The 104,327-nt window shown below is 65.9% G+C and carries 101 protein-coding genes and 1 pseudogene (1 of these 102 only partly in view); 55 read left to right on the top strand and 47 right to left on the bottom strand.

What is annotated here, in order from left to right; genetic code table 11:
- The 14 genes and pseudogenes from J3367_RS12345 to J3367_RS12280 form a co-directional block, all read left to right on the top strand.
- On the top strand, positions 1-2,381 hold a 2,381-nt coding region (locus J3367_RS12345), incomplete at its 5' end, for a calcium-binding protein (protein ID WP_421461210.1).
- 48 nt (positions 2,382-2,429) lie between these two features.
- A complete protein-coding gene (locus tag J3367_RS12340; protein WP_421461208.1) occupies positions 2,430-3,752 on the top strand; it encodes an HlyD family type I secretion periplasmic adaptor subunit in 1,323 nt (440 codons plus the stop codon).
- A 431-nt stretch (positions 3,753-4,183) separates the two neighbouring features.
- A pseudogene (locus J3367_RS12335) lies at positions 4,184-4,306 on the top strand (IS630 family transposase); the annotation flags it as partial.
- Between the two features lie 795 nt (positions 4,307-5,101).
- Positions 5,102-5,581, top strand: a complete 480-nt coding sequence (locus J3367_RS12330) for a curli assembly protein CsgF (protein WP_024350062.1) — start codon at positions 5,102-5,104, stop codon at positions 5,579-5,581.
- Positions 5,582-5,635: 54 nt separating this feature from the next.
- Entirely contained in the window at positions 5,636-6,838 is a 1,203-nt protein-coding gene (locus tag J3367_RS12325) for a CsgG/HfaB family protein (RefSeq protein WP_421461205.1), read from the top strand.
- Positions 6,839-6,975: 137 nt separating this feature from the next.
- Positions 6,976-7,719: a response regulator gene (locus J3367_RS12320; RefSeq protein ID WP_244495387.1), complete on the top strand. Its 744-nt coding sequence runs from the start codon at positions 6,976-6,978 to the stop codon at positions 7,717-7,719.
- A gap of 1,134 nt (positions 7,720-8,853) precedes the next feature.
- On the top strand, positions 8,854-10,449 hold the full coding sequence (locus tag J3367_RS12315; protein WP_024350065.1) for a beta strand repeat-containing protein: 1,596 nt from the start codon (positions 8,854-8,856) through the stop codon (positions 10,447-10,449).
- A gap of 123 nt (positions 10,450-10,572) precedes the next feature.
- Positions 10,573-11,673 (top strand): hypothetical protein, encoded by a 1,101-nt coding sequence (locus tag J3367_RS12310; RefSeq protein WP_024350066.1) that lies wholly within the window; start codon positions 10,573-10,575, stop codon positions 11,671-11,673.
- 124 nt (positions 11,674-11,797) lie between these two features.
- Positions 11,798-13,219 carry a hypothetical protein gene (locus J3367_RS12305; protein WP_024350067.1) on the top strand — a complete coding sequence of 474 codons (1,422 nt, stop codon included), beginning with the start codon at positions 11,798-11,800 and terminating at the stop codon, positions 13,217-13,219.
- 159 nt (positions 13,220-13,378) lie between these two features.
- Positions 13,379-14,854 (top strand): hypothetical protein, encoded by a 1,476-nt coding sequence (locus J3367_RS12300; protein WP_162142653.1) that lies wholly within the window; start codon positions 13,379-13,381, stop codon positions 14,852-14,854.
- Between the two features lie 163 nt (positions 14,855-15,017).
- Positions 15,018-15,479 (top strand): hypothetical protein, encoded by a 462-nt coding sequence (locus tag J3367_RS12295; protein ID WP_162142654.1) that lies wholly within the window; start codon positions 15,018-15,020, stop codon positions 15,477-15,479.
- Between the two features lie 32 nt (positions 15,480-15,511).
- Positions 15,512-16,297 (top strand): hypothetical protein, encoded by a 786-nt coding sequence (locus tag J3367_RS12290; RefSeq protein WP_024350070.1) that lies wholly within the window; start codon positions 15,512-15,514, stop codon positions 16,295-16,297.
- Between the two features lie 8 nt (positions 16,298-16,305).
- Positions 16,306-16,683: a curli-like amyloid fiber formation chaperone CsgH gene (gene csgH / locus J3367_RS12285; RefSeq protein WP_155898429.1), complete on the top strand. Its 378-nt coding sequence runs from the start codon at positions 16,306-16,308 to the stop codon at positions 16,681-16,683.
- A gap of 119 nt (positions 16,684-16,802) precedes the next feature.
- On the top strand, positions 16,803-17,534 hold the full coding sequence (locus J3367_RS12280; RefSeq protein WP_024350072.1) for an AprI/Inh family metalloprotease inhibitor: 732 nt from the start codon (positions 16,803-16,805) through the stop codon (positions 17,532-17,534).
- Positions 17,535-17,925: 391 nt separating this feature from the next.
- On the opposite strand, the gene J3367_RS12275 is transcribed toward J3367_RS12280, so the two are convergent.
- Positions 17,926-18,543, bottom strand: a complete 618-nt coding sequence (locus J3367_RS12275) for a DUF6538 domain-containing protein (protein ID WP_155898430.1) — start codon at positions 18,541-18,543, stop codon at positions 17,926-17,928.
- Between the two features lie 103 nt (positions 18,544-18,646).
- Here J3367_RS12275 and J3367_RS12270 point away from each other — a divergent pair, with 103 nt between their 5' ends.
- Complete coding sequence (locus J3367_RS12270; protein WP_421461198.1) at positions 18,647-19,249, top strand: GNAT family N-acetyltransferase; 603 nt, start codon at positions 18,647-18,649, stop codon at positions 19,247-19,249.
- Positions 19,250-19,282: 33 nt separating this feature from the next.
- Entirely contained in the window at positions 19,283-21,067 is a 1,785-nt protein-coding gene (locus J3367_RS12265; RefSeq protein ID WP_306302718.1) for a tetratricopeptide repeat protein, read from the top strand.
- On the opposite strand, the gene J3367_RS12260 is transcribed toward J3367_RS12265, so the two are convergent.
- From J3367_RS12260 to J3367_RS12245, 4 genes are all read right to left on the bottom strand, one after another.
- Positions 21,068-22,009, bottom strand: coding sequence for a hypothetical protein (locus J3367_RS12260; RefSeq protein ID WP_421461196.1), 942 nt, complete (start codon positions 22,007-22,009; stop codon positions 21,068-21,070). It lies immediately after the preceding gene.
- Between the two features lie 96 nt (positions 22,010-22,105).
- The gene (locus J3367_RS12255) at positions 22,106-23,377 is read right to left on the bottom strand and encodes a hypothetical protein (protein ID WP_202814805.1); all 1,272 of its coding nucleotides are present in this window, start codon (positions 23,375-23,377) and stop codon (positions 22,106-22,108) included.
- A gap of 35 nt (positions 23,378-23,412) precedes the next feature.
- Complete coding sequence (locus J3367_RS12250; RefSeq protein ID WP_081651874.1) at positions 23,413-24,243, bottom strand: TfuA-like protein; 831 nt, start codon at positions 24,241-24,243, stop codon at positions 23,413-23,415.
- Positions 24,240-25,367, bottom strand: a complete 1,128-nt coding sequence (locus J3367_RS12245) for a YcaO-like family protein (protein WP_035694824.1) — start codon at positions 25,365-25,367, stop codon at positions 24,240-24,242. Before J3367_RS12245 ends, J3367_RS12250 begins: the two co-directional genes overlap by 4 nt.
- Positions 25,368-26,177: 810 nt before the next feature.
- On the opposite strand from J3367_RS12245, the gene J3367_RS12240 reads away from it, so the two are divergent.
- The gene (locus tag J3367_RS12240; protein ID WP_081651875.1) at positions 26,178-26,417 is read left to right on the top strand and encodes a DUF1153 domain-containing protein; all 240 of its coding nucleotides are present in this window, start codon (positions 26,178-26,180) and stop codon (positions 26,415-26,417) included.
- 76 nt (positions 26,418-26,493) lie between these two features.
- Here the strand turns inward: J3367_RS12240 and J3367_RS12235 are convergent, their stop codons facing one another.
- Positions 26,494-26,874, bottom strand: coding sequence for an IS5/IS1182 family transposase (locus tag J3367_RS12235; protein WP_051141559.1), 381 nt, complete (start codon positions 26,872-26,874; stop codon positions 26,494-26,496).
- Between the two features lie 342 nt (positions 26,875-27,216).
- Here J3367_RS12235 and J3367_RS12230 point away from each other — a divergent pair, with 342 nt between their 5' ends.
- The 4 genes from J3367_RS12230 (at position 27,217) to J3367_RS12215 (ending at position 31,256) form a co-directional block, all read left to right on the top strand.
- Complete coding sequence (locus J3367_RS12230) at positions 27,217-27,651, top strand: curlin (RefSeq protein ID WP_024350081.1); 435 nt, start codon at positions 27,217-27,219, stop codon at positions 27,649-27,651.
- A gap of 59 nt (positions 27,652-27,710) precedes the next feature.
- Positions 27,711-28,097, top strand: coding sequence for a curli-like amyloid fiber formation chaperone CsgH (gene csgH, locus J3367_RS12225; protein WP_060576888.1), 387 nt, complete (start codon positions 27,711-27,713; stop codon positions 28,095-28,097).
- A 95-nt stretch (positions 28,098-28,192) separates the two neighbouring features.
- Positions 28,193-28,606 carry a hypothetical protein gene (locus tag J3367_RS12220; protein WP_024350083.1) on the top strand — a complete coding sequence of 138 codons (414 nt, stop codon included), beginning with the start codon at positions 28,193-28,195 and terminating at the stop codon, positions 28,604-28,606.
- Positions 28,607-29,633: 1,027 nt separating this feature from the next.
- Positions 29,634-31,256 (top strand): ABC-F family ATP-binding cassette domain-containing protein, encoded by a 1,623-nt coding sequence (locus J3367_RS12215; protein ID WP_024350085.1) that lies wholly within the window; start codon positions 29,634-29,636, stop codon positions 31,254-31,256.
- 180 nt (positions 31,257-31,436) lie between these two features.
- On the opposite strand, the gene J3367_RS12210 is transcribed toward J3367_RS12215, so the two are convergent.
- Both J3367_RS12210 and J3367_RS12205 read right to left on the bottom strand, forming a co-directional pair.
- Positions 31,437-32,423 (bottom strand): zinc-dependent alcohol dehydrogenase family protein, encoded by a 987-nt coding sequence (locus J3367_RS12210; RefSeq protein WP_024350086.1) that lies wholly within the window; start codon positions 32,421-32,423, stop codon positions 31,437-31,439.
- Between the two features lie 128 nt (positions 32,424-32,551).
- Entirely contained in the window at positions 32,552-33,460 is a 909-nt protein-coding gene (locus tag J3367_RS12205; protein ID WP_421461190.1) for a LysR family transcriptional regulator, read from the bottom strand.
- A 233-nt stretch (positions 33,461-33,693) separates the two neighbouring features.
- Here J3367_RS12205 and J3367_RS12200 point away from each other — a divergent pair, with 233 nt between their 5' ends.
- The 9 genes from J3367_RS12200 (at position 33,694) to J3367_RS12160 (ending at position 41,510) form a co-directional block, all read left to right on the top strand.
- Positions 33,694-33,996, top strand: a complete 303-nt coding sequence (locus tag J3367_RS12200; RefSeq protein WP_024350088.1) for a DUF1330 domain-containing protein — start codon at positions 33,694-33,696, stop codon at positions 33,994-33,996.
- A gap of 46 nt (positions 33,997-34,042) precedes the next feature.
- Positions 34,043-34,414: a DUF1330 domain-containing protein gene (locus J3367_RS12195; protein ID WP_081651876.1), complete on the top strand. Its 372-nt coding sequence runs from the start codon at positions 34,043-34,045 to the stop codon at positions 34,412-34,414.
- 124 nt (positions 34,415-34,538) lie between these two features.
- On the top strand, positions 34,539-35,480 hold the full coding sequence (locus tag J3367_RS12190) for an LLM class oxidoreductase (RefSeq protein ID WP_202814803.1): 942 nt from the start codon (positions 34,539-34,541) through the stop codon (positions 35,478-35,480).
- Positions 35,481-35,491: 11 nt separating this feature from the next.
- Positions 35,492-36,277, top strand: coding sequence for an SDR family NAD(P)-dependent oxidoreductase (locus tag J3367_RS12185; RefSeq protein ID WP_024350091.1), 786 nt, complete (start codon positions 35,492-35,494; stop codon positions 36,275-36,277).
- Positions 36,278-36,520: 243 nt separating this feature from the next.
- Positions 36,521-37,210 carry a GntR family transcriptional regulator gene (locus tag J3367_RS12180; RefSeq protein ID WP_024350092.1) on the top strand — a complete coding sequence of 230 codons (690 nt, stop codon included), beginning with the start codon at positions 36,521-36,523 and terminating at the stop codon, positions 37,208-37,210.
- Between the two features lie 466 nt (positions 37,211-37,676).
- Positions 37,677-38,681 (top strand): TRAP transporter substrate-binding protein, encoded by a 1,005-nt coding sequence (locus J3367_RS12175; protein WP_024350093.1) that lies wholly within the window; start codon positions 37,677-37,679, stop codon positions 38,679-38,681.
- A gap of 83 nt (positions 38,682-38,764) precedes the next feature.
- Positions 38,765-39,295, top strand: a complete 531-nt coding sequence (locus tag J3367_RS12170) for a TRAP transporter small permease (protein WP_024350094.1) — start codon at positions 38,765-38,767, stop codon at positions 39,293-39,295.
- 2 nt (positions 39,296-39,297) lie between these two features.
- On the top strand, positions 39,298-40,578 hold the full coding sequence (locus tag J3367_RS12165; protein WP_024350095.1) for a TRAP transporter large permease: 1,281 nt from the start codon (positions 39,298-39,300) through the stop codon (positions 40,576-40,578).
- A gap of 188 nt (positions 40,579-40,766) precedes the next feature.
- A complete protein-coding gene (locus J3367_RS12160) occupies positions 40,767-41,510 on the top strand; it encodes an SDR family NAD(P)-dependent oxidoreductase (protein WP_024350096.1) in 744 nt (247 codons plus the stop codon).
- Between the two features lie 191 nt (positions 41,511-41,701).
- Here J3367_RS12160 and J3367_RS12155 read toward each other — a convergent pair whose 3' ends face one another.
- Complete coding sequence (locus tag J3367_RS12155) at positions 41,702-42,865, bottom strand: mandelate racemase/muconate lactonizing enzyme family protein (RefSeq protein ID WP_024350097.1); 1,164 nt, start codon at positions 42,863-42,865, stop codon at positions 41,702-41,704.
- 106 nt (positions 42,866-42,971) lie between these two features.
- Between J3367_RS12155 and J3367_RS12150 the strand changes: the two genes are divergently transcribed.
- Positions 42,972-43,859, top strand: coding sequence for a LysR family transcriptional regulator (locus tag J3367_RS12150; RefSeq protein WP_024350098.1), 888 nt, complete (start codon positions 42,972-42,974; stop codon positions 43,857-43,859).
- 123 nt (positions 43,860-43,982) lie between these two features.
- Here the strand turns inward: J3367_RS12150 and J3367_RS12145 are convergent, their stop codons facing one another.
- From J3367_RS12145 to J3367_RS12135, 3 genes are all read right to left on the bottom strand, one after another.
- On the bottom strand, positions 43,983-45,056 hold the full coding sequence (locus tag J3367_RS12145) for a tartrate dehydrogenase (protein ID WP_024350099.1): 1,074 nt from the start codon (positions 45,054-45,056) through the stop codon (positions 43,983-43,985).
- A 148-nt stretch (positions 45,057-45,204) separates the two neighbouring features.
- The gene (locus tag J3367_RS12140) at positions 45,205-47,235 is read right to left on the bottom strand and encodes a tripartite tricarboxylate transporter permease (RefSeq protein WP_024350100.1); all 2,031 of its coding nucleotides are present in this window, start codon (positions 47,233-47,235) and stop codon (positions 45,205-45,207) included.
- Between the two features lie 21 nt (positions 47,236-47,256).
- Positions 47,257-48,213, bottom strand: coding sequence for a tripartite tricarboxylate transporter substrate-binding protein (locus tag J3367_RS12135; RefSeq protein WP_024350101.1), 957 nt, complete (start codon positions 48,211-48,213; stop codon positions 47,257-47,259).
- A gap of 310 nt (positions 48,214-48,523) precedes the next feature.
- On the opposite strand from J3367_RS12135, the gene J3367_RS12130 reads away from it, so the two are divergent.
- The 3 genes from J3367_RS12130 (at position 48,524) to J3367_RS12120 (ending at position 50,783) form a co-directional block, all read left to right on the top strand.
- Positions 48,524-49,429 carry a LysR family transcriptional regulator gene (locus J3367_RS12130; protein ID WP_024350102.1) on the top strand — a complete coding sequence of 302 codons (906 nt, stop codon included), beginning with the start codon at positions 48,524-48,526 and terminating at the stop codon, positions 49,427-49,429.
- A 228-nt stretch (positions 49,430-49,657) separates the two neighbouring features.
- Positions 49,658-50,158: a twin-arginine translocation pathway signal gene (locus tag J3367_RS12125; protein ID WP_024350103.1), complete on the top strand. Its 501-nt coding sequence runs from the start codon at positions 49,658-49,660 to the stop codon at positions 50,156-50,158.
- 4 nt (positions 50,159-50,162) lie between these two features.
- The gene (locus J3367_RS12120) at positions 50,163-50,783 is read left to right on the top strand and encodes a ferric reductase-like transmembrane domain-containing protein (RefSeq protein ID WP_024350104.1); all 621 of its coding nucleotides are present in this window, start codon (positions 50,163-50,165) and stop codon (positions 50,781-50,783) included.
- A 9-nt stretch (positions 50,784-50,792) separates the two neighbouring features.
- Here J3367_RS12120 and J3367_RS12115 read toward each other — a convergent pair whose 3' ends face one another.
- From J3367_RS12115 to J3367_RS12100, 4 genes are all read right to left on the bottom strand, one after another.
- Positions 50,793-51,593 (bottom strand): VOC family protein, encoded by an 801-nt coding sequence (locus tag J3367_RS12115; RefSeq protein ID WP_024350105.1) that lies wholly within the window; start codon positions 51,591-51,593, stop codon positions 50,793-50,795.
- Positions 51,594-51,725: 132 nt separating this feature from the next.
- A complete protein-coding gene (locus J3367_RS12110; protein WP_024350106.1) occupies positions 51,726-52,382 on the bottom strand; it encodes a glutathione S-transferase family protein in 657 nt (218 codons plus the stop codon).
- Positions 52,383-52,390: 8 nt separating this feature from the next.
- Positions 52,391-52,996, bottom strand: a complete 606-nt coding sequence (locus J3367_RS12105) for a dihydrofolate reductase family protein (protein WP_024350107.1) — start codon at positions 52,994-52,996, stop codon at positions 52,391-52,393.
- 70 nt (positions 52,997-53,066) lie between these two features.
- Positions 53,067-53,741, bottom strand: coding sequence for a glutathione S-transferase family protein (locus J3367_RS12100; RefSeq protein ID WP_024350108.1), 675 nt, complete (start codon positions 53,739-53,741; stop codon positions 53,067-53,069).
- A gap of 160 nt (positions 53,742-53,901) precedes the next feature.
- Here J3367_RS12100 and J3367_RS12095 point away from each other — a divergent pair, with 160 nt between their 5' ends.
- Both J3367_RS12095 and J3367_RS12090 read left to right on the top strand, forming a co-directional pair.
- The gene (locus J3367_RS12095; protein WP_024350109.1) at positions 53,902-54,354 is read left to right on the top strand and encodes a MarR family winged helix-turn-helix transcriptional regulator; all 453 of its coding nucleotides are present in this window, start codon (positions 53,902-53,904) and stop codon (positions 54,352-54,354) included.
- Positions 54,355-54,765: 411 nt separating this feature from the next.
- Entirely contained in the window at positions 54,766-55,902 is a 1,137-nt protein-coding gene (locus tag J3367_RS12090) for an HPP family protein (RefSeq protein ID WP_024350110.1), read from the top strand.
- Positions 55,903-56,078: 176 nt separating this feature from the next.
- Here J3367_RS12090 and J3367_RS12085 read toward each other — a convergent pair whose 3' ends face one another.
- The 9 genes from J3367_RS12085 to J3367_RS12045 form a co-directional block, all read right to left on the bottom strand.
- Entirely contained in the window at positions 56,079-56,267 is a 189-nt protein-coding gene (locus J3367_RS12085) for a hypothetical protein (RefSeq protein WP_024350111.1), read from the bottom strand.
- Positions 56,264-57,178: a hypothetical protein gene (locus J3367_RS12080; RefSeq protein WP_024350112.1), complete on the bottom strand. Its 915-nt coding sequence runs from the start codon at positions 57,176-57,178 to the stop codon at positions 56,264-56,266. The genes J3367_RS12085 and J3367_RS12080 overlap by 4 nt, the downstream gene beginning before the upstream one ends.
- A gap of 5 nt (positions 57,179-57,183) precedes the next feature.
- Positions 57,184-58,248, bottom strand: a complete 1,065-nt coding sequence (locus J3367_RS12075; RefSeq protein ID WP_373279277.1) for a formate dehydrogenase subunit gamma — start codon at positions 58,246-58,248, stop codon at positions 57,184-57,186.
- A gap of 10 nt (positions 58,249-58,258) precedes the next feature.
- Positions 58,259-58,855 carry a formate dehydrogenase FDH3 subunit beta gene (gene fdh3B / locus J3367_RS12070; protein WP_009210530.1) on the bottom strand — a complete coding sequence of 199 codons (597 nt, stop codon included), beginning with the start codon at positions 58,853-58,855 and terminating at the stop codon, positions 58,259-58,261.
- A gap of 15 nt (positions 58,856-58,870) precedes the next feature.
- The gene (locus tag J3367_RS12065; RefSeq protein WP_024350114.1) at positions 58,871-61,807 is read right to left on the bottom strand and encodes a formate dehydrogenase subunit alpha; all 2,937 of its coding nucleotides are present in this window, start codon (positions 61,805-61,807) and stop codon (positions 58,871-58,873) included.
- Between the two features lie 7 nt (positions 61,808-61,814).
- Positions 61,815-62,039: a twin-arginine translocation signal domain-containing protein gene (locus tag J3367_RS12060; RefSeq protein ID WP_024350115.1), complete on the bottom strand. Its 225-nt coding sequence runs from the start codon at positions 62,037-62,039 to the stop codon at positions 61,815-61,817.
- A gap of 56 nt (positions 62,040-62,095) precedes the next feature.
- Positions 62,096-62,740 carry a TorD/DmsD family molecular chaperone gene (locus J3367_RS12055; protein WP_024350116.1) on the bottom strand — a complete coding sequence of 215 codons (645 nt, stop codon included), beginning with the start codon at positions 62,738-62,740 and terminating at the stop codon, positions 62,096-62,098.
- A 111-nt stretch (positions 62,741-62,851) separates the two neighbouring features.
- On the bottom strand, positions 62,852-63,544 hold the full coding sequence (locus J3367_RS12050) for a DUF3306 domain-containing protein (RefSeq protein WP_024350117.1): 693 nt from the start codon (positions 63,542-63,544) through the stop codon (positions 62,852-62,854).
- Positions 63,545-63,635: 91 nt separating this feature from the next.
- Positions 63,636-65,366 carry a 4Fe-4S dicluster domain-containing protein gene (locus J3367_RS12045; RefSeq protein WP_421461179.1) on the bottom strand — a complete coding sequence of 577 codons (1,731 nt, stop codon included), beginning with the start codon at positions 65,364-65,366 and terminating at the stop codon, positions 63,636-63,638.
- Positions 65,367-65,768: 402 nt separating this feature from the next.
- Between J3367_RS12045 and J3367_RS12040 the strand changes: the two genes are divergently transcribed.
- The 11 genes from J3367_RS12040 to J3367_RS11990 all read left to right on the top strand — a co-directional run bounded on the left by J3367_RS12040 (position 65,769) and on the right by J3367_RS11990 (position 76,238).
- The gene (locus J3367_RS12040) at positions 65,769-66,314 is read left to right on the top strand and encodes a DUF6505 family protein (protein ID WP_024350119.1); all 546 of its coding nucleotides are present in this window, start codon (positions 65,769-65,771) and stop codon (positions 66,312-66,314) included.
- Positions 66,315-66,336: 22 nt separating this feature from the next.
- Entirely contained in the window at positions 66,337-67,347 is a 1,011-nt protein-coding gene (locus tag J3367_RS12035; RefSeq protein WP_024350120.1) for a DUF6352 family protein, read from the top strand.
- Entirely contained in the window at positions 67,344-67,799 is a 456-nt protein-coding gene (locus J3367_RS12030; RefSeq protein WP_024350121.1) for a DUF3305 domain-containing protein, read from the top strand. Before J3367_RS12035 ends, J3367_RS12030 begins: the two co-directional genes overlap by 4 nt.
- 122 nt (positions 67,800-67,921) lie before the next feature.
- Positions 67,922-68,065 carry a hypothetical protein gene (locus J3367_RS12025; protein ID WP_155898440.1) on the top strand — a complete coding sequence of 48 codons (144 nt, stop codon included), beginning with the start codon at positions 67,922-67,924 and terminating at the stop codon, positions 68,063-68,065.
- 210 nt (positions 68,066-68,275) lie between these two features.
- A complete protein-coding gene (locus tag J3367_RS12020) occupies positions 68,276-69,403 on the top strand; it encodes a transporter substrate-binding protein (RefSeq protein ID WP_024350122.1) in 1,128 nt (375 codons plus the stop codon).
- The gene (locus tag J3367_RS12015; RefSeq protein WP_024350123.1) at positions 69,400-70,002 is read left to right on the top strand and encodes an ANTAR domain-containing response regulator; all 603 of its coding nucleotides are present in this window, start codon (positions 69,400-69,402) and stop codon (positions 70,000-70,002) included. Before J3367_RS12020 ends, J3367_RS12015 begins: the two co-directional genes overlap by 4 nt.
- Positions 69,980-70,885 carry an ABC transporter permease gene (locus J3367_RS12010; RefSeq protein ID WP_421461175.1) on the top strand — a complete coding sequence of 302 codons (906 nt, stop codon included), beginning with the start codon at positions 69,980-69,982 and terminating at the stop codon, positions 70,883-70,885. Before J3367_RS12015 ends, J3367_RS12010 begins: the two co-directional genes overlap by 23 nt.
- A complete protein-coding gene (locus tag J3367_RS12005) occupies positions 70,882-71,802 on the top strand; it encodes an ABC transporter permease (RefSeq protein WP_024350125.1) in 921 nt (306 codons plus the stop codon). Before J3367_RS12010 ends, J3367_RS12005 begins: the two co-directional genes overlap by 4 nt.
- Before the next feature lie 23 nt (positions 71,803-71,825).
- Positions 71,826-73,499, top strand: a complete 1,674-nt coding sequence (locus J3367_RS12000; RefSeq protein WP_024350126.1) for an ABC transporter substrate-binding protein — start codon at positions 71,826-71,828, stop codon at positions 73,497-73,499.
- Entirely contained in the window at positions 73,489-74,433 is a 945-nt protein-coding gene (locus J3367_RS11995; RefSeq protein ID WP_024350127.1) for an acetamidase/formamidase family protein, read from the top strand. Before J3367_RS12000 ends, J3367_RS11995 begins: the two co-directional genes overlap by 11 nt.
- A complete protein-coding gene (locus J3367_RS11990; protein ID WP_421461172.1) occupies positions 74,430-76,238 on the top strand; it encodes an ABC transporter ATP-binding protein in 1,809 nt (602 codons plus the stop codon). Before J3367_RS11995 ends, J3367_RS11990 begins: the two co-directional genes overlap by 4 nt.
- Positions 76,239-76,324: 86 nt before the next feature.
- Here the strand turns inward: J3367_RS11990 and J3367_RS11985 are convergent, their stop codons facing one another.
- Positions 76,325-77,035, bottom strand: coding sequence for a GntR family transcriptional regulator (locus tag J3367_RS11985; protein ID WP_024350129.1), 711 nt, complete (start codon positions 77,033-77,035; stop codon positions 76,325-76,327).
- Between the two features lie 128 nt (positions 77,036-77,163).
- Here J3367_RS11985 and J3367_RS11980 point away from each other — a divergent pair, with 128 nt between their 5' ends.
- Positions 77,164-78,000, top strand: a complete 837-nt coding sequence (locus tag J3367_RS11980) for a hypothetical protein (RefSeq protein WP_024350130.1) — start codon at positions 77,164-77,166, stop codon at positions 77,998-78,000.
- Here the strand turns inward: J3367_RS11980 and J3367_RS11975 are convergent.
- From J3367_RS11975 to J3367_RS11930, 10 genes are all read right to left on the bottom strand, one after another.
- Positions 77,946-79,355 carry an amidase gene (locus tag J3367_RS11975; RefSeq protein WP_024350131.1) on the bottom strand — a complete coding sequence of 470 codons (1,410 nt, stop codon included), beginning with the start codon at positions 79,353-79,355 and terminating at the stop codon, positions 77,946-77,948. The two genes, J3367_RS11980 and J3367_RS11975, sit on opposite strands and share 55 nt — an antisense overlap.
- A 5-nt stretch (positions 79,356-79,360) precedes the next feature.
- Positions 79,361-80,668, bottom strand: a complete 1,308-nt coding sequence (locus J3367_RS11970) for a TRAP transporter large permease (protein WP_024350132.1) — start codon at positions 80,666-80,668, stop codon at positions 79,361-79,363.
- 42 nt (positions 80,669-80,710) lie between these two features.
- Complete coding sequence (locus J3367_RS11965) at positions 80,711-81,265, bottom strand: TRAP transporter small permease subunit (RefSeq protein ID WP_024350133.1); 555 nt, start codon at positions 81,263-81,265, stop codon at positions 80,711-80,713.
- Positions 81,266-81,356: 91 nt separating this feature from the next.
- On the bottom strand, positions 81,357-82,394 hold the full coding sequence (locus J3367_RS11960) for a TRAP transporter substrate-binding protein (protein ID WP_024350134.1): 1,038 nt from the start codon (positions 82,392-82,394) through the stop codon (positions 81,357-81,359).
- Positions 82,391-83,206 carry a maleate cis-trans isomerase family protein gene (locus tag J3367_RS11955; RefSeq protein WP_421461168.1) on the bottom strand — a complete coding sequence of 272 codons (816 nt, stop codon included), beginning with the start codon at positions 83,204-83,206 and terminating at the stop codon, positions 82,391-82,393. The genes J3367_RS11960 and J3367_RS11955 overlap by 4 nt, the downstream gene beginning before the upstream one ends.
- Positions 83,207-83,657: 451 nt before the next feature.
- Positions 83,658-84,356 (bottom strand): DUF2848 domain-containing protein, encoded by a 699-nt coding sequence (locus J3367_RS11950; protein WP_024350136.1) that lies wholly within the window; start codon positions 84,354-84,356, stop codon positions 83,658-83,660.
- A 205-nt stretch (positions 84,357-84,561) separates the two neighbouring features.
- Positions 84,562-84,750 carry a hypothetical protein gene (locus J3367_RS11945; RefSeq protein WP_155898441.1) on the bottom strand — a complete coding sequence of 63 codons (189 nt, stop codon included), beginning with the start codon at positions 84,748-84,750 and terminating at the stop codon, positions 84,562-84,564.
- A gap of 84 nt (positions 84,751-84,834) precedes the next feature.
- Positions 84,835-85,632: an aspartate dehydrogenase gene (locus tag J3367_RS11940; RefSeq protein ID WP_029702935.1), complete on the bottom strand. Its 798-nt coding sequence runs from the start codon at positions 85,630-85,632 to the stop codon at positions 84,835-84,837.
- A gap of 2 nt (positions 85,633-85,634) precedes the next feature.
- Complete coding sequence (locus tag J3367_RS11935) at positions 85,635-86,585, bottom strand: 3-hydroxyacyl-CoA dehydrogenase (RefSeq protein ID WP_029702936.1); 951 nt, start codon at positions 86,583-86,585, stop codon at positions 85,635-85,637.
- Positions 86,586-86,666: 81 nt separating this feature from the next.
- The gene (locus tag J3367_RS11930) at positions 86,667-87,053 is read right to left on the bottom strand and encodes a cupin domain-containing protein (protein ID WP_024350140.1); all 387 of its coding nucleotides are present in this window, start codon (positions 87,051-87,053) and stop codon (positions 86,667-86,669) included.
- 236 nt (positions 87,054-87,289) lie between these two features.
- Between J3367_RS11930 and J3367_RS11925 the strand changes: the two genes are divergently transcribed.
- Positions 87,290-88,009, top strand: coding sequence for a GntR family transcriptional regulator (locus J3367_RS11925; protein WP_024350141.1), 720 nt, complete (start codon positions 87,290-87,292; stop codon positions 88,007-88,009).
- Between the two features lie 15 nt (positions 88,010-88,024).
- Here J3367_RS11925 and J3367_RS11920 read toward each other — a convergent pair whose 3' ends face one another.
- From J3367_RS11920 to J3367_RS11885, 8 genes are all read right to left on the bottom strand, one after another.
- Positions 88,025-88,666, bottom strand: a complete 642-nt coding sequence (locus J3367_RS11920; RefSeq protein ID WP_024350142.1) for a TetR/AcrR family transcriptional regulator — start codon at positions 88,664-88,666, stop codon at positions 88,025-88,027.
- A gap of 206 nt (positions 88,667-88,872) precedes the next feature.
- Entirely contained in the window at positions 88,873-89,634 is a 762-nt protein-coding gene (locus J3367_RS11915) for an SDR family oxidoreductase (protein ID WP_024350143.1), read from the bottom strand.
- A gap of 52 nt (positions 89,635-89,686) precedes the next feature.
- A complete protein-coding gene (locus tag J3367_RS11910; RefSeq protein ID WP_024350144.1) occupies positions 89,687-90,487 on the bottom strand; it encodes an alpha/beta fold hydrolase in 801 nt (266 codons plus the stop codon).
- On the bottom strand, positions 90,484-90,798 hold the full coding sequence (locus tag J3367_RS11905; RefSeq protein ID WP_024350145.1) for an NIPSNAP family protein: 315 nt from the start codon (positions 90,796-90,798) through the stop codon (positions 90,484-90,486). Before J3367_RS11905 ends, J3367_RS11910 begins: the two co-directional genes overlap by 4 nt.
- Before the next feature lie 29 nt (positions 90,799-90,827).
- Positions 90,828-92,141, bottom strand: a complete 1,314-nt coding sequence (locus J3367_RS11900) for a TRAP transporter large permease (protein ID WP_202814802.1) — start codon at positions 92,139-92,141, stop codon at positions 90,828-90,830.
- Positions 92,138-92,686, bottom strand: coding sequence for a TRAP transporter small permease subunit (locus J3367_RS11895; protein WP_024350147.1), 549 nt, complete (start codon positions 92,684-92,686; stop codon positions 92,138-92,140). Before J3367_RS11895 ends, J3367_RS11900 begins: the two co-directional genes overlap by 4 nt.
- A 173-nt stretch (positions 92,687-92,859) precedes the next feature.
- Complete coding sequence (gene dctP / locus J3367_RS11890; protein WP_024350148.1) at positions 92,860-93,927, bottom strand: TRAP transporter substrate-binding protein DctP; 1,068 nt, start codon at positions 93,925-93,927, stop codon at positions 92,860-92,862.
- A 469-nt stretch (positions 93,928-94,396) separates the two neighbouring features.
- Positions 94,397-95,755, bottom strand: a complete 1,359-nt coding sequence (locus J3367_RS11885; RefSeq protein ID WP_421461233.1) for a PLP-dependent aminotransferase family protein — start codon at positions 95,753-95,755, stop codon at positions 94,397-94,399.
- A 164-nt stretch (positions 95,756-95,919) separates the two neighbouring features.
- Between J3367_RS11885 and J3367_RS11880 the strand changes: the two genes are divergently transcribed.
- Positions 95,920-96,780, top strand: coding sequence for a DMT family transporter (locus J3367_RS11880; RefSeq protein ID WP_024350150.1), 861 nt, complete (start codon positions 95,920-95,922; stop codon positions 96,778-96,780).
- Here the strand turns inward: J3367_RS11880 and J3367_RS11875 are convergent, their stop codons facing one another.
- The 3 genes from J3367_RS11875 to J3367_RS11865 are packed head-to-tail and all read right to left on the bottom strand — an operon-like array spanning position 96,781 to position 99,731.
- On the bottom strand, positions 96,781-97,566 hold the full coding sequence (locus tag J3367_RS11875) for a TIM barrel protein (RefSeq protein ID WP_421461161.1): 786 nt from the start codon (positions 97,564-97,566) through the stop codon (positions 96,781-96,783).
- 28 nt (positions 97,567-97,594) lie between these two features.
- Positions 97,595-98,596, bottom strand: coding sequence for an inositol 2-dehydrogenase (iolG, locus tag J3367_RS11870; RefSeq protein ID WP_024350152.1), 1,002 nt, complete (start codon positions 98,594-98,596; stop codon positions 97,595-97,597).
- Between the two features lie 10 nt (positions 98,597-98,606).
- Positions 98,607-99,731, bottom strand: a complete 1,125-nt coding sequence (locus tag J3367_RS11865) for a Gfo/Idh/MocA family protein (protein WP_024350153.1) — start codon at positions 99,729-99,731, stop codon at positions 98,607-98,609.
- A gap of 80 nt (positions 99,732-99,811) precedes the next feature.
- On the opposite strand from J3367_RS11865, the gene J3367_RS11860 reads away from it, so the two are divergent.
- The 5 genes from J3367_RS11860 to J3367_RS11840 all read left to right on the top strand — a co-directional run.
- Positions 99,812-100,648: a MurR/RpiR family transcriptional regulator gene (locus J3367_RS11860; protein ID WP_024350154.1), complete on the top strand. Its 837-nt coding sequence runs from the start codon at positions 99,812-99,814 to the stop codon at positions 100,646-100,648.
- 137 nt (positions 100,649-100,785) lie between these two features.
- Positions 100,786-101,712, top strand: a complete 927-nt coding sequence (locus tag J3367_RS11855) for a sugar ABC transporter substrate-binding protein (RefSeq protein WP_024350155.1) — start codon at positions 100,786-100,788, stop codon at positions 101,710-101,712.
- A gap of 260 nt (positions 101,713-101,972) precedes the next feature.
- A complete protein-coding gene (locus tag J3367_RS11850) occupies positions 101,973-103,079 on the top strand; it encodes an ABC transporter permease (RefSeq protein WP_024350156.1) in 1,107 nt (368 codons plus the stop codon).
- 1 nt (position 103,080) lies between these two features.
- Positions 103,081-103,860, top strand: a complete 780-nt coding sequence (locus tag J3367_RS11845) for an ATP-binding cassette domain-containing protein (RefSeq protein WP_009210502.1) — start codon at positions 103,081-103,083, stop codon at positions 103,858-103,860.
- Positions 103,860-104,327, top strand: partial view of a bifunctional 5-dehydro-2-deoxygluconokinase/5-dehydro-2-deoxyphosphogluconate aldolase gene (locus tag J3367_RS11840; protein WP_024350157.1) — the 5' end (the start) only. Its footprint extends 1,452 nt past the window's final position; the window shows 468 of its 1,920 coding nt (coding positions 1-468); its start codon is at positions 103,860-103,862; the stop codon falls past the right edge of the window. Before J3367_RS11845 ends, J3367_RS11840 begins: the two co-directional genes overlap by 1 nt.

The raw sequence follows: 104,327 nt of genomic DNA, 5'->3' as shown, positions 1-104,327 counted from the left end.
CGGCCAATGCGCCGAAGAAGCGTTTCGAGATCAAGGACAACGCTTCGCGAGTGAACTCCCTGGCCGTGCTGCCACTCTTCGTCGTGGCCTTCGCGGGCATACTCAAACAGATCTTCCAGGACGATGATGAGGAGAAGGAAGCTCCCGGCAACCAGAAGTCCTCACCGCAGCCGAACCAGACCCCGGACGTTCAGGCGACGACGGCTGCCCCCATCGAAGCAGCCGATGCGGCTGCTCTGGATAAGGTTGTCCGGATCTCGGACTACCTCGATGCCATAGCCAAGGGCAGGCCGCTGCCTGCCTTTGACGTGTCGGAGTTTGCGTTCGCGCAAGCGGGGGACGGCCCCTCTCAGGCCGCCTTTGAACGAGCGACGAAGATGGCACCCGCCGATACGACTGGTGCAAATGTCGGTTCCAGACCGTTGGGATCGGGCAATCCGACGGGGACAAATTCGTCGCTGCCGACAGCCAATGATAACCAACCCGTCGTGAGCCTACCGCCCATGAGCGGTCAACCCGACGGACCTGGCCCTGGCGATCACGAAGACCCCGGCGCTCTCGATCCGGACCCGGATCAAACAACACCCGGCGACGAAGATGACGATGACCCGGCGCCGACGAAGACAAACCGTCGTCCGGTTCTCTCCGGCCCGGTCTATCTCGACAACGGGCTGCTTAACCTGTCGGTGATCATCACCATGGGTGAACTGCTTCACGGCGCGAGCGACCCCGACGGCGACACGCTGATCGTGCGTTATCTGGAGGCGGATGGCGGCAGGCTGGAGCGTATCGGTCTTGACCGTTGGCTTTACACGCCTGCAATCGACGAGACCGGAGCGGTGGTCTTCCGTTACCAGGTCAGCGACGGCGACGAAGTCGTCATGCAGACAGCGCATCTGGAAATCCGTCTGCCGGAAACCGAAGCGATCGTCGGCACCGATGGCGACGATATGCTGATCGGCACGCCCTATGCTGACCTGATCGATGGCCGCGGCGGCAACGACATGATCTACGGCCGCGAGAGCGACGATATCCTTTATGGCGGCGACGGTAACGATCGGCTGGTCGGAGGCGCCGGCAACGACATTCTATGGGGCGGCCGCGGCAATGACATCCTGTTCGGCGGCGAGGGCGATGACACGCTGTTTGGCGAACAGGGCGACGACCTTCTTTATGGCGATGCCGGCAACGACATCATCTTCGGTGGCGACGGCAACGACGAAGCCCACGGGGGAGACGGCAACGACTACATCGACGGCGGCGTCGGAAACGATCGGCTCTTTGGCGAAGACGGCGTTGACGTCATCCATGGGGGCGACGGCGACGATCATATCGAGGGCGGGGCTGGAGCCGACGTCCTCATCGGTGGTGTGGGCGCCGATATCATTCTCGGCGGTGCCGATGACGACGTCCTTCAAGGCGATGATGGTAGTGACCAGCTCTTCGGCGGCACCGGCGATGACGAGTTGCATGGTGGTGGCGGCAATGACGCACTCGATGGAGGCGAGGGCGACGACGTCCTCCATGGCGACGACGGCGACGACACAATGTTCGGCGCGAGTGGCAACGACGTGCTGCATGGCGGTGCCGGCAACGACGCAATCGACGGAGGCGAGGGCGACGACGTCCTTCACGGCGATGACGGCGACGACGTTCTTCATGGCGCCGCAGGCAACGACACGCTCGATGGCGGCGACGGAAACGATCACCTCGTCGGCGGCGACGGCGACGACATGCTATTCGATGGTGCCGGCGTCGACATCCTCGAGGGCAGCGCCGGGGACGATTGCATCATTCTTGTCGCCGATGGCGCCATCGACACCGTCTATGGCGGTGGCGGCAACGACACGCTGGACTTATCCCAAATCATCTTCGACGCGACGATCGACTTGCCTGATGGATGGGTGACGATCGACGGCACCCGCGAGGCTCGTCTCTTCGAGATCGAGAACATCCGCGGCGGTCGTGGAAATGATCGGCTCGTTGCCGACGATGAGGTCAACATCATGGTCGGCGGTGCGGGTAACGACATCTTCGTGTTCCGCTCCCTTGACGCCTTGACCAACGAGGGCGGGCCTCGCGACCATATCCAGGACTTCTCGGTTGGCGACCGTATCGACCTGTCGCGTCTCGGTCGGGACCTCGACGACTTCGCTGCGCAAAAGCTGTTCTTTGCCGGCGCCGCTTCGTCGACGACCGCGGAGATCGGCGCAGTGACCTATCGTCACCAGCTTATCTCCGACGAGACCGGCGACCAGGACATCACCATTGTGGGCGGTAATCTCGACGAAGATTCCGAGATGGAATTCGAGCTCGTCCTGCATGGTCGGCATTTGCTGACCGAACAGGATTTTATCCTGGCTGGCCGCGACGACGGTTGAAGCCGACAGCCGCGATCGCCGACGCAATAATCCTTGGAGGAGCATGAGATGAGTGGCACGCAAAAGGCCCAGGAAAGCGAGGCGACGCAGGCCGGACAGCGCTTCGGCATTCGCTCGCGGATTATCACGTCAGGCCTGCTGGCGACTGCCCTGATCGTGGGATGCGGTGGCTGGGCGGCCCAAGCCAGCCTCTCCGGAGCGATTATTGCCCAAGGCAAGGTCACGGTGAAGAAGCAGGTCAAGCAGATTCAGCATCGCGACGGCGGGATTGTCGGGGCGATCCTCGTGGCGAATGGCGACGTGGTTGAAGCCGGCGAAGTCCTGATCAGGCTCGACGAGACCCAGACCAAAGCAGAGCTCGGCGTGATCTCCTCCCAGTTGTCGGAACTGATCGGCCGGCAAGCACGGTTGCGCGCCGAACGCGACGGAGCTGATGATGTCCTGTTCGACCAGCTCTTCGAAACGGCCGCTGTGACAGCTGCAATCGCAGAGGGCGAGCGCCGGTTGTTCAGTGACAACCGAGCCACCCGCGACGCCCAGCGCGATCAGTTGCAGTCCCAGATTGAGCAGTACGGCGAGCAAGTCCGGGGGCTGGAATCGCAACGGGAATCCAACGCCTTGGAGCGCCAGATGATTGCTGAGGATCTGGCCCGTCTGGCTCCACTGGTAAAGCGGAAGCTGGTCGAGAGTACCCGGACCCGCACTATGGAACGTGATCTTGCAAAGATCGACGGTTTGAAGGGGGAGATCGAAGCGAACATTGCACGGGTCAAAGGGCAAATCAGCGAAGCCCGAATGAAAATCATTGAATTGGATCAACAGACCCGAACTGACGCGCAGCGCGAACTCAGAGACGTCGACGCCCGCGTGGCCGAATTGTCTGAACGGATCGTGGCTGCCCGTGATCGCCTCTCGCGAATGGATTTGCGCGCACCAATTGCTGGGTTCGTCAACGATCTGAAGGTACACACGGTCGATGGCGTCATCTCGCCAGGCGAGACAGTGATGGGGATCGTGCCGGAAGGCGAGGAACTCGTCGTGGAAGCCAGGCTGTCGCCGATCGACATTGACCAGGTTAGCGTGGGCCAAGACGTAAAGCTGCGCTTCTCCGCCTTCAACCAGCGCACTACGCCCGAGATCGACGGCAGAGTTGACATCGTAGGCGCCGCGGCGACACTCGATCCAGCCAGCGGACAGACCTATTACCTTTCCACTATCGCCATTACCGACGAGGATCGGGGCCTCGGCAAGCAGATCCTCGTTCCAGGTATGCCCGTTGAGGTGTTCCTCAAAACCGGCGAACGCTCGGCACTATCCTATCTGGTCAAGCCATTTACCGACCAGATGATGCGCTCGTTCCGAGAAGAGTAGAAGGGTCGTGAAAGGCATCGTCTGTGCGGATAGATCGAAGTCGGTCTTCTTGCGCATGGATGCGAAATTCAGTGTAAAAAAACGATGACTGCGGCTTGTATAAATCAATCAACGCTCGGGCGCCAGAGAAATTATGGGATCTGTATTGTCAAGAAAACGGGAATTGATTGCAATTCTGTCCGTTTCAGATATAAAAGTGCTGATGATAACTCTCAACGAGGCACAGGATCTAGCCCAGAGGGAATCTGATCTGAAACGACGCATCGAGTTCTCAAGAAGAATTCTGATCACGTCAATAAGGCCATCCGGCCGTGTCAATGTAGCCGCCTGTCGAAAGGTACACTAGAGTACTTCCTTCGATCGATGAATCGAATGTGAAGTGACGGGCAGAGCGGCGTCTGATTCAGATCCCGCTTCGATGGAGGTGGAAGATGGCCAGAGCATTGAGCGAGGATCTACGGTCACGAGTACTGAACGCGTCGTCGGACGGAATGTCTGCAAGCCAGGCGGCCGCCCGGTTTGGGATCGGCATATCGACGGCGATCCGGTCGATCCAAGAGTAGGATAATCAATCACTTACCGCGCGTTATTTTTTGACTGTTATACAGATTGTTATGCGCAAGCAAGCATGGGTGGCCATAGCACCGACTGAGGCCGCGTCTGCTTCGTCATCCGTTCAACTTTGCACTTCCTCTAACACTGCGAGGCGTCGAATCGAATTCCCAATGGCCGCCGCCCCCGAAGTGAGAGGATGGCAACGACGCGTCGCTCGTGAACCTATCCCGCCACAAAGCCAAATTACTCGGTGTTCGTCATGTTGGAGCGCTCCATTTCATGCTTCCAGTGCCGAGTTGAGCGATCGCCCGGTCCGATCGACGCAGCATCCTCGGCGTCACCAGCAATCGCAATCCGAAGCCGCCCAAGCCCGGCAGATCATCTGTAGGCGTCATATGGCCGATGATTTGTTTAATGGGTGGGGTTCAAAGAGGGGTGCATATAGTTTGACGCGAATTAATCGAAAGCGTTACTTTAACGCTTCTTAAAACTGCTCGGACGTGGCATCGCTATCGGCTATTAATGAAACGTTAATGACAGGCTGCGTGGGGGCGTGAGCGTAGGCCGCGACCGGCGCCCAAAGGGGCGTTTGCCTCGGCGAAATATCCGGCCCTACGATGTCAGACGGTATACCCATTCTCTGCGAACGCGTTCATCATGTGTGACGAAAATGCCCCAACGTCGGCATAATGCCTGATTATGGACTCCCTCTTTAATGTTGCAGCATGCTAGGTGACCTAGGGGTCGGATGCTCAGGGAGCATGCGGAGCAGTTTTTGGCTGAGAGGGAAGATTATGGTGAGGAAGATTGGCGTCGTTTGCTGGGCAGTGCTGATTTTCGCTGCTGCGTCAAATACGGCGACAGCCGGCGATCTCGTCTACACGCCGGTGAACCCGTCGTTTGGCGGCAATCCGCTCAATTCCTCGCACCTTTTCGCGATTGCCAACGCTCAGCGTGACGCGACGGCGAGTGATGCCGACGATGGCCTGTCGGGGGGCGGCATCGGCGGCGGCGGCGGCGGAGGAGTGGGCAACAGCCAGGCTGATCTCTTCGTCAGCCAACTTCAGGGGCGGCTACTCTCGGCGCTCGCCTCGCAGGTCACCGAGGCGATCTTCGGCGAGAACCCGCAGGACAGCGGCACCGTAACCTTCGGCGACACGAGCGTTACCTTCTCGCGGACGCTGGATTCGATCCGTTTGACCATCGTGAACGGCGCGGACGGCACAGTGACGGACATCGTCGTTCCGCAACTCGTCACGTCAAGCCTAAATTGATCTGCAGGGGGCCCTGTTCGTCAGAACCCGGTCGTGCATGCCTGAGGGGAAACCATGTTGAGTTGTATCTGCACGCGGGGCGGCCTGCGGCTGGCAGTGATGATCGTCGCCCTAGCTTCGCTTTCCGGCTGCGTGACCCAGGAGGCGTTCACAGATACGCCGCCCGTGATCGCACCGGTGTCGCGGCCCAACGACGATCTCCGTCGCGTGCCACCACCGAGGCAGAAGACCGTCGTCGCGGTCTATGGCTATGAGGATCTGACCGGCCAGTTCAAGGAACGGGAAAACGTCCAGTCGCTATCGCGCGCGGTGACGCAGGGTGGCGCCTCGATGCTGATCCAGGCATTGCAGGACGCCGGCGAGCGGCGCTGGTTCACCGTGCTGGAGCGCGCCGAGCTGGATAACCTCCTGAAGGAGCGCCAGATCATCACGGAGATGCGCCGGCTGTACCGTAACGAGACGCAGCTCGATCCGAAAGTGGTTCCGCCGCTTCTGCATGCCAACATCATCATCGAGGGCGGCATCATCGGCTACGACACCAACATCATGACGGGTGGCGTGGGCGCCGGCTTCCTCGGGATCAGCGCCGACACCAAATACATCCACGACGTCGTGACCGTGACGCTCCGGGCCGTGTCGACGAAGACCGGCGAGGTCCTGACCACGGTGACGGTCCGCAAGGCGGTCGCATCCTATGCCCTCCAAGGCGGCGCCTTCCGCTACGTGAAGATCGACGAGCTCTTCATGGCCGAGGCCGGCGTCACCTACAACGAGCCGAAGCAGATCGCGGTCCAGTCGGCGATCGAGAAGGCCGTCGAGGGGCTCATCGTCGAGGGCGCCGATCTCTCGATCTGGGAGTTCAGCGATCCGGCGGCCGGCCGCGCCTATGTCGAGGCCTACAAGGCGCAGGAGTACGGCGAACAGCTGACTGCGGCGGCCCAGACCCTGCCGCGTCCCGCGACCGAGGCTGCCGCCGATTCCGTGCAGACGGTCCCGGCGGCCCCGGTGCGCGTTTCCCAGCGCTCTGCCCGTCCGGCGAGCTCGCCGGCAGCCGCGCCGCGCGTGGTAACGCAGCCGCCTGCGCAGCAGAATCTGCGGCAGTTGCCCGGTGTTCCGAGCAATGCGCCGATCCAGCGCCAGATCGAGGAACAGGCACCGCGGCAATTGCCGCCTGCACCGGCTCCTGACGAAGACGCGGTCGGATCGAGGGAACCGAGCGAGGCGAACCCGGCACGGGTCGCAGCCAACGTCGGCTGAACCGGCCGGTGAATGGATCAGCCTCCCCTCCGTTGTCCTGTGCCCCACCCGTCGCGCAACGCTTGGCTCAGGTCTCGGCGAAAACGGGAGCTCAGGACAGGATGTCTCATCCTGGGTTGGCGACGCCATTGAAACTGGTGGTGGCGGACGGGCACGCGCTGTTCCGGGCAGGTTTGCGCTATCTCCTGCAGGAGCTGGCGGATGTCGTCGAAGTCCACGAGGCTGCCACTGCCGACGAACTCTGGGAGTTGTTGTCAGCCGGCAGCTACGACCTGATCCTCGTCGACCATCTTCTTGGCGGCCTGGAACACGGGTCGGAGATCGGCAATATTCGCCGCCGCACGGGCGGGGCACCCGTCGCGGTCGTGTCGGGCAAGGACGAGCCCGCAATGATCCGTGCTGCGCTGGATGACGGGGCCGCAGGGTTCATTCCCAAGGATTCTTCGCCGCGCCTGATGATCCAGGCCCTGAACCTCATCCTCGCCGGCGGATTCTATCTGCCGCCGACGATCCTGTCGCTGCTGCCACGGGTGCGGGCCGGCGAGCGCCCCGATCCGCAGCGCGTTTCCCTGACGGCGCGCCAAGAGGAGGTGTGGAACCACCTCGCCAAAGGCGCCTCCAACAAGCAAATTGCCCGCTCGCTCGGCCTTTCCGAAGGCGCCGTGAAGGCGCATGTGGCGGGACTTCTGCGTCTGCATGGCGCGCGCAACCGGACGGAGGCGCTGGTGCGCGCCGGCGCGGTCGGCTGGACGAGTGGCGATGCGCCGTGGCAGCATCGCGGTGATCGCGACGAGACGAATGGAGTGGACGGCGCGGCGAGGCCTGACCGGCGCCTGGGGTCCGACGCCGATCCCGAAGGTTCCAACGTCGGACAGGATTAGCGGTGCTCGCGCGCCAGGTCTCGGTATCTGGCGAGCACCCGGCCATCGCGTGGTGGCAGGTCGCGCCGACGGGCGGGCCACCGGAGCTCTCAGGCGCCGGCGGAGAGCCGATCACCGTTTCGCCAACGACGCCATCCGCAGCCACACCCGGCAAGAAGCCGACGGGTTCGCCGCCTCGTGCGCCCGTCCCCCGGATCGCGTCTGGCACCCGGACCTGACCCGCAGTGCTTCGGGTAGCCATCATTTCCTTAGCACGGAGCTTGTTCGGTCGCCGCCGCAGCGCGCCGCAGCGATCGCTGAATCCTCGTGGGGCGTCATCCGTGTGCACACCGTGAGTTGAGGCGCAACGGCAAATTGGGCCGCATAGCAAGCCGGAAGAATTCGCCGTGACTGGTATCATGCAGAACCCAATCCCATCACAAGAACCTCAGGAAATTCTTGAAATTGATCCGGGATGGGATGCAAAGGCGGTCTTCCACACGACACTTCGTTGAAAAGCCCCGCGCCAAGCTTCGAGGCCGTACTACTGCGTTGAACGACCTGGCCGTTATCCCGGCCCTTCTTGTCGCCGGCCATTCGGCCTAGTCGAACGGCTCAAACCTTAATCCATCCGGCTAAGTCACTCAGCCATGGGGCAACCTCGAGGCGAATGGAGGCGCGCTATCCATCTGTTATTAATGGGTTATTACGGACGCATTAACGCCGCTCAAAGCGTCCGTGGCCGACGTCGGCGATGGGGTCTGCCACTCCGAACGTGCACACCCTTAACGTTACCAAGGGGTAAAATGGCTCACTCGACGTTCCGTGATTGACCCTTGGTCGGCAAATCCTCTAAAGGGTTAGCAAGCCGTTAAAGGGATGGAAAAGACAGAGATCCTGAAGCAGCGGCGAGGGAGTGGAGAGAAAGACCGAAGAAACGCCGACGGTTCGACGCAGGGGGAGATTCCTGCGAATGCCTTCGGCTTGCCTGCGGTCCGCCGCGATGCCGGTCTCTCCCACCCTGGCCGCGTCAGTGGCCGACGCCGCGGCGGCAGACGTGTCTCGGACAGACCCGGAAGGCCTGGGAGGCCCCGGTCAACAAGCAAGGTCAACGACGCTGCGGCGTGATGCCGGGCGGGGGAATAGGGGTGACACATGACGAACCTGAAGAGCGTACTTCTGGCCGCGACGGCCATGGGCATGATGGCTGGCGCCGCTCACGCCCAGTCGAATGGAAACACCGCCGACGTCGAGCAGATCCAGCAGGGCAACACCGCTGCCGTCAACCAGTCGGGTAGCGCCGACAACGAAGCGTTTCTTCTTCAGAACGGCACCACCAACGACGCCGACATCCGGCAGTCCGGTGTGGGCGGCAACATCGCCGGCGTTGACGGCAATGCCATGACCCAGACGGGCGCGTCGAACGTCCTCGACGTCAACCAGGCCGGTTCGGGCAACGAGATCGGCACCGGCACCGCCGGCGTCGACCAGACCGTCGGCCGGAACGATGCGACTCTCACCCAGACCGGCACGGACAACACCATCAGCAACGTCCAGCAGGCGGGTCGCGGCACCAGCGGCACCAACGTCCTGACGATCGTGCAGGGTGCGACCCTGAACACCGTGACCACCGCCAGCCAGACTGGTCGGAACAACGAGGGTTCGATCACCCAGGATGGCGGCGGCAACCTGGTCACCTCGTTCTCGCAGACCGAGGTTCCCGGCACCGTCTTCGGTATCCCGGTCACGACCCGTCCTGGCAATGAGGCGACCGTCACGCAGTCGGGCGAAGGCAACATCCTCGCCTCGGTCAGCCAGCGCAGCGACCGTCTCGGCAGCAAGAACACGCTGACCATCGACATGTCCGGTGACGGCAATGGCGGCGGCGGACTCTCCGGCCAGGCCGCCGCCTCCGGGGCGACCGCGAGCACCCTGTCGCAGACCGGCGAAGGCAACGCGATCGGCATGCTCGTCTCCGGCACGGGCGCCCAGTTCGGCGTCACCCAGAGCGGCTCCGACAACGCGGCGACCGGCATCACCCTCGCCGGCACGAACAACCAGCTCGGCATCCGTCAGATCGGTACCGAGAATGCCGTAAGCCTCTCCACGATCGCCGGCCTCGCCAACAATGTCGGCATCGAGCAGTTCGATTTCGGCAACGACGCCAGCGTCTCGATCAACGGGGTTTCCAACGGCAACCAGGTGGGCATCAGCCAGGACGGCCCGATTGGCAGCTTCGGCCGGACGAACGACGCCACGGTGACCATCAACAACGGCTCGGACAACACGTTCACGGTCCAGCAGACGTCGTCGTTGTTCGGCGGCAACAACACCGCCACCGTCTCGCTCACCGCCGGCAACAGCAACCAGCTGAACATCGACCAGACCGGCTCGTTCTTCGGCGAGCGCAACGAGGCGACCGTCACCCTCTGGGGCAGCTTCAACAACGTCGGCGCCTTCGGCGGTAACGATGCCGGCTCGCTCGGCCTAACCGCCGGCAACCTGATCCAGACCGGCGCGGGCAACGACATCACCATGAGTGTCGGTGACGCCGGAGCCTCGAACGGCAACGTCTTCGCCTTCTCCCAGATCGGCGATGACAACATGATCGACGGCTCGATCAACGGCAACGGCGGTGCCGGAACCGGCATCAGCACGGGCAACCAGGCCGCGGTCGTTCAGGCCGGCAACGGCAACAGCGCGACCTTCAGCCAGACCGGCTCGGGCAACGTCCTCGGCGTCAGCCAGTAAGTCCCGCGAAGGGGCGGCTCAGCCGCCCCTTCCTTGCCTCATCCCATTTCATAGCCGGCGTTGCGGCCGTGCCTCACCCCGCCGAAGGCGGCCAGGCCAAGCCCCTCGTCGAAGGAGCCGATCATGAAGAAGTCCCTCAAGGCGACGCTGCTCTCGGCGTCCATCCTCGCCCTCGGCGCCGGCAGCGCGTTCGCCGACGACAACGACGCCTTCACCCTGCAGTCGGGCACGGACAATACCGCTCTCATCCAGCAGAGCGGGTCGGGCAACCAGGTCGGTCTTGCGCCGGTCGCGCAGAACGCAACGCAGGCCGGCAGCGGCAACATGCTGTCGATCAAGCAGCTCGGGTCCACCAGCCAGGTCGGAACGGGCACGCTCGGCGTCGACCAGACCGGCACCAAGAACAAGCTGACGATCATCCAGTTCGCCGGATCGAACGGCAATGCAGTGCTGAACGTGCAGCAGACCGCGAACTTCACGACCAACTCGACCTCGACGAACGTCGCATCGGTCTCCCAGACCGGCGGGACCGGCAATGTCGTCGACACGATCTCGCAGACGATGACCGCCGCCGGCCCGCAGAACTTCATGACCATCGTCCAGGACGGCTCCTCCAACGGCGTCGGCGGCTTCCAGCGGTTCAGCTTGGCCGCCGAATTCGCCGCGCAGAACGGACTGCAGCTCGCCTCGGTCTCGCAGAGCGGCGCGAACAACAACTTCAACTATCGTGCTGACGGCAACTCGAACCAGTTCGCCGTGCGCCAGACGGGCGGCAATACCTCGCTCGTCGCTTCCGTGGTCGGCGACTCGAACCAGCTCCTGGCGCGTCAGGCAAACGGCGCGGTGGCAACCGCCACCATCGCCGGCGACAGCAACGCGCTGGTCTTCAACCAGGGCGGCGCCGGGATCATCGCGGATGTCACCATCACTGGCGACCTCAACAACAGCAACGGCCTTGGCGGCTTCTCCGGCGACGCCCGCTCGGCGGCCTACGGCTTCCAGCGTCCGGGGCTGATCCAGCAGTTCGGCTCGAACCAGCTCGTCTCGCTCGACGTCGATGGCGACTCCAACCGCTTCTCGGTCAACCAGGCCAATCGCGGCAACCGCGCCACGGGCAGCATCGCGGGCGACGGCAACCAGGCCGTCGTCAACCAGGACGGGGTCTCGAACACCGCGACCTTCTCGCAGGTCGGATCCGGCAACACCCTCGGCGTGAGGCAGTGATCAGCCGGGGGGCGGCCTTCAGGCTGCCCCTCGTCCCCTTGACCCGTTTCACCAGCGCGCTGCGGCAGTGCCTCGAACCGCGACAGCGGTCAGGCCGATGCCCTCGCCAGCAAAGGAAAAGATCATGAAGAAGTCCCTCAAGGCGACGCTGCTCTCGGCGTCCATCCTCGCCCTCGGCGCCAGCATCGCCTTCGCCGACGACAACGACGCTTTCACCCTGCAGTCGGGCCAGGACAACACTGGCCTCGTCCTTCAGAGCGGCGTCGGCAGCAACGTCGCCGGCTCCAGCGATCACGCCATCACTCAGGACGGCGACGACAACACGCTGCGGATCGAGCAGATCGCGGACGACATCCGGGGCGGCCGGCAGAACTTCGTCGGCGCCGGTTCGGTGGACGCTGTCGACAATGATTACGCCGGCTTCCTGCAGCAGGGAGACGACAACACCGCCACGATCCGCCAGGACGGCGACCGGAACCGCGTCTTCCAGCTCAAGCAGATCGGGAACGACAACGGCGCGACTGTGAGCCAGACCGGCAGCTTCAACGGCGTCACATCGATTTCCCAGTCGAGCGACGGCAACAGCGTGTCGGTCACCCAGACCGGCAGCCAGAACCTCGTCGGTCGCAGCCAGTACCGTGCGCTGCCGCGGAGCAGCCAAAACGAGACGGAGAGCGGCATCTACCAGAACGGCGGCAACAACACGCTGACCATCTCGACGGTGGGCGATCGCAACCGCACCTACGTCGCGGCGCAGAATTCCACGGGCTTTGCCGCAGGCAACCAGGCGAGCCTCGAGATCCTGGGCTCCGACAACGGGCAGACGGGCTTCGGCACCGGCTTCGCGGCCGGCCTCGGCATGGACTCGCGCTTCGTCGTGGCCGGACTCGAGCGCAGCGTCGTTCGGCAGACCGGCTCCAACGGCCTCGACGTCACCATCAACGGCAACGACAATGCCTATGGCTTCATCCAGACCGGGACGGCGGGTCTGACGGCCTCGGTCACGGGCTCCGACAACCAGCTCGCGGTCGGCCAGAACATCGGCATCGGCCAGGCACTGCGCGACGACGCGATCGTCACCATCACGGGGTCGGGTAACGACGTCGGCCTGAACCAGACGACCAACAGCGGCGCCTCGGCGCGGGTATCTGCCGACATCGACATCGACGGCAGCAACAACCGGCTTGGCATCACCCAGACGCAGAACGGCAATGCAACGTCCTCGCTGGTCGTTTCGCTAGTCGGTTCCGGCAACAACGCGACGTCGCTCGGCGGCTTCACCGGCGATGCAGGGTCGATCTTCTTCAACCGGACCCCGGGCTACCTGGAGCAGGGCGGCAGCAACAACACGATGGAGCTGAAGGTGGGCGCGGTCGGTTCGCCGTCCGACAACAACCTGTTCTCGATGCGCCAGTCGTCTTCCAACAACACGATCAACGGCACGATCATGGGCAGCAACAACCAGGCCGTCGTCTCGCAGTCGGGTGGCGACATGGCGACCTTCACCCAGAACGGCAGCTTCAACAACATCGGCGTCCGGCAGTAAGCCAGGCGACGAGAAACCGGTTGGGGCGGCTGGATGCGTGCATCCGGCCGCCCCGCCATTCGATCCGAAGGCGGTCGAGACGGTCGATCGCATCACAGTGGCAGGAGACGTAAAATGGTCCGACGGCCTTTACCCGGTTTGATGCTGATCGCGTCCGCCATGCTTGTTCCGCTTGCTGCCGCCAGCGCCCAGACCGCCGGCGACAACTCCGTCTTCATCGGCCAGACCGGCAACACCAACGCGATCGCCATCGAGCAGGACGGCAACGGCAACGTCGTCGGCGGCCCGACGGACGGCTTGCCGCTCGGCCAGGACGGCCGCGACAACCAGATCACCATCCGGCAGACCGGATCGAACAATTCCGTCGCCACCAACACCCGTACGGGCGTGCGGCCAAGCCTCGGGCTGGTCGCCACCGGCACCGGCCAGCTCGGCAACCGCAACGTCATCGACATCATCCAGGACACGCCCTTCTTCGGCTTCGCCAGCACGGCGATCGAGGCGATCCAGCAGCAGGCGCTCGCCGCCTTCAGCGCCGCCGGCGCCGCCTCGAACGAGCTGGTGCTGCGCCAGTCCTCGCTGGCCGGCGCCCAGTCGGTCGGGCAGGTGATCCAGACCAACACCGCGGCCGGACCGGACGAACGGGTCACCAACCGCGTCGCCATCACGCAGACCGGCAACATCGCCGGCGACAACACCGTGGTGACCGTCCTGCAGAACGGCGCCGGCAACGACGCCGGCATCCTCCAGACCCAGGCCGGCCAGCAGATCGGGACGGTCCGGCAGATCGGCACCGAGAACGCCGCCGGGATCGAGCAGTCCAACGGCCTCGACAACGCCGTCCTCAGCGTCGAGCAGAGCGGCATCCTCAACCGCTTGGAACTGCTGCAGAGCGGCTCGCGCAACCAGGTCGCGCAGATCCTGCAGAACAACGACGGCGTCGGGATCTCCGGCAACAGGGTCACCCTGACGCTCGCCGGCAGCGACAATGGCGGCAACGGCGCCACCGACAATTTCAGCATCATCCGCAACGCCGCGGCCGTCTACCAGGCCATGATCTTGCAGATCGGCGACGACAACAGCGTCAGCTACGTCACCTCCGACGACAGCACCGGGAACCTCTACGGCGTCTCGCAGGAAGGCGACGGCAACGGCGCGACCGGCACCGTGTCGGGTGACGAGAACGAGATGGCGGTCCGGCAGATCGGCGACGACAACAGCTTCACCTTCCTGCAGGACGGCACGGCGAACGCCGCCGCGGCGGACTTCGCCGGGGAGCGCAACCAGGCCGCCCTCAGGCAGAACGGCACCGGCAATCTCGCGGTCGTCTCGATCAGCGGCAACAGCAACAACGCCCTGCAGGTAACCGGCTTCACCGGCGACCGCCTGGCGGTGGCCACCGCCGAGGGGCTGAAGCCCGGCGACATCGTGCAGGCCGGCACGCTCAACACGGTGGACGTCATCGTCACCGGCGACCTGAACGCCTTCGCCTTCTCGCAGAAGGACCAGGACAACCGGATCTACGGCCTCGTCTCGGGCACCGGGAACCAGGCCGTGGTGACCCAGGCGGGAACTGCAAACGTTGCGTCTTTTTCGCAGCGAGGAAAGGGGAACGGCCTGGTGATTCAGCAGTAGAAGCCGACAATGCGCCGCCGATGTGCGGAAAATGCTGCTGTTGCTCAAAATTCCAGAGGTGGGCGAAAAATGTTATTAAGGCTTGCGCGCCATAATCCGGGTAAGATCAACCCGGAGCAGTTCGATGTATCGGATGCGTGCATGCCTCACTGTCGCGGTCCTGTTGACGACCTTTCCGGCCGCGGCCGACAATTCTCTTGTGATCCTGACGGATCCGAATTCGCTGAACGCTACGGAACTGACGATCGCCGGCAGCGGCAACGGCCTCAGCATCTTACAGGAAGTCCCGCTGAGCGCCGCCGTGACGAACAAGGTCCGCGTCAGCCTGACGGGCGACCGCAATGGCGGTCCGGTGGGGTCGACCTTCACCAGTGCGGCCTTGAGCTCCGGCCTGATGCCGGGCACGCTGACGCAGCGCGGACAGGGCAACATGATGAGCCTCGACGTAATAGGCTCGAGCAATCTCTTCGCCATGCTGCAGCAGGGCGACGGCAACACCATCGTCGGCTCGATCTCGGGCATCGGCAACCAGGCGGCCGTCCAGCAGTTCGGCGGCAACAACTTCGCCTCCTTCTCCCAGACCGGGATGGGGAACAATGTCAGCATCACCCAGAGGTCCCGCTAAGGCAGGGATCTCGCATTCGGAAAGGTTCCGGCATGCGTCCCTCCCTTCTTGGCTCAGCCATCGCGGCCCTGGCCATGTGGTCCGCGGTCGTTCCGGCGAGCGCCGAGGACAACACGCTGACGATCCTGCAGACCGGCACGGGCAACTCGCTCTTCGTTGACCAGTCGCAAGCCAGCGGCAGCACGGTCGGCGGCCTCTCGCTCGGTCGGTTCGGAAGCCTTCTCAGCCTCGACGAGAGCTCGTCGCAGCTGGGCGGCAACAACCGCGCCACGATCACCGTCACCGACGACGGCGCAGATGCAGTCGCGAACGGCGGCGAGGTCTATCTCTACCAGAACAACACCGGCCAGACCGTCGGGGCGACCCAGCCGGGCGGGGCCCGTGTCGGCAACCTCGACGGAGCCAACGTCGCGACCATCAACGCCCTCAACGGCAGCAACGCGCTCGTCGGCCAGTACGGCGTCGGCAACAATGCCACGGTCAACGTCACGGGCCCGCTTTCCGGCACCCTGACCGGCGGCGAGGCCATCAACGGGACGGTCATCCAGGTCGGCAACGGCAATCTCGGCAGCGTCAACGCCGGCGCCGGCACGCAGGGCACCGTCGTCCAGCTCGGCAGCGGCAACACCAACGAGCTCAACATCGAAGGCTCCCCGCCGGGCACGTCGGTCGTCTACACCCAGATCGGCAACAACCTGACGCCGGGGACCAGCGCCCAGGTTTTCACCACCGTGCCGGGCACGGTGACGGTGACCCAGACCGGCTTCGGCAGCGTCGCGACCCGCGGCGCCGTGACCGTCACCCAGACCGCACGCTGAGTGCGGCGATGCGCGCGGCAGGACGACATACGGCCCTCCTCGCCGCCGGGATCATGCTGGTGACCGGCGGTGCGAGCCGGGCGGCCGAGCCGGGCGCGATCGCGGCGATCGTGGTGGAGCCGACGGACGACGGCGTGCGGATGACCGGCCGGGCCGTGGCGCTTTCGGTTTTGTCGGTGGACGCGAAGATGACCATCGAGCGGTCGGGCAGCGGCGGCCGCACCTCGACGTCGCAGGGCGGGCGCTTCACGCTCGAAAAGGGCGAGAGTGCCGACGTGGCCACGGTCGGGCTGTCCATGGCGGCGGGCGACGCGCTCTCGGTGGAACTGGTGCTGAGCGTCGACGGCCGGACGATCGCGCGGAGCGTCGTCGAGACGGCACCGTAGCGGACACGAGATCGACCCGTCCGGCCCGAAGCGCTTCCGGCCGGACGGTTTTCGCGAGGGACAAGCCGGACTGCCGCAAGAGAGCGCGGTCAGACGGCCAGGGACGGGGACGGGGAAGAATGAACATCATGAATATTGCCGGGCTGTCGCTCGTCATGGCCCTGGCGGGCCATTCGGCGGCCAAGGCCCAGAGCGAAAGCGACTTCGTCGCCGCGTTCTCCGGCGACTGGCAGACGCTGGATCCGGCCTATTCGGACGGCGGCGCCTGTCGCGTGTCGCTGGCGTCCGAGAAGTCGGGCGCCAATTACGCGCTGACGGCGCGCAATTGCGGCGGCGACCTTGCCGGCATCGGTGGCTGGGGCATCGTCGGCAAGCAGCTCGCGCTGCTCGGCGCCGACGATCAGGTGCTGGCCCGCATGGGCGGCAACCAGATCCGCATGAGCGGCGACACCGAGACCGGCAAGGCGCTGGTCTTCGAGCGCATCCGCGAGACGGCGGTCGCGCTGGCACGGCCGGTGAACGACGAGGAATGCGTCTTCTACGGCTACACCGCGAGTTGCGCCAAGCCGGAGGACTTCGTGCAGCCCGAGTCCGCCGCGCCCGGCGAAGCGGCCAAGGCCTCGGTGCTCGTGCGCCTCAATGTCCGGGCGGAAGCCCGCCCCGACGCCCCAATCGTCTCCACCATCCCGGCCAACACCTGCGTCGTCGTCGACCAGTGCACGACGGCGTCCGACGGGTTGTGGTGCAAGGCCCAGGTCGCCAGCTACACCGGCTGGATCCCGCAGAAGGCGGTCCGGCAGGGCCGCTGGCCGGTCCTCACCTTCGCCGGACAGTGCCAGATGGTGAACTGACACTCACAATTGCAGCAAGAGGGGCTGCTTCGCCGAATATGAGGTCGTCATAACGACCATATACCGACCATAGAAAACGCCATATTTCTCCCCCACCACACCATACGCACTAAAGCTGCAGTCAGGGGATCCGACTGGCGACGGGGTCGTTTGGGCTTCTCTCATCATGTTGCCGAAAGCCTGGATCGGCCTTCGACTATTCATTCACACTGGTGCGCTTTCTCCTGCGCAGAGTTCTTTGCGGACCGGCGCCGCTCGATCGCGCGCTGTTGAGGGCTTGCTCCCTCGCGTCGCCTGCGTCGGTGCGCTCTCGCTAGCGGAATTGCCTGCGCGGACGTTTTGCAGGAACGGCCAAGGCAGGGACTGTATGACGTCATTCAGTTTGACGATATCAACCGGCCTCGGCGCCTTCTTTGTCCCAGTAGCCCCGCACAAAGCTCGCACTTCGCTCGCCATACTCGGACACCGACAGCGACTTCAGGAGCTTTTCTCTGTCGATGTGGTCGCGGACGATGCGCGCGTCCCTCCAAGGGATATGGGACAGCTCGGCATTCGTCGACAACGCGTGCCCAGTGATCTGCGAAAGGCGCGCCTGCCAACCCTCCTCAGCAAGACTGGCTTCGAACCAGGCTGCGAGGGCCTCCCAGTCTGGCCACGCCCAATCGTCGGTACTCAATGCAAACAGATCACCGTCGCGTCGGGCGAGGCCAATGCGTTCGCGGGCTTCCGCAAACCGTCGATCCCAGAGGCGGTCGAGGTCGAGGGCTGCCTCGCGAGCCTGTCGCTCGACTGACGTCCGAAGGGATTTCCGTGCGAGCGGAAAGCTTCCACGCGGGTCTTTAGGCACGCGCCGGACATACTGCCAGACGCCGTTGCGCTTTGTGAGATGATTCGAGATCGCCACTTCAACCGCCATGTTGCACATGATGTTATGCAGCGGCCTGACAAGCAAGCCGCGCATGAGGGCGGTAAGTGATTGATTTATCAGATGGCCGGAGTACCATTTCAAGGAAATGGTACGCCCAAGGGGAGGATAAACTCAGTGGTAGGTCACGCGCGATCGAATGATCCGAATATGTGGTAACCTAACGTAACAGGAACGGATCAAGCGCATGACCGAGACGCTCTTCGCGCGCCCAATGGAACCGGACGACTTGGATTCGCTCGGCTCTTGGCTCTTGGATATGGACGACCTCGCGCTGTTTGACCGCTCTTTGACGGTGACGCCTAGTCGCAATGCCCTTCGACGAATGTGGGAGTCGGAACTAGCAGGCGACCACTCTTCGACTGCGTGCTGGTTTACGGTAGTGACGAATGAGCGATCTCCAACAGCCATCGGCGGGTTTTCGTCCGTCAAGTACGCTCATGGCGATGCCACGCTAGCAATGTTCGTGTCCAAGCCGGCCCGCGGCAAGGGGCTCGGGTTTCATTTCGGTTCCCTGCTTCTGGACATCGCATTCGATCATCTCCGCCTCCGCCGGCTCACGACCTTTTTTCGGTCGGATAACGAGCGGACAGATAGGCTAGTCGCGCACCTCGGCTTTCGCGAAGAGGGCCGAATGCGCGAAGCGTGGTTTGCCAAGGGCCGGACATTCGACGCCGTTGTTGTCGGCGTATTGCGGGACGAATGGTACGCCAATCGCTCCGCTCTTCAGGCGGAGCTCCGATGCGACCAAAAGATAAGGTTTGGGGCGGTGGAAGAACACGCACCATAAGCCGACCCCGGAGTCCGGCTATTCTCGATTACGGTGAGGCGGCTGACAGTGAAGGCACCAGACCAACCGAATGGGCCACGACGGCGACTCGGAGCAGCGCTGTTCGCTGACATTGTGAATTATGCAGACTTGATGAGTCGGGATGAGGTCGGTACCCACGCGGCGGTAATAGCTCGCCTGCGCCTGCTAAGCCAAATCGGCGAAAGATATCGCGGCGAAGTCATACAGCGGCTCGGTGATGGCGTTTTTATGCTATTCGACAGCGCCGTAGACTGCGTCTGCTTCGCGATGCGGGCGCAGATTGCCATGCAGTCTGAGAATAGCGACCTTCCGTCGGAGCGGTGCATTGTCTTCCGGATTGGGATACATTGCGGTGAGATTCTATTCGCCGACGAGGGAATAGGCGGCGACACCATCAACATTGCTGCTCGGATTGAGTCACTGGCTCCACCGGGATCGATCGCATTGACTTCTACTGTGCACGAACAGGTACGCAACAAGGTACCAGCCGGGTTCGAGTATCTCGGACCCAGAGTGCTGAAGAACATCGCCGAACCGGTGGAACTCTTCCTGCTACGCGAGGACAGCGAGCCAGCGGCAATGACTCCAGCGTTGAGGCTAGGGAGGCAGGATCGTGCAGCGGCGATAAGCGACCAATCAGTGGTCATCTTGCCATTCAAGTTTGATGGCGAACCGGGCACTGAGAACTGGTTAGCCAACGGGCTGACGGAAGACATCACGACGAACTTGTCGCGCTTCCATAACCTCTTCGTGATTGCGCGCAACTCTGCTTTTGTCTACCGCGAGCAGGAAATATCGCCGCTGGAAGCCGGACACCGTTTCCAAGTACGCTACGTTATCTATGGTACTGTACGGCGCTCGGGAAAGCGTCTCAGGATCACTGTCCAGCTTGTTGACGCCATCCGCGATCGGACGATCTGGGGCGAGCAATACAATCGCAATCTCGACGATATTTTCGACATTCAAGACGAGATTAATCGGACCGTTGTAGCGGCGATTGCCGTTCAGATTGAAGCATCCGAGCGCGAGCGCTTGCGAAGTGTTCCACCGTCCGATCTGCGCGCTTATGGTTTTGTCCTACAAGGCCAGCAGCACTCTCTTCAGTACCGCCGCGAAGAGAATCTCATCGCTCGCCGGCTTTACGATGCCGCGCTTCAGGCCGATCCGCAGTATGCGCGTGCGCTGGCGGCTAAGTCGCGAACCCTCAATCTCGACTGGCGCTACAAATGGGGTGACGAGACGACTGGCGCTTTGGATGAAGCGCTAAACTTAGCCCTTTCAGCAACGTTGTCAGATGAAACAGACGCGAGGGGATTCGGCGAGCTTGGGTACGCGCACCTGTACCGAAAAGAGCATGATGCATCGATTAGCGCTTATCGTCGTGCCCTATTGCTTAATCCAAATGATGCAGATCTGATGTCCGACATGGCCGACGCGCTTGCGCATTCGGGCCGAGCAGAGGAAGCCATCACCCTTCTCGAAAAGGCAATGCAGCTCAATCCATTTTTTCCGGACCAGTACCTTTGGCATTTAGGTGGCGCATACTACAAACTGCATCGCTACGACGAAGTCATACAGACTATTCAGTCGATGCAGAATCCCACCGAAGGACGCCGTTTGCTTGCTGCGAGTTACGCCCAGATGGGCAGGCTTGACGAAGCGCGCAGTGAAGCTGAAATGGTACTGCAAGCCCATCCTGGTTTCCTCGTCGAGCATTGGGCGAGAGTCTTGCCGGATCGGCTACAATCTGATGTGGAGCACTTCGTTGACGGGATGCAGAAAGCTGGGCTCTCTTAATCAGTCACTCGCGTCGCCCCGTCGGCCCGGATAACGCGCACCGCTCAGCATAGCGCCAGAAACCCTCGCACCACTCACCATGGCGCCGCTGACCATCGCCCCGGCCACCCTGGGGCCACCGGCACTGTTGGGGTCGCTAAAGAAGGTATTGAGAAGCACCTGCTCAAACATCCCAGTATCGATATCCATTCTAATCGTGTAGTCGGCCTTGTCGTAAGACCAGACTTTCAGTTCGTCGGCGTAGTCAAAATCGGCGGCTGCCAGCCCAGTAAGCGAGGGGTCCCCGGGCGCTCGCGCGCGATTTGCCATGCCCTTCTTTCCCGTTCTGTATTCAGTGGCTTCAACACCATCCCCATGGACCAGAAACAATACAGGGCGAGGCAGTTCGTAATACGTACCCTCGTAGCTAAATCCGTAAACGCGGGCGAAGCGCGCAGATTGACTGGTCAACTGATTTTGTAGGAACTTATTAGTACGCGGACTTCTGGCGGGAGACGGATTATGATTTCCGTCTTTCTGATCTGCTGAAGGAACGATCGCCGTCGGAAATCCATTCGCGGGATTTGTATCAACAATTCTCCAAAATGTATTCTTGTTGGTTCTTCCCTTTCTTATTCTTATCATCATGTTGGCTTCATATTCGAAGCTTTCATCGATCTCCAAACGCGACGATCCAGTATCATTGCCTTTGGCATTCGCAGGGACGAATTTGTAAACGCCAAGCTCATTTGGGTCTGTCTGGTTCTTGAGTAGTATTCGATGCTTCGGTTTCAGACGGACGCTGTCCACCTCGACGATTCCCGTAAGCGCGTGGTTGTTGATACTCGCTAAATCTACTATTTCAAAGTTTGACATCGGGGCGGGCGGATCTACGATATCCAGATCCTCCACCACGCGTCCGAACAACAGGATATTCGATGGACTGAGTAGCGTCTCGGTCATCTAGGCCTCCTTATGCCCGGCCTGGGCAATGAGAGCTGGGCGCTAAAGCCCTCCTCAAATTATACCTGTAAATCGTGTCGCTGGATAGGGATGACATCATCTTCCTTTGGGGACTAACGTGCGAACTGACCCAGCGTGACTGTCATTGCCAAACGGCTGCAATTGCGGTCCGACTTTGACCCAACCAATGTCACGTAGGTCAAAATTTCCGCGGATCATTCGAAAAAATCTGCCTCTGTTGAGTTGCCGATCAACGAGCTCGAATACCTCGGCGACATCAACGTAGCTCAGATCGTCCCGCTCAATCAGGTCCCAAGTCGTGGCCAGATATGTTCCAACTATGTCGCGCGCCCGCAATAGTGCCATCTTGAACCCGTCTGGATCACGCGCGAATGCTTTGTCGAATAAGCGCTGCATGGTCGATGCATAATAAGGGGTAGCTAGCAATTTATCGGACAAATCTTCCAATATTGGAGTGATCAGCCCATGCTCAAGGAGCTCCTCATGAAATATATCGACTAGAATATCGAAGAATGCGCCCGTCAGTGGCTGGGACAAGTCATGCTCTTTTCTCCAGCCACGTTTGAACTCCGAAAGCCGCCGGTCGTTCGACGAAATCCGGATCTGTTTGTTAGGGGACAACTCAGCCATCCGGCTGACCCGGTTCAAGGTGTAGAGATTGCCGCGCGTTGTCAAAAGAAGATCGTCGACAACCGAATTGAAGTGCAAAGAAGATATTAGCGCGACAAGGTCAGCCGCCGATTCGTGAAAGCCGAAATACTCGCCGGTCGCCGCCTCTGGGTCGGGTACACCGAGCTCGCTGTAGATTATGGCGTGACCAACTTCGTGAGCAATCACATCGAAGTTCAAGCTGTACGGTACAAAACTCTCGCCCTTTCCGTGGCCTCCGACCTCAATGAAGCCATAACCGGCATATGCATTCTGCAAACTCGGCAGTATGGATAATTCCAAGCGCGGAAAATCGCGTTCAAATTGCCAGCGTATTGGGCGCTGAAAATAGTTTTCCCATACGTCGATGACGAAGCGCACGGTGCCGAAGAGATGCGCCATCTCGAATTGCTCGGTACCCATCCGTAGATAGTCGAAGTGCCCCTCTGCGTCTGGCAATGCTGGCAGATTGATGGGGCCGTGCCACGGTGGCAGCGAAAGCGTGGTGTCCTTTCGATCCATGCTGATCCCGTAGGGATGGCGCTTGCCGATCGGATAAACAGTGTAGGCGCGGTGGTCAGCAGGACCGGGCCTCACCTGTCCCGCAGGTGTCGCGATTAGTACCGTCTCAGGTGCAACCTGCGCCGCGGCGAAACTCGCCTGCGGGAAGAGCCTGAAGCGCGTGCCGCATATAGCCAAGTCGGCCCCCAGAGGCTGCCGTCCGCTTGCTCGCCTTAACGGTCTCGGCGTTGGGGTGAAGTTACCACTGCATCACGGAGCAGGCTAGCCAACGTCTCGCGCCCGCCCCGGGGTGACCGGCTCAGTGACCTGGCAGGCTGACTTCCTTCGTTCCAGCCTGCTAAGGCCCGGTCCCACAGGAATGTCGGTTCGAAGTCGTGGTGGACGCGCGGCAACGCATCACGGCTGCAGAGTTCTGTTACCAAAGCGACCATCGCCAGTGCGTCCTTTCGCTTCTGATCAACGCGCCCAGCCGGTAGCCAAGCTCGGAAACGCTTAAGATCGGTTGCTTCCGTAGTAGCGATGCCCTCCATGATATTTGTCCAGGTCCGAGCCTTGTAGAACAAGCCCATTGCACTGTGCATCACTGCTTGCGCAGTGCAGGGACCGAAAATTCCAGCCTGCTGCGCGGCATTAGTTGTAGCGCGGACATTCACCAACGGTTCGGTGAGCGGTAGATAGCCGACGTCCTCTGGCCCATGCAGGAGCGCGACTTCGTCGTCGGCCTCGAGATTGCCGTTTCGATAATCCTGATAGATTTGGCCGACCCCAACCACGCCGTAGGCATCGAGTTCCGCTGCTCTAAGCGCACCCATACTTGCTGCTCCGAAGACCGGTATCCCAAGAGACAGCGCCCAGAGGATCTCCTTGTGCCAGACCGCCAGAACCCCCTCGAAGAAGCCGTCAGCGAGGGCAATGGCGTCTGGCCGCGACTGGGCTGCGTGAAAAACATCGCCATTCCGCGCTGGCGGCTGCCGATCGAAGACAGGCGGTAGCGGTTGCTCCAAACGAGCTAAGGAAGGCCCAGCGAAAAGCACGACGCTCATTGTTGCTCCGCAGCGGCGCGGGCACGAGGGCCAGGCACGTAGCCAGGGCCGTCGTGCGGCGCCTCGAGTCCGGGGACGATTACCCGCACCACCGGGATACCCACGCCCGGCTTGTCAAGGTGAACAGCGACTGCTCCGTTCATACCGCACGCTGCAAGGCGGTCGAGCAAGTAACTCACCTGATCCTCTGGTGCGCAGGTCGCGAAAGACGGGCCAATGTTGTAGCGGCGTGGAGGGACGCTGTCGGCGAGGAGCCACTCCACATACCTCCTCTTTCCCATCAGACCACGCGGCGTAAACTCCGCGGGCTCGAGATCATCCCGAGAGCCGGTCACATAGGTCAGGCGGGTCTGCGCGGCCTCGGTAAGCGCCCGAATTAGCGCTATGTGTCGCTGCGGATGCGTGCCTGAACCAAGCCCTATGTGCCCGAGCCCCGCCACATCTTCCCAGATCAAGCAAAGAAAGCTCGCGACAGCGACATCCGTCGCTACATCCCATACTGCAACTCGCAGTCCGGCGTCGCTGATCTTCGCGCAGGTGGCCGCAGCGATAGGATGGTCGATCGAAGTAAGGTCAATACGCGTTATTGCCCGTGCCTCCGCGGATTGAGCCGACCACACCGCTACCGAATCCCGTTCGATCACCTCGCAAAGGGCGCTGCGAAGCGCCATTGCGTTCGTCGATCCAGAAGCTAGTCCATTCGTACTGGCCGGAAACAGACCGTACCCTGGCTTGAGCGGCTCGGAATAGTCAGCATGCACCATCTCGAACGGCAAGAGCAGCTTTCGTCCTGAGCGGAGCTCGACCCCATCCACCCAGAGCACCCGCGAATGCGGCGAGCGCGCCTCGCCTGAGATCCGGGGCAGACGTGAGACATCGATGGCGCGTCCCGACGCGGCAACGTTGGCGATGCTGTCTAACGTCAAAGGTAGCGTGATATTCTCCGCGTGCCAGACCTCGATCGCCTCCATCAACGCAGAGATCTTCGCGATTGTGAGATCGACCCCTTTCCCTTGTGAAACGCTCACCGACCTGGCGGCAGGACGGATGGCTAGCGCCACAGGGATCCCAATCCGATCAAGGTTTGTGACGTCTGCAAGCCGGGTAATTCCAAACTCCGACATCCGGCTCACTAGCGTGTCCAGCTGCGTAGCCTTCGTGTACGGAAGCGTAGCCTCACCCATGCATTCACTCAGCACATAAAGTTATCGCGAAACTGGGTTGTCGGCCCGCTGCCATCTTTCGGAAGCTGTTTCGAGGATTGTGTCGCAAGGACGTTGGCCGTTCATTGGGGTCAAGCCTGAACCGACGGCCGAGCCTGTAGCGGTAGTAAGAGTCGACAGCGAGATGCGTGATCCTAACACATGGGCAGCACCGCGGCAGAGTGCGCTCTGCGCTAGACTTTGCAGACACATATTTGCGGAGCCTGTTTCGGCCTCGGTGGCGCGCTTGGAGCGCAGCGACAATGCTGCGGCGCGACAGACATATCGATCCGTGGCCGACCGGAAGCGGTGGCGGACTTCTGACGAAGTGCTGGGCTCTGCTTGCGGCGTGTCTGAGAGGGGCCCGAACGTCGCTATTCATTGTCGGATGGCGCATGGTTTGGCAGTGCGCCCGTGCTCTGAGGCGATAGATCGCGGCCAAGCTTCAAGCAAGAATTAAGGCAGGCATAGTTATTGAAAGCGTAGATGATGGACTGATTGCGCTTTGCCCGGCGGCCGCCGCGAGGGCAATCGACAGGAGTTCCCCGTCTGCATCGATGCCCTCGCTACCGGTACCGCGCCTTTCCCGGCGTTCGAAGAGCACGCCGGGTTTGTGTCAATATGATGACGGGATCGCTCTGCAGGCGTAGCGTATCTATTGAATCTGCTTGTGATGTGCTGTCAAAATAAAGTCGGATTTTGGTTTACTGTATTTCGTAGTCAAACCGTTTTATGAGGCTCGTTATGCGGGACGTCTTGCCTCCATATGACGTAGAGAGATGGACGCCTCGTCGGAAAGCGTCGGTGGTAGGCGCTGTGGCGGGCGGCGACCTAACCGCAGATGCGGCATGTGCGAGATACAAGATCTCTCGGGAGGAGTTTCTAATGTGGGAGAGGCTCGAAAATCGCTATGGCGTTTCGGGCCTTCAGACAACGCGCGCTGAGAACTATCGCAAGCGGAAACCCGACTGAGCCGCTCGGGTTTGTATGCCACACATCTCTTAGAGTTGATTTAAAACTGATGAAGCTTGGGGATGCGGCGCATGATCTAGGCGGCGTAGAGAAAGGCTCTGGCGGAACCGATCGTGGCTTCGAAGTTTTTAGCGAGCCTTCGGTTTCGGTTGATCCAGTCGAGGAACCGTTCAACGACTCTTGATCTTGTTGCCGGCGTCGTAACCACAAGGCTGCCCGCTTCGGTGGTCTTGACCCTTTGACCGTCGGTGATTGCCGCCGTGGGACTGGCAGCGCGTTCCGTCCGCTCTCGGTCGGCCATGACAAGAGCGTGGTCGATCTTCTCGAAAATGCAGCTGTCACGCCAAGCCGCAGACCATCGGTAGACCGTGCTCCATGGCTGAAAGTCGCTCGGCAACAGGCACCATTCGATGCCACCGCGCATGACGTAGAAAATCGCGTTGACGATCTCTCGCATGTCTCATGATCTCGGCCGTCCCGTCCCGTCCCGTCCCGTCCCGTCCCCGTCACGCTCACCGGCGGGAGATGCGGCTCGATCACCTGCCACTCCGCATCAGTTAAGCTAAGCTGTCAATGGAGTTGATGTTCATATCGCTAAATGAAGACGAGGCGGCAACAAACAACGATCTCAGATCGTCGACCTGAGACACCCGGAAGCCTGCCCGTCGCCTTCGGCCCTCCGGTCATCGTGTGGCGCTGAACGCGGTATGAACGAGGCATTCAGCGACGGTTCCGACCGCCGGGTTCAAGTTCGGGTCATTCCATCCCGAGCCGATGTGCTCTTGTCGGAGATGCCCAGATGATCCGCTTGCCCCTTGCTTCTGCCCTCGTTGTTCTCGCCGGCCTGACGACCGTAACCCCAGCATCCGCCAACGACGTGCGTTTCGACCAGTACGGCTGGTCGAACTCCGCCGGCGGATCTCAGCAAGGCTACCGCAACCGTATCCGCGTCCATCAGGACGGCCGATACAATCGCTCGGTCAGCGAGCAGCGCGGTTCGCACAATCTGTCGGTTGTCGGTCAGGAGGGGCGTAGGCATTACGGCGCGACCTACCAGTACGGCAGGCGCAACTCCGCCGGCATCGGCCAGTTCGGCTCCGACCACACGACAATCCTCTCTCAGGACGGTCACGGCAACATTGCGGCCGGTGTTCAGGTCGGACGCGGCTGCTCGGCCGACGTCGCGCAGGGTGGCAGCGGGAACGTTGCAGCCCTCGTCCAGGCCTGCGACTGACCCCGCGCTGAGCGGCGCGTCCCACCCGTTACATTCCCATCCCATTGATGAGGCCCGCCATGCCATTGCTCCGCCCTCGCCACCGCCTCGCCGCGGCTCTGGTTCTCCTCGGCGCCACCACCGCTGCCTTTGCCGGCCCAGCGGTCACGCGATCGGGCGAGGCGCCGATCCGGTGCGAACTCGACGTCTCGCGCCGGGGCGGTTCGGTCGAACTGACCGCGCTCGCCCATGCCGCGAAGTCAGCGCGTGGTAAGTATGCGTTCCACGTCTCGGGTCGGGGAACCGACATCCGGCAAGGCGGGCCCTTCGCCATCGCTTCCGGCGGGACGGAACAACTCGGCATGGTCACGCTCAGCGCCGGCGGCTCCGGCTACGACGCCGATCTGACCGTCGTCATCGATGGCAAGACGATATCCTGCTCCGGCCGGGTCGGCGGCAAGATCTGACGAAGCGACAATACCCTGCTTTGCCGCGCCGGCCCGGTAGGGGCCGTTTCCAAACTCCACGCATGTCCCGGAACAGACCGGGGAACGGAGATCTTATGACCTTCATTTCCGCGAACGCCATTGCGGCCGCACTTGCCATTGCTGTGGTCGCCCCGGCGACCTTCGCCACGCCCGCGGCCGCCGGCGGCCAGGTGTCGTGGACCTTCGTCCCGAATGACCGGCAGACGAGCGGGGCCGTTGAAGCGGGGCTGCGGATCTATTCGCTCTATAACGGCCTCAAGGACGGCTCGATCCGGCAGAAAGGCCAGGGCAACAACGCCGGCCTCGCCCAGCGCGGACGGGGCAATGTCGGTCTCGTCCAGCAGCGCGGGAATGGCCATTCTGGCACGCTGGAGCAGAACGGCGACGGCAACGCCTACGGTCTCTTCCAATTCGGACGCGGAGCCCGCGACGCCGTCGTCCAATCCGGCAACCGCAACAGCGGCGCGACCTTTACCTACGGTTGGTGACGGGGATCGTCAGCTTTCAGGCTCGGTGCGCTCAGGAGTTGTCTGACCTCTGTGGCCGCCTTGAAGAACAAGGGGTGATTCCGGGTATCGGCGTGGTCGGGTGCCTCCATCTGTCCGGCCTTTTGTTGCAGGGCGGTGCTGCGGGCCGTAAGGAGTCCGCAGGTCGGATCCATATCAGCTTTTCGCGCTGGAACGCGCTCTGCCATTCCCTCCTTCGACCGCCTGCGCCACCGGCGACCTCTGGCGTCAGTCTTGGCCTCACGCCCCGACCGGTGCCGGCGCGCTGTAATTCTCCTGCCTAGCAAGAAGCACCCAGACCATGTGCGCCACCGTGTTGGCCAGCGCGAGCGAGACCAGCATGCGGGGTCTGCGCACCAGCATACCTTCCAACCATGAGCCTTCCGGCGGTTCCTCGCACGATGCCTCGCAGTCCCGGCCGGCGGCGAATAACCTTGAGCATGAGCCGCGGAAAGAACGGTCGGGCGGAGCAGACAGTAAATCCGGAGCAGTTAGAGGCGATCCAGTCCTGGCTGGGCCGGAAGGGAGCCTGTTCAGTCTCGCGGTTGAACGCTGCGGCATCTCTGTGGCCGCTCACGCTCTCAGGTCGGTCAGACTTCCACAACCATCTCTTTGGACGGAACGGCTGCGGACCCGCAGTTTATCTCGGCCATACGCAGCCTCGGTTTATGGATCAGGGAGGCCTTGCCGTGGGACCTTCAGGTGCTACACTTAGAATCAAGTCGCAGCCGTGAAGGCAAGGGAATCAAGGGGTTATTTCGGCTATTCCGGTAGGTCAGAATCCTGCCGCCCCAGCCAAGAATCTCCATCCCTCTGAAATCGTTGGTCTCGGCTGGAGAGAATCCTCCGACTGAAATGGCCCTCTGACTAAAACCCGCTGAGGCTGCGTGGATAGTCCAACGCCGTACGAGCGCCGACAAAACCGGCCGGTGGCGTCGCGGCCCCTTGCACGGCAGCGGGTGGGATGGTTTGAGGCGGCTCCTCCCTCGCTCCCACCTGGAATCCCCGCATGATCCGCCTTGAAAGCCTCGGCAAGCAGAACGGCAAGCAGATCGTCTTCATCGAGGCGTCGGCCGCATTACAGCGCGGCGAAAAGGTCGGGCTTGTCGGCCCGAACGGCGCGGGCAAGACGACGTTGTTTCGCATGATCACCGGCGAGGAACTGCCGGACGAAGGCCAGGTCTCGGTCGACCGTGGCGTGACCATCGGCTATTTCAGCCAGGATGTCGGCGACATGGCGGGCCGCAGCGCGGTGGTCGAGGTGATCGACGGGGTGGGACCGGTCAGCGCCCTGGCGGCCGAGATGGCGGAGCTGGAAGCGGCCATGGCCGACCCCGACCGCGCCGACGAGATGGACGAAATCATCACCCGCTACGGGGAAGCGCAGGAGCGTTACGACGAACTCGACGGCTATGCGCTGGACGGGCGTGCCCGCGAGGTGCTGGACGGCCTCGGCTTCAGTCAGGCGATGATGGACGGCGATGTCGGCGAGCTGTCCGGCGGGTGGAAGATGCGCGTGGCTCTGGCAAAGATCCTGCTCATGCGCCCCGACATCATGCTCCTCGACGAGCCGTCGAACCATCTCGATATCGAAAGCCTGATCTGGCTCGAAACCTTCCTGAAGGGCTTCGACGGCGCTGTCCTGATGACCTCGCACGATCGCGAATTCATGAACCGCATCGTCAACAAGATCATCGAGATCGACGGCGGCGCGCTGAATTCCTATACGGGCGACTACGAGTTCTATCGCCAGCAGCGCGCCATCGCCGAGGTGCAGCAACAGGCGCAGTTCGAGCGACAGCAGGCGATGCTGGCGAAGGAAGTGGCCTTCATCGAGCGCTTCAAGGCGCGCGCCAGCCATGCCGCGCAGGTGCAGAGCCGGGTCAAGAAGCTCGACAAGATCGAGCGCGTCGAGCCGCCCAAGCGCCAGCAGACGGTGCGCTTCGAGTTCCAACCGGCGCCGCGCTCGGGCGAGGACGTTGCAACCGTCAGGGCCGTCCACAAGAGCTACGGCGATCGCACCATTTATCAGGGCCTCGACTTCCAGGTGCGCCGGCGCGAGCGCTGGTGCGTGATGGGCGTCAACGGTGCCGGCAAATCGACGCTGCTCAAGCTGGTCGCCGGTGCCTCGGAGCCGGATATCGGCAACGTGACCCGGGGGCCGAGCGTCAAGACGGGCTATTTCGCCCAGCACGCCATGGAGCTGCTCGAAGGCGACCGCACCGTTCTGCAGACGCTGGAAGACAGCTTTCCGCAGGCAGGCCAGGCGCCTTTGCGTTCGCTGGCGGGCTGCTTCGGCTTTTATGGCGACGAGATCGAGAAGAAGTGCCGCGTCTTGTCAGGTGGCGAGAAGGCCCGGCTGGTCATGGCCAGGATGCTGTTCGACCCGCCGAACTTCCTCGTCCTGGACGAGCCCACCAACCATCTCGACATCGCCACCAAGCAGATGCTGGTCGAGGCGCTGTCGCGCTACGAAGGCGCGATGCTCTTTGTCAGCCACGACCGCCATTTCCTGGCGGCGCTCTCCAACCGCGTGCTGGAGCTGACGCCGGAGGGGCCGCATCTCTATGGCGGCGGCTATGCCGAATATGTCGAGCGCACCGGCCAGGAGGCCCCGGGGCTGCGGAGCTGAGCCCCGCGGCGCCCCTGAGACGCCTCAGGGATGGATCGCGGACAAACGGCGGGCGCGGAGCAGGGTGTGGCACCGCAACAGGTACGGGCGATCCGCTTTGCGCGAGTCCGCGATCGTGCAGGTTCGGTTTCGCGAGCGAGAGCGGCTGCATCCCCGGGGCCGCTCCCACTCTCTGGTCGGTCAGACGACGACCACCACCTTGCCGATCGCCTTGCCGCTGGCGAGGTGCCGATAGGCGTCTTCGACCTCGGCAAGCCTGAACCGCCGTTCGTCGACCACCGGCTTCAACGCGCCCTCGTCGCAGAGACGGGCCAGTTCGGCGAGGATCGCCCCATGGGCGCTCCGATCCTTGTCGTGCAGCATCGGGATCAGCATGAAGACGACATGCAGGGACGCGCCCTTCAGATGTGCGGGCGTCAGATCCAGCTCGGCCATCGCCAGCGTGGTCGCGACATGCCCGTTCAGCGCAACCGCCGCGAAGGAGTTCGTCAGATTGGCCCCGCCCACAGTGTCGAGGACGACGTCGAACCCGGCCCCGCCGGTATGGGCGGCGACGTAATCCGCGACCGCTTCGGTCCTGAAGTCGATCGGCTCCGCGCCAAGCTCCTTCACGACGGCAATCCGCTCGGCGCCGCTATCGGTCGCGTAGGCTTCTGCTCCGAAGGCTTTTGCAAGCTGCACGCCGACATGCCCGACGCCGCCGGACCCGCCGTGCACCAGGACCTTCTGTCCCTTGGTGACGCCTGCGCGGGTGAGACCCTCATAGGCCGTGATGCCGACGAGCGGCAGGGCGGCGGCTTCCCGCATGGACAGGGATTTCGGCTTGTGGGCGATCAGTCTCGCGTCGGCCGGCATATATTCCGCCAGCGCCCCCTGCAGGTCGGCAAGGCCGCCGGCGCAGCCATAGACCTCGTCCCCGACCGCGAAATCCGTGACCCCGGCGCCGACCTCCTCGATCGTACCTGCAAAATCCATGCCGAGGATCGCCGGAAGTGCAGGCGCGAAGCCCAGATCCGATCCCATGTTGCGGATCATCATGTCGATCGTGTTGACGCTGGTCGCCGCGATGCGAACCACGACATGCCCTTCGGACGCCGACGGCCTGGCCTGCTCCCGGGGGCGAAATGCAGCGGTCGGCCCGTATTCCTCAAGGATCATCGTCTGCATGGTCATGCTCCATTGGCTGGTTTCCCAACAAAGCTACACCGTAGGATAATGCGATAAACGGCGGATTTCAGAGTTCAGTTTTCGTCTAAGGGATATAATCGTCCACGTCCGCCGAGTGGTGACGGCAGCTATGCCTGCAGCCAGGGCGGGTTGCGGCCGATCCGGTCGACCAGAAAGTCGATCAGCACCCGCACCTTGGGCGAGAGGATATTCGACTTCGGATAGACCAGCCACAGGACGGAGCCATCGTCGATCTCGTGGTCGGCCAGAACCCGGACCAGCGTGCCCTCCGCCAGTTCGCGGTGAATGCACCAGAGCGAATTCATCGAGATACCCGCGCCAGCGAGCGTCGCGGCTTTCTGGCTCGCACCATCATCGACGATCAGCCGGCAGTTCGTTGCCCCCGGGTCGAAGGTCTGGTCGGTCCCCTGCGGCCCGCGCAGCGGTCGGGGCAGGGCGTTGCGAAAGCCGATGAGACGATGATCCCTGAGGTCCGAGGCCTTTGTCGGCGTCCCGTTCCGGGCGAGATAGGCCGGCGCGGCGACAAGGACCCGCGTATCATCCGCCAAGCGACGCGCCTTCAGCGACGAATCCGCCAGCGGGGCGCTGCGGAGCGCCAGGTCGAACGATCCCTCGATGAGATCGAAGGGCGCATCCGACAGTCGCAGATCGAGCTTCAGATGCGGGTAGCTGTCGAGGAAGTCGGGGACCAGCGGCGCGATATACTCGACCGCGAAGGTCGACGAGGCGGCGAAACGCAGCGTGCCCGTGATGGTCGGGTTGCCCCGCCCCAGCGCGGCAAGGCCCGCATCCTGCTGGGCGAGGATCTCGCGCGCAAAGGGCAGGAACTCCATCCCTTCGATCGACACCGACACCTTGCGCGTCGATCGGTGAAGCAGTTCCGCGCCGAGCGAATGTTCCAGCTTGGCGAGCCGGGTGCTTGCCGCCGCCGGCGTCATCCCGAGAGCGCGCCCCGCCGCGCTGATGTTCAGCCGCTCCGCAGCGAGGACGAACAGACGCAGGTTGTCGGTATCCATCGATTATATCCGTATCGCAAATACTGAATCGCATTATGCGCAGTTTACTCAGCTTTCGGAAATAGCGATCTTCCCTAGTGTCAGCATGGAGACGGATGCCCCGGCGGGTTGCCGACATGCCCGGCAGTTCAGCGCGTAGATCCGCATCGAAATGCCGTCGCGCGCCCCTTCCAGGACATGAACCGAGCCGCACCGGACAGGCGTCCGTCGTCCGCAATCCAGGAGATGAGACCATGACCGCTTATTCCGTACTCGAAGTGACGCCCACGAACGCAGACTGGGTCGAGGACTATCTGCCCACCGCGAACAAGGTGATCGCGCGCCACGGCGGCAGGTATCTCGCCCGCACGCAGTCGCACGAGCAGATCGAGGGGGAGCCGTATGACGTTGCGCTGCGGATCATCATCGAATGGCCGTCGGTCGCAGCAGCGAAAGCCTTCGAGAGCGATCCGGAATATGCGCCGCACCTCCAGCAGCGCCTGGCGAACTCGCGAAGTGTTCACGCCGTCGTCGAGGGCAAGGACGATCTCGCCTGAGTCCGCCGCCGATCCATTCCGTCACGCTTCACCAGGGAAACGAACCATGAAGACGCTCATCCTCGCCTCCGTGCTGGCTTCGGCCATCTCCACGGCTGCCGCCCAGGAATCCATCCCCTACTATTCCATCATGTCGGTCACGCCGACGACGGATGAGTGGGTCGCCGACTATCTTCCCGTCGCAAACCAGCGGGTCGCGGCCCATGGCGGGAAATTCCTCGCGCGCACCTCGAACCACGAACGTCTGGAAGGCGACCGGGACGATGCCGCCCTCCAGATCATCATCGAGTGGCCGTCGAAAGAAGCCGCCGAGGCGTTCGTCAACGATCCGGAATACAGCCCGCACCTGAAGGCGCGGACCGAGGGCTCGGTGAGCCATCACGTGCTGGTCGAAGGCAAGGACGCCCTGGCCAACTGAGCGTCGGAGGGGGCGCCACCGTCGGCCTGACGGCGAGGCGGCGCCTTCTCTTGCTGCGGCGAGAGCCGAACATGGGTGAGAGAGCGAAAGCCTGGACATGCTGGACCGCGTCGCAAGCCGGAACTTGCCAACGATCAACCGCGCCTACAATGCGGTGTTCCGGCCGAACCGGCTTACCCTGGGGCTCGTCGTGCCCCTGGAAACCTATGCGACGCGGGCCGTGCCCTCGATGACGCAGCATCTCGAGCGGGTACGACTGGCGGACGAGCTGGGCTTTGCGGCGCTGTGGCTGCGCGACGTGCCGTTCAACGTTCCGTCCTTCGGCGACGCAGGCCAGACCTACGACCCGTTCGTCTATCTCGGCCTTCTGGCCGGGATGACGCAGCGGATCGCTCTTGGCGTGGCCAGCGTGGTTTTGCCGCTGCGCCATCCCGCGCATGTCGCGAAGGCGGCGGCCAGCGTCGATGTGCTGTCGGGCGGCCGGCTCATTCTCGGTATCGCATCGGGCGACCGTCCCGACGAGTTTCCGGCGACCGGCACGTCTTTCGCCGACCGCGGCATGCGGTTTCGCGAGAGCTACGACTATATCCGCCACATGGGCGCCGACGCCCCGGCCTTCGACAGCCTGGTCGGCAGTCTGGACGGCGGCATCGACATGCTGCCCAAGCCGGTCGGCGGGCGGCTGCCGCTTCTCGTCACCGGCGGCAGCCAGCAGGATCCGGAATGGATCGCATGCCACGGTGACGGCTGGATGCTCTATCCGCGCGACGCGGCCACGCAGGCGCGGATCATCGGCGACTGGCGAACCCGGACACATGATGCGGGCGGCGCCGCGAAACCGGCGATGGAGCCGCTCTACATCGACCTGGAGGACGATCCCGAGGCATCGCCCCGACCGATCCATCTCGGCCTGCGACTGGGGATGCGCCATCTGGCACGCTACCTGAAGGCGCGCGAGGCGATCGGCGTGAACCATGTCGCGCTGAACCTGCGCTTCAATCGTGCGGATACCGAAACCACCATGAAACGCCTGGCCGACGAGCTGTTGCCAGCCTTCTCGAACTGAGGATGTCCACCATGTCCAAGACCATTCTGATCACCGGTTCGACCGATGGTATCGGGCTGGAAACGGCGAAGAAGCTCGCCGCCGACGGCCATGCGATCCTCTTGCACGGCCGCAGCGCCGACAGACTGGCGGCGGCCGCGAGCGCCATGCCCGACGGCGCGTCGGTCGAGACCTACATGGCCGATCTGTCCCGGCCGGACGCGGTGCGATCGCTGGCGAAGGCCGTTCGCGACCGGCACGACAGTCTCGACGTGCTGATCAACAATGCCGGCGTCTACGGGACGGCGGAGACGGTGACCGCCGAGGGGCTCGACATGCGCTTCGCGGTCAACACGATCGCCCCTTACGTGCTGACCCGCGAGCTCCTGCCAATCATGGGACGGGGATCGCGGATCGTGAATCTCTCCTCCGCGGCACAGGCGCCCGTCGACCTTGAGGCCCTGACGGGCGGCAAGCGCCTGTCCGACGGAGCCGCCTATGCCCAGAGCAAGCTGGCACTGACCATGTTGTCGCGATCGCTGGCCGACGAGCTGGGTGAAGACGGCCCGGTCGTCGTCGCCGTCAATCCAGGCTCGCTGCTGGGCACCAAGATGGTCAAGGCCGCCTTCGGCACGAGCGGAAACGACATCGGCATCGGCGTCGACATCCTCTCGCGCGCCGCCACGTCGGACGAGTTCGCCGACGCATCGGGCCGATACTACGACAATGACGGCCGCCGCTTCGCCTTCCCCCACGCCGATGCGCAGGACGCCGACAAGCGCGAAGCCCTCATGCGGACAATCAACGGTCTCGTCTAGGAGAGGGAAGGATTGCGGTCGCCCGCCCCGGGAAGTGTTGCGTGAAATGCGGCATTCGGGGCTATAAGCTCTCTGCCCGACCTGCGACCGTTTCGCGATCGGCGGCCTTCAACCCCAATCCCGGGGCGAGGCCGTCTTCGAACCGCGAGCAGACCCGAACGCCATGGTCATCCGCATGCGTTGGCCCCTGAACAGGAACATGAACCCGGTTTCGGGCAAGAGCCAGCGACGAGAGCACTGCACATGATGGACGAAACGCAGGCCTGGGATCGCCGCACCGGCATGGACAGGATCACCAGCTATCTCTACGGCGAGATCGTCTCGTTGCGTCTCCTGCCGGGCGCCAAGATTTCCGAAACCGAGATCGCCGCCCGTTTCGGCGTGTCCCGCCAACCGGTCCGGGACGCGTTCAACCGGCTAGCCAATCTCGATCTCCTGCTGATCCGCCCGCAGCGATCGACCGAGGTGAAGCGCTTCTCGAACAAGGGCATCGAGAAGGCGCGTTTTGTCCGCGCCTCGGTGGAGTCCGAGGTGCTGCGGCGGGCCGCCCGCTTCTGCGGGGACGAGGATGCCCGGCGGCTGGACCTCAGTCTCGAAGAGCAGCGCAGCGCCCTGAGCCGGTCGGACTCGCAAGGCTTCATCACGCTCGACTACGAGTTCCACAGAACGCTCTGCGAGATCGCTGGCGTCGACTATGCGTTCGACGTCATCGCGACGGAGAAAGCAAAGGTCGATCGGCTCTGCATGCTGTCGCTGTCCAAGGAAGACCGCATGCCGCAGCTCGTCGAGGATCACCAGCAGATCGCCGAGATGGTCAAGGCGCAGCGCCCCGAGGAGGCGGTCGCTGCGGGCATGCTGCATCTGACACGTCTCGATTCGACGATCGAACTGATCAAGCAGCAGCACGCCTCCTATTTCGACGACGCGGACTGAAGGCGTCGCTCGCGTGACGCACCGCGCGCACCGCCGGTAGCCGATCCCCGGGCCTCGGCCGGGCCGCCACGCGCCGGCCCGCTCACATCATCCCGAAGCATCGCCGATCGCGTCATAGACGGCGTGGTGACCATTCTTCATTGCCGCCCGACCGCTTGCGCGGCAGGGCCCGGTAGGCCTTTGCGAATGGACTTCCGCTTGTGTCCGGGCGGAAGCCCGATGTGGCGAAGCGCTTCCCTTAGCTCTGCTACGCAAACGCGGCGCCCTTTCACGCTCTCGATCATCGCTTTCGCCCCCTTCGCTGCGAACGCATCGCGGCCGGTTTGCAAACTTGCGCTTCATAAACCGAACGTCGACTAGTATACAAGTTCGCACAGGCCATCGCTGAGCATGGTCGATGACGTTTCGCGGACCGGCGTGGTGGAGGCCTGGCGGTCGCGGAATCCGAACCAAACAGGGAGGAAACATGACCGTGACCCAGACATTGCGCCGCCGCGCTGCCGCCGGAACCGCGCTGACCGCGCTGATGGCATTCGCCACGCTGGGCGGCGCCGCCTCGGCTGCCGAACTGCGCGGCTGGAACATCCATGTGGAGGATTATCCCGTCTCGATCGCCATGGAGGCGTTTGCCGCGGAAGTGGCCGAGAAGACGGGCGGCGAGGTCACCTCCAAGATCTACCACAACGGCGTCCTGGGCGATCAGCCCGACGCGATCGAGCAGGTCCGGCTCGGCGTGATCGACTTCGGCGAGTTCAATCTCGGCCCCATGGGGCAGGCGGTTCCGGAAGCGAACGTCACCGCCCTGCCGTTCATCTTCAAGAGCGTGCCGCAGATGTACGAGCTGATGGACGGCGAGGTCGGCGACGCCATCGGCGAGGGGATGAAGGCCAAGGGCATCGTCCCGCTCGGCTGGTACTCCGCGGGCGCCCGGTCATTCTACAATTCGGTGAAGCCGATCAACGCACCGTCCGATGTCGAGGGCCTGAAGGTCCGGGTGATGAGCAACGACCTCTTCGTCAAGATGGTCGAGGCGATGGACGGCAACGCTACGCCCATGGCCTTCGCGGAGGTCTACCAGTCGATCAAGACCGGCGTCGTGGACGGGGCGGAGAACAACCCGCCATCCTACGAATCCACGAACCATTACGAAGTCGCCAAATACTACTCGCTGACCGAGCATCTGATCATTCCCGAATGCCTGTGCATGAGCCTGAAGGCCTGGGACAAGCTGACGCCCGAGCAGCAGGAGATCGTCATGGCGGCCGGCCGCAGCAGCGCCGCCATGGAGCGCAAGCTCTGGGACGAGCGCGAGGCGGCCAGCCTGGAAACGGTGAAGGCCGGCGGCACCGAGGTGAACACCATCGCCGACAAGGATGCGTTCCAGGACGCGATGGCGCCGGTCTATGAGGCGTATCTCGCCGACAATCCGGGCATGGCCGACCTCGTCAACATGATCCGCGAAGCGGACTGAGCTCCCTCAAGGTCGAATAGGCCGCTTCGTCTCCCTGCGGAGGCGGAGCGGCCGCCCTGCGGCCCGCATCGTCCGAGGCAGCCATGACGCCATCCTCATTCCCCGTTCTGACGCTCCGGCGCACGCTCGAGCACCTGCGCAAGGCCTGCATGATCGTCGCGACAGCCGCGCTGGCGCTGCTTATCGCGAGTTTCGGCTGGCTCGTCTTCGGCCGCTATGTCCTGAACGTCACGCCGACATGGGTCGAGCAGCTGGCGCTTCTGCTCATCTGCTACATCGCCTTCCTGGGCGCGGCCGTCGGGGTCCAGGAAGACACCCATATCGGGGTCACGCTGTTTCGCGACATGCTGCCGCCGACGGCCCGCAAGATCGTGATGATCGCCATCGATGTCTGCCTGGCTGCCTTCGGCGCGACGATGCTCGTCGCCGGGATCACGCTGATGCAGTTCGGCTGGGACACGCTGCTTCCGATGCTGCGGATACCGGAGAGCTTCCGCACGCTGGCGATCACCTCCTGCGGCGGCCTCGTCATGCTGTTCTCCGGCACCCGCGGTCTTCTGCGGATCCTGTCCTTCGGGGACTGGAATCCCGAAGCCGAAATCAAGGATCTCTGAACGTGGGACTTGCCATTCTGCTCGGCGTCTTCGGCGCCGGAGTGATCATCGGCGCGCCGGTCGCCTTCGCCATGGGCATCGCGGCAGCCGCGGCCTTCTGGTACGAGGGATTCCCGACGCTGATCACCTTCCAGCGGGCAACCGCCGGCGTCTCCGTCTTCTCCCTTTTGGCCATTCCCTTCTTCGTCTTCGCCGGCGAGATCATGCTGCATGGCGGGATCGCCAGCCGGCTGGTGAAGCTCGCCTCGGCGATCGTCGGCCATCTGCGGGGTGGCCTCGCCATGGTCAACATCTTCTCCTCGATGCTGTTCGGCGGCATCTCCGGCTCGGCCGTGGCGGATATCTCGGCCCTCGGCTCGCTGCTGATCCCGGTGATGAAGGAGCGCGGCTACCGGCCCGATTTCGCGGTCAACGTGACGGTGACGTCGTCGATCGCCGGGATCGTCATTCCGCCCAGCCACAACATGATCATCTTCGCCGTGGCGGCGGGCGGCGGCATCTCCGTCTCTGGCCTGTTTCTCGCCGGCGTCCTGCCGGGCATCCTGATGTGCGTCTGCCTGGCCGTCGCCGCCTACATCATCTCGGTGAAGCACAATTACCCGGCCGAACCCTTCCCGGGCTGGGGCGTCGTGGGCCGGACGGCGGCCGATGCCATTCCCGGCTTCATGACGGCGGTCATCATCGTCGGAGGAACCCTCTCGGGCGTCTTCACGGTCACCGAGTCCGGCGCCTTCGGCGCGATCTATGCAGTCCTCCTGACGGCCTTCTACTATCGCAGCCTGACGCTGAACTCCTTCCTCATCGCCCTGGCGAGTGCCGTTCGCACGACCGCCATGGTGATGATCCTGATCGCCTTCGCCAGCTCCTTCGCCTATCTCCTGGCGCTCTACCAGGTGCCGACCAAGCTCAGCATGCTGCTGGTCTCGATCTCCGACAACCCGATCATGATCCTCCTGATGATCAACGTGATCCTGCTGGTTCTCGGCATGATCATGGACATGGCTGCGCTGATCCTGATCTGCACGCCGATCTTCCTGCCGATCGCCAAGGGCCTCGGCATGGACCCGACTCAGTTCGGCATCATGATGCTGATCAATCTCGGCTTGGGGCTCTGCACGCCGCCGGTGGGAACCTGCCTGTTCGTCGGCTGCGCCGTCGGGCGGATCAAGCTGGAAGCGGCCATGCGGACGATCTGGCCCTTCTACCTCGCCATTCTCGCCGCCCTGCTGCTGGTGACCTACGTGCCGGGCATCTCGCTCTGGCTTCCCTCGCTCCTCAACTGACGAGGCGCAGCTGCGGGCCGACATGCCCTGTCGGCGCCCGGGTCTCGCTGTCGCGGGATGCGGGCGCGGATCACCACTTAGACGCCGACGCGAACGGCGTATGAAAACCTCCGTGTGCCGGGCGCCCCGGCGCCCATCCGGTTCAACGAACACATCGCTGCACGCAGCACGAACAGAAGGAACATGAGATGACACTGAGTGGCAAGACAGCAATCGTGACCGGCGGCGGCCGCGACATCGGCAGCGCCTGCGCGATCCGACTGGCCCGGGAAGGGGCCAACGTCGTCATCAACTATTTCGCCAGCGCCGACCGCGCCCATGCCACGGTGGACGCGATCACGGCTGCCGGCGGTCAGGCGATCGCGGTGCAGGGCGATCTGAGCAAGCCGGACGGCGTCGACGCGCTGGTGGCCAAGGCGGTCGAGACCTACGGCACCGTCGACATCCTGGTGAACAACACCGGCGGCCTGATCGCCCGCAAGACCGTCGGCGAGATGCCGCTGGAGCATTGGCAGGCCGTCATGGACCTGAACGTCACCAGCACCTTCCTGATGACCAAGGCGGTTCTCGCCCACATGAGCAAGGGCGCCATCGTCAACATCGCGAGCCAGGCAGGCCGCGACGGCGGCGGACCGGGGGCGGTCGCCTACGCCACCTCCAAGGGCGCCATCATGGCGATGACCCGCGGCCTCGCCAAGGAACTCGGCCCGGACATCCGCGTGAATGCGCTGTGCCCCGGCATGATCGACACCGACTTCCACAACATCTTCACCAAGCCTGAAGTGCGCAAGAACGTCGAGGCGGCAACCCCGCTGAAGCGTCAGGGCCGGTCGGAAGACGTCGCCAACATGGTCTGTTTCCTCGCCAGCGACGAGGCGTCCTTCGTCACCGGCGCGAATGTCGACATCAACGGCGGAATGCTCTTCAGCTGAGTTGGCCGGAACCGGGGGCCGGGCTCGCGAGCGACCGCAAGGCGCTCGACCGGACGCCGGACCCCGGCATCGCGCTCAGCGATGCCGCAGAACGCGGGGGAGGTAGGGCAGAGGCGGCGTTCCAGACGAACGACCGACAACCTGCATGCCTTCCCGCCCTTCGGCCCCGAACTTCCTCGGCCAGGACTTTTCTATTCCGCCAGATCGCGCATGACCTTGATGAGGTCGGACTTTCCCTCGAAGCCGATGCCCGGGAGTTCGGGCATGACGATGTGGCTGTCCTCCACCGTCACACCGTCGGGGAAGCCGCCATAGGGCTGGAAGAGGTCCGGGTAGCTTTCATTGCCGCCGAGGCCGAGGCCGGCGGCGATGTTCAGCGACATCTGGTGTCCGCCATGCGGGATGCAGCGCGAGGGCGACCAGCCGAACTGGGCGAGGACCTCCAGCGTGCGCTGGTATTCGACCAGGCCGTAGGAGAGGGCGCAGTCGAACTGCAGCCAGTCGCGATCCGGGCGCATGCCGCCATAGCGCAGGAGATTGCGCGCATCCTGGTGCGAGAAGAGGTTCTCGCCGGTTGCCATCGGACCCGGATAAAACTCCGCCAGCGCCGCCTGCAGCGCATAGTCCAGCGGATCGCCGGCCTCCTCGTACCAGAACAGCGGATACTCCCGCAGCATCTTGGCGTAGGCGATGCCCGTCTCCAGGTCGAAGCGGCCATTGGCGTCGACGGCGAGGCGCGCCTGCGATCCGAGCTCTTCGAGGACGGATTCGATGCGGCCGCGATCCTCGTCCAGCGAGGCGCCGCCGATCTTCATCTTCACGACCGTGTAGCCCCGATCGAGATAGCTGCGCATTTCCTTGCGCAGCGCCGAATTGTCCTTGCCGGGATAATAATAGCCGCCGGCCGCGTAGACGAAGACGCGCGGATCGGCCTCGCGGCCCTTCTCCTCGGCCAGCATCCGGAACAGCGGCTTGCCGGCGATCTTGGCGACCGCGTCCCAGACCGCCATGTCCACCGTGCCCACCGCGACGGACCGCTCGCCGTGACCGCCGGGCTTCTCGTTCATCATCATCGCCGCCCAGATGCGGCGCGGGTCGAGATTGGTCCCCGCATCGTTCATCAGCGAGGCGCCGTCGGCCTCGAGAATGCGATCGCGGAACCGCTCGCGGATCAGGCCGCCCTGGCCGTAGCGGCCATTCGAGTTGAAGCCGTAGCCGACGACGCGGCGACCGTCGCGCACCACGTCGGTGACGACGGCGACGAGGCTCGTCGTCATTTTGGTGAAGTCGATATAGGCGTTGCGGATCGGCGAGGCGATCGGCTTGGTGACCTCGACGACGTCGACGATACGCATGGCAAAGCTCCGGTTCTGGCGTGTTCGGCTGGACCGTCGGTAGCGCTGGCCGGGGGCAAAGGCCAATGCTAGATCGGTCTGTGGTCATACCGATTGGGCATTGCCGATGGAGACGATCTGGCTCGAGGACTTTCTGGCGCTTGCATCCGAGCTGAACTTTTCATGCGCGGCGGAGCGGCGGCATATCACGCAGCCCGCCTTCAGCCGCCGCATCCGGGCCCTCGAGTCCTGGGTCGGCACGCCCCTGTTCACGCGCACGACGCACCATGTCGCGATGACGGCGGCCGGCGCCGTGTTTCATGCGCAGGCGGTCATGCTGAGCCGGGATATCCAGCGGCTGCGGCAGGAAACGAGGGCCGCGGCCGGCATCGACGCCGGTGTCCTGACCATCGCGGCGACCCACGCTCTGTCCTTCACCTTCTTCCCGCGCTGGATCCGGGGCAACGACGCGCTGTTCGGCCGCGGCAATCTCAATCTCGTCTCCGACAGCATGATGGCCTGCGAAGAGATCATGCTGCGCGGCGAGGCGTCGCTGATGCTCTGTCATCATCACCCGGCCATGCGCAGCCAGTTCGAGCCGGGCCAGTTCGACAGCGTCGTCGTGGGGTCGGACAGCCTCGTCCTCGTCAGCGCCCCGGATGCCGAGGGCAAGGCGATCTGGTCGCTCGATGCCGGGCGCCCGGCGCCTTACCTCGGCTACAGCGAGCCGTCCGGCCTCGGCCGGATCATCGCGGCCGTCTGGCGCCCTGAGCGTTCGGCCGACCGGATCGAACAGGTGTTCACGTCGCATCTCGCCGCGACGCTGTTGACGATGGCGCGGTCAGGCGAGGGGCTGGCGTGGCTGCCCATGACCCTTGCCGAAGACAGTCTGGAGGCGGGGACGCTGGTTCGGGTCGCGTCGGGCGCCATGCCGATCCCGATCGAGATCCGGCTCTACCGGCACAAGGGCCGGCAGGGTACGACGATCGAGGCGGCCTGGGCGGCGCTGCCCTGATGGTGCTGCCTGTCGCATCGGGACAGGACGGGAAGGGCACAGCGATCGCCGCCTTCCCGTAACGATCGTCTCGGCGCGGCGAAGCACTGGTCGCCGCGCCGAGACGCTTGAGGTTCGCCGCTTTCAGATGTTGGAAGCGCGGATGGCCTCGCAGACCGCGTCCGTCACCTCTTGCGTGGTGGCCGTGCCGCCGACATCGGGGGTCTTGATACCCTCGCCGGTGACCTTCTCGACGGCCTGCATCAGCCGGGCGGCGGCGGCATTCTCGCCGAGATGGTCGAGCATCTGCGCACCGGTCCAGAAGGTCGCGACCGGGTTGGCGATGCCCTTGCCGGTGATGTCGAAGGCCGAGCCGTGGATCGGCTCGAACATCGAGGGGAAGCGGCGCTCGGGATCGATGTTGGCGGTGGGCGCGACGCCGAGGCTGCCGGCCAGCGCGCCGGCGAGATCGGACAGGATGTCGGCGTGCAGATTGGTCGCAACGACCGTGTCGATGCTCTGGGGCTTCAGCGTCATGCGCACGGTCATCGCGTCGACCAGCATCTTGTCCCAGGTCACGTCCGGGAATTCCTTGGCGACCTCGGCAGCGATCTCGTCCCACATCACCATGCCATGGCGCTGGGCATTCGACTTGGTGACCACGGTGAGCAGCTTGCGCGGGCGCGACTGGGCCAGCTTGAAGGCGTAGCGCATGATGCGGGTGACGCCGACCCGGGTGAAGATCGCCACCTCGGTGCCGACCTCTTCCGGCAGGCCCTTGTGGGCGCGGCCGCCATGGCCGGAATATTCGCCCTCGGAATTCTCGCGCACGATCACCCAGTCGAGATCGCCCGGGCCGACACCGGCAAGCGGCGAGCTGATGCCCGGCAGGATCTTGGTCGGCCGGACATTGGCGTACTGGTCGAAGCCCTGGCAGATGGGCAGGCGCAGGCCCCACAGGGTGATGTGATCCGGCACGTCCGGCGCGCCGACCGCCCCGAAGAAGATCGCGTCGAAGGGCTTGAGCTGGTCGGTGCCGTCGGCCGGCATCATGACGCCGTGCTTGCGGTAATAGTCCGAGCCCCAGTCGAAGCTGGTGACGTCGATCTGGAAGCTGCCGTCGCGGCGCGCCAGCGCCTCGAGTGCCTGCAGCCCGGCGGCGATGACCTCCGGTCCGATGCCGTCGGCGGGAATCGCGGCGATGTTGTAGTGCTTCATGGGAGGATCCCTTTCGTCTGATGGATCGGGTCGCGGCGCTCGACTGAGCCCGCGTCGGGTTGGGGTGTCACGCTGGCGCGGCGGTGCAGGTCTCCGGCCGGCGGCCGAAGCCGCCGTTCTCTGGATGCCGGCGCCGCGTTGCCAGCCCTTAGAAGAACAGTCCCTGTGGCATGCGGATCAGCAGGACGTTGGCCATCAGCAGGTAGAAGCCGAGGACGATGGCCACCGAGACGGCGGCGTAGGTCGCCAGCGTCCTGCCGTTCGGGGTTTCCCAGGACGCCGCCGCAATCAGCAGGGCGAAGCCGAGAAGTCCGGCGGCGGTGAAGCCGAGCAGCGGCATGGCTGCGATCCAGATGCCGATGGCGATCGTCGCGGCGATGCGGCGCCAGCCCACCGGCTCGCGCGCCGGTTTCAGCGCCGCGCCGTCGGCATCGACGCCGCCCTCTGCGACCGCGGGCGCCACCGGCCGGCGCATGTGCTGGACGATCAGCATCACCGACAGGACCGATAGGGCCACCGCGATGGTCGTCGGGAACACCGAGCCCATCGGGGTCATGTCGCCGGTGCCGATGACGGCGGCGACGCCGATCGCCGCGAACAGGCCGGCAAAGACCATGCTCGGAACGTCGCGCCAGACGGTCTGGACCGGTGCGGCGTCCTCCACCGCATCCACCGGTACCGTCTTCAGGGTACGGCGCTTCGCCAGATACGAGGAGAGCAGCGGGTAGAGCAGCGTCAGCAGGGCACCGGCGATGATCGCGATGCTGATCGGGCGGCCGAAGAACATGCCGAGGACGGCCTGCTGGGCGTTGCCGATGAGATAGCTCTGGACGAAGCCCTGTTCGGCGATCTGGCCGAGGACCAGGCCCAGCACGATCGGCGACGGGGTGAAGCCGAAGCGGTTGAGGATCCATGCGAGGATGCCCAGGACGAACATGGTCTGGGTGTCGTGCAGGTTGCTGTGGATCGCGAAGCTGCCGATGATCGTCAGGAAGGCGACGGTCGGCACCAGCAGCGGCTTGGGGATCGCGATGATCGAGCGATAGGCGTATTTGCCGATCAGGAGCCCCGCCGGCAGCATCAGCACCGTGGCGATCAGCAGGCCGAAGATGAAGGTGTAGACGATGTTGCCCTGCGCGGTGAACAGCGTCGGCCCGATCTTGATGCCCTGGACGAGCAGCGCGCCGAGGATGATGGCGTCGGGCGGGGTGCCGGGAATGCCCAGCACCAGGGTCGGGATGAAGCCGCCGCCCACCGTGGCGTTGTTGGCGGATTCAGTGGCGATGACGCCGTCCGGCTCGCCCTGGCCGAAGCGCTCGGGATGTTTGGAGGCGCGCCGGGCTTCCGAATAGGAGACGAGGCCGGCGATCGAGCCGCCGGCGCCGGGCAGGATGCCGATCACCGTGCCGATGACCGAGCTGCGGACGACATTGAACTTGCGCGCCCAACTGATCGACAGGGCTTCGCTGAGGCGAATGCCCTTCAGATCGTCCTCGACGGTCAGGTGCTGGGCGCGGGTCGCCACGAGGTCGATGACGACGGGCACGCAGTAAAGGCCGATCAGCGCCGAGGTGATGTCGATGCCGCCCAGGAGCACGTTGGTGCCCATGGTGTAGCGGATGTCGCCGCCGACCACGGCGACGCCGATCATCGACATGAGCAGGCCGAGGCAGGCGCCGATGAGGCCCTTGATGGTGTTGCCGACGGACAGCGCCGAGATCAGCGTCAGGCCGAAGATCGCCAGCCAGAAATATTCCGGCGGACCGAAGGCCAGCGCGACGCGGGCAAGCGGCGGCGACAGGAACAGCAGGAACAGGCCGCCGACGAGACCGCCAAAGACCGAAGCGAGGGTGGCGAGGGTGACGGCAAGGCCGCCGTCACCCTTCTTGGCCATGGGATAGCCGTCGAAGGTCGTGGCGATCGCCGACGGCGTGCCCGGCGTGTTGACCAGGATGGCGGCGTAGGAGCCGCCATAGATCGCGCCGGTGTAGATGGCGCCCAGGGCGATCAGCCCCGAGGCGGGATCCATCGTGAAGGTGAAGGGGACGAGGACGGCCACCGCCATGGTCGCTGACAGGCCCGGAAGGGCGCCGATCACCGTGCCGAGCACCACGCCCACAAGGGCGAGGAGGAGATTGAGCGGCGTGAGTGCGTCGAGGAAGTACTCGAAGAGCTGCATGGGGTGGCCTGGCCCGATCCGTTATTTCTTCACGATGCCGAGCTGTTCGGCGCCGGCCGCATATTCCTCGGTCTTCTCGGCGACGAAGTCCTGCATCTTCTCGTAGGGGATGTCGGTCAGGACGAAGCCGCCATCTTCCATCTTCTTCACGAAATCCGGGTCGGCATTGACCTTGGAGACGGCGTCCGAGACGGCCTTGCGCATCTCCTCGGAGGTCGATTTCGGCACCGCGACGCCGCGATAGGCGCCGCCGACCAGATCGATGCCGAGCTCGGTGAAGGTCGGCACGTCCGGGAAGACCGGCAGGCGCTCTTCGGAGGCGACGGCCAGCATGCGCAGGGCGTCGCCCTGATTGACGCCCGAGGTGGCGTAGTTGAAGCCGGCCATGGTCTGGCTGCCGAGGACGGCGGTCACCGCCGGGCCGGTGCCTGAGAACGGGATGTAGGTCGTGGTCAGGCCGGTCAGGCCGTCGAAGCGGGCCTGGGCGAGATTGTTGGACGAGTTCGAGCCCGAGCCGCTGAAGGTGACCATGCCCGGGTTTTCCTTGGCGTAGTCCATCAGGTCCTGGAGCGTCTGGAACTGGCTGTCCTTCGGCACGAAGATCGCGTCGGGCGTGTAGTGGAAGTAATTGACCGGGGTCAGGTCCTCGGTCTTGTAGCCGATGTCCTTCTCCATCGGCTGCAGCACCGTGTGCGGCAGGTTGATGCCCATGATGGTATAGCCGTCGTCGGGCAGGCCGTTCAGCTGCGACCAGGCCTGCGCGCCGCCGGCGCCGGCCATGTACTGGATGATCAGCTGCTGGTCGAACATCTTCTCCCAGCTCGCCTGCTGGAAGCGCGCCGACACGTCGGATTCACCGCCGGCATTGAAGGGGATGATGTAGTCGACCTGCTTGGTCGGATAGTCGCCGGCGGTCTGGGCGAAACTGGCCGTCGCCGTGCTGGCGAGCAGTGCGAGTGCGATCGCGGTGAACTTCATGAGAACCTCCCAATTCGAAATGGAGCACCGGCGCTCATCGCCTGCGCTCGTCGAAGCGTTGGCGCCGTCGGCGCGGCTTCGTGCCCGCGACGCCAGCGATGGACTGTTGCGATGGAGCTGCGGGATTCGGGGCGGCGTCCTGCACCGTGTCCCTCTCTCCTCGACCCGCTCCTCCACCGGGCCGGCCCGGCAAGCCGGACCTGTCGATCGACGACCCTCCTGTCGCTTCGATCACCGTCACTGTAATTGATGATGGAGAAGAGATAATATCGAATATGGAAAATGATTATTGCACTGACGGACACAATCCATGGACAGTGACCTAGCCTTCTTCGCGCTCCTCGCCCGCAAGGCCAGCTTTTCGGAGACAGCGCTCGAGCTGAACCTGTCGACCTCGGGCGTCAGCAAGCGGCTCGCCAAGATCGAGAACCGGCTGGGCGTGCGGCTGATGAACCGGACGACGCGCCGGGTCAGCCTGACGAGCGAGGGCGAGACGTTCCTGAACGAGAGCGCCGCGATCCTCGAGGACATTGCGAGCCTGGAAAACCGTATCCGCTCGGCCGGCGAGAAGCCGCAAGGGCTCCTGCGGATCAACGCGACCTTCGGCTTCGGGCGGGAGTTCATCGCGCCCATCGTGTCGCAATTCGCGCGGGAATATCCCGACATCTCGGCCCAGCTCGTCCTGACCGATGCGCCGATCAACCTGGTCGAGGAGGGCTACGATTTCGCGGTGCGCTTCGGCAGCCCGCCGAATTCCCGGCTGATCAGCCGCCGGCTGCATCGCAACCGGCGCTTCCTGTGCGCGGCGCCGAGCTATCTGGAGAAATACGGCCGCCCGCAGCGGCTGCACGATCTCACCGATCACGAATGCATCGTCCTGCGCCAGCACAACCAGATCTACGACGTCTGGCGCCTGCAGCGCGGGCAGCTGACCGAGTCGATCAAGGTGAAGGGGCGCCTGTCCAGCAATGACGGCGAGATCGCCCTGCAATGGGTGATCGACGGACACGGCATCATGCTGCGGTCGGAATGGGACATTGTCCGGCTGATCCGGGAGGGCAAGCTGGAACTGGTGCTGCCGCGCTATGCCCAGGTCGACGCCGACATCTACGGCGTCTATCCCGAGCGCAACAACGTCTCGGCCAAGGTCCGTGCCTTCATGGAATTCACCCAGGCCAACCTGCAGAAAACCAGCAGCCTGCAATTCAGCAGCTAGGGTTGGGCGCGCGATCAGACCGGAAGGCGATGATGCTTGCGACCTGAACGCCACCTCAGCGCTTTGTGAAGCGTGTCGACTTGCTTCGGCTTGGCGCGGTCTCCATCTCAAGGGTGCCGCGCGGCGTTGGTGAGCGATGCCGCTGTCGAGCGATCCGCGGACGGTCGCGTCCGATCCGCGATCTTGAGGGACGACCATGTCGTCTGCCGAAGCGACTGGGAGGCTGCCTTGTCTCGGACCCGTCTGAACCGCAGAACGATGCTGGCGGCCGGCGTCGCCTTCGGCGGTGCCCTGGTGACAAGTGGCATGTCCAGCCTGCTCGTTCCCGCGCGGGCACAGGGCCTTGCCCCGACCCCCTCCATGCGCGGCGGCTCAAACAATTATCGCCCCGGCGCGCCGGTCGTCGAACGGATCGGCAATGGCGGCTTCTGGATGTCGGGGCGCGTGCGCCGGGCCGGCGACGGTGCGCCGCTGGAAGGCATCCGCATCCAGATCTGGGCCCATACGACCGAGGCCTATGAGCGCGATCCGGAAAGCCATGGAGCGACGCTCACGGGTCCCGACGGCACGTTCCGGCTGGAAATGCCGCAGATCGTGCCCGCATTCGGCCAGGCGCACGGTCATCTGGCCTATGACGATCCCGAATTCGAGACGGTCTTCCTGCGGCCGGTCATGTCCAGCCCGAAGGATACGAGCCTCAGCGCCGATTTCGTCCTGCAGCCGGCCTGACTCCATGACGCTGTCCATCCGGGCCGTTCTCGGCTGGTCGGCGCTGGCCGTCGCGGTTCTCGGTCCGGTCGCTGTTGCTGCGACGAGCGAGTATCTCGCCTATCGCAGCGGGATCTATATCGCGGCCGGCTTCGCCGGGATCGTGGCGATGGGGTTGCTCCTTCTTCAGCCGCTTCTGGCGGCCGGCTATCTGCCCGGCATCGGCATGCGGGACGGGCGCCGTATTCACCGCTGGGTCGGGACGGCCCTTGTAGCCGCGATCGTCGCCCATGTGGCCGGGCTCTGGCTGACGAGCCCGCCGGATGTCGTCGATGCGCTGCTCTTCACCTCGCCGACGCCGTTTTCCGACTGGGGCGTCATCGCCATGTGGGCGCTGTTCGCGGCGGCCCTGCTGGCCGCCCTGCGCCGGACGCTGCGCCTGCGACCGCCGGTCTGGCGGTTCGCCCATACGGCGCTGGCGAGCGTGGTCGTGGTCGGCAGCGTCGTCCATGCGCTGCTGATCGAGGGCACGATGGGCACGGTCTCGAAGGTCGCTCTCTGCGCCCTCGTCCTCGCCGCGACCGCCGGGGCCCTGTGGGATCTGCGCAGCTGGGCAGTGCTCAGGCGGTTCGGTCCGCTGAAATAGACCGTCTCGTCAGATCGGATCCTCCTTCCTCCGGCTCGCGCCGCCGGAGCCGACCAGCCCGAAGCGGGCGCCGTGAGGATCTTCGCAGACCAGCGCGAACGAACCGCCGGGTATCTGGTCGGGCCCCTGTATCGTCTTGCCGCCAGCCGACGCGAGGCGTTTCTCAGCGGCATCGATGTCGGGCACCATGAAGTAATACTGCCAGCCGATGCGGCCGTTCGGCACCTCGCCCATGATGGCGCCGAGACGCGTCGTTCCGCATGATACGAAACGGTAGTCGCCGAGTTCCCCCATCGGCATCGCACCGTCCTGGCGCCAGCCAAACGCTGCGGCGTAAAAGTCGAGCGCAGCTTCCGGATTTTTTGCCGAGAGTTCGTTCCACACGGCATGGCCGGGTGTTGCCTCCTCCGCCTGCCGGAAGGCCAGACTTTCCTCGGCGCTCTCGCCGCGCATGACATAGAGCGTCGCGCCCTGCGGGTCCGCGACCAGGGCCATGCGGCCGACGCCGTCGATCGTCATCGCCGGCATATGCGTTGCACCGCCGGCCCTCTCGATGGCATCGACCGCGGCGTCGACGTCCGCAACGGCAAGATAACTCAACCATACGGGGCCGGACGTCATCCCGTCCGGCTGCTTCAGAAGTCCCGCCACGGGCACGCCGTCCGGCGCCGAGATGATGCGGTAATCCATCCCTGGATGGTTCGAAGGCGCAACCGTCCAACCGACGACATGGGTATAGAAGTCCTGCGCCGCGTCCGGGTCGGGCGTCAGGAGCTCGTACCAGATCGGCGTTCCTGCGGGATTGGCCATCCTCATCTCCTCCGTCTCCATAGGAAAGGCACGCATTTCCAAGGTCCCATATGCCCTGTCCTCGCCGGCGAGGGCCGATGGCGTTCGTACATGCCGAGAGCGGTCGCGACGGACCCATTCCGGCCGTGGCGATCAGTCCTGCTCCGGTGCCCCGAGCGGAAAGAATGGACGGTACGGGCGGGCCTCGTCGATGCAACGGGCGAAGGACGGTCGGGCGTTCAGGCGATTGCGGTAGGCGCGCACATGGGCGAAGCGCTCGGCAATCGGGTGGGTCCAGTCGGCATAGAAGAGCTGGGGCGCGGCGGCGCAGTCCGCGAGGCTGAAGCTGTCGCCGGCGACCCAGTCCCGATCCGCCATCCGCCCGTCGAGATACCCATAGGCGGCATCGAGAGCCTGCCGTGCGATGCGGACGCCCTCGGGATCGCGCTTGCCGTCCGGACGCAACGCGTCGAGGACGATCGTCTGCTGCGGTGTTGCGACGTAATTGTCGAAGAAACGGTCCCAGAACCGGACCTTCAGCGCCGCGGCCGGGTCGGCGGGGAGCAGGGCGACCGGGCCGGGGTGACGAAGCCCCAGATGCTCGATGATGACCGACGCCTCGATGACTGGAGCGCCCTCGTCGACGAGCAGGGGAAACTTGCCGATCGGCCACATCGCCCGCAGTTCGTCCATCGCCGCCGGATCGTCGGGGCCGAGGATGCGGCCTTCGAAGGCCGTGCCGTTCTCGTAGAGGGCGATCAGCACCTTCTGGCAGTAGGACGAGAACGGATGGAAGAAGAGCGTCAGCATGGGCGGCCTCAATCGTCGAGCGCGAAGGAGCCCGTCGCCACGGCACCGGCCGGGGCGTAGACGGCGATGATCGCGCCGCCTTCCGAGACGCGGTGTTCCAGGAGGCGCCATGCGCCCGGGTCCGCGCCCGGCAGGGCCCGTTTGCCGTGGCCGAGGATCAGCGGGAAGGTGATCAGGTAGAGCCGGTCGACGAGACCGGCCGACAGCAGCACCGGGTACAGCGTGGTGGAGCCCTGGACGATCAGCTTCGGGCCATCGGTGCGCTTGAGCGCCGCCACCGCATCGATGTCCGGCAGCGCATGGGAATTGGCCCAGGCAAGCGGCTCGCGCGACGAGGTGAGGACGTATTTCGCGGCGCGATTGAACTTGTCGGCAAAGGCGTCACCGGTGATGCGGGGCCAGTGCGCGGCGAAGATGTCGTAGGTCCTTCGGCCGAGCAGCAGGTCGAATTCCCCGTCGAAGATCGTGTCGATGAAGCCCCCGACCGTCTCGCCGGCATGGGGCACGATCCAGCCGCCGAGCGAGAAACCGTCGCTGCGGTCCTCGTCGGGACCGCCCGGTGCCTGGACGACGCCGTCCATCGACTGGAACAGGCCTGCCGTGATCTGACGCATCTCGACCCTCTTCCTCTCCCGTCTTCAACCGCACGCGATGCAAGGCGTCCCCTGTCCGAAATCCTCAGGCTCAGGCCGCGCGTTCGTAGCGCGCCGCATTCTCCCGGAACGGGGCGAGCTGATCGGCCAAGGCCTTCTGGAAGGCCGGCCGCGCCGTGTGGCGCGCGACATAGGCGTCGAGCGCTGGAAAATTCTGGAGAATGTCGGTGTGGCGGGGAATGCGCAGGACCGCCGTCATCATCAAATCGGCCACCGAGAACTCGCCGAGGAGGCCGTCGCGATCGCCAAGCGCTGCCTGAAGCTGCCCAAGACGCTTGTCGACGGACTTGATGGAGCCATCGCGCAATTTCGCTGCCGCATCGGCGTCGCCGGCGAAGAAGTCGAGATCGACAAGCGCTGCAATCGGCGGCTCGATCGTATTCAGGCTGGCGAAGACCCAGGAGAGGGCGAGATCGCGCTGGTGGCGATCGGACGGCAGCAGCCTGTCGCTCGCCTCGGCGATCCGCCAGACGATGGCCCCGGATTCGAACATGGTCTGCCCGTCGATCTCCATCGCCGGAACCTGGCCGAAGGGCTGGCGGGCGATATTGTCCGCGCCGCGCTGCGACCCCTGTTCGAGAATGATCGGCCTGTATGCCAACCCGGCTTCTTCCAGCGCCCAGCGAACGCGCAGATCGCGGACCAGTCCCTGGGCGAAGGACGGCACCCAGTCATAGGCCGTCACACCGATGGTGGAGTTCTGCATGGTCGCGTCCTCAAGCCTTGCCGGGTCGTGCACGACCGGGCGTCGCGGTGATCTGGCGGTTGGTATCGGCACGGGGCTCCTGGTGATCCTCAGACCGGGTCCATTCCGGCGCCGCCGCATATCTGCTTGACTAAAATGTTGATATCAACATAAAGAGGTCATGTCAACGTCCAGTGATTCGCCGACACCGGTTCCCTACGAGACCACGCTTCTGGTCCGGGATCATTGTCTTTGCCTGCGGGCGCAGCGCGCGGCGCGCGCCATGGCACGGCGTTTCGACGAGGCGTTCCGCTCCATCGGAATCACCAGCGGCCAGTTCTCGCTGCTGATGTCGCTCAATCGCCCGAAGCCGCCGACACTCGGTTCCGTCGCCGAGCTTCTGGCGATGGATCGCACCACCCTGACGGCGAACATCAAGCCCCTGGAGAAACGCGGCCTCCTGACAGTCACCCCGGATCCCGCCGATCGACGGGCGAGGCTGCTTTCGCTGACCCCGGAGGGGAGGGCCATCCTCGCGGAGGCGGTGCCGATCTGGCGCGCGACCCAGGCAGCAGTGGAGGCCGCGGTCCCCGACCCGGATGCCGTGCGGGCAGGGCTGGATGCGCTTGCGTGAGCGCGAATCCGCCCGCGGCCGACCCATGCGGTGGGTCGATGGCTGCGATTGTCGCGACGGCACCTGTTCTGACGGAAAATGAGGTCTCCGGGCATGTACGGTGGTTCGCCGCCGGCGGTCCCTTGAATGCGCTCCCTCGCAGTCAGTCGCGGGGACTCCCCTAGGCACCAGGTTTCGGTGATTTCCCCGGTCTCGGAACCACAATCCGGTTGGGGGCCTGTTCTTGCACCGCCTGCCGAAGCAGTCCGACGGCGTCCAGCAGACGGCTCAAGAGGGCTGACGCAGTGAGGAACGCTGGGGGCGCTGACGAAAGCATGGCGTTGCACACTTGGCGCATCGGGCGAAATTCCATCCCTTGCCGAGCTGGACGGCGCCTGCGATCCCGGTCGCTTCAACCCAAGAAGGACCGTGATGCCGTCATTCCTGAAATCCTTCGGCCCGGCCGTGCCGCAGACGACGCCCATGGAAGCCGTTCGGGCCGGAACCGGCGCCTTCATCGGGCTCGGATTGTGCGCCCTGCTGGTGCTGGCGCCGACTGTCGATCTGCAACTCGGATTGTACCTGATCGCTCCGTTCGGTGCGAGTTCGGTCCTGCTCTTCGCGGTTCCGAACAGCCCGCTGGCGCAGCCGTGGTCGGCGATCGGCGGCAATACGATCGCCGCGCTGGTGGGCGTCGCGGTCTGCCTTCTCGTCGCCGATCCGGCCCTGCGCATCGCGCTTGCCGTCGGCTTGGCCATCACGGCGATGATCCTGTGCCGCGCCGTCCATCCACCGGCAGGCGCGGTCGCGATGACGGCGGCCATGAACCCCGAGGCCATCGCCGAACTGGGGTTCCGCTTCGCCCTCACGCCGGTCGCCCTCGGCACCGCGCTCCTGGTTCTGATCGCCATCGTCTACGCGCGGATGACCGGCAGGCGCTATCCATTCCGCCAGTTCGACGACCCGAACCCGCATGGAACGGTGGATCGCCAACCATTCGAGCGACTCGGGCTGTCGAGCGCGGAGCTGACGAACATCCTGGAGCGATACCGGCAATCGTTCAATCTGGGGGTCGAGGATCTGGCGCGATTGATCGGCGCAGCGCAGATGCAGGCCGCGACCCACAGGATCGATCCGACCGTCGCTGCCGACTTCATGTCGCGCGACCTCGTCACGGTGGGGCCGGACACATCGCTTGCAGACATCACGGCGCTGTTCGCGCAACACCGCTTCACCTCGCTCCCCGTCCAGACTGCGGATGGCCGGTTCCTCGGCGTGATCCTGCAGATCCACCTGATCGTCTTGAGAGGGAGCGATACGAGGGCGCTCCTTGGCAAAGGGACGCGGCGCCTGCGGGCGGAAGACATCATGGATACGGCATGCCCGCGCGCGGCGCCCTCGACCCCGGTGGCCGCCTTCTTCCATCTGATGGCCGAAAGCCAGACCGATGCCGTGCCGGTGATCGAGGCCGAGCGGATCGTGGGCGTCGTCACCCGCACCGATCTGATCGCCGCGCTCGCACACAGCATTCTGGCGCAAGATCCGGCCGGTCGTCCTCAGCCCAGGTGAGAGGCGACCGCGTCTGCGGGGCTGGATGGGGGAGGCCGGTTCGACGGCGGGGCGCGCCTTAGGCTGATTTGCCTGGAGGTGACCGCCCTGAGGTCACCGTTGGCAGCGCCACAGGGCAGGCAACGCCTGCGGCGCGAATGTCCCGCGCCCGGCCGCGATGGCGACCGGGCGTCGGATCAATGGCGTTCCTGGTCCTCGGCGGCTTCGTCCCATTCGGGGCCGATCAGGTTCTCGCCGGGATTGCCGACGCGGACGCTGTCGGTGGCGTAGGCCTGGAAGGCCGGGACCTGCGCCATGGGAAGAACGAGCCCGGCGACCACACCGATCACGGCGGCGATCGCGATGCCGATGAGAATGGCCTTCAACGCGCGTCTCCCGTCGTCGGCGCTGCGGGCGCCGCGTTCTGCTGATATTGCAGGTCGAGCGCCGCCAGCGCGATCAGCGCCGGGGGCAGGTCGACGCCCGCGCGCCGCATTTCGCGGGTCGCGCCATGGCACCCGGCGATATCGTTGGCATCGGCCAGCGCCTGGCCTTCGGCAAGGGTCATGTCCGGCTGCTTCTTGGTGGCTTCGGGCGTCTCGGGGATTGGCGCGCTGAGACCCGAGGTCTGCGGCGCGTTGTCGGCATTGCCGGCCTTCGGCGCCGGCGCATTGGCGTCGCTGGGCGCCTCGACCGCGGCGCCGGCCTGGTTGGAGGCTTCCTGGGCCGAGCCCGACTGGTTGCCGTCGGGCACGCCCGCGGCGTGCTGCTCGTTCTCGGCCGCCGCTTCGCCGCTGCTTGTCGCCTGCTGCTGCGGCTGGTCCGAGGCCGCACCGCCAGCGGGCTCCTTGTCCGTGCCGCTTTCGGCCGACGGCTGCGTGGCTGAAGCTTCACCGGCCTGTGCCTGACCAGCCTGCGCCGCAGGGGCCTGGTCCGCGCTCGCCTGAGCGGCTGCCGGCTGGCCGGGCGCGGCGGCTGCGTCCTCGGCCGGAGCCGGGGTCAGGAACGCCACCAGTTCGGTGCAGATATTGGCGGGGCCGGACGAGGCCGTATCCGTGCCGGTCTCGCCAGGCGCCGGTGTCGCGGTGCCGGCATTCGCCGCGGCAGCGTCGGCGGCCGGATTCTGCGCCGCCGGCTGCGTGCCGTCAGGCGCGGGCGCCTGCTGGGTGTTCGCGGCCGGAGCCTCGGTGGCAGCCGGTGCCTGCGGCGCTTCGGTGGCGGGTTCTGACGTCGTCTGGGCGACGGCCGCCGTGGCCAGCGCCGTGGTGGCGAAGAGTAGGATGAGACTGTGGCGCATGGTGCTCACTCCGCCGGATGGGTTTGCGGGATCGGCTGCGGTCCCTTGGCGGTCTTGGCCTGCTCTTCCTCGACCCAGAGGCTGTGATGGGCGCGGGCCCAGGCGAGGTCGACCTTGCCGTTGCCCATGGCGTCGTAGGCGCCCTCCATGCCGAGCGAGCCGATATAGATATGGGCGATGATGATGGCGATCAGCACCATGCCGACCGTGGCATGGACATATTGCGCAATCTGCATGCCCTCGATGTTCAGCACTGAGAAGGGAAAGAGCATCAGGAGGCCGCTGATCGACAGGGCGAGGCCGCCCAGCGTCACCGACCAGAAGATCATCTTCTGACCGGCATTGAAGCGGTGCGCCGGCGGATGCTTGTCGCCGACGAAACCGCCGAATTCGCGGATCCAGCGAATGTCGGTGCGGCTCGGCAGGTTGTCCTTGATCCACACGATGATCATGAAGACGAGGCCGACCATGAACGCCCAGGAGACGAAATTGTGGACGTATTTCGCCCAGTAGCTCCAGGTCGAGAAGGCGTCCGGCCCGATCAGCGGAAACAGCAGCCGCTTGCCAAAGACGTAGTTGAGGCCGGTGATCGCCAAGAGGATGAAGGCGGTGGCTGTCATCCAGTGGTTCAGGCGCTCGAAGAAGCTGAAGCGCAGCAGCTTGCGGCCGACCTCCGGGCTGTCCTCGATCATGATCCGGCCGCGCGAGAAGTAGAAGGCGGCAAGCGCAAGGACCATGCCGATGATGGCGATGGCGCCGATCCACGGCAGCCAGCCTTCATGGAAGCTCTGGTAATCGCGCCCCTCGGGCTGCTCGAGCACCGCGGCCTTGCTGTCCGGGATGCTGACCCGGCCGCTGATCTGGCCGCCCTGCAGCGCGTTGAGGAGCTGCTGTTCGGTCGGCGCCTCGGCAGTGGGGTTCTGGCCGCTGGGATCGGCCTGCGCGCCGTCGGTCGGCGCGACGTCGCTCTGGGGCGCGAGATTGTCGTCGCCCTGCTGGGCGGCAACGGGCGTCGCCAGAAGGGCGAGCGCCAGGCCGCCGGCGGTGAGGATGGTGCGAAGCGTGGTCATCGTCGCCATCTCAGGCCTCGATCGTTTCGCGGTAGGCCGTCTGCCAGCCCCAGGCCCCGGTGCCGTAGCCGCGCTTGGCGACCCGCTCCTTATAGATCGTCGCGATGATGTCGCTGTCGCCGGCTAGAAGCGCCTTGGTCGAACACATCTCGGCGCACATGGGCAGCTTGCCCTCGGCGATGCGGTTCTTGCCGTATTTGGCGTATTCCGCCTCGGAGCTGTCGGCCTCGGGACCGCCCGCGCAATAGGTGCACTTGTCCATCTTGCCGCGCGAGCCGAAATTGCCGACGCGCGGATATTGCGGCGCGCCGAACGGGCAGGCGTAGAAGCAGTAGCCGCAGCCGATGCACAGATCCTTGGAATGGAGCACCACACCGTCCTCGGTGGTGAAGAAGCAGTCCACCGGGCACACCGCCGCGCAGGGCGCATCGGTGCAGTGCATGCAGGCCATCGACACCGAGCGCTCGCCCGGCTTGCCGTCGTTCAGCGTCACCACGCGACGCCGGTTGATGCCCCAGGGCACGTCGTGCTCGTTCTTGCACGCCGTCACGCAGGCATTGCACTCGATGCAGCGATCGGAGTCGCAGAGAAATTTAAGCCGCGCCATTGTCTGTCGCTCCCCTTATGCCGCCGCGATCTGGCACAGCACGACCTTGGTCTCCTGCATGCCGGTGACCGGGTCGAAACCGTAAGTCGTGATGGTGTTGACGGATTCGCCGAGCACGATCGGGTCGGTGCCCGCCGGATAGTGCTCGCGCCAGTCCTCGCCCTGGTAATGTCCGGAGAAGTGGAAGGGCATGAAGGCGACGCCGGGCGCCACGCGCTCGGTCACCAGCGCCTTCACCCGCGTCTTCGCGTCGTTCTCCGTGCCGTAGACCCAGACATACTGCCCGTCCTCGACACCGCGGGCGGTGGCGTCGGCCGGATTGATCTCGACGAACATCTCCTGCTGCAGCTCCGCCAGCCAGCGGTTGGAGCGGGTCTCTTCACCGCCGCCCTCATATTCCACGAGCCGGCCCGAGGTGAGCAGGATCGGGAAGTTTCCGGCGACGTTCCGCTCGATCGCGGCCTGCTGCACGGAATAGCCGATATTCGGAATACGGAACTGCCGCTCGTCGGGCCGGGTCGGGTATTTCTCGACGAGGTCCGGCCGCGGCGTATAGATCGGCTCGCGGTGCACCGGCACCGGATCGGGCAGGTTCCAGGCGACCACCCGGGCCTTGCCGTTGCCGTAATGCATGACGCCGTGATCCATGCAGACGCGCTGGATGCCGCCCGACAGGTCGGTCGCCCAACTGACCGCGTCGACCTTGTCGCCGCCGACCCGCTGGATCGTCGCCAGTTCCTCCGGCCGCAGGTCGGCGTCCCAGCCGAGCTTGCGCAGGATGCCGTAATTGAACTCGGGATAGCCGTCGGTGAGCTGCGAGCCCTCCGAATAGGAATCCTCGGCCAGCAGCGTCTCGCCGTTCCGCTCGACGCCGAAGCGCGCGCGGAAGGTACCGCCGCCTTCCCAGATGGGCACGTCGGTCCGGTAGAGGATCGGCGAGCCGGGATGCTTCATCTCCGGCGTGCCCCAGCACGGCCAGGGCAGGCCGTAATATTCGCCGCCGACTTCCGGCGTGTCGGCCGGGGCGCGCAGGCTGACCAGGTCGAACTTGTCCTGGTTGCGCATATGCGCCTTCAGCCGTTCCGGCGACTGGCCGCAATAGCCGGTGGAGAAGCCGCCGCGATTGATCTCGCGCAGGATGTCCTCGGCCGAGACCTTGCTGTTTTCCACGGCGATGTTCTTGAACATCCGGTCGGCGAAGCCGAGCTTGACCGCGAAGTCGTGGATCACCGCGTAGTCGTCGCGGGACTCGAAGGCCGGCTCGACGATCTGTTCGCCCCATTGCAGCGACCTATTCGACGCGGTGCGCGAGCCGTCGGTCTCCAGCGAGGTGGCGATGGGCAGGAGATAGGTGCCGTTGCGACGGCCCTTGATGGCGCCGAAGGTGGTGGCGTGGGGGTCGGCGACCACCAGCAGCTCCAGCTTCTCCAGCGCCTGCAGCATCTCCGGCATGCGGGTGACGGTGTTGCCGCCATGGCCCATGATGAACATGCCGCGCAGCGGCGAGCGCTGGTCGATCTCCTCCGGCGGCATGCTGACCGCGTCGAACCACCGGGTCGAGGTGATGCCCGGGGTCTCCATGTTTTCCTTGCGGGTGCGCGGCTCGCGCCCGCCCTTGGCCGGGACCTCGTCGAAGCGGCTCTGCAGCCACTCATATTCGACTTCCCAGACCCGCGACCAATGCTTCCAGCCGCCTTCGGTCAGGCCGTAATAGAGCGGCAGCGAGGTGACATCGAGGCCGAGATCGGTCGCGCCCTGCACATTGGTGTGGCCGCGGAAGATGTTGGCGCCGGTGCCGGGCTTGCCGACATTGCCGGTGGCCAGGCACAGGGTGCAGTAGGCGCGCACATTGGCGGTGCCGACCGTGTGCTGTGTGGCGCCCATGCACCAGATCAGCGTCGACGGCCGTTCCTGCGAGAACAGATAGGCGACGTGCTTCAGCTGCTCGCCGGACACGCCCGAGACGCGCTCGACCTCTTCCGGCGTCCATTTGGCGACTTCCTTGCGGACCTCGTCCATGCCGTAGACGCGGGTGCGGATGAACTCCTTGTCCTCCCAGCCATTCTCGAAGACGTGCCAGAGAATGCCCCAGATGACCGGGATGTCGGTGCCGGCGCGCAGGCGCAGATATTCGGTGCCGTGGGCCGCGGTGCGGGTGAAGCGCGGATCGATGACGATCAGATTGGCGCGGTTCAGCTCCTTGCCGGCCAGGACGTGCTGCATCGCGACCGGATGCGCTTCCGCCGGATTTCCGCCCATGATGATCATGGTCTTGGCGTTGCGGATGTCGTTGTAGGAATTGGTCTGGGCGCCGTAGCCCCAGGTGTTGGCGACGCCGGCCACGGTGGTGGAGTGGCAGATGCGGGCCTGGTGGTCGACCGAGTTGGTGCCCCAGAAGGCGCCGAACTTGCGGAACAGATAGGCGCCTTCATTGGTGAACTTGGCCGAGCCGAGGAGATACATGGCGTCGGCGCCGGAATCCTCGCGGATCTCCAGCATCTTGTCGCCGATCTCGTCGATCGCCTGCTCCCAGGACAGCCGCTGCCACTGGCCGTCGACCAGCTTCAGCGGGTATTTCAGCCGCCGGTCGCCATGCACGATCTCGCGGATCGCGGCGCCCTTGGCGCAGTGGGTGCCACGGTTGATCGGGCTCGACCAGCTCGGCTCCTGGCCGGTCCAGACGCCGTTCTGCACCTCGGCGGTCACCGTGCAGCCCACCGAGCAATGGGTGCAGATGTTCTTCTTGATCTCGATCGGCACGCCGGGCATCGGCGCGCTGACCGCCTCGGCCTTCTGCACGGCGCCGGGCATCATGGTGCCGAAGGCGGCGAGGCCGCCGACGGCGAGGCCCGACTGTTTCAGGAAGGCGCGGCGATCGAGTCCGGCAGGACGGGTCGACGAGACGGAAGAACAGAATTGGCCGGGCTGACCGGCCTTGCGTTTGGTGAGCATGTCCGCCTCACTTGTCCTGCAGCGTTTCGTAGCCGTTGGTCCGGTAGAACGCCTGAACGTCCGGGCTGTCGGGCTGATATTTCGGTTGGGTCTCGTCGGTCCCCGGATCGTAGGCCTCGGCCTCGTCGACGAAGGCCGGCGCCGTCACGGCGACCGCGGTTGCCGCGCCAGCCGCACCCGTGGCCTTGCGAAGGAAGGCGCGTCGATTGAGATCAGGCTTGTCCGTCGCCATGGTCGTCTCCCATTTCCCTGCCGGCGCGCGGGCCGTGCGGTCGTTTCGCGGCACTGTCATGCGACCAGCGCCTGCGACTCGGTCTCGATTGTCATGAAGCTGCGGCCGACACGGCCGACACAGCGGTAGAAATCCGCCGACCGGGCCGTTTCCAGATACGCGAAGAAGCGGCCCATCCACGGCTGCATGTGGCGGGCGAAGAAGTCGCGGGCGGCGCCCTCGGGGGCCTCGAAGCGCCCGTCGATCAGCCCGGCCATGGTCTCGCACAGCACCCCGACGTGGTCTTCGAGCTCGACGAGCGAGGGGGACCGCTCGATGCCCAACCGCGCCAGATCCTGCCGCAGGCGGGCCAGCGGCTTCTCGCGCAGGAAGCCGGTCAGGTAAAAGGAGCCGTAGGGCACCAGTTCGCCGCGGCCGACGCCGATGAAGAGGTCGAAATACTCGCGCTCCAGACGCGCCGGATCGGCCCGGCGGGCGGCCTCGGCCAGCGCCGCGTGGCTGCGCCCGAGCGGGGTCGCGTCGCCGCTGAGGCCGGCGACCAGCGCCAGCGTCTCGGCGCTCGGCTCGCGGGCCATGAGAACGGCGAGAAGGCCGTAATGCTGGACCCGGAACTGGTCGACCGGATCGAGCGCCGCGCGCAAGGACGCCGTCGCCGTTGCGGCAACGTCGTGAGCGCTCGGTTCGGAAGGCCCGTCGGTCATCGTGGCGCTTTCATGGGTGTCCGGTTACCCGTTGATCTGGAACGAGAACCTAGATGGTTCCGGGGTTTGTGCAAGCCTCTTTTGAACCATTCCAGTTTCGTTGACGGCTATTCAAATCGGCAGCGCGCTGCCATGTCGCAGCGGCCGGTTTCGCGGAGCTTGCTGCGCTGTTTCCGCAGCGATTTCGGGCATGGTTTCCGGCGTCTCCGGTAGGGCCGAATCCTGCGGGCCGGGCGCGGCGGAAACCGTCTCGTTCGGCACAGGCTGCGCGGCGTCTGCCATGGTCATGGGGGACGGCGATTCGGCGGCGTCGCTTCGATCCGCCGCAACGGTCGGCTCCGCGGCCGGGGCGGGCGCAGCCTTCTCGCGGCCGAAGATGTCCTTGACCATCTGCTTGACGTCGGTCGTCGCCGACAAGGGCCCGGAGACCGGCACGCCACCGGGCACGTTCCAGTCCCAGGCATAATCCCTGGCGTCACCGACATAGTCGCGGATGGCGGGATCGAGCGACCAGAGCCGCCGCATGGCGCGATTGCGCAGGGAGGCCGGGACGCCCTTGCGCAGAAACGCTGTCATGTCCGACGCGGCGGTCAGATCCTCGGGGTCGGGCAGCGCCGCCAGCTCCTCGGCGGAGATCGGTGCATCGACAGCGGCCTGCGGCGCGTCGTCCGGCGCCGCGTGCTCAAGCGATACGCCAGCGGCCTCCGCGGCAGGGCCGGAATCCGTTCCGGTTCCGGCCGTGCGGTCCGCGTCGGCGACCTCGCGCTTGCGCTGGGACCAGCGGGAGAGGAAATCGCTGCTCAAACCGGTCGTCCTTGCCGTCCTGTTCGTGCTTCCTGATCTGCCGCAGGGAAAACTAGCCTGCGATCCGAGCGGGTCGAGGGTGTGGGCCGCATCAATGTCTGTGGCCGTCAAAGTCTGTGGGCGCCCGGTGATCCTCGGCAAGACGCGGCTTTGGCCGGGCCGTGCCGGCATAGGGATCGATCCCCTCGTTCAGCACGGCCTCCACCCGGCAGTCCTCGCACATGCGGATCGCGTCCAGACGGCGGGCATTCTCGCCGGCGAACATCCAGTGCTTGCCTTCCAGCTTGGCGATGATCCGCTCGATCGTGCTCTTCGTGCCGACGGGCTTGGCGCAGCGGATGCAGCAGAAGGGCTCTTCCTCCTTGAGGATCTGCCGCGGCGCGTTCCAGGCGGCGAAATCGAGTATCGGCTCCAGGGTGATCACCTGTTCCGGGCAGGTCGCTTCGCACAGGCCGCACTGGACGCAGGCGCCATGGGAGAAACTGAGAAGCGGCCGGTCCTCGCTGGCCGACAGCGCGCCGGTGGGGCAGGCGGTCACGCAGGCGTGGCACAGCGTGCAGTCGTCGGTCTGCACATGAACCTTGCCGAAGGGCGCGCCCTGCGGAAGCGCCACCTGCTCGACCGGCGCCGGCGCGACCCGGTGCAGCATCCGCAGGCTCAGCTCCAGAAGCTCGCGCTTGCTGCCGGCCGGGGCGAAGCTGGCGGGCGCCGGTGCGGCGCGGCCGAGCGGAAGGGCCGCCAGTTCGGCGAGCATCTCGTCCGGCGTATCGGCATGGAGGATCCGGCAGGAATCCTCGCCATAGCCGAGCGCGGCCGCAAAGGCGCCGGCCAGATCGACGGTCCCGGCCAGGGTGGCAATGCCGTTCCGCGGCGCGCGCCGCGCCAGGATGCCGATGCCGGCCGCCCCATAGGCGAACGCCGCGGCGAGGCTCTCCAGCCCGATCTGCTTGATCTCGTTGACGGCCATCGGCAGCACATGGGCCGGGAGCGCCGGACCGGCGGCGTCGATGAGCGGCTGGCCGACATAGCCGTCATGGAAGAGGACGACCGGATCACGGCCGCCAGCGGCCCGGTAGCTGGTCAGGAGCGTGCGCAAGCGGTCGAGCTGCATGTCGACCGTCGGCAGCGTGTAGGAGGCCGCGCCCGTCGGGCATACCGCGGCGCAATTGCCGCAGCCGGCGCAGACATAGGCGTCGATCGTCACATGCTCGCCGGCCGGCGCGATCGCCTCCATGGCGCAGGCGTCGAGACAACGGGTGCAGCCGGTGATCGACGAGCGCGAATGGGCGCAGAGCTCCTTGCGGAACGCGATATATTGCGGCTTCTCGAACTCGCCGACGAGTTCCGATGCTTCGGCGATCGCCGCGTCGAGGCCGGCCGGGTCGGCGACATCGGCACGCAGATAGCCGTCGCGCGCTTCATGGGCCGGAAACAGCGGCGGCCGGGCCGCGAGATCGAGGATCACGTCGCAGCGCGACACGGCGCCGTCGCGCGGCAGCGCCATGCCGTCCGGCGGCATGTACCCGTCCACGACGGCCTGATAGGCGCCGAAATGCCCCGTGGCGCTGGCGATGCGGCCGCGCGCCACCGGAAACGGCAGGCCATCCGGCACCGGCGTCAGGCCGCCATCGTCGAGGAGTACCGTCACGTCCAGGGACGCCGCCAGCCGCAGGCCCGCATCGATCGCGGCCGCGCCGTCGCCGCAGATCAGGATGGTGCCATCGCTGACGAGGGACAAGATCGGCGGCTGCGCCCGGGGGAGGGCGGCAAGCGCCGCCTCGGCTGTGTCGCGGGGGCCGGTATGGGCTGGCGTATCGGTCACGATGGACGCAATCCTTCGGGCGTGTACGGCATTTCAGGCAGCCGGTTGTCTCACCGTCCACCGTTGGCGTAGAACGATTTTAAACTGGCGCAAGTCAATAGTATCACGTGGTTTTTTCATGTCGTCGCCATCGACCCTCGGGCTCGATCTCCGCCCGTTTCGCTGCCTTGTCTCCCCATCTGGAACCCGCAACGCGGGCGGCCACCGCCTTTGCGTCTCCCGCATCGGTCCCGATGCGCCGGTCCGCCTGCGGCGTTTTCCCGCGTTGGGGCGTTCCCGTACGGCGGGTCGGCATCAGTCGGGGCGGCTGGACAGCGATGGGCCGATGCGCGATGGGGAGCGCCGGCCGCTCGCTGCGGCCTTGACGCCGCCGTTACGGCGCGCGCCCGCAATGGGGGCCCCATGGCTTTGAAACTGCCGCGCACGATCCGCATGGACCCGTCCGACGCCTTCGTCTTCACGGAGGCAGCCGAACCCGGCGAATGGGCCGTCAGCGGCACCTTCCGCTTCTGGAACCGCGACGTCGCGGCGCTCGAGGGCAAGGAGCGCCAGGCATTTCGCTCGGGGCTTCTGGGCGTTGCGAGCTTCGGCTGGTCGACCCTGGCGATCGTCAGCGAGGCGAGCGAGGCCGAGCGCGACGCGGTGGTGGAGGAACTGGCCCGCCATCTCGTGACCCATCTCGGCGCGCCGGATGTCGCCACCGCCCGGCCGGCGGCGGAAGAGGAGGTGGCCTTTGCCGCCTCGCTCTGCGACCACCCGGTGAACACCATGCTGGCGGTGCAGCGCAGCGTCGAGAATGGCGACATTCGCGAGCGCTTCCGCACCCTGCATCGGCGCGAGGGCGCCGTCGATCATTCCCGCGCCTTCGGCTTCGTCGAGATCGACGAGGACGACGACGCTTATGCCGAGCATGTGGACATCCGCACCCTCGGCAAGACGCAGCCATGAACCCGGACGCTGGAGAAACGAGATGAGCGAGTTCTGGGTATCCTGCGGCCATCAGCTTCTCGACCGCAATGCGTCGGGCCATCTGCTGCTGACCGACGAATTCCTGAAGGCCTATTTCGCCCGGCCCGAGCTGGTGCCGCCGCCCGAGGCCTGCGCCGCCGAGCTGGCCCTGCATGCAAGCCTCTTGGCCGATCCGCGCCGTCCGGTCAGCGAGGCGGAGATCGCCGGGCTCGACGATGCGGATGCGCGCGAGAACTGGCAGGTGATGCTGGCCTTCCGCGACAGGCTCATGGCTGCGCCGACTTTGGAGGCGGCCTATCTGACGCTGGTGCGCGGCGACATGTCCGGCACGCCGCATCTGTTCGTGAACCAGCTGGCGCAGGTCGTCCTGCGCAACGCTCTGGATGGCTGCGCGGACCCGTTCGTCCTGCGCTCGGCCGAGCTGTTTTTCCGGCCGCAGCGGGCAAGCGTCCACGACGGCGCACTGCTTCTCGCCGATGCCGAGATCGTCGAGATGCAGGAGCAGGATCGCCATGCCTCGCCGCTCCTGGCGATGTTCGCCGAACCGGCGGTGAGCGAGCTCGACGTCCTCGATGCCGAGAACGCCGCCTCCTATTTCCACCGCGACGAAGCCTTCGAGCTGGTGCTGAGTTTTGCCTCGGGGCCGGCGGCGCGGGCCGGCCTTGCCGAGGCGATCGAGCGCTGGATCGCGCATCTCCTCGGGGTGCGGGTGAAGGTCGAGCCGGTTGCCCGGGTGGATGACGACGACTGGGCCTGGTTCGTCGGGCTCGATGCCGAGGCCAGCCGGATCGGCAACCAGGTCTGGCGCGGCGATACGGTGGCCCCCGCCGATCTGGAGAAGATCATCGGCATCTTCGCCCTGACCTTCGCCGATCCGGCCGAAGCCCTGCCGGCCATCGGCGCGCGGCCGGTCTGGCTGTTCCTTGCCAGGCCGAAGGACGGCGTCGTGCGGCTGAAGCCCCAGAACCTCGTTGTCGGCCTGCCGCTGCGCTCGCCGGCGGAGGTGGCATGAGCATGGATGCGCCGTCCTTCCGTGTCGGGGTGGTGGTCGAGCGGCGGCCGTCGAAGAGCCCCTGGGTCGACCATGCCTGGCGCATCGTGGCGATCATTCCCGAGGCGATCGGCACCGAGCCCGGCCATGTGCTCGGCCACGACGGCGAGGCGGTGCTGCTCTATGCCGGCACGCGGTCGGTGGAATTCCACCGGGTCGAGACCGGCAATTACCGCGACAATCTGACCTCGGGCAGCCCCGGCCTCTGGGTGACCCTGGCCCTGACTGACGAAGAGCCCGGAATCCGGCTCATCTCGGTGACCGCCGATCCGGCCGAGGGCGAATCCCTGACCGAGATCGGCGATTTGATGGTCGAGATCGCGCCGATGCCGCCGGAGATCGCCGAACGTCTCGCCGCCTTCGTTAAAACCCACCATGTCGAACGCGTCTTCACCAAGCGCAAGCGCCAGTAACCCTCTGGTTGCGCACGGATACATCCCCGGGCGGTCGAACCTTATCCTTCGGTGGCTAAGCGTCCGGGAACCCACCCGCCGGGAGGGGCATTGCTGCGCAAACGCAAGCCAGGGAGATCGGCATGGCAGGGAAAACCGGCATCATCGTCGCCATCGGCGTCGTGCTCTTCATCATCGTCGGAGTCATCGGCTTCTACGGATCCGAAGCCTCGAACGCGCCCGAGGGCGACATCGTCAATTACGAAGAACCCGAGGTCGAAGGCTGAACCGCCTGGACCGCACGGTCCATTTGCAGTGTTGCGGCTGGTCCGCGCTCAAAAAATAGGCGTGCCCGGTGCGAGGCAGAAGCGCTTGACTCGGCCTCGCTCCCTGCTACGCTGACCTGACATACCGGCCTTGTTCGCCGGACGGCATTCGAGCCCCGCCCGCCCGTCGATTCCTGTCGACGGGCGGCGGGGCTTTTTTGTGGGATCGACGTGACGCAACGCATAGACATCGGCATTCTCTACTCGCGCTCCGGCAACTACCGGTTGCTGTCGGACGCCTGCCGCGCCGGCGCCATGAGCGCCATCGCGGCGGTCAATCGCGACGCGGCGCTGGGCGTCGAGTTCGTACCGATCGAGCGCGACCCGGAGGGGCAAGTCGACCGCTATGCGCCGCTCTGCGAGGAGATCCTGCGCGACAGCGGCGCCCGTCATGTCATCGGCTGCATCACCTCCTGGAGCCGCAAGGAGGTCATCCCGGTGCTGGAGAAGACCGGCGGGACCCTCTGGTATGCCTGCCCCTACGAGGGCTTCGAGACGAACGACCATGTCGTCTACATGAATGCCTGCCCGAACCAGCATCTGGTCCCGCTGCTCGGCCATGTCGTGCCGCGCTTCGGCGCCGACGCCTTCCTGGTCGGCTCGAACTACATCTGGGGCTGGGAGACCAATCGCGTCGCCCGCGATCTGGTCGGCGACGCCGGCGGACGCATCCTGGGCGAACGCTATCTGCCGCTCGGTGATACCGACGTGTCACGGCTGATCGACGAGATCCGGGCGACACGGCCGAATTTCATCCTCAACCATCTGATCGGCCCGTCCTCCTATGCCTTCTTCGCGGCCTATGACGAGTTGGCCCGTCAGGATCCGCATTTCGCCGCCGCATCTTGCCCGATCCTTTCCTGCAATCTGACGGAGATCGAACTGCCGGCGATCGGCGCCGCGGCAGAGGGCCATATCGCCGTCGGACCGTATTTCCACGACAGGGCAAAGCCCTGGCCGAGCCAGGCGACGGAGCCGGCCTTCACGTCGCGGCCCTCGTCCTTCTTCGCCGCCGCATACAGCGCCGTTCTCGTTCTCGCCGACCGTCTTGCTGCGGATGCCGGCGCGGCGCGCCGCATTCCCGACTTCGCCGGCCGGCGGTTCGCCACGCCCTTCGGCGAAATCGCGATCGATCCGCAGACCCAGCATGCCAGCCTGCCGATCCGCATCGGTCGTGTGCGGGACGGCGGGTTCGACGTGGTGGAGGAGAGCGCGCAGCGGGTCGATCCTGACCCCTATCTCTCGCGCTACGATCCGGCGCGGATCTTCCCGCGTCCCTCGCTGCGAGCCGTCTCGTGACCCGCCGCAGCCGCATCCCCAATCTCGGCGGGGCCAGGGCCTTCGTGCTGCACCCGCCGCACGCGACCACTGCCGCGCTGGTTCGCCAGCTGGCGGCGATCGGGCTCGACCCCGTCGAATCCTGGCCAGACCTGCCGGCCGACGCGCTGGCGGCCGACTTCATCTTCTTCGACGCCGATCTCGGCTATGACGCGCAGTTTCCGTGGACGCCGGGCGAGGCCCCGATGCCGATGATCGCGTTGATCGGCTCCGAGGCGCCCGGACGCATCGAATGGGCGTTGTCGCACGGCGCGCACTCCCACCTCGTCAAGCCGGTGGCCAATTCCGGCATCTATTCGGCGCTGCTGATCGCCCGGCAGGGCTTCGAGGCGCGCCGGAGCCTCGCCGACGAGGTTCGCGGGCTCAAGGGGCGGGTTGCCGAACGGCAGACGATCGTGCGCGCCGCCGTGGCACTCAGCGCCGGCGGTGTCGGCGAGGAGCGGGCCTATGCCCAGCTGCGGGCGCTCGCCATGAGCTGGCAAACCACGATGGAAGAGGCGGCACGCCGCGTCCTGGCACTCGAAGAGGGAGGTCGCGATGAGCGCAGAACTCGTCTCTGAGCCGACGGCGCCCGTGGTGGTCGCCAAGCCGGCCGGCGTTCTGGCGCAGCTGCTGCGCCGCCCGCTGGCGCTGATCGGTATCGTGCTGATCGTCGTCACTGTCGTAGGCGCGATCGCCGCGCCCTGGCTGACGTCCTACGATCCGAACGACCAGCTCTTCGACGGGCTGACGCCGCAGGGCGCGCCGATGGCGCCGGGTGGCGCCTTCGTCCTCGGCACCGATCTCCTCGGCCGCGATCTCCTGACGCGCATGCTCTACGGCGCCCGTACATCCCTGATCATCGGCATCGTCGCCAATGGCGTGGCGCTGATCATCGGCACTCTGGTCGGCGTCACCGCCGGCTTCTTCCGGGGCTGGATCGGGGCGATCCTGATGCGTTTCACCGACCTGATGATGGCGTTTCCGGCGCTGCTCCTGGCGATCTGCCTCGCCGCCGTGCTGTCGCCGAGCCTGTGGATCGTCGCGATGGTGATCGCGCTGGTCAACTGGGTGCAGACCGCGCGCATCGTCTTCGCCGAGACCAGCTCCCTCGCCGAGCGCGAGTTCATCGACGCCGAGCGCTCAATCGGCGCCTCGACGCCGCGAATCCTGTTCCGCCACATCCTGCCGCATCTGCTGCCGACGATCATCGTCTGGGGCACGCTCGGGATCTCGACCACGGTGCTGCTGGAGGCGACCTTGTCCTATCTCGGCGTCGGCGTGCAGCCGCCGACCCCGTCCTGGGGCAACATCATCTTCGAGAACCAGACCTATTTCCAGGCGGCGCCCTGGCTGGTGTTCTTCCCCGGCGCGGCCATCCTGGCGCTTGCGCTGGCCTTCAACCTCGTTGGCGATGCGATGCGCGACATCCTCGATCCCACCCAGCGGGGGCGGCTGTCATGATCGCCTATCTCGCCCGTCGGCTGATCCAGTCGGCCCTGATCCTGCTCGGCGTGTCGCTGATCACCTTCGCGCTGCTCTATCTGCTGCCGGCCGACCCGGTGCGCCAGATCGCCGGCCGCAGCGCGACGGCCCAGACCGTCGAGAACATCCGCCGCGAACTCGGCCTCGACCAGCCCTTCCTCGTCCAGTACGGCCGCTATCTGCTCGGCCTCGTACAGCTGGATTTCGGGCGCTCCTATCTGCAGCGCTCGGAGGTTTCGGAGCTGATCGCGGCACGGCTGCCGGCGACGCTGCTGCTGATGCTCGGCGCCATCGTCTGCGAACTGGTGCTGGGTCTGACCATGGGGCTGGTGGCGGCGCTGAAGCGTGGCTCGGCGACCGACCAGACGCTGATGGTCGGCTCCTTCGTCGGCGTCTCGGCGCCGCAGTTCGTTGTCGGCCTCCTGCTTCTCTACGTCTTCGCGGTGCGCCTCGACTGGTTTCCGATCGGCGGCTACGGCACCTTCTCGCATCTCGTCCTGCCCTCGGTCACGCTCGGTATCCTGGGGGCCGGCTGGTACTCGCGGATGATGCGGTCCTCGATGATCGATGTCCTGCGCCAGGATTACATCCGCACGGCGCGGGCCAAGGGCCTCGCCCGCTACACCGTGCTGTTCCGGCATGCCCTGCCCAATGCGATCCTGCCCGTGATCGCGATGATCGGCATCGACATCGGCCTGTTCATGAGCGGCATCGTCGTCGTGGAGAGCGTCTTCGGCTGGCCCGGGATCGGCCAGCTCGCCTGGCAGGCGATCCAGCGCGTCGACATCCCGATCATCATGGGCGTCACGCTGGTCTCGGCCTGCGCCATCGTGCTCGGCAATCTGCTCGCCGATCTCGTCTCTCCGTTCATCGATCCCCGGATCAAGCTCCAGTGACCCCTGAAGGAAAGGAAGACCGCATGAAAGCCTGGCTCACCACGACCGTCGCCGCATCGGCGCTCGGATTCATGCTGGCGGCAGCGCCGGCCATGGCGCAGGACGCCGCGACGGCGCCCGCCGCCGATGCCACCACGCCGGACCCTGACGCCAAGCAGGGCGGCAACATCGTCATCACCTACAAGGACGACGTCGCTACGCTCGATCCGGCGATCGGCTATGACTGGCAGAACTGGTCGATGATCAAGAGCCTGTTCGACGGGCTCATGGATTACGTGCCGGGCACCACCGAGCTGCGGCCGGGCCTTGCCGAGAGCTACGAGATTTCCGAGGACGGGCAGACCTTCACCTTCAAGCTCCGCTCGGGTGTCAAGTTCCACAATGGCCGCGAGATGACCGCCGAGGACGTCAAGTTCTCGCTCGACCGCGTGACCGCTCCCGCGACGCAGAGCCCCGGCGCCGGCTTCTTCGGCATGATCGACGGCTACGAGGCCGTGGCGGCCGGCGAGGCGGACAGCCTGTCCGGCGTCACGGTGGTCGATCCGACGACGGTCGAGATCAAGCTGTCGCGGCCCGACGCGACCTTCCTGCACGTGATGGCGCTGAACTTCGCCTCGGTCGTGCCCGAGGAAGCGGTGGCCGAGCACGGCGCCGATTTCGGCAAGAACCCCGTGGGCACCGGCGCCTTCAAGCTCGGCGAATGGGCGCTCGGGCAGCGCGTCGTGTTCACCCGGAACGAGGATTACTGGCGCGACGGCCTGCCGTATCTCGACCAGATCACCTTCGAGATCGGCCAGGAGCCGATCGTCGCGCTGCTGCGTCTGCAGAGCGGCGAGGTCGACATTCCCGGCGACGGCATCCCGCCGGCGAAGTTCCAGGAAGTCATGGCCGATCCCGAGCAGAAGGCCCGCGTCGTCGAGGGCGGCCAGCTTCAGACCGGCTACATCACGATGAACGTCGAGATCCCGCCCTTCGACCAGAAGGGCGTTCGCGAGGCGGTCAACATGGCGATCAACAAGGACCGCGTCGTCCAGATGATCAACAACCGGGCGCTGCCGGCCAACCAGCCCCTGCCGCCGTCGATGCCCGGCTATGACGAGAGCTACGAGGGCTACGCCTACGACGTGGACGCCGCGAAGGCCAAGCTCGCCGAGGCCGGCTTCCCGGACGGGTTCGACACCGAGCTCTTCGTGATGAACACCGACCCGAATCCGCGCATCGCCCAGGCGATCCAGCAGGACCTGTCGCAGATCGGCATTCGTGCCGAGATCCAGTCGCTGGCCCAGGCGAATGTCATCGCCGCCGGCGGCGAGAAGGACGCCGCGCCGATGATCTGGTCGGGCGGCATGGCCTGGATCGCCGACTTCCCGGATCCGTCCAACTTCTACGGCCCGATCCTGGGCTGCGCCGGCGCCGTGCCGGGCGGCTGGAACTGGTCGTGGTACTGCAACGAGGACCTCGACAAACGGGCGACCGAGGCCGACTCGATCGTCGATCCGGCGCGCCAGGAAGAGCGGTCGCAGATGTGGTCGAAGATCTACACCGACATCATGGCCGACGCGCCGTGGGTGCCGGTCTTCAACGAACAGCGCTTCACCATGAAGTCGCCGCGCATGGGCGGGGCCGACAATCTCTATGTCGACCCGGTCCATATCCCGATCAACTACGACTACGTGTATGTGAACGATGTGCAGTAACTGCGATTACACGATCCACAGTCGCCACCATCATTTCGGCTGGGACAACACGTTCCAGCCGGCCCAGACGGTTGCCCCGGGCTCGACGATCGAATTCGAATGCCTCGATTCCTCCGGCGGTCAGTTGACCGCCGGATCCACCGTCGCCGATGTCGAGACGCTGGATTTCGGCAAGATCAACCCGGTGACGGGGCCGATCTTCGTCGAGGGTGCCGAGCCGGGCGATGCCCTGAAGATCACCATCGAGTCGTTCAAACCCTCGGGCTTCGGCTGGACCGCCAACATTCCGGGCTTCGGTCTGCTGGCGGACGACTTCAAGGATCCGGCGCTCACCATCTGGAAATACGATCCGGCGACCCTCGAGCCGGCTCTGTTCGGCAAGGAGGGGAAGGTGCCGCTGAAGCCCTTCGCCGGAACGATCGGCTGCGCGCCGGCCGAGCCGGGGCTCCACTCGGTCGTCCCGCCCCGGCGCATGGGCGGCAATCTCGACATCCGGGATCTGTCCGCCGGCACGGTGCTCTACCTGCCGGTCGAGGTGGCCGGGGCGCTGTTCTCGGTGGGCGACACCCATGCGGCGCAGGGTGACGGCGAAGTCTGCGGCACGGCGATTGAAAGCCCGATGAACACGGTGCTGACGCTCGATCTGGTCAAGGGTGCGCGGCTGCAGATGCCGCGCTTCACCACCGCGGGACCGGTGACGCGGCATCTCGATGCCAAGGGCTACGAGGTGACGACCGGGATCGGGCCGGACCTCATGGCCGGGGCGAAGATGGCCGTCGCGCAGATGGTCGATCTTCTCTCGGCCCGCTACCAGATGGATCCGGTCGACGCCTACATGCTGGTCTCGACCTGCGGGGATCTGCGGATTTCGGAGATCGTCGACATGCCGAACTGGGTCGTCTCCTTCTACTTTCCGCGCTGCGTCTTCGAATGAGGCAGCCTGTCGAGAACACCCGCGGCGGCGCGACGCCGCCGCGGGATGGTGCCATCCTGCGGGTCGAGGAACTGACCGTCGAGGTCGGTGGCGAGACCGGGCCGAGGCCCGTGGTCTCGGACTTTTCCTTCGAACTCGCCCGCGGCGAGACGCTCTGCATTGCCGGCGAATCCGGGTCCGGCAAGTCGATGACGTCGCTGGCGATCATGGGGCTGCTGCCAAAGCCCGGCGCGCGGATCGCTTCCGGCCGGATCCGGCTGGGCGACACCGACCTGGCGCAGCTCGGCGAAGGCGAGATGCGCCGGGTGCGCGGCAAGCGCGTGGCGATGATCTTCCAGGAGCCGATGACCTCGCTCAACCCGGTGCTGACCATCGGCCGGCAGTTGATCGAGGCGATCGAGGCCCATGAGAGCGTCGGTCGCGGCGAGGCGCGTCGCCGTGCCATCGCGGCGCTCAATGCCGTTCGCATTCCCGAGGCCGCCAGCCGCCTCGCCCAGCATCCGCACGAACTATCCGGCGGCATGCGCCAGCGCGTGATGATCGCGATGGCGCTGGCCCTGCGCCCCGACGTGCTGATCGCCGACGAGCCGACGACGGCGCTCGACGTCACCGTGCAGGGGGAGGTGCTGGAACTGCTGCGTGATCTGCAGCGCGACCTCGGCACGGCGATCATCCTGATCACGCACGACATGGGCGTCGTTGCCGAGATGGCCGACCGCGTCGTCATCATGCGCCACGGCCGCATGGTCGAGACGGGAGCCGCGGCAACGATCTTCGCCGATCCGCAGGCGGCCTATACGCGCGAATTGCTGGCCGCCGTGCCGCGCATGGGCCGGGGTCGCGACCGGGCGGCCGCCAGCGTCGCGCCGCCCGTTGCCGAACCGTCCGCGGCTCCGGCCCCGCTGGTCGATGTCCGAGATCTCTCCGTGCGCTTCGACATCCATGGCGGGCTTTTCGGCCGGGTCGACCGGCGCGTTCATGCGGTGGAGGGGATCAGTTTCTCTGTCGGGGATCGCGAGACCTTGTCCCTCGTCGGGGAATCGGGCTGCGGCAAGTCGACGACCGCCAAGGCGCTGGCGGGGCTGGTGCCGTATTCGGGCGACATCGTCGTTGGCGGCCGCAACATGGCCGGCCTGACGCGCAGGGAGACCAAGGCCCTGCGCCGCGATGTCCAGATGATCTTCCAGGACCCGTTCGCCTCGCTCGATCCCCGCATGACGGTCGGCGACCTCGTCGCCGAGCCGATGCTCATCCACAATATCGCCGAGGGCCCCGAGCGGCATGACCGTACCGCTGGCCTGTTCGAGCGGGTGGGCCTGTCTGCGTCGGACATGCGCCGCTATCCGCACGAATTTTCCGGTGGCCAGCGCCAGCGCGTCTGTATCGCCCGCGCCCTGGCGCTGCGGCCGAAACTGATCGTCGCCGACGAAAGCGTCTCGGCGCTCGACGTGTCGGTGCAGGCGCGGGTGCTGGAATTGCTGCGGGAACTGCAGGACGAGTTCGGCATCGCCTATCTGTTCATCTCGCACGACATGGCCGTGGTGGAGAACATCTCCGATCGCGTGGCGGTGATGTATCTCGGCCAGATCGTCGAGATCGGCACGCGGGGCCAGGTGTTCGGCAACCCGCAGCACCCCTATACGCAGCGATTGATCGAGGCGGTCCCTGTGCCGGATCCCGCGATGCGCCGCCGTGCCTTTCCGCGGCTGGACCACGATATCCCGAGCCCGGTGCGCCGCGTCGGCGACGAGCCGTCGCGGCTGATGCTGCAGGATTGCGGCGATGGGCATCTCGTCGCGGCCTGAGCCGCGGCGACATCGACCGGATCGCTGAAGCGGGCGCCCTATGCAGGGCGCGCGGTGGCGACCCGTCGTGCGGGCAGGGCGCCGCGCTACTGGCGCAGGACGTCGCCGAGGGTCTTGCCGGTGTTGAGGAGGTGGACGCGCCAGATCGCGGCGGCCCCGGCGCTGTCGCGGATGCGGAGCGCTGCCATCAGGGCCTCATGTTCCTCGAAGGCCTGCAGCCAGCGGTCGGCGTCGAGAATGGCCATGTAGCGGCCGCGCTGGGCCCGCAGCATCAGCCGTTCGTGGACGAATTGCAGTTCCTCGTTGCCGCTCGCCGTCACCAGCATCTGGTGGATCGTCGAGTTCAGGTCGAAATAGACGTCCTTGTCGTCGGCATGGAAGGCCGCGGTCATGGCGGCATGCACGGCCTCGATCTCGGCGATTTCCGCCTCGCTCATCCGCCGCGTCGCGAGCTCGGCGGCGAGGCTTTCGACGGCCGCGATGACCTCGAACAGCTTGATCGCCTCCTCGGCCGTGTAGGAGGCGACCCTTGCCCCGCGGTTCACCTCGATCACCACCAGCCGTTCCTCGGCCAGCACCTTCAAGGCTTCCCGTAAAGGCGTCGGCGACACGCCGAGGCTGTCCGACAGGCTCGCCACCGGGACCTTCTCGCCTGGCATCAGCTCGCCATGGATGATCATCTGGCGAAGGGTTTCGGCCACTTCCTGGTGCAGCGAATGGCGGCGGATTCGCGCCTTGCGGGGCTTGTCGCCGAGGGCGCGGGCAGGACTGGCGGCGGCGCTGGGGTTCGGGCTCAACGGGGGACTTTCTCGACCGGCATGATCGGTTCTATGTAGGCGCATCGCTCTTTCGGAGAACTGCGCATGCTGTCAGCCCGCCCATCATTCCGCCCGGTGCCGCCTGTCCGGCCGGGAGCCGCACGCTGATGGCCGATGACGCGACGCCCGTCGAGGCGCTGGCAACGGCCCTGATCGCGGCCCGGCGTTCGCGCGCGCCGATGCCGCGCGATGAGGCCGACCGTCTGGCCGGCATGATCGGTCCCGAGGGCGCCTATGCCGTCCAGCGGCTGGTCTGCGAGGCCTTCGGCCCGGTCGCCGCCTGGAAGACAGGGCGCAAGCGCGTCGCCGATCCGGTGATCGCGGCGCCGGTGCTCAAGGGTGGTCTGCGCGCCTCCGGTGCCAGCTTCTCGACGGGTGAACTCGGCGCCTGCGGCGTCGAACTGGAAATCGGCTTTCGTCTCGATCGCCCCCTGCCGCCCTTCGACGCGGCCGATTTCGAGACCCTGGCCCGGGACTGCGTGACGCCGCTGGCGGTGATCGAGATCGTCGATGGCCGCATCGACGGGTTCATGGACGCCGCGCCGCTGGCCAAGCTGGCGGACAACCAGAGCAATGGCGGCCTGGTCTTCGGCACTGAGTCCGACGACGCGGCGCTCGACCTCACCGAGCCGGAGGTGCGCCTGATCTTCGACGGCCGCGACGTCGTGACAGGCCGCCAGAAGGTGCCGGGCGGCGACGCCTTCTCCGTGTTCCTGGCCTTTGCCCGGATGGTCGACGATCATTGCGGCGGCCTGCAGATGGGGCAGATCGTGACCACCGGAACCCTGTCCGGCCTGCCCTTCGTTGCGCCCGGCACGGTGATCGAAGGCTGGATTTCCGGCCTCGGTTCCGTGCGCACGGCCTTCGTCGAAGCCGCTGCTGGCAACGGTCAGGATGCGGCGATGTCCGGCCAGCGATCGTCCCATGGACAGCGTTCCTCATAGGCGGCGGCGAGCGCCAGAAGCGTCGGTTCCGCGCCGCGATCGCCGATCAGTTGGAGGCCGATCGGCAGGGTGCCGGGCGGGACCGGGCAGGGCAGGGCGATGGCCGGAAGCCCGGCGGCATTGACCCAGCCCGTATAGACAGCATGTCCACGCGGCCCGACCGTGTGGCCGTCGATCCTGTCCGGGAAGGGCGTGTCGGCCGCCCACGGCATGGCGGCGCAGGACGGCATCAGGATCAGGTCGAAGTCCGCAAAGCCTTCCGAGACCTGCCGCCGCAGGGCCGCCACCGTTTCGAGGATGGCCAGGAGGTCGCTTGCCGACCGTTCCGCGCCGCGCCGGGCCATGGCGACATATTTGGGGTTCACCTTGTCGGCAAAGTCGGGCTCGACGGCCAGAAGGCGTCCCAGGCCGATCTCGGCGATCGACGACCAGATCGCGGCGAGGCCGGCGGTGTCGAAGGGCAGCTTGGCGCGCGTGACCTGGTGGCCCAGCGCGGCGAATGCGTCCGCCGCGGCGTGCAGGGCGGTGACGATCTCCGGGTCGCAGGGATTGGCGTCGATCCGTTCGACCGAAAGGATGCGGAGCGGTCGATCGGCGGCTTGCGCGTCTGATGGACAGCGGGAGGCCGGGTCGGCGCGGTCGGGGCCGGCAAGCACGCCGTCGAGCAGCGCCGCGTCGCGCGCCGAGCGGGTGAAGGTGCCGACCACCTCAAAATCCAGCAGCACCTGCGGCAGCCCGTCGGCGCGGGGTACGTGGCCGATGCCGGGTTTGAGGCCGACGAGACCGGTATAGGCGGCCGGGCGTCGGGTCGATCCGCCGCCATCGGTGCCGATCGACACCGGCACGAGCCCGGCGGCGACGGCCGCCACCGATCCGCCGCTGGAGCCGCCCGGCGTCAGCGCCGGCGCCCACGGATTGCGGGTGACGCCGAAGAGGTCGTTGCAGGTGTAGCCTTCGACGGCGAATTCCGGCGTGTTCGTCTTGCCGATGACGATCGCGCCGGCCTCCCGGAGACGCCGGATCGGCAGTTCGTCCCGCGCCGCGATCGTGCCGGCATAGAGCCGGCTGCCGAAGGTGGCAGGCATGCCCTTCACCACGAGATTGTCCTTCACGGCGACCGGCACGCCGTCGAGGGGGCCGATGGGCGCACCGCTTCGCCAGCGCGCGGCCGAGGCGGCGGCCTCCTCCCGCGCCGTCGGCGACAGGCAGACGAAGGCGTTCAGCGACGGATCGATGCGGGCGATCCGGGCAAGGCACAGATCGACGATCGTTACCGGGTCGCTCGCGCCCTGCCGGTACTCTTCGACCAGCGCCGAGGCGTCGTGGCGCCAGGCCGTGGATGCGGAGATGGTCATTGCGCTCATCCCGCCATGTTGCGCGGCAGCCAGAGGACGATGTCCGGCGCGAAGATGAGAAGGATGGTGAAGGCGATCATGATCAGCGCGTAGGGGAACGCGCCATAGACCACGTCCGTGAAGGGACCGCCGTCCTTTCGCACGCCCTGTACGACATAGAGGTTCATGCCCACCGGCGGGGTGATCATGCCGAGCTCGCACATCAGGACGACGAAGATGCCGAACCAGATCGGGTCGACGCCGACGGCGGTGACCACCGGCAGGGCGATCGGGATGGTGAGGACCTGCATCGACAGGACGTCCATGAACATGCCGAGGAAGAGGTAGAAGACGATCAGGATGAGCAGGAGCCCGGTCGCCGACAGCCCGAAGGAGGCGACCCACTGGGTCATCGCCTGGGCCGCGCCGCCGAGGGCCAGCGTGACGTTGAGCATGAAGGCCGCGGTGATGATCAGGAGGATCATGCCGGTGGTCTTGGCCGACTGGCGGAAGCAGATGTCGATCACCTGCCAGTTCAGCTGGCCCTCGCGCCAGATGAAGCCGATGGCCACGACGACGGCCAGCGCCGCCGATTCCGTCGGCGTGGCGATGCCGGCATAGATCGAGCCCATGACGACCAGGAAGATGATCAGCGGCGGGATCAGATGGCGGGCGAGCGCGAGGCGTTCGCGCAGGGGCAGCAGCGGCTCCCGCTCGACGGTGGAGCCGTGTTCCTCGATCAGGCTCTGGACGGCGATGAAGATCATGAAGCTGAGGGTCAGCAGGACGCCGGGCACGATGCCGGCGATGAACAGCTGGCCGATCGAGGTTTCGGCGAGCGATCCGTAGACCAGCAGGTTGACGCTGGGCGGGATGAGGATGCCCAGCGTGCCGCCGGCGGCCAGCGAGCCCAGCGACCGGCTGGGCTTGTAGCCGCGCTTGTCGAGATTGGGCAGGGACACCGTGCCGATGGTCGCGGCGGTGGCGACGGACGAGCCGGAGGTGGCGGCGAACAGGGCGCAGGAGCCGATATTGGTGTGCAGCAGCCCGCCGGGCAGCCGGACGAACCAGACGGCGAGGGCGGTGTACATCCGGTCGGCGAGGCCGCCGCGCAGGAGCAGTTCGCCGAGCAGGATGAACAGCGGGATGGCGGTCAGGACGTTCTCGTTCTGCACGCCCCAGGCGACCGGCCCCATGGACTGGACCAGCGGCCATCCGAACAGCAGCGTGCCGCCGACGACGCCTGTGACGACCATGATGACGGCCACGGGCACGCTGGCCAGGAGCAGGGCCAGCATGGCGACGAACCCGATGAGGACGGCGGAGACGGTCATGGGCGGGAATCCGGAACGGTCAGGGAAGGACGGGGCAGGCGGTCAGCGCGCATGGACATTGTCCAGCTCCTCCTTGATCTCGTCCTCCACCCCCTTCGGATCGAAGGCCTCCGACAGAGCGTCGAGACGGCCCCGCAGGAGGAGGTAGGTGGCGTAGAGGGCGAGGCCGACGGCGACGAAGGCAAAGAGCACGTAACCGGCGAACCAGCCGGCCTGCGGATAGATCATCGGCGTCGCCCAGGGCGTCGGCGCGACGCTGCCATAGGCGATGGTGTCGGCGATGACGAAGCGGCCGACATAGACGAGGAAGAGGCCGAACAGGGCGAGCGAGACGATCGACAGCCAGTCGAGGATGGAACGGATGGTCGCCGGCAGGCGGCGATGAAGGAAATCGATGCGCACATGCGCCCGGTCGACCAGGGCCACGGTGAAGGCCAGCGACGATCCGATGGCGAGGACGTAGCCGCCCAGTTCGTCGGCGCCTTCGAAGGAGAAGTTGAACAGTTTTCGGGCGACGGTCTCGGCCGCCACGAAGAAGGACAGCGCGACAAGCGACAGGCCGAAGACCCAGCTGGCGAATCTGGCGAAGTGATGCATGGAGCCGTCCCCGTTCGTGAGCGCAGCGCGTGGAGATCGCCGCAGGGTGCCGGGCGGCCGAAGGGCCGCCCGGTCTGTTGGCGAGGGGAGACTAGAAGCCGAGCGCCTTGCCCACGGTCTTCTGCCAGTCTTCCGAGCAGGTCGGGTTGACCTTGTCGCAGATCTCCTTCCAGCCCGGGAACGAGATGTCGCGCAGCGCGCTCTGCATCGTCGCCTTGTCTTCCTCGGAGACAGGGATCAGCTTGAGATCGTAGGACTTCACCGTCTCGCAGGGCTCTTCACCGACATTGCAGTTCACGGCGTCCTCGAAGATCTCTTCCGAATAGGCCCAGATCTCCGAGACGAGACCGTCGAAGGCCGCCTGCAGCTTCTCCTGGTCTTCCGGGGAGAACTTGTTCCAGGTGTCGAGGTTGATGCCGTAGCCCTGCACCGCGATCTGAAAGGCGATCGGCAGCATGTTGCTGGTTTCCTCGGGCCAGCCGGCGGTGTTGGCCGAGCTCGGGCCGGTGATCGCGCAGTCGATCACGCCGCGGGCGAGCGACTGCTGCACTTCCGAGAAGCCGAGCGGCACCGGCGTTCCGCCGACCGAGGACACGAAATTGGCCAGGCTCTGGTCGTAGACGCGGACCTTGTTGCCGCTGAGATCGGACAGCTTGGCGATGTCGGGCTGGCAGAACAGCACCTGCGGCCCGAACGGCCAGACGCCGAGGAGCTTGGTGTTGAACTTCTCCTGCAACTGCTTGTCGACGACCGGGCTGAAGGCGTCGACGGCCTTCTTGGCGGTGGCATAGTCCGGGTTCTGGCCGACAAGATCGAGGCCGAGAATGGTCGGCTCGTCGCGCGAGACCTGGGACATGCGCAGGGAGATGATGTCGAACAGGCCGCTCTTGAGAAGCCGCAGCTGCTCGGTGTCCTTGACGCCGGTGACGTCGACCGGCGTGTAGGTGGCGCTGACGTCGAGGCCGGTCTTCTCCGCCATGTTCTCGAAGAACGGGGCTTCGTAGTTCTTCTGGATGAGGCCGGTCGACGAGGGCTGGCCCATCACCTTGAGGCTGATGGTCTGCGACAGGGCGGGCGCCGCAAGGGCTGCCGTGCAGGCGGCGGCAAGAAGCAGGGCTTTGATCTTCATGTTGCACTCTCCGTTGATGCCGGCTTTCCGGCAGGGGATGTGTCAGGGCCCGAAGCGGACGGGACGCCTGTCGCGAAAGCCTGCGTTGGCCGCAGGTCTGTCATCTGGGAAAACTCCGGGAACAGCCGGCCCCAGCCGGTGATCCGCGCGGTGTCGAGACCGACGAGACGGGCCGTGGCAAAGGCGGTGATGGCGACCGAGTCGATGACCGGAATGCCGCATTCGCGCTCGAGCGCGGCCACGATCGGCGCTCCGCGAAAATTCGTGCAGACGATGGCGATCATCTGCGGCCTGGCCGCCGCGACATCGCGCACGCAGTCGGCGATGGCCTCGGGCGTGTATTCGCAGAACGAGAAATTGCCGCGGTCTTCCAGGTGCCGTTCGGCCACCACCGCGATGCCCTGGCGGGCGTAATTGGCGACGATCCGCTCCTGAACCTCGCCGAGATACGGCGTCACCAGCGCGATGCGCGTGACGCCCGCCGCCTGGAACAGCCGGTCATAGGCCAGCATGGTCGTCGTGGCGGCGATGCCCGTCGCCGCTTCGATCTCGCGGCACAGCTCGACGTCGCGCTCCAGTCCGAGCCAGGCCGAGGAGGTGCCGTTCCAGGCGATGACGTCGACGCGGGCGTCGGCCAGGAGGCGCGCCGCGTCGAGGACCGGGGCGAGGTCGAACTGGGCCTGCGAGCCCTGCGACATGGAAATCTCGGTGACCCTGAAGCGGCCGAAATGCACGCTGGCCTCGGCGCCGAAGGGGCGCAGGATCTCGGCCGTATAGGGTTCGAGAACGGTGTTGGAGGACGGCGTCAGCATCCCGATGCGAAGCGGGGCGCCTGCTTTCCGATTGTCCGGCCCTTCGGCCCCTGCCTGCGTCAACTGGGTTCACCCTCGCCGCAACGTCTTTCGATGAGCAGCATTCAATTGTTAATTGAATTCAGTGTAAACCCCTGTCAGCGCTGAAATATACGCCAATCACTGGCGTAAATTCTTGCAGGTTGCCCAATTCGGCGGCGGCGATGGAGGCGGTTGGAGCGCCGTCCGGAGACTTGGCCTTGGCGGCGAGGCCTGACGCAGCGGGACGCTGGGACGGCCGTGCGTGGCCCACCGGGCGGGACAGAATCATCGCCGCCGCACGGGCGCGCCGGCAACGGGCGAGGCACCCGTGTGGCCCTTGGTCGGCAGGCTTGGCTGCGCGCTGTGGAGGCAGCGGAACGCGGCGGCGGACGGAGGGCTGGCGCCCCGTACGGAGCGGCCAGCCTCGCGCCTATTTCACCGCGGGCAAACTGGCGGTCTCGTATTCATGGACGAGCGTGCGATCGAGGACCGGGTCGTGCATCTCCATCCGGAAGAACCGGGCCGGACGCACCCCGCCCGACAGGACGCCCAGCGTGCCGCACATCATCGCCGTGCCCGGTTCCAGCCGCCCGTCGCCGGCCGCGAAGGGACACGCCGCGATCAGCTGGTCCAGCGGCCGGATCTTCGCCACGCCGCCATCCTGATACGCCGTCCACTCCGCCGCCGGATCGTCGCGCACGAAGGACCGCAGGAGGATGTCGTCGAGATGGTCGCGAACGTCGCGATAGTCCCAGAGCGCGGTCGCCACGGGCTTGGCGCAGACCTGCTTGGACAGGGCGACGGAATGGGTCTCCAGTTCGCGGTCGGTGTGGTCGGAGCCGAGACCCAGATACAGGCTTTCGCCGTCGTCGATCAGCAGCGGCTCGACCTCGCCCGACGAGGTGGCATCGACCACCTGGATCACCGTCTCGCTGGTGAGGAGCTGTGCGCTGATCCGGTAGAACAGCGGGACTTCGGACGGGGGCGGGACGCCGATCGCCGCGAGTTCGGCGATGTGGTGATCGACCGCCGCGCGGTCGCGGCCGGTCCAGCCGGCGATGACCGCCTGGCGGATGGTGATCGACAGCGGGCCGTGGCCGACGCGTTCGAAGCTGAGGGTTGAGGACAAGGAAACACCTGCAAAGCGGGTTGAGGAGGGAACGAGACGCAACGGTGAGGCCGTTGCAGGGTGAGTGCAACAGATCCCGCCGGTCGGGCAGGGCCGCGGGAACGGCCCGGCGCTCCGCTTTCCCTTGCAAAGCCCGTGCCAGACCGCCCCGAAATGGACGGGGCGCGTCCATCGCCCATGCGGCGCCGGGGATTTGCGTCCGCCGCTATCTCAGCAATGCGCGCAGGGACGGCTTTTCCGCCAGCCGCGCCAGAAGCGCCGGGGTTTCCCGCGACGGCGGCGGCACCGCCTCCAGCGCCAGCGATTCCTGGTGCGGCGCTGTCGCGGTAAAGCGCCGGCGCGCATTGGCATGATGGAATCGCCACAGCACTTCCGCTGCCAGTTCCTCGGGCATTGTGGCGGCTTCCAGGCCCGCGATCGATTCGGTCACCTCCTGATTGCACGCCTGCCGGCGACAGGGCTCAGGCTGCACTGGTCGTCAGGTGCCGACGGGCGCGTAGCGGCGCAGGGCTGTGGCGACGAGGCTGAGGGCGGTGATCGCGGAGGTCTTGGGATTGTCCGGCGAGGCGCGGTTCTCGAACCGCAGGAGGGCGTCGCCGGCCGCGCCGGTGATCGCGATCTCGTGGGTGTTGCGGGTGACCTGAGGGTCGGCGACGACCCGCACCCGCGTGCGCTCGAAGCCGGCGGCCAGCGCGATCGTCAGCCCGGCATTGAGGTTCCTGGGATAAAGCTTCGCCGCTTCCGGCGCGCTGCCCTCGAACAACGTCACCGGCTCGGTGCGGGCGGTGTCGGCAAGGCCCAGCGCCGCGAGTTCGCCGGCCCAGGCGGCGGGCGGCTTGCGGGAGGTGTAGGTTACGGCGATGTCGCCGGTCAGGGCGGCCGCGGCGATGTAGTCGAGCCCGCCGACGGCGCCGGCCGGGATGATCAGCCGCGCCCCGCTGCGCGCGCAGATGGCATGGATGCGTGCGGCCATCTCCGGCGACTGCAGGGCGCCGACCGACGCGGGGACGACGTCGATGCCGCTGTCGAGGCAATGTGGGACCATCTCGGCGAAGGCCTCCGCCGAGGCGGCTTCGATGATCGCGTCGGGCTTCCAGGCGATCAGGGCGTCGAGATCGGCCGCGAAGGCCACGCGCTCCGCAATGCCGTCTGCCGGGGGCCGGCGGGTGAGGACCATGACCCGGCAATCCGTCTCGGCGGCGAGCAGCCTTGCGCAGGAACGGCCGGCGGCGCCGTAGCCGATGAGGCCGATGCGCCGCATGTCCGGGGCCGCCATCCTCAACCCCTGTCGACCGTGCCGCGGGCATCCTTCAGCCCGCGCAGCGCGATGATCGACTGGTCGCGCCAAGCGACCTTCTCCTGCAGCCTGTCCAGTGGAATCTTGGTGCGGGCATAGGCTTCGAGCGCGTCGATGGATTTGTCCGTCACCACGTCGGCGAAGCCCAACTCGTTGGCCATCTCGTTGAACAGGAAGCCGAAATTCTCCAGATACTGGCGAATGCCACCCTTGGCGTTCAGGTCGACGCCCTCGAAGGGGCCGAGAAACGCCCAGCGCAGGCCGAAACCCTGGCTGATGATCTTGTCGATGTCCTCGGCCGAGATCAGGTCCTCGTTGAGGCAGCGGAACATCTCAACGACCAGCGCCGCCTGCATGCGGTTGAGAACGAAGCTCGGGATCTCGCGCTTGATATGCACCGGCGTCTGGCCGCAGGCCTCCATGAAGCGGAAGGTCGCGTCCGTCACGTCGGCCCGGGTGAAGGGCGCCGGGCAGATTTCGGTGACTGGCAGGAGATGCGGCGGGGTCGCCGGGTGGACGACGATGCAGCGGTCGCGGCAGGCGAGATCCGAGGCGAATTTCGACACCGGGAAGCTCGACGTGGTGGTGGCGAGGATTGCGTCCGGGCCGGTCAGGCGGTCGAGCTCGGCGAAGATCGCCACCTTGGCGTCGAGCTTCTCGACGATGCATTCGTGGACGAAATCGGCATCGGCCACCGCGTCGGCGAGATTGTCGTGGATCGTGATGCGGGCGGTCACCTGAGCAACGGTCTCGCCGGGCCGCAGCAGCGCGTCGGAAATGGCGATCGCCTCGGCCAGCCGGCCGGGCAGGGCGGCGCGGCCCTCGGCGCTGTGGTCGTAGATCGCGACCTGCAGGCCGCTGCGCGCATAGACGATCGCCCAGGATGCGCCGATGATGCCGGCACCGGCGATGGCGACTTTTTCAATGCTCATGTGACGTCCGATCATCGTCGCGATGCGGGGCACGCATCGCAGAGGGCAGGGAATGGCGGCGCCCAGCGGCGCCGCAGGCGTTCAGAATTCGGGAACCCAGCGGCGCGTCTGCTCGCTCTCGTCCTCGTAGCGCCCCTCGAAGATCGGCGAGGCGATGGTGGCGCGCACATGCAGGATGTCGTCGCCGACATTGCGGAAGCCGTGCCGGGCCCCGGCCGGAATCAGCACCGACTGGTTGGCCGTGACGACCACGGTCTCGCTGCCGACATGGATTTCCGCGGTGCCGCCCATGACCTCGAGGATCTCCTCGACCGCATGATGATGCGTCGGCGCGCCGAGGCCCTTTTCGCACCATTGCTCGAAGACGCAGATCTGGTGGGCGCCGGTCACGGCGGACACTCGCATCTGGGTCATGACACCGTCGCGCCATTTCTCGAGGACGCCGTCATTGTGGTCTTTGATCAGCATGACATTCCTGCCTTCGTCTGTCCGGGAAGACGTGTGCATTCGCGATCCGGATGGCCGGTTCCGCGCGCGTCGATGATGCGGACGAAGCGGGGTGTCCCGCGCCGATGGTCGGCAGAACTGCAATTGATCGCTCCGTGCCGGATCATATTGTACGCAAATAAAATACAGAGCAAGGGAGAACTTGCACGCAGGCGTCCGGTTGGGCAGATTGCGACAACGCCCGAAGGGAGCGCGTCATGCCGAAAACCAGAGCGGACCCCGTCGACGGGGCAGACACAGCAAAGCGCCGCGGATTCGGGTCGCTGACCGTGCGCGACCGCCTGCGCGACGAAATCCTGACGCTGGAACTGCCGCCAGGCCACCTTCTCGACGAAGTGGGCCTCGCCGAGCGTTTCGGCGTCTCGCGCTCGCCGGTTCGCGAGGCGCTGGTGCATCTGGAGGCGGAAGGGCTGGTCAGCACGCTGCCGAACAAGGGCACGGTCGTTGCGGGCATGAATCTCGAGGAGTTCCCGCAATATATCGATGCGCTGGACCTGGTGCAGCGCGCCGTCACGCGGCTGGCGGCCGAGCTGCGCACCGAGGCCTGCCTCGACAGGATTCGCCGCGCGCAGGAGCTGTACCGGGCGACGATCCCGGGGCGGGACGTTCTCGGCATGATCCAGACGAATGTCGATTTCCACCTTGCCGTGAGCGATGCCGCGCGCAATCCCTATCTCCACGATGCCTATCGCCGGCTTCTGATCGGCGGTCGCCGCATGGCGCGCCTCTATTACCGGTCCTATGACGACGACCTGCCGCCGGAGCTGCCAGCCGCCCACGACCGGATGATCGAGGCGATCGAACGTCGGGACACCGAACTGGCGGAACGGCTGGCCCGCGCGCACACCGAGGAGGTGCATTCGCGCTTCATCCACTTCATGGGCCAGCGACGCACCCGCGACATCGCCCTGCGCTGACGCTCCGCAACGCGCCTAGTGCTTGGTCGCGATCTGGGCGACGGGGCGCTGCTCGGCGCGTGCCCGTTCGCAGCCATAGGCATGTTCGACGATATGGGCGAAGGACCGGTAGAGCTGGTTCAGGCGTTCGAAGCCGCCATCGTCCTGGGTGATCGCGCCAGCACTGTCGGCGATCGCGACGAGTTGCAGCGCCACGTCGCGCTTGGGAATGTCGGCGACGAGTTCACCGCGGTCGACCGCCTGATCGATGGCCGCGATGATGAAGCGCTCCAGCGTGACCGCGAAGCTGTGCAGCGCTTCCTGGGCCTTCGGTCCGATGAGGTCGCGGTCGACCCGCATCCGGCAGATCAGGCTCCAGGAATTGGTCGAGGTGTAGGTCTCGTTGAACAGGACGTAGCGCTCGCGATTGGCCTCCATCATCCCGATGATCTTGTCGGTGAAGGATTTCTCGCCGGCCCAGTTCCGTTCCCACTTGGCGAGCAGGTTGGCGATATACTTGACCACCACGATCTCGCAGAGATTCTGCTTGTTCCCGTAATAGTAGTGGATCGCGGCCCGCGTCGTCCCGAGGCGGTCGGCGATGTCGCGGAAGCGGAAACCCTGATAGCCGTGCCGGATCAGCATCTCGACGCTCAGTTCCTCGATCTGCTCTTTCATCGAACGCTGACAATCACTGCGGACCCTCCTCCTCGCGGCCTGTCTTCGTGGTTGTGCCACGGCTGTCAAGACGTTCGTCGCCCGACGGGCGTCAAGGCCAATTGGCGGTGCGCGGCGCCGGCCTCCCGCCGGTGCGATCGCGCTGTTCCAGCACAAGCGCCAGCCGCCTTCCATGGTTCCGGCGACGCCCAGCCGGTGCGCGTGCGTCACCGGATCGTCCAGCCCCCATCGGCGACCAGGGTCGAGCCGGTGGAGAAGGAGGAATCGTCGCAGGCCAGGAACAGGATCGCCTTGGCGATTTCCTCCGGCTGTCCGAGCCGTCCCATCACCTGCCGGTCTTCGAGGCTCTTGCGCAGGGCCGCGGCGTCGGGCGCGGTCTCGAAGATGGTCTTGAAATACGGGCTCTCGATCGTGCCCGGCGCGACGCAATTGACCCGGATCCCGGCGTCGGCATGGTCCATCGCCATGGCGCGGGTGAGGGCGGAGACGGCGCCCTTGGAGGCGGTATAGGCCGCGCGGTCGTAGATGCCGACGATCGCGCCGCCCGAGGCTGTGTTGACGATCACGCCGCCGCCATGTCGCTCCATCACCGGGATGGCATGCTTGCAGCCGAGATAGACGCCGCGGACATTGACCGCGAACAGGGCGTCCCAGTCCTCGACGGCCGTGTTCACGACGGTGCCGGCGATGCCGTAGCCGGCATTGTTGACGAGAACGTCGAGCCGGCCATGGGCCGCCACGCAGCGCGCCACCATTGCCTCGATGTCGCTTTCGCTGGCGACATCGACCGTCATCGCCTCGGCGCGTGCGCCGGTTGCTGCCAGTTCCTCCGCGACCCGTGTTGCTGCTTCCCCGTTGCGGTCCGCCACCAGCACGGTGGCGCCGTTCTCGGCGAAGAGCCGTGCGGTCTGATGTCCGATCCCCGAACCACCTCCGGTGACGATGGCGATCTTGCCGGCGAGCTTCATGGAGCGTTTCTCCTGGATGCGGGCATATTGTTGGATGCGGGACTGGGCCGGGTCATCGAAGGCCGGCGGCCCAGTCCGCGACGGCGGTCACGAAGGCGTCGGTCTGCGAGGCCGGAAAGAAATGGCCGCCCTCGGGCAGAAGGGTCAGGGGGGCTGCGGGCAGTGCCTTGGCCAGATCTCGCTGCAGGAAGGCGGGCACGATCATGTCGTCCGCAGCGCCGATGATCATCGCGGGCATCGTCAGTTGCGACACCGCTGCGCTGCCGTCGAAGGCGAGCAACGCCTCGATCCGCTCGGCGACGATTTGCCGGGCCGTGTCGCTTGTGGGGGCCTTCGCCACCGCCCGCTCATAGGCCGACCAGTTGGCCTCCAGCCATTCCGGTGCATAGGAGATCAGCGTCGCCGTGGCGGTGTAGGCGACGGGGTCGTGGCGCAACAGGTCGAGGCGGGTCCGAAACAGGGCCGTCATGTAGCGGCTGGTCCGCAGCCATGTGGCGCTGAGCCCGAGGCCGGTTACCCGCTCCGGTGCCCGTGCCGCCAGGCTCTGGGCGATGCAGCCGCCGGTCGAGTGGCCGACGATGGTCGCCGCCTCGATCCCGGCGGCGTCGAGCACCGCCTGAACGTCATCGGCCAGTTGCGCAATGTCCGTTTCGGCCGTGCCCCGCGTCGAGGCGCCGATGCCGCGCTGGTCGAATGTGATGATCTCGAAGCGGTCGCGCAGTCTTGCTGCGACCGGCGCCCAGAATCCGGCCGTGCCGCCGAGCCCGCTGACAAGGACGAGCGGGGCGCCGGCACCCTCGCGGCTGGCCTTGAGGACGGCGCCATCGGCGGTGGAAACGGAAAAGTCGCTCATTGCAGCGGCGAGAAGTCCGTGGGGACGAGGATCCGCGTGTTCTGGCGCTCGATGAGGCCATCGACGCGGGCGAGATAATCCTGCCATTCCGGGTCGGCGAGCATGGCCTTGCGGCGCGCCGCGCGGTCGTCGAGGCTCTCGTAGCCCCACAGCGCCACGACGTGGTTCAGCTCGCCGATCTCGGTGGTGAAGTAGCTGACGAAGGTGCCGAGGTACTTCTTCTGCAGGGCAAGGCCGTGGTCGCGGTAGCAGGCGACGAAGGCGCCGAGCTTGCCCGGCCGGATATGGTAGTCGCGTTCTTCGTAGATCATGGGAAAGGGTCCGTTGTTGGCGTTCCGGCTCAGCCGTAGATGACTTTCGGCATCCAGGTGGCGAGGGACGGGAAGATGAACAGAAGGGCGAGGACGAAGAGCTGGCAGCAGATGAACGGGATCACCCCCCAGTACATCGACTTCAGGCTCATCTCCGGCGGGGCGATGGCGCGCAGATAGAAGATCGACGGCGCCATCGGCGGCGTCAGGTAGCTGGTCTGCAGCGTCACCAGGAAGACGATGGCGAACCACAAGGGGTCGACACCGTAGGCCGCGAGCACCGGCACCGCGATGGTCATCATGATCAGGACGATCGAGATCAGGTCCACCGCGAAGCCGAGGACGAAGGTGATCGCCAGGATCAGCGCGACGACCGACCAGGCTTCAAGGCCAAAGGCGTCGAGCATGCCGCGCACCGACATCATACCGCCCGAGGCGAAGAACACGCCCGAGAAGATCGAGCCGGCCAGGACGATGGCGAGAATCATCGCGGTCAGCGAGATCGTCTGAAGCGACGCTTCAAGCAGCAGCTTGAAGGTCATCCGGCGATAGAGGACCGCCAGCACCAGCACACCGAACGAACCGCAGGCCGCCGCCTCCGTCGGCGTCGCGAGACCCGAGAACAGGGTGCCGAGCACCGTGGCGATCAGGATCAGCGGCGGCACCAGCGCGGTCAGCGTGAAGATGATCTTCTCGTGGAACGAGCGCGGATCGGGCTCGGGGTCGCCGGGCGCGAAGGACGGTTTGATGATGCAGATGCCGATGATGTAGATCGCGAACATCGCCGCCATCAGCAGGCCCGGCAGGAGAATGCCGGCGAGAAGATCGCCGACCGGCAGGGCCGCGATCGGCGCCAGCACGATCACCGGGATCGAAGGCGGGATCACGGTGCCCAGCGAACCCCCGGCGCAGACCGTTCCCGCGATCAGCGAGTGATTGTAGTTGCGCTTCAGCATGCCGGGAATGGCGAGCATGCCGACCAGCGTCTCGGTGGCGCCGACGACGCCCGAGGCTGCGGCGAAGATCGTGCACATGAGCAGGGCGGCGATCGCCAGTCCGCCGGGCAGCCGCCGGGTCCACATGTAGATCGCGTCGAACAGCCGTTCGGCGATGCCGGCCCGCTCGAGGATCGCGCCCATGAAGATGAACAGCGGGATCGCGCCCAGAACGTAATTGGTCGCGACCTCGTCGACCCGCTGGGCGATCTGCAGGATCAGGATGTCGCCGAAGCGCACGAGGCCGAAGCCGAGCGCCACCAGCATCATCGAGAAGGCGATGGGGATGCCGAGCGCGATCAGGACGATCAGCGCCGGGAACATCAGGAGTACGGTGTCGCCCATCATGCCGCGCCCGCCTGTTCGTCGATGGTGGGCTCATGGGGCGGGGTGGCATCGGGCTTGCCGGAGAGCGCGCGCAAGGCCCGCAGCGCCTTGCCGGCCATCTGCAGCGTGAACAGCGCGAAGCCGATCGTGTAGATGACGCGGAACGGCCAGACCTTGGGGTTCCAGGCCGACAGGCCGGAGCCTTCGCCGGTCCGGTAGGTCCGCAGGATGCCGTCGTAGAGGGTCAGGGTCAGCCACAGCAGCAGCCCGGTCATCGCCAGGAAGGCGAGGCTGTCGATGAGGGCGACGACGCGGCGGGGCAGATGGGCGTGGATGAAGTCCACATTCACATGCGCGTCGTTGCGCAGGCAGTAGGACAGGCCGAGCAGGAAGATCGTGCCCATCAGCATGTAGCTGACCTCGAAGGCCCATTGGGTCGGCGCGTCGAAGAGGTAGCGGCTGAGAACCTCGTAGACCATCGCGAAGACCAGCGGCAGCAGCAGCATGGCTGCGATCCGTCCCGACCAGAGCGACAGTGTTTCGATGGCGTTCAGGACGGCTTGCATGCATGCCTCCGTCGGATCGTGGATGCGGCACGGCGCGGCTGGCCGATGGGCAGGGCTGGAAGCACGGGGCTGGCTCGGTCTGTGGGAGGATCGTCGGGTCGGGCCGTGGGCCCGGTGATGGGACGTCGAGGGGCCGGATGGACGGCCCCTCCTGTCCTGGTTGTGCCGGTCCGTTACCGGGAGCCGGGGGCGAAGCGGAACTCGGACAGACCGGACAGCGAGCCAAGGAAGGACGCCTGGTCCTCGTAGACCCGCTTGAACCACTCGTTCGATGCGGACTGCTCCTCGGCCCATTCGCGCGAGGCCTCGTTGACGGCCTTCACCAGGCTCTCGTCGATCTGGATCATCTCGGCCGGCGAGTCCTTCTTCATCGTCTCGTAGGCGGCAAGATCCATCTTGGCGTAACCCAGATAGGTCTCCAGCATGGTCAGTTTGCCGGCGACTTCGAGAAGCTTCTGGTCCTTCTCCGGAATGCGCTCCCAGACGTCCTTGTTGTAGATGCAGTCATGGACGGCAGCGCGCGAGTGGACGCCGGGCATCATCATGTAGGGGGCGATCTTGTCGAAGCCCTCCTGCATGTTGCCGCCGGGGCCGCCCCATTCGATGGCGTCGACCACCTTGCGCTCCAGCGCCGAGAAGACTTCCGAACCTGGCAGGATGACGGTGGAGACACCGAGCTTCGGCGCGATCTCGGCCCAGGCCGAGGAAGTGCGCAGCTTCAGGCCCTTGAGGTCCTCGACGGTGCGGACCGGCTTGTGGGCATGCATGAAAATCTCGGTCTCGGTGACGCCGCAGGGGATCGCCACCACGTCGAAGACGTCGTCGCGCCACTCCTTCCAGAGCTCCAGGCCGTTCCCGTTATAGAGCCACATCATGTACTCTTCCGGGGTCGGGCCGCCCGGCCAGCCGCCGAACATCGCGCTGGTGCGATCCACCGACCAGTCATAGCCGCCCCAGGCATGGCCCATGTCGGCAATGCCCATCTGCACGGTCTCGGTGACCTTCAGGGCCTGGCCGAGCGCGCCGGCGGGGTAGACGTTGATCTTGACGCGGCCGTCGGTGACGGTCTCGACCGCCTCGGCATATTTCTTGGCGCCGATCTCCAGCCAGTGGCCGCCCGCCCAGGGCGTCGTCATGTTAAGTTCGATCGTCTCCTGCGCCGAGGCGGCATGGGGGGCAAGGCCCAGTCCCATGCCGAGCGTGAGCAGCGCTGCGCTGGCGGTTGTCCTCAAAAACTGCATGCAAACATCCTTTTGTTTGGCCGGAGATAGCGGTTGCGGAAGGCGTGTCAGACGCCGGCCGGAGGCCGGCAGTGACGCGGATGCGGCCGCAGGCGCGAAGGCGGAGCGCGGCCGGGTGCGGGAGAGACGAAGCCGGTGGATGCGGGCAGACGGCCACGGCCGGCGGTGACGCCTGAAGCGGTCGTCGCAGCCGTTGCTGCGGTGGTCGGCGCGTATGGATTCGTCTGGTCTGAGCAACTTACTGACATGGAAGTAAGTGAAGCTGCGCGAGCGCAACCTGTCAATTGCATAATGCCGCGCCATGCAAAATTTCTTTGCACAAGGCCCGGCGCGGGGGCCGGATCATGGGGCAGGGAGGGCTGGCGCATGAGCGCCTTGGCCGCTTGCGCTGCGATTGGCCTGTCGCGGCAGTCAGGCGGGCCGACGTTGCACAGCGATGGGGTGCGGGTACGGGTGCGCCGCCGCGTGCTCAGCGCCGGCTTGCGAGCGAGGCCTTGAGGACCGCGATCACCTTCTCCTCCATCTGCGCGACGTTGAAGCGCATCATGTCGGGGGCGGTCCGGGCGACGCTGAAGACGTTGCCGGGGGCGAGCAGCACTCCGTCCCGCAGGGCGTGCCGCGCGAGTTCGGTGGCGTCCGCCCCGTCCGGCAGCCGGCACCACAGCGCAAAGCCACCGCGGGGCAGGGTCCAGGGTGTGATGCCGAGGGTGCCGAGCGCCGCGATCGTCTGCTTCTGCCGCCGGGCAAGGCGCGTCCGCAGCGCGCTCATGTGCTTGCGATAGCTGCCATCGCCGAGGGCGGCATGGACGATTCCGGCGGCGACCGGACTGGCACTGCCGAAATGCGTCGCGACCTGCAGGTCCACCAGCCCGTCGATCCAGTCGCTCCGCGCCGCGATATAGCCGCATCGCACCGAGGCCGACAGGGTCTTGGAGAAGCTGCCGATCCGCACCACGCGCTCGAGCCCGTCCAGAGCGGCGAGACGCGGCGAGGGCTCGGGTTCGAAATCGGCGAAGATGTCGTCCTCGACGATGATCATGTCCTCAGCCGCCGCAAGAGTCAGGATCCGGTGGGCGGTCTGCGGCGAGAGCGTCGCGCCGGTCGGGTTGTGGATCGCCGAATTGGTGACATAGAGCCTCGGGCGATGGGCCGCGATCACGGCCGCGAAGGCAACCGGGTCCGGCCCGCTCGGCGTCTGCGGCACGCTGACGATCCGCACGCGATGGGCGCGCAGCAGGGCCTGGAAATTGAAGTAGCAGGGATCGTCGAGAAGCACGGTGTCGCCCGGCTGCAGGAAGAACCGGCACAGAAGGTCGAGGGCCTGGGTGCCCGATCCGGTGAGCAGGATCTGCTCGGTCCCGGCCGCGATGCCCTCCGCCGCGAATTGCCGGGCCAGGTGCTGGCGCAGCGGCAGCGAACCGCGGGTGCCGCCATAGTCCGACAGGACGGCGTCGTCGGCCCGGGCGAGCTTGCGCAGGGCGCGGCGTACCGCTTCGTTCGGCATCCAGTCCGCCGGCAGCCAGCCGCAGCCGGGGCGCAACGTGTCGGGGGCGGCATCCAGCGACTGGCGCGACACCCATAGCGGGTCGATGTCGCGTTCGGCCCGCGGCGCGATCTCGGCCAGCGCCAGCGGCGGCGCCGTGCCGGCCGCCGCATAGAAGCCGGAGCCCGGCCGCGACCGGATCAGCCCCTCAGCGGCCAGCCGGTCATAGGCTTCGACGACGGTCGAGGGCGAGACGCCCATGGTGCGGGCAAAGGCGCGCACCGATGGCAGCTTCTCGCCGGCGACCAGGCTGCGGGCAGCCAGACGCCGCCGGATCTCGTCCATCAGCGCCGCGGTGCGGGTCGCTCCCGGCCCGGTCGCGTGTCGGGAAACGCCCAAGTGTGCGGTCTCCGTAACCCATACAGTTTGGCGAAATTGTAGGGGATTGTCGCTACCGGCGCCAGACCGGTGGACCTAGAAGGAGGGATGCGGCAGGGTGGAGCCTTTTCATGGATCGAACGACAGCGGGCTGGGGCAGCGGTCTCCTCGGCGTCATCATCTTCAGCGGCTCGCTGCCGGCGACCCGCGTTGCCGTCGGCGGGTTCACGCCCTTGTTCCTGACCTCGACCCGGGCGGTCATCGCCGCGGTCCTCGCCACGCTGTTGCTGCTCCTGCTCCGCCAGAGGCGGCCGGCCATCGGCGATGCCCTGCCGCTGGTCATCGTCGCCGCGGGCGTGGTGGTCGGCTTTCCGCTGCTGACGGCGCTGGCGCTGCAGCATGTGACGGCGGCCCATTCGATCGTCTTCATCGGCCTGTTGCCGCTGATGACCGCGATCTTCGCGGTGCTGCGCGGCGGCGAGCGGCCACGCCCTGCCTTCTGGCTGTTCTCGGTGGCCGGGGCGGCAGTGGTGGCGGGCTTTGCCCTCGCACAGGACGGTGCGGCCTCGCTGGCGGGGGATCTCCTGATGATCGCGGCGATCGTTCTGTGCGGGCTCGGCTATGCCGAGGGCGCCGCGCTGTCCCGCCGCCTCGGGGGCTGGCAGGTGATCTCCTGGGCCCTCGTCTTCGCCCTGCCGGTCATGGCGGCGATCGCCGCTGTCTCTTGGCCCGCAAGTTTCGCGGATGTCGCCGCGCCGGCCTGGGCGGGCCTTGCCTATGTGTCGGTCTTCTCGATGCTGGTCGGCTTCGTCTTCTGGTATCGCGGCCTGGCGCTGGGCGGGGTCGCCGGCGTCGGGCAATTGCAGCTGCTGCAGCCCTTCTTCGGCCTGGCGCTGGCCGGCCTGCTCCTGGGCGAGCCGGTCGCCTGGACGATGATCGGCGCCTCGGCCCTGGTGGCTGCGTGCGTCGCCGGCGCCCGACGCTTCGCCTGATCAGAGGGTGAAGGCGCGCTCGAAGGCGTCGAGGGCGGCGTCGGGGTCGCCGCTGGCAAAGGCCTCCATCGTCACCGGGCCGCGATAGCCCATGGTGGCAAGGGCACGCGCGATGCGGTCATAGGCGATCTCGCCGGTGCCGGGCTCCATGCGGCCGGGCACATCGGCCACCTGGATTTCCCCGATATAGGGCAGGCCGCTGCGGCAGAGTTCGATCAGATTCCCTTCGCCGATCTGGGCATGATAGAGGTCGAGGTTCAGCCGCAGGCCCGGCCGGTCGATGGCCGCGACCAGCGCCAGCGTGTCCTGCGCCCGGGCGAAGGGAACGCCGGGGTGATCGACTGGCAGGTTGAGATTTTCCAGCGTGAAGACGACGTCCATCTCGTCGGCGAGGTCGGCGATCCTCGCCAGCGTGTCGCGGGCTTTCAGCCACATGGCCCCGGTCATCGTCTCGCTGGGCACCACCGGCAGGCCGCCATCCCCGAGCCCCGTGCCGTGGAGGTTGAGCCGGGCGACGCCGAGCCGCTTGCCGACATGGGCCGTCTCGCGGGCGGTGGCGAGGAGTTCGGCCGCGCCCTCGTCGTCGGCAAGACGGCCGCGCAGATAGCCGTTCATGATCGAGAAGGCCGCGCCTGAGCGCTCCAGCATGGCCAGATCATGGTCCGGCCAGTTCCACAGGCCGACGGCGAGGCCGCGTTCGGTCAGGCGCTGCAGCCGCCATTCCAACGGCCGGTTCCGCCAGATCATCTCCGCGCAGGCGGCCAGTTGAAACGGTCCACGGGTCATGTCGCGATCCTGTCCTGCCGCGTCGCGGTCAATGGCCGGTCATCGCGGCGGTGATGGCGACGCGGCGGTTTTCGGCAAAGGAGATGTTGGCGGCTTCCGCCAGGGCGAGGGCGTTGACGCCATCATCGACGGTGGCCGCCAGCGGCGCGCCGTCGACGACGCTGTCGACGAAGCGCGACCATTCGATCGCATAGGCGCGCATGTAGCGTTCGAGGAAGAAATAGACCGGCTTGGCCGACACGACGCCGGCCGTGGTGGACTTGGCGACGGTGTTCTCGGCGACGTTCTGCGCCTCGAGCATGCCGTCCGAGCCGAGCATTTCCACCCGCTGATCGTAGCCATAGACGGCCCGGCGCGAATTGCGGATCGTCGCGATGCGCCCGTCCGCATAGCCGAGCACCACGACCGCCGTATCGATGTCGCCGGCCGCGCCGATCTCCTTGTCGACAAGGCAGGAACCCGTCGCCGTCACCGTCTCGGGCATGCCGAACAGCCAGGCGCACATGTCGAAATCGTGGATCATCATGTCCCGGAAGAGGCCGCCGGAGACCTTGATGTAGGAAACGGGCGGCGGCGCCGGATCGTAGGAGGTCACCGCCAGCAGTTCGCCCTCGCCGATCTCGCCGGCAACGAAGGCCTCGCGCAGGGCCGAGAAGTTCGGATCGAACCGCCGGTTGAAGCCCATCATCACCGGGCGACCCGCTGCGGCGACGGCCTTCTTGACCCGGAGGGCGCGTTGCAGGTCGAGGTCGATCGGCTTTTCGCAGAACACCGCCTTGCCCGCCGCGATGCCCCTCTCGATCAGGTCGGCATGGGTGTTGGTGGAGGAGGCGACGAGGATGGCGTCGATACTGGCGTCGGCGAGGATGTCGTCGGCCTGCCGCGCGGCGATGCCGTACTCGGCCGCCAGCGCGTCGGCGGCATCGCTCATCACGTCGGTGACGGCGACGAGTTCGCAGCGCCGGTCCATGCGGATCGAGGCGGCATGCACCTTGCCGATGCGGCCGGCGCCGAAGAGTGCGACTTTCATGGCAATGTCCTCAGGAGGTCTGGAGCGTGACGCGCTGACCGGTCCGGCTGGCGTCGTCGATGGCGTGGATGACGGCCTCGTAGGCGAGGGCGTCGGTGAAGTTCGGCCGGGCCGGCGGGCCGCCGGCGATGGCGCGCAGCATGCCGGCCGCCTCGATCGTCTTGAGGTCGCCGAAGCCGAGCTGGTGTCCGGGTGCCGGGCAGAAGGCGCCGTAGGGCGCGTGCTCGGGACCGGTGAGGATGGTGCGGAAGCCCTGGCGAGCGGCCGGGCCCTCGTTCACATAGAGCTGCAATTCGTTCAGCCGTTCCTGGCTGAAGAGGAGCGTGCCGCGCGTGCCGTGCACCTCCCAGTCGAGGCGGTTCTTGCGGCCCCAGGCGGCGCGCGAGGTGCACAATGTCCCCTGCGCCCCGCTGGCGAAGCGAACGATGGCCGAGGCCGTGTCCTCGTTCTCGACGGCGGCGTCGCCGGAGCCGTCGGGCATGGGCCGCGTCGCATGGACGATCTGGGTGTCGGCGATCAGGCTCGCGATCGGCCCCATCAGCGCGACAGCCATGGAGACGAGGTGGCAGCCGAGATCGCCCAGCGCGCCGAGGCCGGCATCGGCCCGCCGGGCGCGCCATGTCCAGGCGAGATCGCCGTCGGCCTGGTAATCCTCGTCCACCCAGCCGCGGAAAAGGACCGGCTTGCCGATGACGCCCTCGGCGATCAGCCGGCAGGCATGGGTGAAGGCGGGGTTGTGGACGTAATTGTACCCGACGAGCGTGGCGACCCCGGCTGCGTCGGCCGCCGTCGCCATGGCCTGTGCGTCGGCCAGCGTCAGCGCCAGCGGCTTTTCGCAATGGACGGCCTTGCCCGCCGCGATCGCCGCGAGGGCCATGTCGCGATGCAGGGCGTTGGGCGTTGTGATCGAGACGAGATCGACCGCCGGGTCGGCAATGACGGCCCGCCAGTCCGACGTCGCCGCCGCGAAGCCGAACTGATCGGCGAACGCCCTTGCGCGTGCGGGCTCGGCGTCGCACAGGCATGCCATGCGGACCGCCGGCACGTCGCCGAACACCGCGCGTGCCGCCCCATAGGCCAGCGCATGGGCCTTGCCCATGAAGCCGGTCCCGATGAGACCAAGACCCACCACCATCGACTCCTCCCGCCGATTGGAATATAAATTCCATAAAGGGATGCGCTCGCAGCGGGCGGGAGTCAAGTCAGGAGAGCGAGATGAACAGTTCTGCCGAGGGGGTGCCCCGGGCGCCGGCCAGTGTCGCCGAATTGCTCGCTCGCCTCGACAGGATCGACGGCGCGCTGCCCAAGCGGCTGAAGCAATGCGCCATCTGCCTGCGCGCCAATCTCGATCGCGTCGCCGTCTCCACGGTCGCCGACATGGCGCAGCTGGCCGAGGTCCCTCCCTCGGCCTTCATGCGCTTCTGCCAGACCCTCGGCCTCTCCGGCTATTCGGAGATGCAGGCGCTGTTTCGGGCCGAATATGCCCAGATGCGACCGGACTACACCGAACGCCTGACGCGGCTGCGGGCGGAGGGCGCATCGGGCGCTGGGCGCCTGGCCGCGGATTTCGCCGAGGCCGGCATCAGATCCCTGATGGACATGTCGAAAGAGCTGGATGCCCAGCAATTGCAGGCGGTGGCGGAGCGGCTGGCCGGAGCCCGCACGATCCATCTGGTGGGCCTGCGGCGCGCCTTCGCGGTGGTGGTCTATCTCGCCTATCTCCTCGACAAGATGGGCGTGGCCTCGATGCTGCACCACACCACCGGGCAGATCGAAAGCGACCATGCGATCGGGCCGGACGATGCGCTGTTCGCGGTGACCTTCGCGCCGTTTTCGCAGGAGACCCTGACGCTCGCCAAGCGGGTCTCGGAGCGCGGCATCCCGGTTCTGGCGATGAGCGACACCACGACCTGCCCGCTCGCCGATGTTGCGGAAAACCTCCTGATTGCACGGGAGGTGGAGGTCGGGGGCTTCCGTGCGCCCAATGCCGGGTTGGCGCTCGTCACGGCGCTGGCCGTGGCCATTGGCGGATTACGTAAGGAAAAGGCTTGACTCCGGCCGCCGCGAGGGCCCTTATAGAATAATTGTTCCAAAAAGCGCTCGGGAGTGAGGGCCGGTGGAACGACCTGAACCCGGTTTCGGCCGGTTCCAAATGCGGGAGAACCCGCATGTGCTCAACGGGAGGATCCATGAACAATTTCCTGAAATCGACCATCGCGGCCGCGGCCATCGCCTTCACCGGCCCGGCCTTCGCCCAGCAGATCATCGTGGTCTCGCACGGCCAGGCCAACGACCCGTTCTGGTCCGTGGTCAAGAACGGCGTCGACCAGGCCGCCAAGGATAGCGGCGCCGAGGTCGACTACCGGGCGCCCGAGACCTTCGACATGGTGCAGATGAGCCAGCTCATCGACGCCGCGGTCAATCAGGAGCCGGACGGGCTGGTGGTATCGATCCCCGACGCCGACGCGCTCGGACCCTCGATCGAGCGGGCCGTGCAGGCCGGCATCCCGGTCATCTCTATGAATTCGGGCTCCGACGCCTCCAAGGGGCTCGGCGCGCTGCTGCATGTCGGCCAGGACGAGTTCACTGCCGGCAAGGCGGCCGGCGAGCAGCTCGCCAAGGATGGCGGCAAGGTCGCGATCTGCGTCAACCAGGAAGTCGGCAACGTCTCCCTCGACCAGCGCTGCGAGGGCTTTGCCGAGGGCTTCGGCGGGCAGGTCGAGGTCGTGCCGACCCAGAACGATCCGGCCGAAGTCCAGTCGAAGATCCAGGCTGCGCTGACCTCGAACCCGGATATCGACACCGTGCTGGGGCTGGGCGCCTCGCTCGTCGGCGAGCCCGCCCTGAAGGCCGTCGAAGCCGTCGGCCGGACCGGCGACGTCAAGATCGCGACCTTCGATCTGTCGGCGACCTTCCTGGAGGCTGTCGCCGAGGGCAAGGCCACCTTCGCCATCGACCAGCAGCAGTTCCTGCAGGGCTACCTGCCGGTGACCTTCCTGGCGCTCAACGCGAAATACGGTCTGGTCCCGGGCGGCAACGTGCCGTCGGGTCCGAACCTCGTCACGCAGGACAAGGCCGGCCAGGTCGTCGAACTGTCGGCGCAGGGCATCCGCTAGGCCTCAGGGTCCGATCACGACGCCGGGACTGCGGTGAACCCGCAGCCCCGGTGAGGGAAGGGGTCTTCGGACCGCTTCCCGACCTTGCCGGCCGATCCGCCGTCCGAGGTGCCTGCGCGCACGCCGCGCCACGCCCGGCGGTCCGTCCGCACGGCAGCCCGCATCCGGCGGAACCGACGACCCGAAGCATCTTCGACCCGGCATGCCGGCCCCGCGGCCCCGCGGCCACGGCGAAGCCTTGTCCAGAAGGAGGAGAAACGATGTCTGACACACCCCAGGTGGTCGCCGACGAGCGCCTCAAGCGGGAGAGTTTCGGGGCCCGGCTGATGAAGCGGCCGGAGCTCGGCGCCATCGCCGGTCTGGTCGTGGTCACGGTGTTCTTCATGGTCACCGCCGACAGCTCCATGTTCACCCTGTCGGGGATCATGAACTTCATGACCCCGGCCGCCCAGCTCGGCATCCTGGCGATCGGCGCGGCGATGCTGATGATCGGCGGCGAGTTCGACCTGTCGATCGGCTCCATGGTCGCCTTCGCCGGCCTGATCTTCGCGGCCTGCACGGTGACGCTCGGTCTGCCGCTGATCCTGGCGATCCCGATCACCTTCATGGTCGCGGCCGCGATCGGCTCGGTCAACGGCACCATCGTCCTGAAGACCGGGCTGCCCTCCTTCATCGTGACCCTGGCCTTCCTGTTCATCCTGCGCGGCGCCTCGCTGGTCGGCCTGAAGATAGCCACCGGCGGCTCGACGCAGCTGCGCGGCGTCCGCGACTCGGTGGAAAGCGACTGGCTGATGCCGATCTTTTCCGGCGACGCCTTCACCGGCCTGTTCGCCTGGATGGCCGAGACCGGGATCATCGACACCTTCAACAACGGCACGCCCAAGGTGCCGGGCATTCCGGTCGAGATCCTCTGGTTCGTCGGCCTGGCGCTGCTGGCGACCTACGTTCTCACCCGCACGCCGCAGGGCAACTGGATCTTTGCCGCCGGCGGCGACAAGGTCGCGGCCTCCAATTCCGGCGTGCCGGTGCGCAAGGTGAAGATCTCGCTGTTCATGTTCGCCGCCTGCTGCGGTGCGCTGGTCGCCATCATCACGGTGATGGACGCGGGCTCCACCGACGCCCGTCGCGGCTTCATGAAGGAGTTCGAGGCGATCATCGCGGCGGTCATCGGCGGCTGCCTCCTGACCGGCGGTTACGGCTCGGCGATCGGCGCCTTCTTCGGCGCGATCATCTTCGGCATGGTCACGATCGGCCTGACCTACACGAGCTTCGACCAGGACTGGTTCCAGATCTTCCTGGGCGGCATGCTGCTCGTGGCGGTGCTCTTCAACAACTACATCCGCAAGCAAGTGACCGGGGAGCGCTGACATGACCAAGCCCATCGTTCACATGGAAAACATCGAGAAGCATTTCGGCAACATCATCGCCCTGGCCGGCGTCAGCTTCGACGTCCTGCCCGGCGAGTGCCACTGCCTTCTCGGCGACAACGGTGCCGGCAAGTCGACCTTCATCAAGACCATGTCCGGGGTCCACAAGCCGACCAAGGGCGAGATCTACTTCGAAGGCCAGCCGATGTCCTTCGACAGCCCGCGCGACGCCATGGAGGCCGGCATTGCGACGGTCTTCCAGGATCTCGCCATGATCCCGCTGATGTCGGTGACCCGCAACTTCTTCATGGGCCGCGAGCCCACCAAGGGACGCTGGCTGTTCAAGCGCATGGACATCGAGACGGCCAACGCGGTGACCATCGAGGAGATGCGCAAGATGGGCATCGCCCTGCGCGGTCCCGACCAGGCGGTCGGCACCCTGTCGGGCGGCGAGCGCCAGACGGTGGCGATCTCCCGCGCTGTGTATTTCGGCGCCAAGGTGCTGATCCTCGACGAGCCCACGTCGGCGCTCGGCGTGCGCCAGACCTCCAATGTCCTGGCGACCATCGAGAAGGTCCGCGACCAGGGCATCGGCGTCGTCTTCATCACCCACAATGTCCGCCACGCCATGGCGGTGGGTGACCGCTTCACCGTCCTCAACCGCGGCCGCACGCTGGGCACCGCGCCGCGCGGCGAGATCACCGCCAACGAGCTGCAGGACCTGATGGCCGGCGGCCAGGAACTGGCGACCCTGCAGGGCTCGCTCGGAGGAACCGTGTGATGGCGGCGAAGGATCTCGATCTCATCACCATCGGCCGGTCCTCCGTCGACCTCTATGGCGCACAGGTGGGCGGCCGGCTCGAGGACATGCGCAGCTTCGAGAAATATGTTGGTGGCTCGCCCACGAACATGGCCACCGGCACCGCCCGGCTGGGCCTGCGCTCGGCCCTGATCACCCGCGTCGGCGACGAGCATATGGGCCGGTTCCTGCGCGAGGAACTGCAGCGCGAGGGCGTCGACACGACGGGCGTCGTCACCGACCCCGACCGGCTCACGGCACTGGTCATCCTCGGCATCCGCGACGACGAGCAGTTTCCGCTGATCTTCTATCGCGAGAACTGTGCCGACATGGCGCTGTGCGAGGACGACATCGACGAGGCGCTCATCGCAAGGACGCGGGCCGTCGTCGTCACCGGCACCCATCTCAGCAATCCGCGCACCGAGGCGGCGGTGCTGAAGGCGCTGGAG

Source organism: Aurantimonas sp. NFXS3 (assembly GCF_049132005.1).
Lineage (GTDB): Bacteria > Pseudomonadota > Alphaproteobacteria > Rhizobiales > Rhizobiaceae > Aurantimonas > Aurantimonas coralicida.
The sequence above is the reverse complement of the archived record's forward strand: the minus strand, read 5'-3'. Positions and strand labels throughout refer to the sequence as shown.

What these genes read in the sequence shown, in the direction of transcription:
- J3367_RS12340 (WP_421461208.1), top strand. Translation starts at nt 2,430, where the DNA reads ATGAGTGGCACGCAAAAGGCCCAGGAAAGCGAGGCGACGCAGGCCGGA.
- J3367_RS12330 (WP_024350062.1), top strand. Translation starts at nt 5,102, where the DNA reads ATGGTGAGGAAGATTGGCGTCGTTTGCTGGGCAGTGCTGATTTTCGCT.
- J3367_RS12325 (WP_421461205.1), top strand. Translation starts at nt 5,636, where the DNA reads ATGTTGAGTTGTATCTGCACGCGGGGCGGCCTGCGGCTGGCAGTGATG.
- J3367_RS12315 (WP_024350065.1), top strand. Translation starts at nt 8,854, where the DNA reads ATGACGAACCTGAAGAGCGTACTTCTGGCCGCGACGGCCATGGGCATG.
- J3367_RS12310 (WP_024350066.1), top strand. Translation starts at nt 10,573, where the DNA reads ATGAAGAAGTCCCTCAAGGCGACGCTGCTCTCGGCGTCCATCCTCGCC.
- J3367_RS12305 (WP_024350067.1), top strand. Translation starts at nt 11,798, where the DNA reads ATGAAGAAGTCCCTCAAGGCGACGCTGCTCTCGGCGTCCATCCTCGCC.
- J3367_RS12300 (WP_162142653.1), top strand. Translation starts at nt 13,379, where the DNA reads ATGCTTGTTCCGCTTGCTGCCGCCAGCGCCCAGACCGCCGGCGACAAC.
- J3367_RS12290 (WP_024350070.1), top strand. Translation starts at nt 15,512, where the DNA reads ATGCGTCCCTCCCTTCTTGGCTCAGCCATCGCGGCCCTGGCCATGTGG.
- csgH (WP_155898429.1), top strand. Translation starts at nt 16,306, where the DNA reads ATGCGCGCGGCAGGACGACATACGGCCCTCCTCGCCGCCGGGATCATG.
- J3367_RS12280 (WP_024350072.1), top strand. Translation starts at nt 16,803, where the DNA reads ATGAACATCATGAATATTGCCGGGCTGTCGCTCGTCATGGCCCTGGCG.
- J3367_RS12270 (WP_421461198.1), top strand. Translation starts at nt 18,647, where the DNA reads ATGACCGAGACGCTCTTCGCGCGCCCAATGGAACCGGACGACTTGGAT.
- J3367_RS12260 (WP_421461196.1), bottom strand. Translation starts at nt 22,009, where the DNA reads ATGACCGAGACGCTACTCAGTCCATCGAATATCCTGTTGTTCGGACGC.
- J3367_RS12250 (WP_081651874.1), bottom strand. Translation starts at nt 24,243, where the DNA reads ATGAGCGTCGTGCTTTTCGCTGGGCCTTCCTTAGCTCGTTTGGAGCAA.
- J3367_RS12245 (WP_035694824.1), bottom strand. Translation starts at nt 25,367, where the DNA reads ATGTCGGAGTTTGGAATTACCCGGCTTGCAGACGTCACAAACCTTGAT.
- J3367_RS12240 (WP_081651875.1), top strand. Translation starts at nt 26,178, where the DNA reads ATGAGGCTCGTTATGCGGGACGTCTTGCCTCCATATGACGTAGAGAGA.
- J3367_RS12235 (WP_051141559.1), bottom strand. Translation starts at nt 26,874, where the DNA reads ATGCGAGAGATCGTCAACGCGATTTTCTACGTCATGCGCGGTGGCATC.
- J3367_RS12230 (WP_024350081.1), top strand. Translation starts at nt 27,217, where the DNA reads ATGATCCGCTTGCCCCTTGCTTCTGCCCTCGTTGTTCTCGCCGGCCTG.
- csgH (WP_060576888.1), top strand. Translation starts at nt 27,711, where the DNA reads ATGCCATTGCTCCGCCCTCGCCACCGCCTCGCCGCGGCTCTGGTTCTC.
- J3367_RS12220 (WP_024350083.1), top strand. Translation starts at nt 28,193, where the DNA reads ATGACCTTCATTTCCGCGAACGCCATTGCGGCCGCACTTGCCATTGCT.
- J3367_RS12215 (WP_024350085.1), top strand. Translation starts at nt 29,634, where the DNA reads ATGATCCGCCTTGAAAGCCTCGGCAAGCAGAACGGCAAGCAGATCGTC.
- J3367_RS12210 (WP_024350086.1), bottom strand. Translation starts at nt 32,423, where the DNA reads ATGCAGACGATGATCCTTGAGGAATACGGGCCGACCGCTGCATTTCGC.
- J3367_RS12205 (WP_421461190.1), bottom strand. Translation starts at nt 33,460, where the DNA reads ATGGATACCGACAACCTGCGTCTGTTCGTCCTCGCTGCGGAGCGGCTG.
- J3367_RS12200 (WP_024350088.1), top strand. Translation starts at nt 33,694, where the DNA reads ATGACCGCTTATTCCGTACTCGAAGTGACGCCCACGAACGCAGACTGG.
- J3367_RS12195 (WP_081651876.1), top strand. Translation starts at nt 34,043, where the DNA reads ATGAAGACGCTCATCCTCGCCTCCGTGCTGGCTTCGGCCATCTCCACG.
- J3367_RS12185 (WP_024350091.1), top strand. Translation starts at nt 35,492, where the DNA reads ATGTCCAAGACCATTCTGATCACCGGTTCGACCGATGGTATCGGGCTG.
- J3367_RS12180 (WP_024350092.1), top strand. Translation starts at nt 36,521, where the DNA reads ATGATGGACGAAACGCAGGCCTGGGATCGCCGCACCGGCATGGACAGG.
- J3367_RS12175 (WP_024350093.1), top strand. Translation starts at nt 37,677, where the DNA reads ATGACCGTGACCCAGACATTGCGCCGCCGCGCTGCCGCCGGAACCGCG.
- J3367_RS12170 (WP_024350094.1), top strand. Translation starts at nt 38,765, where the DNA reads ATGACGCCATCCTCATTCCCCGTTCTGACGCTCCGGCGCACGCTCGAG.
- J3367_RS12160 (WP_024350096.1), top strand. Translation starts at nt 40,767, where the DNA reads ATGACACTGAGTGGCAAGACAGCAATCGTGACCGGCGGCGGCCGCGAC.
- J3367_RS12155 (WP_024350097.1), bottom strand. Translation starts at nt 42,865, where the DNA reads ATGCGTATCGTCGACGTCGTCGAGGTCACCAAGCCGATCGCCTCGCCG.
- J3367_RS12150 (WP_024350098.1), top strand. Translation starts at nt 42,972, where the DNA reads ATGGAGACGATCTGGCTCGAGGACTTTCTGGCGCTTGCATCCGAGCTG.
- J3367_RS12145 (WP_024350099.1), bottom strand. Translation starts at nt 45,056, where the DNA reads ATGAAGCACTACAACATCGCCGCGATTCCCGCCGACGGCATCGGACCG.
- J3367_RS12140 (WP_024350100.1), bottom strand. Translation starts at nt 47,235, where the DNA reads ATGCAGCTCTTCGAGTACTTCCTCGACGCACTCACGCCGCTCAATCTC.
- J3367_RS12135 (WP_024350101.1), bottom strand. Translation starts at nt 48,213, where the DNA reads ATGAAGTTCACCGCGATCGCACTCGCACTGCTCGCCAGCACGGCGACG.
- J3367_RS12130 (WP_024350102.1), top strand. Translation starts at nt 48,524, where the DNA reads ATGGACAGTGACCTAGCCTTCTTCGCGCTCCTCGCCCGCAAGGCCAGC.
- J3367_RS12120 (WP_024350104.1), top strand. Translation starts at nt 50,163, where the DNA reads ATGACGCTGTCCATCCGGGCCGTTCTCGGCTGGTCGGCGCTGGCCGTC.
- J3367_RS12115 (WP_024350105.1), bottom strand. Translation starts at nt 51,593, where the DNA reads ATGGCCAATCCCGCAGGAACGCCGATCTGGTACGAGCTCCTGACGCCC.
- J3367_RS12110 (WP_024350106.1), bottom strand. Translation starts at nt 52,382, where the DNA reads ATGCTGACGCTCTTCTTCCATCCGTTCTCGTCCTACTGCCAGAAGGTG.
- J3367_RS12105 (WP_024350107.1), bottom strand. Translation starts at nt 52,996, where the DNA reads ATGCGTCAGATCACGGCAGGCCTGTTCCAGTCGATGGACGGCGTCGTC.
- J3367_RS12100 (WP_024350108.1), bottom strand. Translation starts at nt 53,741, where the DNA reads ATGCAGAACTCCACCATCGGTGTGACGGCCTATGACTGGGTGCCGTCC.
- J3367_RS12095 (WP_024350109.1), top strand. Translation starts at nt 53,902, where the DNA reads ATGTCAACGTCCAGTGATTCGCCGACACCGGTTCCCTACGAGACCACG.
- J3367_RS12090 (WP_024350110.1), top strand. Translation starts at nt 54,766, where the DNA reads ATGCCGTCATTCCTGAAATCCTTCGGCCCGGCCGTGCCGCAGACGACG.
- J3367_RS12080 (WP_024350112.1), bottom strand. Translation starts at nt 57,178, where the DNA reads ATGCGCCACAGTCTCATCCTACTCTTCGCCACCACGGCGCTGGCCACG.
- J3367_RS12075 (WP_373279277.1), bottom strand. Translation starts at nt 58,248, where the DNA reads ATGACCACGCTTCGCACCATCCTCACCGCCGGCGGCCTGGCGCTCGCC.
- fdh3B (WP_009210530.1), bottom strand. Translation starts at nt 58,855, where the DNA reads ATGGCGCGGCTTAAATTTCTCTGCGACTCCGATCGCTGCATCGAGTGC.
- J3367_RS12065 (WP_024350114.1), bottom strand. Translation starts at nt 61,807, where the DNA reads ATGCTCACCAAACGCAAGGCCGGTCAGCCCGGCCAATTCTGTTCTTCC.
- J3367_RS12060 (WP_024350115.1), bottom strand. Translation starts at nt 62,039, where the DNA reads ATGGCGACGGACAAGCCTGATCTCAATCGACGCGCCTTCCTTCGCAAG.
- J3367_RS12055 (WP_024350116.1), bottom strand. Translation starts at nt 62,740, where the DNA reads ATGACCGACGGGCCTTCCGAACCGAGCGCTCACGACGTTGCCGCAACG.
- J3367_RS12040 (WP_024350119.1), top strand. Translation starts at nt 65,769, where the DNA reads ATGGCTTTGAAACTGCCGCGCACGATCCGCATGGACCCGTCCGACGCC.
- J3367_RS12035 (WP_024350120.1), top strand. Translation starts at nt 66,337, where the DNA reads ATGAGCGAGTTCTGGGTATCCTGCGGCCATCAGCTTCTCGACCGCAAT.
- J3367_RS12030 (WP_024350121.1), top strand. Translation starts at nt 67,344, where the DNA reads ATGAGCATGGATGCGCCGTCCTTCCGTGTCGGGGTGGTGGTCGAGCGG.
- J3367_RS12025 (WP_155898440.1), top strand. Translation starts at nt 67,922, where the DNA reads ATGGCAGGGAAAACCGGCATCATCGTCGCCATCGGCGTCGTGCTCTTC.
- J3367_RS12010 (WP_421461175.1), top strand. Translation starts at nt 69,980, where the DNA reads ATGAGCGCAGAACTCGTCTCTGAGCCGACGGCGCCCGTGGTGGTCGCC.
- J3367_RS12005 (WP_024350125.1), top strand. Translation starts at nt 70,882, where the DNA reads ATGATCGCCTATCTCGCCCGTCGGCTGATCCAGTCGGCCCTGATCCTG.
- J3367_RS12000 (WP_024350126.1), top strand. Translation starts at nt 71,826, where the DNA reads ATGAAAGCCTGGCTCACCACGACCGTCGCCGCATCGGCGCTCGGATTC.
- J3367_RS11995 (WP_024350127.1), top strand. Translation starts at nt 73,489, where the DNA reads ATGTGCAGTAACTGCGATTACACGATCCACAGTCGCCACCATCATTTC.
- J3367_RS11990 (WP_421461172.1), top strand. Translation starts at nt 74,430, where the DNA reads ATGAGGCAGCCTGTCGAGAACACCCGCGGCGGCGCGACGCCGCCGCGG.
- J3367_RS11980 (WP_024350130.1), top strand. Translation starts at nt 77,164, where the DNA reads ATGGCCGATGACGCGACGCCCGTCGAGGCGCTGGCAACGGCCCTGATC.
- J3367_RS11975 (WP_024350131.1), bottom strand. Translation starts at nt 79,355, where the DNA reads ATGACCATCTCCGCATCCACGGCCTGGCGCCACGACGCCTCGGCGCTG.
- J3367_RS11970 (WP_024350132.1), bottom strand. Translation starts at nt 80,668, where the DNA reads ATGACCGTCTCCGCCGTCCTCATCGGGTTCGTCGCCATGCTGGCCCTG.
- J3367_RS11965 (WP_024350133.1), bottom strand. Translation starts at nt 81,265, where the DNA reads ATGCATCACTTCGCCAGATTCGCCAGCTGGGTCTTCGGCCTGTCGCTT.
- J3367_RS11960 (WP_024350134.1), bottom strand. Translation starts at nt 82,394, where the DNA reads ATGAAGATCAAAGCCCTGCTTCTTGCCGCCGCCTGCACGGCAGCCCTT.
- J3367_RS11955 (WP_421461168.1), bottom strand. Translation starts at nt 83,206, where the DNA reads ATGCTGACGCCGTCCTCCAACACCGTTCTCGAACCCTATACGGCCGAG.
- J3367_RS11945 (WP_155898441.1), bottom strand. Translation starts at nt 84,750, where the DNA reads ATGCCCGAGGAACTGGCAGCGGAAGTGCTGTGGCGATTCCATCATGCC.
- J3367_RS11940 (WP_029702935.1), bottom strand. Translation starts at nt 85,632, where the DNA reads ATGGCGGCCCCGGACATGCGGCGCATCGGCCTCATCGGCTACGGCGCC.
- J3367_RS11935 (WP_029702936.1), bottom strand. Translation starts at nt 86,585, where the DNA reads ATGAGCATTGAAAAAGTCGCCATCGCCGGTGCCGGCATCATCGGCGCA.
- J3367_RS11930 (WP_024350140.1), bottom strand. Translation starts at nt 87,053, where the DNA reads ATGCTGATCAAAGACCACAATGACGGCGTCCTCGAGAAATGGCGCGAC.
- J3367_RS11925 (WP_024350141.1), top strand. Translation starts at nt 87,290, where the DNA reads ATGCCGAAAACCAGAGCGGACCCCGTCGACGGGGCAGACACAGCAAAG.
- J3367_RS11920 (WP_024350142.1), bottom strand. Translation starts at nt 88,666, where the DNA reads ATGAAAGAGCAGATCGAGGAACTGAGCGTCGAGATGCTGATCCGGCAC.
- J3367_RS11915 (WP_024350143.1), bottom strand. Translation starts at nt 89,634, where the DNA reads ATGAAGCTCGCCGGCAAGATCGCCATCGTCACCGGAGGTGGTTCGGGG.
- J3367_RS11910 (WP_024350144.1), bottom strand. Translation starts at nt 90,487, where the DNA reads ATGAGCGACTTTTCCGTTTCCACCGCCGATGGCGCCGTCCTCAAGGCC.
- J3367_RS11905 (WP_024350145.1), bottom strand. Translation starts at nt 90,798, where the DNA reads ATGATCTACGAAGAACGCGACTACCATATCCGGCCGGGCAAGCTCGGC.
- J3367_RS11900 (WP_202814802.1), bottom strand. Translation starts at nt 92,141, where the DNA reads ATGATGGGCGACACCGTACTCCTGATGTTCCCGGCGCTGATCGTCCTG.
- J3367_RS11895 (WP_024350147.1), bottom strand. Translation starts at nt 92,686, where the DNA reads ATGCAAGCCGTCCTGAACGCCATCGAAACACTGTCGCTCTGGTCGGGA.
- dctP (WP_024350148.1), bottom strand. Translation starts at nt 93,927, where the DNA reads ATGCAGTTTTTGAGGACAACCGCCAGCGCAGCGCTGCTCACGCTCGGC.
- J3367_RS11885 (WP_421461233.1), bottom strand. Translation starts at nt 95,755, where the DNA reads ATGGACGAGATCCGGCGGCGTCTGGCTGCCCGCAGCCTGGTCGCCGGC.
- J3367_RS11880 (WP_024350150.1), top strand. Translation starts at nt 95,920, where the DNA reads ATGGATCGAACGACAGCGGGCTGGGGCAGCGGTCTCCTCGGCGTCATC.
- J3367_RS11875 (WP_421461161.1), bottom strand. Translation starts at nt 97,566, where the DNA reads ATGACCCGTGGACCGTTTCAACTGGCCGCCTGCGCGGAGATGATCTGG.
- iolG (WP_024350152.1), bottom strand. Translation starts at nt 98,596, where the DNA reads ATGAAAGTCGCACTCTTCGGCGCCGGCCGCATCGGCAAGGTGCATGCC.
- J3367_RS11865 (WP_024350153.1), bottom strand. Translation starts at nt 99,731, where the DNA reads ATGGTGGTGGGTCTTGGTCTCATCGGGACCGGCTTCATGGGCAAGGCC.
- J3367_RS11860 (WP_024350154.1), top strand. Translation starts at nt 99,812, where the DNA reads ATGAACAGTTCTGCCGAGGGGGTGCCCCGGGCGCCGGCCAGTGTCGCC.
- J3367_RS11855 (WP_024350155.1), top strand. Translation starts at nt 100,786, where the DNA reads ATGAACAATTTCCTGAAATCGACCATCGCGGCCGCGGCCATCGCCTTC.
- J3367_RS11850 (WP_024350156.1), top strand. Translation starts at nt 101,973, where the DNA reads ATGTCTGACACACCCCAGGTGGTCGCCGACGAGCGCCTCAAGCGGGAG.
- J3367_RS11845 (WP_009210502.1), top strand. Translation starts at nt 103,081, where the DNA reads ATGACCAAGCCCATCGTTCACATGGAAAACATCGAGAAGCATTTCGGC.